General features: G+C 60.6%; 91 protein-coding genes and 4 tRNA genes (1 of these 95 running past the window's edge). 46 read left to right on the forward strand and 49 right to left on the reverse strand.

Annotated elements, in window-relative coordinates:
- The 5 genes in view from nusA to QQJ84_RS12275 are tightly spaced (at most 57 nt apart) and all read left to right on the forward strand, a layout consistent with a single transcriptional unit that may run on beyond the window.
- On the forward strand, positions 1-866 hold the 3' portion of the coding sequence (gene nusA / locus QQJ84_RS12255; RefSeq protein ID WP_284258495.1) for a transcription termination factor NusA. The gene continues 649 nt to the left of window position 1, outside the view; 866 of the gene's 1,515 nt are visible here — the last part of the coding sequence; its start codon lies beyond the left edge, outside the window; it ends in the stop codon at positions 864-866.
- A gap of 7 nt (positions 867-873) precedes the next feature.
- Complete coding sequence (locus QQJ84_RS12260) at positions 874-1,479, forward strand: RNA-binding protein (RefSeq protein WP_284258608.1); 606 nt, start codon at positions 874-876, stop codon at positions 1,477-1,479.
- 57 nt (positions 1,480-1,536) lie between these two features.
- Positions 1,537-4,245 carry a translation initiation factor IF-2 gene (infB, locus tag QQJ84_RS12265; RefSeq protein WP_284258496.1) on the forward strand — a complete coding sequence of 903 codons (2,709 nt, stop codon included), beginning with the start codon at positions 1,537-1,539 and terminating at the stop codon, positions 4,243-4,245.
- Positions 4,220-4,651: a 30S ribosome-binding factor RbfA gene (gene rbfA / locus QQJ84_RS12270; RefSeq protein WP_284258497.1), complete on the forward strand. Its 432-nt coding sequence runs from the start codon at positions 4,220-4,222 to the stop codon at positions 4,649-4,651. The genes infB and rbfA overlap by 26 nt, the downstream gene beginning before the upstream one ends.
- A 20-nt stretch (positions 4,652-4,671) precedes the next feature.
- Complete coding sequence (locus tag QQJ84_RS12275; RefSeq protein ID WP_284258498.1) at positions 4,672-5,643, forward strand: L-threonylcarbamoyladenylate synthase; 972 nt, start codon at positions 4,672-4,674, stop codon at positions 5,641-5,643.
- A 104-nt stretch (positions 5,644-5,747) separates the two neighbouring features.
- Here QQJ84_RS12275 and QQJ84_RS12280 read toward each other — a convergent pair whose 3' ends face one another.
- Positions 5,748-6,578, reverse strand: coding sequence for an NUDIX hydrolase (locus QQJ84_RS12280; protein WP_284258499.1), 831 nt, complete (start codon positions 6,576-6,578; stop codon positions 5,748-5,750).
- A gap of 10 nt (positions 6,579-6,588) precedes the next feature.
- Between QQJ84_RS12280 and QQJ84_RS12285 the strand changes: the two genes are divergently transcribed.
- The 4 genes from QQJ84_RS12285 to arfB all read left to right on the forward strand — a co-directional run bounded on the left by QQJ84_RS12285 (position 6,589) and on the right by arfB (position 9,614).
- A complete protein-coding gene (locus QQJ84_RS12285; protein WP_284258500.1) occupies positions 6,589-8,457 on the forward strand; it encodes an ABCB family ABC transporter ATP-binding protein/permease in 1,869 nt (622 codons plus the stop codon).
- Positions 8,458-8,513: 56 nt separating this feature from the next.
- A complete protein-coding gene (locus QQJ84_RS12290; protein WP_284258501.1) occupies positions 8,514-8,774 on the forward strand; it encodes a hypothetical protein in 261 nt (86 codons plus the stop codon).
- Positions 8,775-8,858: 84 nt separating this feature from the next.
- On the forward strand, positions 8,859-9,158 hold the full coding sequence (gene rpmB / locus QQJ84_RS12295; RefSeq protein ID WP_284258502.1) for a 50S ribosomal protein L28: 300 nt from the start codon (positions 8,859-8,861) through the stop codon (positions 9,156-9,158).
- Between the two features lie 33 nt (positions 9,159-9,191).
- Positions 9,192-9,614 (forward strand): alternative ribosome rescue aminoacyl-tRNA hydrolase ArfB, encoded by a 423-nt coding sequence (gene arfB, locus QQJ84_RS12300; RefSeq protein WP_284258503.1) that lies wholly within the window; start codon positions 9,192-9,194, stop codon positions 9,612-9,614.
- A gap of 112 nt (positions 9,615-9,726) precedes the next feature.
- Here the strand turns inward: arfB and QQJ84_RS12305 are convergent, their stop codons facing one another.
- Positions 9,727-11,019, reverse strand: coding sequence for a hypothetical protein (locus QQJ84_RS12305; protein ID WP_284258504.1), 1,293 nt, complete (start codon positions 11,017-11,019; stop codon positions 9,727-9,729).
- Positions 11,020-11,492: 473 nt separating this feature from the next.
- Here QQJ84_RS12305 and QQJ84_RS12310 point away from each other — a divergent pair, with 473 nt between their 5' ends.
- From QQJ84_RS12310 to QQJ84_RS12330, 5 genes are all read left to right on the forward strand, one after another.
- Positions 11,493-12,095 (forward strand): hypothetical protein, encoded by a 603-nt coding sequence (locus QQJ84_RS12310; protein ID WP_284258505.1) that lies wholly within the window; start codon positions 11,493-11,495, stop codon positions 12,093-12,095.
- A gap of 126 nt (positions 12,096-12,221) precedes the next feature.
- Positions 12,222-12,575, forward strand: a complete 354-nt coding sequence (locus QQJ84_RS12315) for a hypothetical protein (protein ID WP_284258506.1) — start codon at positions 12,222-12,224, stop codon at positions 12,573-12,575.
- A gap of 13 nt (positions 12,576-12,588) precedes the next feature.
- A complete protein-coding gene (locus QQJ84_RS12320) occupies positions 12,589-13,305 on the forward strand; it encodes a C39 family peptidase (protein WP_284258507.1) in 717 nt (238 codons plus the stop codon).
- 27 nt (positions 13,306-13,332) lie between these two features.
- The gene (locus QQJ84_RS12325; protein ID WP_284258508.1) at positions 13,333-13,977 is read left to right on the forward strand and encodes a hypothetical protein; all 645 of its coding nucleotides are present in this window, start codon (positions 13,333-13,335) and stop codon (positions 13,975-13,977) included.
- 114 nt (positions 13,978-14,091) lie between these two features.
- Positions 14,092-14,448: a hypothetical protein gene (locus QQJ84_RS12330; protein ID WP_284258509.1), complete on the forward strand. Its 357-nt coding sequence runs from the start codon at positions 14,092-14,094 to the stop codon at positions 14,446-14,448.
- Positions 14,449-14,513: 65 nt separating this feature from the next.
- Here the strand turns inward: QQJ84_RS12330 and QQJ84_RS12335 are convergent, their stop codons facing one another.
- From QQJ84_RS12335 to QQJ84_RS12345, 3 genes are all read right to left on the reverse strand, one after another.
- Complete coding sequence (locus QQJ84_RS12335) at positions 14,514-15,623, reverse strand: sigma-54 interaction domain-containing protein (protein WP_284258511.1); 1,110 nt, start codon at positions 15,621-15,623, stop codon at positions 14,514-14,516.
- Positions 15,624-16,352: 729 nt separating this feature from the next.
- Positions 16,353-17,069: a cysteine hydrolase family protein gene (locus QQJ84_RS12340; protein WP_284258512.1), complete on the reverse strand. Its 717-nt coding sequence runs from the start codon at positions 17,067-17,069 to the stop codon at positions 16,353-16,355.
- 27 nt (positions 17,070-17,096) lie between these two features.
- The gene (locus QQJ84_RS12345; RefSeq protein ID WP_284258513.1) at positions 17,097-17,774 is read right to left on the reverse strand and encodes a beta/alpha barrel domain-containing protein; all 678 of its coding nucleotides are present in this window, start codon (positions 17,772-17,774) and stop codon (positions 17,097-17,099) included.
- Between the two features lie 261 nt (positions 17,775-18,035).
- On the opposite strand from QQJ84_RS12345, the gene QQJ84_RS12350 reads away from it, so the two are divergent.
- Both QQJ84_RS12350 and glpD read left to right on the forward strand, forming a co-directional pair.
- Positions 18,036-19,559 (forward strand): FGGY-family carbohydrate kinase, encoded by a 1,524-nt coding sequence (locus QQJ84_RS12350; protein ID WP_284258514.1) that lies wholly within the window; start codon positions 18,036-18,038, stop codon positions 19,557-19,559.
- The gene (glpD, locus tag QQJ84_RS12355; protein ID WP_284258515.1) at positions 19,556-21,079 is read left to right on the forward strand and encodes a glycerol-3-phosphate dehydrogenase; all 1,524 of its coding nucleotides are present in this window, start codon (positions 19,556-19,558) and stop codon (positions 21,077-21,079) included. Before QQJ84_RS12350 ends, glpD begins: the two co-directional genes overlap by 4 nt.
- A gap of 9 nt (positions 21,080-21,088) precedes the next feature.
- On the opposite strand, the gene QQJ84_RS12360 is transcribed toward glpD, so the two are convergent.
- From QQJ84_RS12360 to QQJ84_RS12400, 9 genes are all read right to left on the reverse strand, one after another.
- Positions 21,089-21,457 carry a response regulator transcription factor gene (locus tag QQJ84_RS12360; RefSeq protein ID WP_284258516.1) on the reverse strand — a complete coding sequence of 123 codons (369 nt, stop codon included), beginning with the start codon at positions 21,455-21,457 and terminating at the stop codon, positions 21,089-21,091.
- 89 nt (positions 21,458-21,546) lie between these two features.
- A complete protein-coding gene (locus QQJ84_RS12365) occupies positions 21,547-22,560 on the reverse strand; it encodes a phosphotransferase enzyme family protein (RefSeq protein ID WP_284258517.1) in 1,014 nt (337 codons plus the stop codon).
- 12 nt (positions 22,561-22,572) lie between these two features.
- On the reverse strand, positions 22,573-23,214 hold the full coding sequence (locus QQJ84_RS12370) for a hypothetical protein (RefSeq protein ID WP_284258518.1): 642 nt from the start codon (positions 23,212-23,214) through the stop codon (positions 22,573-22,575).
- Between the two features lie 21 nt (positions 23,215-23,235).
- A complete protein-coding gene (locus tag QQJ84_RS12375; protein ID WP_284258519.1) occupies positions 23,236-23,520 on the reverse strand; it encodes a BMC domain-containing protein in 285 nt (94 codons plus the stop codon).
- A gap of 27 nt (positions 23,521-23,547) precedes the next feature.
- On the reverse strand, positions 23,548-23,805 hold the full coding sequence (locus tag QQJ84_RS12380; RefSeq protein ID WP_284258520.1) for a EutN/CcmL family microcompartment protein: 258 nt from the start codon (positions 23,803-23,805) through the stop codon (positions 23,548-23,550).
- Complete coding sequence (locus QQJ84_RS12385; protein ID WP_284258521.1) at positions 23,805-24,203, reverse strand: hypothetical protein; 399 nt, start codon at positions 24,201-24,203, stop codon at positions 23,805-23,807. The genes QQJ84_RS12380 and QQJ84_RS12385 overlap by 1 nt, the downstream gene beginning before the upstream one ends.
- Positions 24,204-24,205: 2 nt before the next feature.
- The gene (locus QQJ84_RS12390; protein WP_284258522.1) at positions 24,206-24,805 is read right to left on the reverse strand and encodes a BMC domain-containing protein; all 600 of its coding nucleotides are present in this window, start codon (positions 24,803-24,805) and stop codon (positions 24,206-24,208) included.
- 2 nt (positions 24,806-24,807) lie between these two features.
- On the reverse strand, positions 24,808-26,322 hold the full coding sequence (locus QQJ84_RS12395) for an aldehyde dehydrogenase family protein (protein WP_284258523.1): 1,515 nt from the start codon (positions 26,320-26,322) through the stop codon (positions 24,808-24,810).
- 13 nt (positions 26,323-26,335) lie between these two features.
- Positions 26,336-27,610, reverse strand: a complete 1,275-nt coding sequence (locus QQJ84_RS12400; RefSeq protein ID WP_284258524.1) for a class-III pyridoxal-phosphate-dependent aminotransferase — start codon at positions 27,608-27,610, stop codon at positions 26,336-26,338.
- A 173-nt stretch (positions 27,611-27,783) separates the two neighbouring features.
- Between QQJ84_RS12400 and QQJ84_RS12405 the strand changes: the two genes are divergently transcribed.
- The 3 genes from QQJ84_RS12405 to fabG all read left to right on the forward strand — a co-directional run bounded on the left by QQJ84_RS12405 (position 27,784) and on the right by fabG (position 31,219).
- Positions 27,784-28,599 (forward strand): DeoR/GlpR family DNA-binding transcription regulator, encoded by an 816-nt coding sequence (locus QQJ84_RS12405; protein ID WP_284258525.1) that lies wholly within the window; start codon positions 27,784-27,786, stop codon positions 28,597-28,599.
- A 208-nt stretch (positions 28,600-28,807) separates the two neighbouring features.
- Entirely contained in the window at positions 28,808-30,331 is a 1,524-nt protein-coding gene (locus QQJ84_RS12410; RefSeq protein ID WP_284258526.1) for an APC family permease, read from the forward strand.
- A gap of 123 nt (positions 30,332-30,454) precedes the next feature.
- Positions 30,455-31,219, forward strand: a complete 765-nt coding sequence (gene fabG / locus QQJ84_RS12415; RefSeq protein WP_284258528.1) for a 3-oxoacyl-ACP reductase FabG — start codon at positions 30,455-30,457, stop codon at positions 31,217-31,219.
- Between the two features lie 58 nt (positions 31,220-31,277).
- Here the strand turns inward: fabG and QQJ84_RS12420 are convergent, their stop codons facing one another.
- From QQJ84_RS12420 to QQJ84_RS12450, 7 genes are all read right to left on the reverse strand, one after another.
- A complete protein-coding gene (locus QQJ84_RS12420; protein WP_284258529.1) occupies positions 31,278-32,834 on the reverse strand; it encodes a DHA2 family efflux MFS transporter permease subunit in 1,557 nt (518 codons plus the stop codon).
- Between the two features lie 2 nt (positions 32,835-32,836).
- Complete coding sequence (locus tag QQJ84_RS12425; RefSeq protein ID WP_284258530.1) at positions 32,837-33,850, reverse strand: HlyD family secretion protein; 1,014 nt, start codon at positions 33,848-33,850, stop codon at positions 32,837-32,839.
- A 62-nt stretch (positions 33,851-33,912) separates the two neighbouring features.
- A complete protein-coding gene (gene nusG, locus QQJ84_RS12430; protein ID WP_284258531.1) occupies positions 33,913-34,443 on the reverse strand; it encodes a transcription termination/antitermination protein NusG in 531 nt (176 codons plus the stop codon).
- Between the two features lie 10 nt (positions 34,444-34,453).
- Entirely contained in the window at positions 34,454-34,648 is a 195-nt protein-coding gene (gene secE / locus QQJ84_RS12435) for a preprotein translocase subunit SecE (RefSeq protein WP_284258533.1), read from the reverse strand.
- Between the two features lie 41 nt (positions 34,649-34,689).
- Positions 34,690-34,766: transfer RNA gene (locus QQJ84_RS12440), tRNA-Trp, on the reverse strand.
- Between the two features lie 79 nt (positions 34,767-34,845).
- Positions 34,846-34,919, reverse strand: a tRNA-Gly gene (locus tag QQJ84_RS12445).
- A gap of 206 nt (positions 34,920-35,125) precedes the next feature.
- Positions 35,126-35,211: transfer RNA gene (locus QQJ84_RS12450), tRNA-Tyr, on the reverse strand.
- 365 nt (positions 35,212-35,576) lie between these two features.
- Between QQJ84_RS12450 and QQJ84_RS12455 the strand changes: the two genes are divergently transcribed.
- Entirely contained in the window at positions 35,577-36,350 is a 774-nt protein-coding gene (locus QQJ84_RS12455) for a TrmH family RNA methyltransferase (RefSeq protein WP_284258609.1), read from the forward strand.
- Positions 36,351-36,512: 162 nt separating this feature from the next.
- On the opposite strand, the gene QQJ84_RS12460 is transcribed toward QQJ84_RS12455, so the two are convergent.
- The 8 genes from QQJ84_RS12460 to ilvD all read right to left on the reverse strand — a co-directional run bounded on the left by QQJ84_RS12460 (position 36,513) and on the right by ilvD (position 46,898).
- The gene (locus QQJ84_RS12460) at positions 36,513-37,115 is read right to left on the reverse strand and encodes a histidine phosphatase family protein (RefSeq protein WP_284258534.1); all 603 of its coding nucleotides are present in this window, start codon (positions 37,113-37,115) and stop codon (positions 36,513-36,515) included.
- Positions 37,096-37,914 (reverse strand): hypothetical protein, encoded by an 819-nt coding sequence (locus QQJ84_RS12465; protein WP_284258535.1) that lies wholly within the window; start codon positions 37,912-37,914, stop codon positions 37,096-37,098. Before QQJ84_RS12465 ends, QQJ84_RS12460 begins: the two co-directional genes overlap by 20 nt.
- A complete protein-coding gene (locus QQJ84_RS12470) occupies positions 37,911-39,725 on the reverse strand; it encodes an ABC transporter ATP-binding protein (RefSeq protein WP_284258536.1) in 1,815 nt (604 codons plus the stop codon). Before QQJ84_RS12470 ends, QQJ84_RS12465 begins: the two co-directional genes overlap by 4 nt.
- Entirely contained in the window at positions 39,722-40,978 is a 1,257-nt protein-coding gene (locus QQJ84_RS12475; RefSeq protein ID WP_284258537.1) for a glycosyltransferase family 4 protein, read from the reverse strand. The genes QQJ84_RS12470 and QQJ84_RS12475 overlap by 4 nt, the downstream gene beginning before the upstream one ends.
- Positions 40,975-42,315 carry a glycosyltransferase gene (locus tag QQJ84_RS12480; RefSeq protein WP_284258538.1) on the reverse strand — a complete coding sequence of 447 codons (1,341 nt, stop codon included), beginning with the start codon at positions 42,313-42,315 and terminating at the stop codon, positions 40,975-40,977. The genes QQJ84_RS12475 and QQJ84_RS12480 overlap by 4 nt, the downstream gene beginning before the upstream one ends.
- Positions 42,312-43,601 carry a glycosyltransferase family protein gene (locus QQJ84_RS12485; protein WP_284258539.1) on the reverse strand — a complete coding sequence of 430 codons (1,290 nt, stop codon included), beginning with the start codon at positions 43,599-43,601 and terminating at the stop codon, positions 42,312-42,314. Before QQJ84_RS12485 ends, QQJ84_RS12480 begins: the two co-directional genes overlap by 4 nt.
- A gap of 233 nt (positions 43,602-43,834) precedes the next feature.
- Positions 43,835-44,966 (reverse strand): peptide chain release factor 2 gene (gene prfB / locus QQJ84_RS12490; protein ID WP_284258540.1). Its coding sequence is split into 2 segments (ribosomal slippage): positions 43,835-44,896 and positions 44,898-44,966, totalling 1,131 coding nucleotides; the frame shifts between segments, so codons are not numbered across the junction.
- Positions 44,967-45,047: 81 nt separating this feature from the next.
- The gene (ilvD, locus tag QQJ84_RS12495; protein WP_284258542.1) at positions 45,048-46,898 is read right to left on the reverse strand and encodes a dihydroxy-acid dehydratase; all 1,851 of its coding nucleotides are present in this window, start codon (positions 46,896-46,898) and stop codon (positions 45,048-45,050) included.
- A 212-nt stretch (positions 46,899-47,110) separates the two neighbouring features.
- On the opposite strand from ilvD, the gene QQJ84_RS12500 reads away from it, so the two are divergent.
- The gene (locus QQJ84_RS12500) at positions 47,111-48,505 is read left to right on the forward strand and encodes a Hint domain-containing protein (RefSeq protein ID WP_284258543.1); all 1,395 of its coding nucleotides are present in this window, start codon (positions 47,111-47,113) and stop codon (positions 48,503-48,505) included.
- Between the two features lie 131 nt (positions 48,506-48,636).
- On the opposite strand, the gene rho is transcribed toward QQJ84_RS12500, so the two are convergent.
- Positions 48,637-49,911: a transcription termination factor Rho gene (gene rho, locus QQJ84_RS12505; protein WP_284258544.1), complete on the reverse strand. Its 1,275-nt coding sequence runs from the start codon at positions 49,909-49,911 to the stop codon at positions 48,637-48,639.
- A 199-nt stretch (positions 49,912-50,110) separates the two neighbouring features.
- On the opposite strand from rho, the gene QQJ84_RS12510 reads away from it, so the two are divergent.
- Both QQJ84_RS12510 and QQJ84_RS12515 read left to right on the forward strand, forming a co-directional pair.
- Positions 50,111-50,917, forward strand: a complete 807-nt coding sequence (locus QQJ84_RS12510; RefSeq protein WP_284258545.1) for a carbon-nitrogen hydrolase family protein — start codon at positions 50,111-50,113, stop codon at positions 50,915-50,917.
- 54 nt (positions 50,918-50,971) lie between these two features.
- A complete protein-coding gene (locus tag QQJ84_RS12515) occupies positions 50,972-51,406 on the forward strand; it encodes a CBS domain-containing protein (protein WP_284258546.1) in 435 nt (144 codons plus the stop codon).
- Between the two features lie 12 nt (positions 51,407-51,418).
- On the opposite strand, the gene QQJ84_RS12520 is transcribed toward QQJ84_RS12515, so the two are convergent.
- On the reverse strand, positions 51,419-51,589 hold the full coding sequence (locus tag QQJ84_RS12520; protein WP_284258547.1) for a hypothetical protein: 171 nt from the start codon (positions 51,587-51,589) through the stop codon (positions 51,419-51,421).
- Between the two features lie 193 nt (positions 51,590-51,782).
- On the opposite strand from QQJ84_RS12520, the gene hemA reads away from it, so the two are divergent.
- From hemA to QQJ84_RS12540, 4 genes are all read left to right on the forward strand, one after another.
- A complete protein-coding gene (gene hemA / locus QQJ84_RS12525) occupies positions 51,783-53,000 on the forward strand; it encodes a 5-aminolevulinate synthase (protein ID WP_284258548.1) in 1,218 nt (405 codons plus the stop codon).
- A gap of 3 nt (positions 53,001-53,003) precedes the next feature.
- The gene (locus QQJ84_RS12530; RefSeq protein ID WP_284258549.1) at positions 53,004-53,780 is read left to right on the forward strand and encodes an SDR family NAD(P)-dependent oxidoreductase; all 777 of its coding nucleotides are present in this window, start codon (positions 53,004-53,006) and stop codon (positions 53,778-53,780) included.
- Positions 53,781-53,930: 150 nt separating this feature from the next.
- Positions 53,931-54,482, forward strand: coding sequence for an acetate uptake transporter (locus tag QQJ84_RS12535; RefSeq protein ID WP_284258551.1), 552 nt, complete (start codon positions 53,931-53,933; stop codon positions 54,480-54,482).
- Positions 54,483-54,543: 61 nt separating this feature from the next.
- On the forward strand, positions 54,544-56,421 hold the full coding sequence (locus QQJ84_RS12540; RefSeq protein ID WP_284258553.1) for an AMP-binding protein: 1,878 nt from the start codon (positions 54,544-54,546) through the stop codon (positions 56,419-56,421).
- Positions 56,422-56,483: 62 nt separating this feature from the next.
- Here QQJ84_RS12540 and ychF read toward each other — a convergent pair whose 3' ends face one another.
- From ychF to rplU, 7 genes are all read right to left on the reverse strand, one after another.
- Positions 56,484-57,575 carry a redox-regulated ATPase YchF gene (gene ychF, locus QQJ84_RS12545; protein ID WP_284258555.1) on the reverse strand — a complete coding sequence of 364 codons (1,092 nt, stop codon included), beginning with the start codon at positions 57,573-57,575 and terminating at the stop codon, positions 56,484-56,486.
- Complete coding sequence (gene pth, locus QQJ84_RS12550; protein ID WP_284258610.1) at positions 57,565-58,152, reverse strand: aminoacyl-tRNA hydrolase; 588 nt, start codon at positions 58,150-58,152, stop codon at positions 57,565-57,567. The genes ychF and pth overlap by 11 nt, the downstream gene beginning before the upstream one ends.
- 144 nt (positions 58,153-58,296) lie before the next feature.
- Complete coding sequence (locus QQJ84_RS12555; RefSeq protein ID WP_284258556.1) at positions 58,297-59,001, reverse strand: 50S ribosomal protein L25/general stress protein Ctc; 705 nt, start codon at positions 58,999-59,001, stop codon at positions 58,297-58,299.
- A gap of 280 nt (positions 59,002-59,281) precedes the next feature.
- On the reverse strand, positions 59,282-60,397 hold the full coding sequence (gene proB, locus QQJ84_RS12560) for a glutamate 5-kinase (protein ID WP_284258558.1): 1,116 nt from the start codon (positions 60,395-60,397) through the stop codon (positions 59,282-59,284).
- Complete coding sequence (gene obgE / locus QQJ84_RS12565) at positions 60,394-61,395, reverse strand: GTPase ObgE (RefSeq protein WP_284258559.1); 1,002 nt, start codon at positions 61,393-61,395, stop codon at positions 60,394-60,396. Before obgE ends, proB begins: the two co-directional genes overlap by 4 nt.
- Positions 61,396-61,463: 68 nt before the next feature.
- Positions 61,464-61,733 (reverse strand): 50S ribosomal protein L27, encoded by a 270-nt coding sequence (gene rpmA / locus QQJ84_RS12570; RefSeq protein ID WP_284258560.1) that lies wholly within the window; start codon positions 61,731-61,733, stop codon positions 61,464-61,466.
- Positions 61,734-61,744: 11 nt separating this feature from the next.
- Positions 61,745-62,059 carry a 50S ribosomal protein L21 gene (gene rplU, locus QQJ84_RS12575; RefSeq protein ID WP_284258561.1) on the reverse strand — a complete coding sequence of 105 codons (315 nt, stop codon included), beginning with the start codon at positions 62,057-62,059 and terminating at the stop codon, positions 61,745-61,747.
- Between the two features lie 213 nt (positions 62,060-62,272).
- On the opposite strand from rplU, the gene QQJ84_RS12580 reads away from it, so the two are divergent.
- From QQJ84_RS12580 to QQJ84_RS12605, 6 genes are all read left to right on the forward strand, one after another.
- Positions 62,273-62,362: transfer RNA gene (locus tag QQJ84_RS12580), tRNA-Ser, on the forward strand.
- Positions 62,363-62,486: 124 nt separating this feature from the next.
- Positions 62,487-63,779: a tyrosine-type recombinase/integrase gene (locus QQJ84_RS12585; protein ID WP_284258562.1), complete on the forward strand. Its 1,293-nt coding sequence runs from the start codon at positions 62,487-62,489 to the stop codon at positions 63,777-63,779.
- Between the two features lie 204 nt (positions 63,780-63,983).
- On the forward strand, positions 63,984-64,226 hold the full coding sequence (locus tag QQJ84_RS12590) for a type II toxin-antitoxin system VapB family antitoxin (RefSeq protein WP_284258563.1): 243 nt from the start codon (positions 63,984-63,986) through the stop codon (positions 64,224-64,226).
- Positions 64,226-64,615, forward strand: a complete 390-nt coding sequence (locus QQJ84_RS12595; protein WP_284258565.1) for a type II toxin-antitoxin system VapC family toxin — start codon at positions 64,226-64,228, stop codon at positions 64,613-64,615. Before QQJ84_RS12590 ends, QQJ84_RS12595 begins: the two co-directional genes overlap by 1 nt.
- Before the next feature lie 163 nt (positions 64,616-64,778).
- Positions 64,779-65,396 carry a hypothetical protein gene (locus tag QQJ84_RS12600; protein ID WP_284258566.1) on the forward strand — a complete coding sequence of 206 codons (618 nt, stop codon included), beginning with the start codon at positions 64,779-64,781 and terminating at the stop codon, positions 65,394-65,396.
- A gap of 67 nt (positions 65,397-65,463) precedes the next feature.
- Positions 65,464-65,694, forward strand: coding sequence for a hypothetical protein (locus tag QQJ84_RS12605; protein WP_284258567.1), 231 nt, complete (start codon positions 65,464-65,466; stop codon positions 65,692-65,694).
- A 118-nt stretch (positions 65,695-65,812) separates the two neighbouring features.
- On the opposite strand, the gene QQJ84_RS12610 is transcribed toward QQJ84_RS12605, so the two are convergent.
- From QQJ84_RS12610 to QQJ84_RS19510, 4 genes are all read right to left on the reverse strand, one after another.
- On the reverse strand, positions 65,813-66,145 hold the full coding sequence (locus tag QQJ84_RS12610; protein ID WP_284258568.1) for a hypothetical protein: 333 nt from the start codon (positions 66,143-66,145) through the stop codon (positions 65,813-65,815).
- Positions 66,146-66,512: 367 nt separating this feature from the next.
- Entirely contained in the window at positions 66,513-67,622 is a 1,110-nt protein-coding gene (locus QQJ84_RS12615) for a tyrosine-type recombinase/integrase (RefSeq protein WP_284258569.1), read from the reverse strand.
- On the reverse strand, positions 67,619-69,904 hold the full coding sequence (locus tag QQJ84_RS12620) for a site-specific integrase (RefSeq protein WP_284258570.1): 2,286 nt from the start codon (positions 69,902-69,904) through the stop codon (positions 67,619-67,621). The genes QQJ84_RS12615 and QQJ84_RS12620 overlap by 4 nt, the downstream gene beginning before the upstream one ends.
- Positions 69,897-70,115 carry a helix-turn-helix domain-containing protein gene (locus QQJ84_RS19510; RefSeq protein WP_408862096.1) on the reverse strand — a complete coding sequence of 73 codons (219 nt, stop codon included), beginning with the start codon at positions 70,113-70,115 and terminating at the stop codon, positions 69,897-69,899. The genes QQJ84_RS12620 and QQJ84_RS19510 overlap by 8 nt, the downstream gene beginning before the upstream one ends.
- Before the next feature lie 458 nt (positions 70,116-70,573).
- Between QQJ84_RS19510 and QQJ84_RS12630 the strand changes: the two genes are divergently transcribed.
- The 5 genes from QQJ84_RS12630 to QQJ84_RS12650 all read left to right on the forward strand — a co-directional run bounded on the left by QQJ84_RS12630 (position 70,574) and on the right by QQJ84_RS12650 (position 76,553).
- Positions 70,574-72,994, forward strand: coding sequence for a tetratricopeptide repeat protein (locus QQJ84_RS12630; RefSeq protein ID WP_408862105.1), 2,421 nt, complete (start codon positions 70,574-70,576; stop codon positions 72,992-72,994).
- 52 nt (positions 72,995-73,046) lie between these two features.
- On the forward strand, positions 73,047-73,409 hold the full coding sequence (locus QQJ84_RS12635) for a hypothetical protein (RefSeq protein WP_284258573.1): 363 nt from the start codon (positions 73,047-73,049) through the stop codon (positions 73,407-73,409).
- Positions 73,355-74,149: a sulfotransferase domain-containing protein gene (locus QQJ84_RS12640; RefSeq protein ID WP_284258574.1), complete on the forward strand. Its 795-nt coding sequence runs from the start codon at positions 73,355-73,357 to the stop codon at positions 74,147-74,149. The genes QQJ84_RS12635 and QQJ84_RS12640 overlap by 55 nt, the downstream gene beginning before the upstream one ends.
- A gap of 135 nt (positions 74,150-74,284) precedes the next feature.
- Positions 74,285-75,430, forward strand: a complete 1,146-nt coding sequence (locus tag QQJ84_RS12645) for a glycosyltransferase family 61 protein (protein ID WP_284258575.1) — start codon at positions 74,285-74,287, stop codon at positions 75,428-75,430.
- Positions 75,431-75,602: 172 nt separating this feature from the next.
- Positions 75,603-76,553: a hypothetical protein gene (locus QQJ84_RS12650; RefSeq protein WP_284258577.1), complete on the forward strand. Its 951-nt coding sequence runs from the start codon at positions 75,603-75,605 to the stop codon at positions 76,551-76,553.
- Between the two features lie 238 nt (positions 76,554-76,791).
- Here QQJ84_RS12650 and QQJ84_RS12655 read toward each other — a convergent pair whose 3' ends face one another.
- Both QQJ84_RS12655 and QQJ84_RS12660 read right to left on the reverse strand, forming a co-directional pair.
- Positions 76,792-77,235 (reverse strand): hypothetical protein, encoded by a 444-nt coding sequence (locus tag QQJ84_RS12655; RefSeq protein ID WP_284258578.1) that lies wholly within the window; start codon positions 77,233-77,235, stop codon positions 76,792-76,794.
- Positions 77,236-77,247: 12 nt separating this feature from the next.
- Positions 77,248-80,094, reverse strand: a complete 2,847-nt coding sequence (locus tag QQJ84_RS12660) for a glycosyltransferase (protein ID WP_284258579.1) — start codon at positions 80,092-80,094, stop codon at positions 77,248-77,250.
- Between the two features lie 881 nt (positions 80,095-80,975).
- Here QQJ84_RS12660 and QQJ84_RS12665 point away from each other — a divergent pair.
- From QQJ84_RS12665 to QQJ84_RS12675, 3 genes are all read left to right on the forward strand, one after another.
- Positions 80,976-81,719 carry a polysaccharide deacetylase family protein gene (locus tag QQJ84_RS12665; RefSeq protein WP_284258580.1) on the forward strand — a complete coding sequence of 248 codons (744 nt, stop codon included), beginning with the start codon at positions 80,976-80,978 and terminating at the stop codon, positions 81,717-81,719.
- A gap of 17 nt (positions 81,720-81,736) precedes the next feature.
- Positions 81,737-82,147: a GNAT family N-acetyltransferase gene (locus QQJ84_RS12670; protein ID WP_284258581.1), complete on the forward strand. Its 411-nt coding sequence runs from the start codon at positions 81,737-81,739 to the stop codon at positions 82,145-82,147.
- Between the two features lie 62 nt (positions 82,148-82,209).
- A complete protein-coding gene (locus tag QQJ84_RS12675) occupies positions 82,210-82,395 on the forward strand; it encodes a hypothetical protein (RefSeq protein WP_284258582.1) in 186 nt (61 codons plus the stop codon).
- Positions 82,396-82,445: 50 nt separating this feature from the next.
- On the opposite strand, the gene QQJ84_RS12680 is transcribed toward QQJ84_RS12675, so the two are convergent.
- Together QQJ84_RS12680 and rpsU are read right to left on the reverse strand one after the other, a co-directional pair.
- A complete protein-coding gene (locus tag QQJ84_RS12680) occupies positions 82,446-83,747 on the reverse strand; it encodes a phospholipase D-like domain-containing protein (RefSeq protein ID WP_284258583.1) in 1,302 nt (433 codons plus the stop codon).
- Between the two features lie 85 nt (positions 83,748-83,832).
- Positions 83,833-84,036, reverse strand: coding sequence for a 30S ribosomal protein S21 (rpsU, locus tag QQJ84_RS12685; RefSeq protein WP_007421557.1), 204 nt, complete (start codon positions 84,034-84,036; stop codon positions 83,833-83,835).
- A 137-nt stretch (positions 84,037-84,173) separates the two neighbouring features.
- On the opposite strand from rpsU, the gene QQJ84_RS12690 reads away from it, so the two are divergent.
- Genes QQJ84_RS12690 through QQJ84_RS12700 form a run of 3 tightly spaced genes read left to right on the forward strand, consistent with a single transcriptional unit; the run spans position 84,174 to position 85,905 of the window.
- On the forward strand, positions 84,174-84,713 hold the full coding sequence (locus tag QQJ84_RS12690; RefSeq protein WP_284258589.1) for a peptide deformylase: 540 nt from the start codon (positions 84,174-84,176) through the stop codon (positions 84,711-84,713).
- Positions 84,713-85,324 carry a COQ9 family protein gene (locus QQJ84_RS12695; protein ID WP_284258590.1) on the forward strand — a complete coding sequence of 204 codons (612 nt, stop codon included), beginning with the start codon at positions 84,713-84,715 and terminating at the stop codon, positions 85,322-85,324. The genes QQJ84_RS12690 and QQJ84_RS12695 overlap by 1 nt, the downstream gene beginning before the upstream one ends.
- A 56-nt stretch (positions 85,325-85,380) precedes the next feature.
- Positions 85,381-85,905 (forward strand): DUF1993 domain-containing protein, encoded by a 525-nt coding sequence (locus QQJ84_RS12700; protein WP_284258592.1) that lies wholly within the window; start codon positions 85,381-85,383, stop codon positions 85,903-85,905.
- A 19-nt stretch (positions 85,906-85,924) separates the two neighbouring features.
- Here QQJ84_RS12700 and QQJ84_RS12705 read toward each other — a convergent pair whose 3' ends face one another.
- From QQJ84_RS12705 to QQJ84_RS12715, 3 genes are all read right to left on the reverse strand, one after another.
- Positions 85,925-86,371 carry a universal stress protein gene (locus tag QQJ84_RS12705; RefSeq protein WP_284258593.1) on the reverse strand — a complete coding sequence of 149 codons (447 nt, stop codon included), beginning with the start codon at positions 86,369-86,371 and terminating at the stop codon, positions 85,925-85,927.
- The gene (locus QQJ84_RS12710; RefSeq protein ID WP_284258594.1) at positions 86,364-87,899 is read right to left on the reverse strand and encodes an APC family permease; all 1,536 of its coding nucleotides are present in this window, start codon (positions 87,897-87,899) and stop codon (positions 86,364-86,366) included. The genes QQJ84_RS12705 and QQJ84_RS12710 overlap by 8 nt, the downstream gene beginning before the upstream one ends.
- Positions 87,900-88,107: 208 nt before the next feature.
- On the reverse strand, positions 88,108-88,875 hold the full coding sequence (locus QQJ84_RS12715; protein WP_284258595.1) for an MOSC domain-containing protein: 768 nt from the start codon (positions 88,873-88,875) through the stop codon (positions 88,108-88,110).
- A gap of 117 nt (positions 88,876-88,992) precedes the next feature.
- Here QQJ84_RS12715 and clpB point away from each other — a divergent pair, with 117 nt between their 5' ends.
- Positions 88,993-91,572 (forward strand): ATP-dependent chaperone ClpB, encoded by a 2,580-nt coding sequence (gene clpB / locus QQJ84_RS12720; protein ID WP_284258596.1) that lies wholly within the window; start codon positions 88,993-88,995, stop codon positions 91,570-91,572.
- A gap of 45 nt (positions 91,573-91,617) precedes the next feature.
- The gene (locus tag QQJ84_RS12725) at positions 91,618-92,208 is read left to right on the forward strand and encodes a cysteine hydrolase family protein (RefSeq protein WP_284258598.1); all 591 of its coding nucleotides are present in this window, start codon (positions 91,618-91,620) and stop codon (positions 92,206-92,208) included.
- Positions 92,209-92,519 lie beyond the last annotated feature (311 nt).

The following is a 92,519-nucleotide window of genomic DNA, read 5'->3' on the forward strand; positions in this document are numbered from 1 at the left end:
TGCCGGAGATTTATGATGGCATCATCGAGATCAAGGCGGTGGCCCGCGATCCGGGGAGCCGTGCGAAAATGGCGGTGATTTCGCGGGATCAGTCGATTGATCCGGTGGGCGCCTGCGTGGGTATGCGCGGGTCGCGCGTGCAGGCGGTGGTGGCTGAGTTGCAGGGCGAGAAGATTGATATCATCCCCTGGTCGCCCAATGTCGCGACATTCGTGGTGAACGCGCTGGCGCCGGCGGAAGTGTCCAAGGTGGTGATGGATGAGGAAGCCGGGCGGGTTGAGGTTGTGGTGCCTGACAGCCAGCTCTCGCTCGCCATCGGGCGGCGCGGCCAGAATGTGCGCCTGGCTTCGCAGCTGACGCGCTGGGATATTGATATTCTGACCGAGGCTGAGGAATCTGAGCGCCGCCAGGAGGAGTTCCGCCGCAAAACCGGGCTGTTCGTGGAAGCGCTCGATGTGGATGACGTGATTGCCGGCCTGCTGGTGGCCGAAGGATTCGAGACGATAGAGGATTTGAGCATGACACCGTTGGATGAAATCGCCTCGATTGAGGGCTTTGACGAGACCGTGGCCGCCGAGCTGCAGCGCCGGGCGGAAGCCTCGCTGGCCAAGCAGGCGGGTGAGCAGGAAGAGAAGCGCGTGGCGCTGGGCGTGAGCGACGAGGTTGCCGCGATCGAGGCGCTGAGTGCCAAAGACCTGATCGCGCTGGGCGAGAAGGGCGTGAAGACGCTGGATGATCTGGCCGATCTGGCCGGTGATGAGCTGGTGGAAATCGTCGGCGCCGAGGCGCTGAGCGAGGAGGCCGCCAACGAGATCATCATGGCGGCGCGCGCGCACTGGTTCGAGGAAGACGGCAACGCAGCCTGAACCGGACATCGCTGAGAGCGAAGACGAGGCGCCGGAGCGTGGACCGCTGCGGCGCTGCCTGGTCAGACGCGAGAGTTTTGCGCGCGAGGCCATGTTGCGGTTTGTGGCGGGGCCTGAGCGCCAGCTGGTGTTCGATGTCAGCGCAACCCTGCCTGGGCGTGGAATGTGGTTGAGTGCGTCTGGGGATGTGATAGAGACAGCGCTGAAACGTGGTGTTTTTCCCCGTGCGGCGAAGCAGCAGCTGGTTGTGGCGCCCAACTTGGCCTCCCAGGTGGAAACAGCGTTGATACAACGGATTTTCGACCTGGTTGGGCTGGCGCGGCGGAGTGGGGCGGCGATTGCGGGCTTTGAGAAGGCCCGGGAGTGGCTGACCTCTGGCAAGGCCGGGCTGGTGTTGCAGGCGGTGGATGGCAGTGTTGAGGAGCGGGCGCGATTTGTGGGCGGCCGTGAGGTGCCGGTGGTGGCGGTTTTTTCCGCCGCCAGGCTGGGTAAAATTTTCGGGAGAGAGCAGGCGGTGCATGTGGTAATTGCCCCCGGCCGGCTGGCGAAAATGATTGAAATTGAGGCGGGCCGTCTCGCAGGTGTTGCGGGCGGCGTTTTAAGCGGGCAGTAGTGCCCAATCAGGCTGGGGTAGTACTCAGCCACGATTGTTGAATGGACCGGATTACGCATGACTGACGGCAACGACCAGACTGAAACCAAAGGCAGGCTCTCGCTGCGCCCGGCTGCGCGTGGTGATGCGGGGCATACGGTCGACGCCGGATCGGTGCGGCAGAGCTTCTCGCATGGCCGGTCCAAGGTGGTTCAGGTTGAGGTGCGCAAAAAGCGCGGCCTGGGGGCGGCGCCCGCTCCGGCTGCTCCGGTGGCGCCTACACCGGCGCCGACGCTCTCATTGAGCAAGCCCCCGGCTGAACGCCCGGCCGCGGCCAGCCCGCCGCCGGCCGCCGCCGCTCCGGCCCCCGCTCCCGCCCCGGTAAGGCCGGTTGGCCGCCCCGGCGTTGCGCCGCGCGCGCTTACCGCCGCCGAGCAGGCAACCCGCCAGCGCGTGCTGGCCGAGCAGCAGCGCCTCGCCGCGCAGCGCGAGGCCGAGCGCCGCGAGCAGGAAAAGATTTCCATTCTCTCGGCGGCCGAGGAAGCGCGCCGCCGCGAGGAAGAGGCGCTGTTGGCGCCGCCGCCCCCGCCCGAACCTGAGCCCGAACCGGCCCCGGTTGAGGCCGCGGCCAGCGAGACGGCCGAGACCAGCGAGACCAAGCCTGCTGCCCCCGTGGCGGCTGGCCCCGCCCCGGCGCGCCCCGCGGCGGCTCCGGCGAAACCCGCCGTGCCCTCGCGCGAGACCTTGCAGCTGAAACCCGGCCAGCGCCCTGGCGCGCGGGCCGAGGAAGAAGACGAAGCCCCGCGCGGCGTGAAGCGCCCGAGTGTTGGCCCCGCGCCCAAGCGCGGCGTGCCCGTGGTGGCGCCGAAGAAAATTGGCGATGACCGCCGCCGCGCCGGCAAGATCGACGTGCTGGCCGCCATCGAGGGTGAGGACGAGAAGGTGCGTTCGCTCGCCTCCGTGCGCCGCCAGCGCGAGCGTGAGCGCCGCCAGGCCGAGCTGGAGCTGCTGCGCTCCGACGGCGTGAAGGTGGTGCGCGAGGTGATTTTGCCGGAGACCATCACGGTGCAGGAGCTGGCCAACCGTATGGCCGCGCGCGGCAACGAGGTGGTGCGCGCCCTGATGAAGATGGGCGTGATGGCGAATATCACCCAGGTGATCGACGCTGACACCGCCGAGCTGGTGGTGGCCGAGTTTGGCCACAAGGCGCGCCGCGTGTCTGACGCGGATGTGGAAGTGGGCCTCGAAGGCGAGGAAGATACCGACACCGAGCTGCTGCCGCGCCCGCCCGTGGTGACCATTATGGGCCATGTCGACCATGGCAAGACCAGCCTGCTCGATGCGTTGCGCCATACCGATGTTGCGGCCAGCGAGGCCGGGGGCATTACCCAGCATATCGGCGCCTACACAGTGAAGCTGCCTTCGGGCGCGCAGATCACCTTCCTCGACACGCCGGGCCATGAGGCGTTCACCGCCATGCGCGCGCGCGGCGCCGGGGTGACTGATATCGTGGTGCTGGTGGTCGCCGCCGATGACGGTGTGATGCCGCAGACGATCGAGGCGATTAAACACGCCAAGGCGGCGCAGGTGCCGATTATCGTGGCTGTCAACAAGATCGACCGTCCGGGTGCTGACGCCAACCGCGTGCGCCAGGAGCTGCTGCAACACGAGATCGTGGTTGAGGAAATGGGCGGCGAGACCCAGGATGTTGAAGTCTCCGCGCTGAAGAAGCTCGGGCTGGACAAGCTTGAGGAAGCGATTTTGCTCCAGGCCGAAGTTTTGGAGCTGCGCGCCAATCCGGACCGTTCGGCCGAGGGTGCGGTGATCGAGAGCCGGCTTGATCGTGGCCGTGGCCCGGTGGCGACCGTGCTGGTGCAAAAGGGCACGCTGCATGCGGGGGATATCGTGGTGGCGGGCGCCCAGTGGGGCCGCGTGCGCGCCATGCAGGATGACAAGGGCAAGGCTGTGAAAGAGGCCGGACCCTCGACGCCGGTTGAAATCCTTGGCCTGTCCGCCGCCCCGGTTGCGGGTGAGCCGTTCGTGGTTGTGGAGAGCGATGTGCGGGCGCGCGAGATTGTGGAATATCGCCAGCAGAAGCTGCGCGAGCGTTCCGCCGCCAGCGCCACCGCCGCGCGCGGCACGATGGAGGAGATGCTGGCCCGGATTCAGGCCGGGGCGCAGAAGGAAGTGGCCCTTGTGGTCAAGGCCGATGTGCAGGGTTCCGCCGAGGCGATCTCGGTGGTGGTCACCAAGGTGGGCAACGAGGAAGTGCGCGTGCGCGTGATCTATTCCGGTGTCGGCCAGATCACCGAAAGCGATGTGCAGCTGGCGAAGGCGTCGGACGCGATTGTTGTCGGCTTCAACGTGCGTGCGAATACGCAGGCGCGCGAGCTGGCGCACCGCGATGGCGTGGACATCCGCTATTACTCGATCATCTATGAGGTCGCGGATGATATCGAGAAGCTGGTCAAGGGCAAGCTCGCCCCGGTGCATCGCGAGAAATTCCTCGGCTATGCGGAAATCCGCCAGGTGTTCAACATCACCAAGACCGGCAAGGTCGCGGGTTGTTATGTTACCGAGGGCGTGGTCAAGCGCGGCTGCGGCGTGCGCCTGCTGCGCGACAATGTGGTCATCCATCAGGGCGATCTCTCGCAGCTCAAGCGCTTCAAGGACGATGTGAAGGAAGTGGCGCGCGGGTATGAATGCGGCCTGTCGTTCGCCGGGTTCCAGGATCTGCGCGAAGGCGATGTGGTGGAATGCTATGAAACCGAAATCGTCGCTCCGTAAGGAGGGGCCGTCTCAGCGGCAGCTGCGGGTCGGGGAAGAAATCCGCCATGCGCTGGCGGAGATTTTCCTGCGCACCGAGTTCCATGAGAAGGCGCTGGCCAAGGCGCATCTGACGATCTCGGAGGTCCGCATGTCGCCGGATTTGAAGCACGCGACGGTGTTTACCACCGCGCTGGGGGGCAAGGATATCACGCCGCTGCTGCCCTCGCTCAAGCGCGTGTCGCCGTTTTTGCGGGCGCAGATCGCGCCGAAGCTCGGGCTGCGCGTGACGCCGGATTTGAAATTCCTGGCCGATGAGGCGCTGGAAGAGGCGACGCGGATCAACAAGCTGTTGCATCAGCCGGAAGTGGCGCGGGATTTGGAAACAGGCGCCAAGCCGCAGGCCAGCGCCCCGGACGAAGAATAACTGGATACTGCCGGGGTCAAGTGAGCGTCATCCTGCATCCAACCGCGCCGGAGATTGCCCGTGCCGCGGCGCTGCTGGCGGCGGGGGAGCTGGTCGCCTTCGGCACCGAGACAGTCTACGGGCTGGGGGCCGATGCGCGCAACGGCGAGGCAGTCGCAAAAATTTATGTGGCCAAGGGAAGGCCCAGTTTTAATCCGTTGATCTGCCATTACGCCAGCGCGCGGGCCGCGTTCGCGGATGTGGTGCCCAACGCCATGGCGGAGAAACTGGCGGCGGCATTCTGGCCGGGGCCGCTGACCATGGTGTTGCCGCGCGCGGCGGCCTGCGCGGTCTCGCGGTTGGCGGGGGCGGGGCTGGAGACGCTGGCGGTGAGGGTTCCGGCGCATCGCGTTGCGTTGCAATTGCTGGCCGCGTTCGGCGGGCCGGTGGCGGCGCCCTCGGCCAACCGCTCGGGGCAGATCAGCCCGACCACGCCTTCGCATGTGCTGGCGGGGCTGGGCGGAAAAATCGCGGCGGTGATTGATTGCGGGCCTTGCGCGGTCGGGCTGGAATCCACGGTGCTGGACCTCTCCGGCCCGGCGCCGGTGCTTTTGCGCCCCGGCGGGGTGAGTGTGGAGGCGCTGGAGGCGGTGATCGGCCCGGTGGGGACCGGCGCGCCGATTACCCAGGGGGAGGCGATGGCATCGCCGGGGATGCTGGCCTCGCATTACGCGCCGGGGCTGCCGGTGCGGCTCGATGCCGGCGCGGTGGCGGCGGATGAGGCGTTATTGGCGTTCGGCCCGCCACTGCCGGGTGCAAAGCTCGTGTTTCAGCTCTCGGAGAGGAAAAACCTCACCGAGGCGGCGGCGCGCCTGTTCGAGGCCCTGCATGAGCTGGACGCCACGGCGCCCGCCCTCGGCCTGACGCGTATCGCGGTGATGCCCATCCCCAGCACCGGGCTGGGCCGGGCGATTAACGACCGGCTGAGCCGGGCGGCGGCGCCTCGGGGCTGAGGGAGCCGTTTAGAGTGTCTTTCATCCGATGAAAAACACTCTAACTTTGTTTGAGCGAGCAATTTCAATCATCTGATATGAACCGGCCGGTTCATATCAGATGATTATTGCTCTAGCGCGGCGCGCAGCCTGTCCGCCGCCGCGCCCTTGATCATGCCAAAGCGGATCAGCAGGTCGATGAGCACCAGGTTGACGTTGAATTTGAAGTCATCGGTGGTGGAGGCTACCGCCAGCACGCGGGCCAGCGGCCAGAGGGCGAAGCTTTCCACTTCGCCGTCCGCTGGTTCGGGGATGAAGGATTCCGGCAGTTCCAGGTCGTAGGCGTAGACCACGTCGCGGCGCAGGCCCTCCGGGCGCTCCATGTTGTAGGTGAACTGTGCGACCTGGCGCGCATTGGCGGCCAGCGCGGCGGGCAGCGCGGCTTCTTCCTCGGATTCCTTGATGATGGTCTCGAAGGGCGTATGCCCGGCGGCGACCCCGCCGGCGACCAGATTGTCAAACTTGCCGGGGTCGAGTTTTTTATTGGCGGCGCGCTTGGCGATCCACAGATGCCAGCCGTCCGCGCGGCGGACCAGCCCGTTCATGTGCACACCCACGCCGATGACGCCGAAACTGGGCAGGGCGCCACGGTCAAGCACGGCGAGGACGGGGCCGCCGGGGGTCTCGCGCACGTCAAAATTTTCCGCCCGCAGCGGCAGGCCTGCGGCATGGGCCAGTTTGTTCAGCTCCGGCAGGGCCTCGGGCGCGAGGAAGACATTGTTTTCACGCAAGGTTATCGCCGGGCTGGCGGCGGCGAGGCGGGCCGCGAAATCGGGTTTCAGATAGCCGAAATGGTGCGTGCCGGACCATAACTTAAGCCGCGCGCCCGGCAGCACCGCGGAATGACAGGCAGAGATGTGCGAGAGGAGCTTTGCAATTTGCGTATCAGATGCCATGTGCGGTGACATGACCCGTAATGCCGCCCGTGCCAACCCCCATCTTGCTCCCACCCCCGGCGCCCCGAAGGCGCCGCGTGATTCCTGGGCCACCCTGCGCTCGCTGCTGCCGTATTTATGGCCGAAGCATGAGTTCGGCCTGCGCCTGAGGCTGGTGCTGGCCAGCATCGCGATGGTGCTGGCCAAGGTGGCGACCGTTTATGTGCCCATCCTCTACGGCCATGCGGTGGACCGGCTGGCGCACGGCGCCAATGCCATTGTGGTGCCCGCCGCGCTGATCGTGGGTTATGCGCTGGTGCGCGTCGCCGCGGCCGGGTTTGGCGAGTTGCGCGACGCGATTTTCGCCGCGGTGCAGATGCGCGCCTCGCGCGTGGTGGCGCGCCAGACTTTTGAGCATCTGCATGGCCTCTCCATGCGCTTCCACCTGGACCGCCAGACCGGCGGGCTCTCGGGCATTATTCTGCGCGGCACGCTGGGGATCCAGAACGTGTTGCGGCTGGCCACGTTCAACGTGTTGCCCACCATCATCGAGCTGGTGCTGACGGTTGGCATCCTTTGGCACTTGTTCAGCTTCTGGTACGCGCTCATCACCTTTGTCGCGGTCGGGTTCTACATGGCGTTCACCTTTGGCGTGACCGCGTGGCGCACCAAGTTCCGCCGTATCATGAACGAGACCGATAACGAGGCGCAGACCAAGGCGATCGACAGCCTGCTCAACTTCGAGACGGTTAAATATTTCGGCAATGAGGGGCATGAGTCCCGCCGCTATGATGAGAGTCTGGCGCGCTATGAGGCGGCTTCGGTGAAGGCGCAGGTTTCGCTCAACGGGCTGAACATCGGCCAGGCGGTGATTATCTCGGCGGCGCTGGGCGTGATGATGCTGATGGCGGCAACCGGCGTTGCGCATCACACCATGACGGTCGGCCAGTTTGTGCTGGTTAACACCTATCTCATGCAGCTTTATGTGCCGCTTAATTTTCTGGGCTTTGTGTACTGGCAGATCAACCAGGGCATGATCGATATGGAGCAGATGTTCTCCCTGATGCGGGTGAATTACGAGGTGAGGGACAAACCCGGCGCCATTGAGCTGGCGCCGCAGGGCGCGCCGGTGGAGGTGCGTTTCGAGGATGTGCATTTCGGCTACAACCCGGATCGCGATATTCTCAAGGGGGTGAGCTTCACGGTGGCGGCGGGCCAGAAAGTGGCCATCGTCGGGCCGACGGGCTCGGGCAAATCGACCATCTCGCGCCTGTTGTTCCGTTTCTACGACACGGTTTCGGGTTGCGTGCTGGTGGATGGGCATGATGTGCGCGACTACACCCAGCACAGCCTGCGCGCGGCCATCGGCGTGGTGCCGCAGGATACGGTGCTCTTTAACGACACGATTTTCTACAACATCGCCTATGGGCGGCCGGGCGCCAGCGTTGAGGAGATTGAGCAGGCGGCGCGGCTGGCGCAGATCCATGACTTTATCATCACCCTGCCGCAGGGCTATAAAACCAAGGTCGGCGAGCGCGGGTTGAAACTTTCGGGCGGCGAGAAACAGCGTGTGGCGATTGCGCGGACGATTTTGAAGAATCCGCGCGTGCTGATCCTCGATGAGGCGACCAGCGCGCTGGATACCGCGACGGAGCAGGAGATTGGCTCGGCGCTGCGCTCGGTGGCGTATGATCGTACGACGCTGGTGATCGCGCACCGGCTCTCAACCGTGACGGATGCCGATGAGATATTGGTGTTGCGCGAGGGTGTGATTGTGGAACGCGGCAGCCATGCGGCGCTGCTGGAGGCTGATGGCGTGTATGCCGGCATGTGGGCGGCGCAGCAGGCGGAGCAGGAAGAGGCCGTGCAGAGCAAAACATTCGACGAAGTTGCGCAATAAGGGTTTAGCTTGGTAACGGGGCAGGAATCACCAGATAGAAGGCCCGGATGGAAAATATGATGAATGAGACACAATCCCCGCCAGAGCGCGATCTGAGCCATGCTGGTTCTGTCGTGGACAAGGCGATTGAGTATATGATGGGCCAGCAGATCAACTCGCTGGCGGTGGCCTCGGCGCTGCTTGGCGGGGCCATGGGCCTGCTGACGCGCACCTTGCCCGATGATGTGGTGGTGCAGATTCTCCGCCAGGCGATGGAGAGCGTGGAATCAGGCGAAATGCGCTCCACCGTGGGCAAGGATCACGCTGGCGAGGCTTGACCGGGGCGAGGCTTTTAGCCATAACCCGGCCTGGATTTCGGGCTGGCATCCGCCGGCCCGCTTTGCGTATTTGAGGATTGTACTATGGCCCGCCGTTGTGAACTGACCGGAAAGACCGTGCAAGCTGGCAATAATGTCAGCCATGCTAACAACAAGACCCGCCGCCGGTTTCTGCCGAACCTGCAGGAAACCTCGCTGTTGTCTGACGTTCTGGGCAATGTCCGGCTGCGCCTTTCGACCCGGGCGATCCGCACGATTGAGCATAATGGCGGCCTGGATGCGTTTCTGCTGAGCCAGAACGACAGCAAGATGACCACCGAGGGCCTGGCGCTGAAGCGCCGCCTGGAGCGCGCGACCGCTAAAAAGGCAGCCAAGGCCGCCTAAAGCCGCGCGGCCTGGCAGTGAAGGCTGGGCCGGATGTTGATACAGGTTACCCCGAAACTCGGGATCAGCGAGGCTGATCTCGAGGAGAGCTTTATTGCCGCCTCCGGCCCTGGGGGGCAGAATGTCAATAAAGTCGCCACCGCGGTGCAGCTGAGGTTTAATTTATTAAAATGTGAAACGCTGCCGGGCGCCGTGAAGTCGCGCATGAGGGTGCTGGCTGGGCGGCGGCTGAGCAATGATGGGGTGATTGTGATCACCGCCAACCGGTTTCGCACGCAGTTACAGAACCGGGCGGATGCGCGCGAGCGCCTGTTTGAGATTATCCGCGAGGCCGCGGTGGCGCCGGTGTTCCGTAAGCCGACGCGGCCGACCAAGGCATCCAAGACGCGCCGGCTGGAGGCGAAAAGCCAGCGCTCGGATACGAAAAAGCTGCGGCGGCGTGGCGATGATTTTTAAGCGCGATCGTTTGAGGCTCGCTCAACCGAGCGAGCCGGAAGCGTGAATCGCCTTTAGAAAAATGGGTAGCGCCTGATCGCATTTAAAGCGACCAGGCGCTAGGGCGGCGGGGTTAGAACCGTATCGGCACCTCAAACAAAATTTTGGCAACCGGGGCATTGGGGCCAGCGCCTATGCCGACGCCGATGTTGAAATTGGTGCGGGCGTTGATGGCGTAGCCCAGCCCAAAGTTGAAGGTCCCAAAATCATACGCGGAACCGGGGATGGAGCGGTTGCTCACCGAGGAGCCGAACACATGCTCCTGCTGGTAACTTAAGGTCATCGAGGCCTTGTCATTCAGCGCGAAGCCCATGCCGAATGTTGCCGCGACTGCGCTGCCGGGTTGCAGATTTTCGCGCACGGATACGCCGGAGCTGCCGAGAATATTAAAAGTCCGGCTGAAATTATAGATGTATTGCAGATTCCCGAATAACACGCCGGGAGCGGTTGGGTAGAAAATGGTGACGCTGGGTTCAAGCGAATAAAAGCCGGTGCCTGTCGGGAGTTTTTTTTGGATGCCGCCGAGGAAACTTCCGCCGCTATCATACACTGTGTAAATTGGAACCGAGTAGGGGCTTACGCCGGTGGCGGTTTTGAAGGTGAGGTTGCCTACGAAAACCGGCCATCCGTCATTGCCGCTGTTGAACTGGTAGGAGCCGCCAAGCTGAATATCGCCGATATTCACATTGTTCGCGCTGGTGTTGAGCGGCTGCGCATTTGGCCCCACTGCCTGGGCCGTGAAGGTTCCGTAGCCGGCCACGAGAGGAATTTTCGCGTTGATCTCCAGCCGGTCTGTGAGGCCATACCGCGCTGTGACGGCGGCGGTGAGAAAATTTTGATCGACACGCGCAATGAAAATATTGCCGAAGGTGATGCCTGGGATAATGGTGAAACCATTCAACGCCAGTTGATTTTGTGCCCAGTAGTCATATTCGAGCGAGGGATCGATAACGAATGTGCCTTTTGGCGTTAGTACGCCACCTGTGTTGGCGAGCACGGTGGATGACTGGAGTATGACCTTTGTTTGTTCCTGCTGGTTTTGTTGTTGCTGCTGCTGCTGCTCCTCGCCCACTGTTCCGCTGGCGGGCGCTGCTTGCGTAGATGAGGCTGGAGCGGTTGTGGCGCTGTTGGCGGTTGAATCAGCCGCAGGTTGTGCCTGGCTGGTTGGGCTTGTTCCTGTTCCCCGCAGTTTGGCCATTTGGCTGTCGAGCAGGCGCTGTTGCTGATCCAGCTCAAGTGATTGCTGTTCCAGCTGGATCTCTTCCTGTTGCAGCTTGGCTTCTTGTGCCGCGATGGCGGCTTGTAGCGTGGCTAAACTCTCAGGCCCGCTCTGCGCCGCCTGGGCATTGCCACCTGCAGCAACCATAAGGATGAATGCGCCACTGGCGGAGAGTTGTAGGACAGATTTGAGATGGCTGAAAAATTTTATCGTCTTAATTGAAGCGGTTTCGTCTGGATGAAATTTTTTTACATAATCATTTGAAAAATAATAGGATTTGGCAGCCATTTTAGCGCCTCCCTGATTTTGCGTCTCATATTTATCAGATACATACGGTTTGTAAACTATTATTTGGCGTGCGTGCGGGTTTGTGTTTCATTTGAAGTGTAAACGTTACAGTGAAACTTAACAGCTTTACAAGACATGACACACAGGCGGCGATGATGAGCGCGCCAGAAATTTTCCTTAATCGTATGAATTTTAAGTAAATCCAATTATCTCACGTTACCTCGGAAACTTGGCACGGCGTTTGCGTAGTGTTGTTCATGGCGAAGTTGCGCAGTCAACCGTCATAAGAGTCCAGGCTTTAATCTTTCACAAATTAAAAACGGAGGGCTATCATGCGTAACATTCTTCTCGCGGGTTCGGCTGTATTTCTTCTGTCGGCGGGCATGGCATTTGCTGGTGGCGGCGGTGACGGTGGTGGTTATGGCGGTCATGGCGGCTTGTCCGTGAATGTGCCCATTGTTAAAAACGCCTTGGTGGGTGGAAATGGCCAGTCGGCAACCACAGGTGGCACGAATGTTAGCGCGAGCCTGACCAACTCCGCCAATCCGACCACGACCAATTCGAACAACACGGCCAACTCAAACAACAGCAGTGAATCAGTAGCATTCACCAAAAATCTCAACAATGTTGGCAATGAGACAATGGTAAGCACCAACACTGACACGCATATCACCGTTGCCTCGACCAGAAACGAAGGATCGGTCAAGGATATTACGATTGGTGGCGGTGGCGGCGGCGGCTATGGCGAAGACCGCAAAGGCGGGTCTGGCGTAACCGTGAGCAGCGGCAGCAACACCATGAACACCGTGAATGGCGGCAACGGCATCAACACCGCCATGCAGAACTCCGGTGCGGCATCGTTGCAGCAGAGTTCTGTGGCTCTTGGTTCCGTCGTCAGCGGCAGCAGCGGCGGCACGGGAATCAGCGGCTTCTAATCTGCGCTGCAGATCGGTATGTTTGGGCTCCGCATTGCGCGATTTGCCGGCGCAATGCGGAGCCAGCATATTTTTAATTGGCGCTTTAGGCGCGTGAGATGTAGGCTAGTATTATAGGAGCGTCCAATGAACGTGATGACAGCGGCGATATTTACAGTCGCAGCAAGCTGCGCATTGTTTTCAGCTTCTCAACCTGCTTTCGCATCTGGTTCCGGCGGTCAGGGAGATGCGGCCATCGGCGGTCTTGCGGGCATGGCGGTTTCGAATGCGCAACTCGAAAAACTACGTGGTGGAAGTTTTGTGGTATCTTCGACAAATGTCGGAATCGACACCGGGAACAGCGCGAACAATACCACCACGGGTAATATCGCCAATACGCAATCCATCAATAATAATACAGGTATAACAACAATATTTGAGAATACTGGAAACAATTCATTGTTTCAGAGTAGCACCACGGTGAACATCTCTCTTAAATAAAGGACTGCCAGGCATGAGCGTTTTACGCAGGGCCGGTGTATTTGCAATTTTTGCTGTTTGTTGGGGATGGCTCGGAATATCCGGCGCGCGGGCTGGACAGGTTTTTTTGAACGGGCTCGCGGTAGGTGGCGGTGATATAGATGTCAACGTGTTGAGCTTTCAGGAGCGGAAATTTAGTACAACGGTTAGACAGGAATATGATTTCTCCTGCGGCTCGGCCGCTCTGGCGACATTGCTTACTTTTACCTACCACCGGCCTTCGACTGAATCTGGTGTGTTTACGAGCATGTTTGTTAATGGGGACCAGCCGGTTATTGAGAAGCAAGGTTTTTCGCTGCTGGATATGAAAAATTATCTAAGCAGAATCGGTCTGCCGTCTGGCGGATTCAAGGCATCGTTGGCGAAGCTCGCGGAGATAAGGATGCCTGCCATTGTTCTGATTAATGAACATGGCTTCCGGCACTTCGTCGTTATCCGCGGTATCCAGGATGGACAGGTTTTATTGGCGGACCCGGCCATTGGTCTGAGGACCGAATCGGCACATGATTTTCAACAGCAATGGTCTGGAATTTTTTTAATCATTTTAGCGAATGTTCAAGCTGCGCAGGCTAGCTTCAACGGTGAGAGGGATTGGTCTGGAGAGCCTGGCGCGCCGCTTGATCTTAGCCGCTTTGCGGTCAATCTTTCAACGCTTCAGCAGGTTATGCTTCCAAATCCATATAAATTCTGATGCGTCCAATTAGAGGAGTATCGGTCAATGTCTTTCAACCGTTTTACAAAATGGAGTTCACATACAGTTTTCGTGACGGCGGTTTTGTTCAGCCCGCTTGCATATGCCGCACCGCCTGTGAGCAGTGCGCCCGATAATAATGAGATCAATTCGCTTCAGCTCGCGGCCTTGCAGCTTCCGTATCAGGCGCTTGGCCAAATTCGTGGTGGATTTGATGTGAAGCCGGGGCTCTCCATCAGTTTTGCTTTCCAGCAGGTGGATTATCAGGGGAAAACGGTTATTCAGAGCATTCTGGTGCCGTTGACCACACTGACCAGCGGCTCTGGCGGGGCAATTGCCAGCGTAACCGGTGGCGGCACGACGACCTTGACGCAGCAGGGGGCGGGTGATCCGACGGTGATAAATGTTGGCGGCAATACAATTCAGGTGCCGGCCGGCACGTCTTCCATCACCCTTTCATCGAGCATCAATCAGGGGGCCAGCGTTGTTATTTCGTCGCTGGGTGGAGGTGGTATCAGCAATATCATCTCGAACACCGCGAATAATATGATGTTGAGCCAGGTTACCACCATGAATGTTGAAATTACCGGGATGTCGCAGTGGTTGGCCCAGCAAGGCTCTGGCCTTGGTGCCGTGGGCGGCGCTTTTGGCAACCTAGGGTTTTCTCGTTGACGGGATTACCAGCAGAGGGTATAATAAGACTTATAAGAATAATAAGTTTGCTGTTCCGGGTTACGTGTTTGGCCGATTGGAATATTTTGCGGTGTTGTGCTCTGTGAGAGTGTCATGAAACAGTTTTCTGCTTTGCAATTTAGGTTGGCGATTTCGGGAAAACGGCTTTGCGGATGTGTGGCTGTTGTGACTGTTTTATCGGCGGCCGCAATTGTGGTGACGCCCGGCGTTGGCTACGCCAAAGCTGGGACATCTGATTTTATTTTGCCGGCCGCGGTAACGAATCTGACGGCTCTGCCAGACTCAACGATAGCTGTTATAACCGGAACCGGGCTGAAGGCTCCATCGATAAATGGAGCAGGCGAACCGCGCGCGACAATTACTCTATGGGATGAACTCCGCCCGGCGGTTCAGCAGAATAGCCTCAGCAATAGCAATTCCACCATAACGGTGAATGGTGTCGTGCAATAATATTTTATATGAATATTTTATATGCTGGGCGTTGGAGCATGGCCGCACTTGAAGCGATCGTGCTCTTAATGTTCGCGGATGTGTAATGTTCCGCCGAATTCCGCGTGACGCTTTGCCATGCGATAAAGTGTGACCCTTGAAACTCCCAGCTCTGCCGCAGCCTTGGTGACATTATGGTGGTTGCGGGCGAGGGCTTGCTGTAGCGCGTTGCGCTCTTGAAGGGAGCCGGCGCGCAGCCGTTGTGTCGCGAGTTTACGCGGCGGCGCTGGCTGACCAGAGGGGTGGGGTTGGAGGCCGAGGTCTTCCTCCGAGATCAGCGGTTCGCAGCCCATGACCACGCCACGCCGGATGGCGGCGATGAGTTCGCGCACATTTCCCGGCCAGGGATAGGAGCGGATAAGATTTTGGGTGGCTGCTGTGAAGCCGGAAACGTCACGGCCAAATTCCGCGGAAATCTTGCGCAGGAAAAAAGTGGCCATCAATTCAATGTCGCTTTCGCGCTCCCGCAGGGCCGGCATGTGCAGGGGAAGGACGTTGAGGCGGTAGAACAGGTCATGACGGAAGGTGCCGGCAATCATGGCTTCATCGAGTTGCACATGGCTGGCGGAAATGACCCGGGCATCCACCTGGATGGGTAGATGCCCGCCTATGCGGGTAATTGTTTGCTCCTGAAGAAATCTGAGCAAATGCCCCTGCAGATCCAAGGGTAGATCGCCAATTTCATCCAGGAATAATGTGCCGCCGTTGGCTTGCTCGATGAGGCCGATTTTTCTTCCCGCCGCGCCGGTGAACGCGCCTTTCTCGTAGCCAAACAGCTCCGATGCGATAAGGCTCGCGGGAAGGGCGGCGCAATTGATCGCGATGAAAGGCCCTTTGGCGCGTGAGGATCGTTGATGAACGGCCTGTGCCGCCAGTTCCTTTCCTGTTCCGGTTTCTCCGGAGATGAGAATTGGCGCGTCGCATTGAGCGAAACGGCGAATGCGATAGAACACTTCCTTCATGGCGGGACATTCACCAACCATGAACTCCTGGTGATCTGATTTTTCAAATTGTCCGGCGGTTAGGGAATCATTGGACACCGCGGAGGAACTATTATCAGGAATAGGCTGTAAATGCCTGTTGTCCGAGGAGGAGTTCCAAGCAGCACCGCTGCTATTCCGATGATAGGTAACCATTAGTGTTCAGTCCTAACCAAATGAACTGGCAGAAGAAACTTCCGCTTGTCCTTATGAAATAATCCATTTTTATCAGTCACGAAATAATCAGAAAATTCACTTAGGTTTGCTTGCGCATCAGGTTTGTTTACACATCCATGGCATCAATGGTTTTGGGGCCGGAAAGCTGCTCCAGGGATCACAATTTCTTGAGAAATTGTGACTGTAACTGCAATGCTCAGCCAAGTTTTAATACAAGCTTTGATACCAGGCGCGGTAAAAAAACCTTATCAAGGAAAACCGAATTTAAGATAACATCGTTAATATTTTAATTGAAGCAATTACACGTCAATGTGAAGTCAATACACGAGTTTATGAACGCCATCCAATAATCAACAATACATTTCCAGATCACACTAAACTGTAACCTAGTTGCATGGCGGATAATTAATTAAATTTTTATTGCTGTACTGCAATTTATTTTGCTCTTCAATGATAGCGTCACATACGAAAAATGTCAAGGTGAGATCAGATGGCGCAGGGGAACCTGTGCGCTGGATGAAGATTCCGGCGGGTGATTTTATATGTTTGTTTGCGCGCGCTCGGTTCGAATTGACGCACGTGCGCCAGCTGAGAACGATCAGACTCTGGTGGCTGTCTGATTTTTGAAATTGGGGTTTTTCAGCGTGTTGCGGGCGGTTGTTCTACACGGATTGGAGCTTTTCCGGGCGGCGGGGTTCCGGCGCCCTGCTATGGCTTGGGTTGCTGGCCCAGATGCATGATCTCGATTAGTTCGGCGCTGCTCATGACATGGCAATAGATCATGTTGATGATTTCCAGTTCTTTGTGGTGCAGCGTCTCTGAGCCGGCGGCGCAGCAATCTTCCAGCACGATCACATCATAGCTTTCGTCGGCCAGGCTGCGCACGGTTGAGGATACGCATTGGTCTGTGAAAATTCCGGTGCAGATTACATGCCGGATTCCGAGATTATGCAGAATCAGGCGCAGGTTTGTGCCGGTCAACGCGGAATCGGTGGTTTTGGTCAGCGTGATCTCGTCGCCTGCCGGGGCAAGCTGCGGGACAATCTGTGATGGTAATCCGGATTTGGGCAGGAGCAGGTTGTTCCACCCGGGCATTTTCTGCGAAAGTGACCTGTCGCGGCCATCCTCCGTCTGGCAGGCGATGCGCACGAAGAGGCATTCCATTCCGGCGGCCCGCGCCAGCTTCAGGAGCGCGGCGGTTCGCGGAATCACCTGATTGTGCATCCGTTCATGGAAAGGTGTCCAGGCATCGTAATGGGCCTGTTGCGCGGGGGTGAGCGTCGCGCGCGCGGGCCGTTCCAGATATACATTCTGGACATCGATCACGAGCAATGCGGTTTCCTTCAGCGGCAGGTGCGGGTCATCGGGGGCGGGCGCGTCCGCGTAATAGATTGACCGGTAAGAATTTTTCCATGATGTGGGCATATTTACGTCCCCTGGCCGCATTTGGCGCTAGATGTTGTGGGTGCAATCGGCGATCACGGCGGCCAGTTGCGAGAGGGTGGAGCCTTTGTCGGGCGCGTAGGCGCCATTGAAAACCGCCGAGCCGATGGTGAAGGCATCCGCCCCGCGCGCGGCGACCTCGGCAATGCGGGCCGCGGAGTCTATGTTGCCGGCGATGATCAGCCGCCCATCGGCAAGGCCGCGGCGGGCTGCCTCCACGAGGCGCAACGGGTCATCCTGCGTTGCCCGGTAGGCCAGCAGGTCGGCGCCCGCGCAGCCCTTTTGCATGAACTGCCGGCATTGTGCCTCCACCTGCGCGGCGCTGCCGCCCAGCCGCGTCGGGTGGCCCTCGGGCGCGCCTGGGAAAGGATAATAGCGGATTGGCGTGCCGCGGATGATCTCCAGCGTTGCGTCAATTTCCGTGCCGCCCAGCAGATGGCCGACACCCAGCGCGACCGCCATTTTCGCGGAATTGAGGCAATCCTGCGCGGTGGTGCTCACCACCTCCATGTAACTCTGGGCCCCCATGGCGTGGATTTTTGCGGTCAGGGCCTGCAATGCCGCAAAATCAACGCCGATGTCCTTGAACCCCACATGCCGCAAGCGCAGCGGACGGATCAGGTCGCATACGTCCAGGCAATCCGTCACGGTTTGATCGTTGCGAGTCAGCATGAAGATAAAATCCATCGGCGTTCCTCCTTTGTTGGTCTCATACCACTTAATTTGTGGAAATTCACACAGAGTATGTTGCAAGTATAGCATTTTTTAGCCTAAATCCGGCTGGTGCGGCGGTTGATGAATTCGTATGCGCGGGCAGCGGCTGTTTGGAAATTTCAGGACCGTTCGCCGCGCTGAAGATCGAGGTTTGCGAATGTCCTTCTGGATTGCGACATTGGTGTCAGGCATGATTCAGCACCGGTTTGCGCGGCCTCGCTCGTGGAGCGGGGTGTGAGACGGCACGGGCCTGTCGTTATTGGCGTGGACCAGGGGACGACCAATACCAAGGCTGTCGCGGTGGACGCTAACGGCCGGATCCTGGCCCAGGCGGTGCGGCCGATTGCCACCGCCTCGCCTTATCCGGGCTGGGTGGAGCAGGATCCGCTGGTGATGAGCGCCAATGTCATCGCCTGCATCCGTGACGTGCTGGTCCAGTCGGATTGTCCGGCACATGAGGTTGCCGGGCTTGGCATCGCCAACCAGACCGAGACGCTGGTGATCTGGGACCCTGCCACCGGCAAACCGGCATTGCCCGCCATGGTCTGGCAGTGCCGCCGCGGGGAGGCCGAGATCGCGCATCTGATGCGCCCGGAATTCGGCGGTTTTATACGCGCGCAGACAGGGCTTGATCTGGACCCCACCTTCACGGCGGCCAAGCTGCTATGGGTCGTGCGGCACCATCCGCATTTGGCTGCCGGGCTGCGCTCCGGCGCGCTGCTGTTTGGCACGGTGGATTGCTGGCTCATCTGGCACCTGAGCGGCGGCAGAGTTTATGCGAGCGAACCTGGCAATGCTTCGCGCACCATGCTGTTCAGCCTGGCGCGGAACGGCTGGGACCCGCAATTGTTTGAGATGTTCGGCCTGGACATTGCCCGGTTACCCGAAACCGGCCCCTCGGCGCGCCGGTTCGGCGCCACGCGCGCCGGGCTGTTTGATGCGGAAATTCCGATCACGGCGGCGATGGGCGACCAGCAGGCCTCGCTGTTCGGGCATGGCTGTTTCAGCCAGGGCGATTTGAAGGTGACCTACGGCACGGGGGCTTTCGTGTGGGCCAATGCCGGGCCGTTGCCGCCGGCGGGGCAGGCTGATGGGCTGGTCCGCACCATTGCCTGGGACCTTGGCGCGCCGGTTTATGCGGTTGAGGGGTTTGTGATGTCGGCGGGCGGGGTGTTGAACTGGCTGGCCCGGCATTTTGGCATTGCCGGGGGCGGCGCCGGGGTGGTGGAGGTGGCTCGCGCGGCGCCGGGGGCGGGTGGCGTTGTGCTGGTTCCGGCATTCCAGGGGCTGGCCTCGCCCTGGTGGCGCGCGGATGTCCGCGCTGTGCTTTCGGGCATGACCGAGGCGACCACAACGGCGGAAATCTGCCATGCCGGGCTGGAGGCGATCTGCCTGAACATCCGGGCGGTGTTGGAGGGCATGGCGGCGGCGGGAATACGCCCGGGGCTGGTGCGCGCCGATGGCGGGCCAACGCGTTCGGATTATTTGATGCAGTTGCAGGCAGACATTTTGCAGACCCCGCTGGCCCTGGCAACCACCGGCGCGCTGACCCCCTTTGGGGTTGCGCTGATGGCGGGTCTGGGGGCTGGGGTGTGGCCCGGCCTTGACGCCTTGCGCCCTCTCACGGGCCATGCCACTCAGCTCAGCCCCGACCCGGGGGCGGCCGCGCGCTGGAACAAGGCGCATCGCAACTGGCTGGCGGCTGTTGCCGCTTCACTCACCGCCGCCGATGCGGCCCGGCTGGAAGACACGCCATGACACGCGCCCCCGGCGATATTTATGACCTGTTTGTGATTGGCGGCGGCATCAACGGTGCCGCGATCGCCTGTGCCGCTGCTGACCGGGGGCTTGGGGTCGCCCTGGCCGACGCGCGGGACTTCGCGGAGGGCACCTCCTCGCGTTCCTCCAAGCTGATCCACGGCGGATTGCGTTATCTGGAAACCTATGACTTCCGCCTGGTGCGCCATGCGTTGCTGGAGCGTGAGATATTGATGGCCCGCACGCCGCATCTGGTCTGGCCGATAAGGCTGGTGCTGCCGCATGTGCCCGCCCTGCGGCCGCGCTGGCTCATCCGCCTCGGGTTGTTTTTATACGATCATCTGGCGCGCCGCAAAACGCTTCCGGCCTCGCGGATGGTGCGGCTGGCGGGGCATGAATTCGGCGCGCCGCTCAAGCCGGAATATCGATTTGCCTTCGCCTATTCCGATTGCCGGGGCGATGATGCGCGGCTGGTGATCGCCAATCTGCTCGGCGCGCAGGCGCGGGGGGCCAGTATTTTGCCGCGCCGGCGCGTGACCGGCGCCAGGCGGACGGGTGAGGTGTGGCAAATTGAGCTGGCGGATGCGCAAACCGGGGAGACCAGCACGGTGGCGGCGCGCGCGCTGGTGAACGCGGCCGGCCCATGGGTGGCGCAGGTGGCGCATACCCTGGAGGGTGCCGCCACCGGGCGGCGGCCCCGGCTGGTGCGGGGCAGCCATATTGTCGTGCCCCGGCTGTGGGAGGGGGAGCACGGGTATTTTTTGCAGACCACCGACAACCGGACGATGGAGATGTTCCCCTACGAGAACGGCTTCACCTCCATCGGCACCACTGACACGCCTTGGGAGCAACCGCCCGAGGAGATCGCGGTGTCCGAGGCGGAGGTCAGCTATATGCTCGAACAGGTGAACCGGTATTTGCGCAATCCGGTCCGGCCCGAGGATATTGTGTGGCGCTATGCGGGCGTGCGGCCGCTGTTCGAGGTGGGGGGCGGGCGCGATAGCGATTTATCGACGTTGACGCGGGATTATTCCTTCGAGATCGGCGGAGGGAGGGATGCTGCGCCCGTGCTCACCGTGTTTGGAGGCAAGCTGACCACGCACCGGCGCATGGCCGAGGATGCGCTGGCGCGGCTGGCGGTGGTGTTCCCCATGCCGGAGCCCGCGCACCCCGCGGATGCCCCGCTGCCGGGCGGGGAATTTGGCCCGGCCGGGTTGGCTGGTTTCGAAGCTGGGATGGCCCGCCGCCACGCCTGGCTGCCCGCCGGTTTACGGACGCGGCTGGCGCGGCTCTATGGCACGAGGATGGAAATTCTGCTCGAATCGGTGACCAGCCTCTCAGGGCTTGGCCGCTGCTTTGGCGCGGATCTGTATCAGCGCGAGGTGGATTTTTTGATCCGTACCGAGTGGGCGCGCACGGCGGAGGATATTCTCTGGCGGCGCACCAAGCTTGGCCTGTGGCTCAGCCCTGGGCAGGCATTGGAGCTGGCGGAATATATCGCCGGGCGCGGTGGCGCCTGATAGACCCCGTCAATCGCGCGGGAGCAGGTCCATCTCGTGGATATAGCGGCAGATCTGGGTGCGCCGGTGCAGGTTCAGCTTGTGCAGGATGAGTGAGATGTTGCCCTTCACCGTGCCCTGGCTCACACGCAGGAACACTGCAATTTCCTTGTCGGCCAGGCCCAGGGCGACCATCTGGGCCACGGTAAGCTGGCGCCCGGTCAGCGGGCTGTAATTGGGGGCATAGCCAATGGCGCGGGCGGCGCGCAGGTCGGGCTCGTGAGCCGGGGTGGCTGAGCATAGGCGCGTAGCCCCCAGGGTATCGTCCAAGAGCTTGAATTGCGGCTTCACCCGCAGGGGGCGCGCCCGTTGAGGCGATTTCAGACCGGTTTCACTCATCACAAGGCCCTCGCTTTAGAGCAATATGCGCTTCGATTGACGCGGAGTGTTCAGGCCACAGGCATGAAATTTCTCGTTCAAACGAAACGCTAGCCGTATTTTGCCAAATAGGCGTCGCACAACCCCGCCGTACCCTGCGTATAGGCAATGCCCATCGCCTGCGCCGTTTCGGTTTCGGCGTGGGAGCCGATCCATGCCAGCAGCAGTATCCGGCGCAGCATGATGAAGGTCGGGATCTCGTCCTCGTCAGCCCGCGCCAGCGGCGTCACCCTGCGGTAGCCGGTTTTCCATGCCTCCAGCAGTTCGGGCACCTGCGGATCGTGCTCGTAGAATGATACCGGCGTTGCCGCATCATACATGAACCAGCTGAAGCCGCAGTCATCAAAATCAATCACCTTAACCACCGGGCCATCGACCAGCAGGTTCGCCAGCCGCAGATCGCAATGGATGAGGCCGAAACGGTCAGGCGGCTGCCCGTAGGCGGCAAGGCGCTTGCCGATGGCCGCCACGGTGCGGCCAAAGAGCGCGGCCAGGGGGGCATCAACGCCCATGCCGTCGCGCCAGCGCCCCCAATGCGGGTTGGTTTCGCCCAGCGCGGTTTCAAAATTCCAGATTGGGCGGGTGAACCAGACGGGGCGCTGCCACTGGCGGCTGTGCAGATGCATCCGGGCGGTTACCTCGCCCAGCACCTCGAAAGGTCCGGTGAGATTTTGCGTGATGCTCGGCTCCACCCCGTTTTCCCAATGGGAGAGAACCACGTTGCGCGCCTCTCCCATGCGCGGGTGGCGCAGGGTCTGGATCAATTCACCGTCCTTGCCGGGAACCGGTGCGGGTGTGACCACTACATGCTTCTCGCGCAGGTCGTTCAACCAGGCCAGCTCCGAGGCGATGGCCTGGCGGGAATGATAGCCAGCGCGATGCAGCCGCAGCGCCCAGCGCCGCCCGTCAGGCGCGCGCACGCGGTAGGTGGCGTTTTCGGAGAGATTGAGCAGATCAACTTCCAGCCCCTCGGGAAGATCGTAATGCCGCGTTGCCTGGCGGGCGAGTTCCAGAAGAATGTTCAGTTGCTGATCGTGGGAAAGTTTGTCGAACATCTCGGTCATTTCTGGATTCTCCTACGCTGCCCGGCCTTGGATGGCACCGAGGACCCGTTCGATTTCAGCCAGCCCCTTGTGCACATCCGCGGTTTTGCCGGACATATAAAGCCGGCCGGCCGCGCCGATCATCTGCACGTCGACCAGGGTTAATCCAGGCGCTGCCCTCTCCGCCTCATTGGCCGCGATCGCCGCGTAAAGTGCTGGCACCATCTCGACAATCAGCAAGGTATCACCGGGCAGAATCATCGAGGCCTGGCGGTTGCGGTTGATGATGACGGCGTGCTGGTCGGCGATGTCCTCGATGACATCGGTGTAGACGATTTTCGGCGCCAGCTGGTCTCCGGCCGCGAGGCCAAGGCCCGAGAGCATCGCCTGACCCGCCTGCAGAAGCTTCTCCTTGCTGTTGCCGTGAATTTCAAGAATCCCGAACTGGCGTTCAACGAAGAGGATTCCCGGCTCCAGGTCAGGGTCGGCCTTCAGCGCCAGGTCGATCACCCGCTCGATCATCAGGCCGGGGGCGATTTCGATGATGAGCGAATGCTGGCCGGCAAAGGGTGGATATCCGCGCGCCCGCGTGGGCGTGCCGAGATAGGCCGCGAATTGTGGCTGCAAGGTCTCCAGCAGGAGATAAACCCGCAGGTCTCCGCGCGCGGAATTCATCGATGCCGCCATGGCGCGCGATTATTTCGCGGGGGATGTAAGGAAGTATTTGGACACATCGGCGTGGGGGCGCGCGATGACGTGTACCGAGACCAAGGAGCCGACCTGCCCGGCGACTTCGGCCCCTGCTTCCGTGGCGGCCTTCACGGCGCCGACATCCCCGGCGATGACGACGGCGACGAGCCCGTCGCCCACTTCCTCGCGGCCGATGATGTTGACATTGGCCGCTTTGACCATGGCATCCGCGGCGGCGAGTGCGGCGACATAGCCTTTGGTTTCGATCATTCCGAGTGCGTTGCCTGACATGATATGCTCCTTGATGGTTTTAAGAGGTTAGGCGTTGGGATTGAGAGTTTCGTCGATCAGCCCGACGATTAAGGCGTCGACCGGCGGCGCCTTGCCGGGGAACCAGGATGCGGCGACCGAGCCGGTCGCCACGATGACCTTCTCGCCGATGCCGCAGCTCAAAGGATCGAAAGCCAGCATGGTCGAGGATGTGCCTTCAACCTGCACTTCGAGAATGGAACCGGCGGGCATCTCGCGCAGTTTTTTGGTGGACCAGATCCGGCCGGTCACCGTTGCTTTTATCATCAGCCTCTCCTCTCGAATCTAAGACTCATGCGGCGGGCGAAATCCTTGGCCAGGGGGGTCAGCACCGCGCCGGGCGCCAGGATGACATGCGCCCCGGCGGCAAGGCCGGTTAACCTGCGCTCGGAGACCACGCCCTCCAGCGGGGCCTGCGCGGGTGGGGGTATTTCACGGCTGGCGGGGCCGCAGGCCAGGGTGAAGCGCAGGGCGCCGGCGCGGATCGCCTCGATGGTGCCGGGGCTGGCAAGCCGCGCGATGAAGCCTTGCAGGTCGGCATCGGTGGCGATCCGCACGGGTTGCGGCGCGGGCGCGCTGCTTGCGGGTTTTTTCCCCGCCACCTCGCGCAGAATATCGCGGATCATCGCGCGCAGGTCAGATTCGGATAATGCGAGCCCGTTCATCCTCACGCTCCCAATGCCTGTTGCGCCGCCAGGGCCGCGGCCTTTACGTCGGATTCCGCCCCGGACAGGTAGAGCCTGCCCGTGGCGCCGATCATCCGGTAATCAACGAGCTTGATATTGGCGGCCTTTTCGGCGGCATTGGAGGCCAGGATCACATGGGCGGCCGGTTCTGTTTCGAGCACGAACAGGCTTTCTCCCGAGAGCACCATCGACCCGCCCTTGTTACGGTTGATTAAAAACGCATGGCCGGGATCGATGCGGCTGATGATCTTGGCGGCGAGGACTTTGGGTTTCATCGCATCGGCCGGGGATTTTTCCATGGCGGCCAGTACACTCGCCGCCGCCGCCTTGACCGCGGCAATGTCGCGCGAATGAATTTCCAGATAGCCGAACTGGCGTTCCACCACCAGGATTCCGCCCTGCACGTCGGCTGCCTTCAACGCGATATCCGTCAAGGCCTCAATATCGAGGCCAGGCGCCACCTCGATGATCTGCGCCGCCATGTTGCGGCGGGGCAGGGAACCTTTGATCCAGCTGCCCAGGTAGCACATGGTCTGTGGTTGCAGCTGGTCGAGGAAAATGAAGGAGCGGAGTGTTGCCATGACTATGCCGCCAACACCGCGCTGAGTTCTTCCAGGATGATCTGCCGCAGCTTCTGGCGCAGCGCCGTGCTGTCCTGCTCCAGGATCGCCGCGGCGGGCGGGGCGGCTGTGGGTTGCGGCAGGTTCAGCGGGTCGAGCCCTGCGAAATTGCCGAAAATCTCTGAACTTTCCCTATTGTAGGCAATGCGCGCGAACTGCACGAGATGGCGCGGTGTCAGATTTTCGGAAAGCGATGAGCCGCCCGCGAAGCCGGTGCCGATGGTCATTGATGGCCCTAGATAGGTCTCAAAGCCTGATGCACCGAGCGAGCAGCCCGCATTCACCGCCACGCGCAAGGCGGGGAGGGCGGCGCTGAAGGCCATGATATGCGCCTCATTATGTGAATGTATGGCGGCGGAATGGCCGCGCCCGGCGGTGCGCATCATGGACCGCGCGGAGGAGATTGCCTGGCCGATGCCGCCCACGCGCGCGAAGGCCAGCACCGGGCAGAGTTTTTCGCGAACCAGTTTTTCCTCGGGCTGCACCAGATCCACCGGTGTTACGAGAATTTTCGCGCCGGGCGCCGTGAAGCCAGCCTCGCGCGCGATGATGCCGGCGTCCTTGCCGATTATCGCGGTATTGAAGCCGTCATCGGTGAAAAGCAGGTTGCGTAGCTTGCTGGTTTCCTCCGGGGTGCAGATATGCGCGCCTTCCGCCCGCAGGGCCGTTAGCAGCGCATCGGCGATGGCGCTGAAGGCGAGCAGGGTGGATTCATTGGTGCATAGAATCGAATTATCGAAGGATTTTGAGGCAACAATCCGCTTCGCCGCCAGTTTTAAATCCGCCGTGTCGTCGACCAGCACCGGGGCGTTGCCGGGGCCGACCCCCAAGGCCGGATTGCCCGAGCGGTAGGCTGCCTTGACCACGGCCGGGCCGCCGGTTGCCACCACCAGATCAACCCGCGCATCCGCGATGAGTTTTTCGATCAGCGGGATGTTCGGCTCATCGATCACCTGGATGGCGCCCTCGGGCGCGCCCGCGGCCTGGGCGGCTTGCGCCAGCATCCGCGCGGCATCGGCGCAGACGGATTTGCCTCCGGGGTGCGGCGAGAGGATGATGGCATTGCGGGTCATCAGCGCCATGAGCGTTTTGAAATAGATGGTGGAGACCGGATTGGTCACCGGGATCAGCGCGAAAATAACGCCGGCGGGGCGTGGCAACTCAACGATTTTGCTGGCGGCGTCGATGCGGGGGGAGACGAAATCCTCCGCCCCGTAAAGCTCCACCAGCCCTTTTGAGCAGGCCTCGTTTTTTTGGCGTTTGTGCGCGGCCACGCCCATGCCGGTTTCGCGCACCGCCCATTCGGCGTAGAATTGCGACTTGGCATAGGCGGCGGCGGCGGCGGCCTGAACCACGCGCGCGGTTGCGGTGTGATCCATCATCTGGAACCGCGACACCGCCCAGCGCGCGCGCTCTATTTTGAGCATGGCTTGTTCGTAGGCTGCGTCTGGAATTTTCAGCAGAGCTTGTTCTGGCACGAATAAACCCCCTTTATTTGGTGGCGGCGCGAATCAGCTCGCGCGCGCGCGGCATCGCCGCATCGAACCGGTCGATGATTTCCTCGCACATCGCGTGGCTGAGCAAAACGCCAGGTTTCCACTGCAACACCCGTTTGTCGAGCGAGGAGAAGATCGCCCATATGCCATGCTCATACAGCGCCCGCGAGGCATAGACGGCGCCTTCGGGGTGGTTGAATTCCAGCCCCAGAATGACCCCGCGCTGGCGCACGCCGGTGAAGATGTCGCCATGGCGGCGCATCATCTCCGCCATCATTTCGTGGAAAAACGCGCTCACGGCGTGAACATTGGCGATTGTCTCGGGGCGCAGCAGCATCTCCAGCACTTTGTGCCCGACCACGCAGCCAAGCTCCGCCCCGCCGGAGGTGGAAATATGCGCGGCGCCATCCTCGTTTAGCCAGCCGCCGGCGCGCTCGTTCACCAGGCAGGCGGAAATCGGGTATAGCCCGCCCGAGAGGCCCTTTGCCGTGACCATGATATCCGGCTGGATGCCGTAGGTCTGCCAGCCCCAGAGTTCGCCGCAGCGCATCAGCCCGGTTTGGACCTCGTCGGCGATATAGAGAGCACCGTATTTTTCGCAGAGCGCCTTGCACGCGGCGAGGTAGCCCTCATTGGGCAGGGGAAAACCGTAGGTGGCTGGAATCGTCTCCATGATCAGCGCCGCGATGTCGCCTGATTTCAGCGCCTGTTCCATGGCGCCAATGTCGTTGAAGGGCACATGGAAAAAGACATCAGGCTGGTCGGCGAGGAAGATTTTGCTGAAACGCTCGTCGCCGGTGGCGACGGAAAGCCCGCCGTGGCCGTGGTAGCCTTTGATGATCGAGACGATCTTGCGCCGTTTGGTGGCGTAGCGCGCGGATTTGATGGCGATGTCGACCGCTTCAGCGCCACCGGCGCCAAAAATGGCGTATTTCATGCCGGGCGTGGCCTTGATCAGCGCCTCGGACAAGGCCGCGCGCGCCACCGAGGGGAACCAGTGGTTGCCGATGTCAAAATAGTCGAGCGCGCCCTTCAGCGTCTCGATCAGCTCTGGATGGCGATGACCGAAATTAAAGGTGCCGCCGTTGAGATGAAGGTCGATGAGGCGGCGGCCGTCCATGTCATAGAGGCAATAGCCCTCGCGCCGGCCGATGACGAGGTCGATACCGGCTTTTTGCCAGAACAGGGTTTTGTCCGGATTCCAGTAGCGGATCGCGGTATCGAGGCATTCCTGTTTGTTCTCAAACTTGAAGTGGCCGTAGTCGAACATGGGCGCGTCCTTTGGGATTTTTTTGCGCGACTTACAATAGAAAATGTTTGAAGCATGTCATTTTATACTTGTCAACTTACAAATATTGGTTGTTCCTGGCGATGAATGTTGGCAAGCCGGGTAAAAATGCGTCAGGCTGGTGTTGGGCTTTTGGGTTGTGCCATAAAGCGGGCATGACCAGCCCATTCCCCCGCCTGAGCAAGGCCGAACGTCAGTCGCGGATCATCGCCGAATTACGCGCCACGCCCAGCCTGCGTGTGAACATGCTCTCCGAGCGCCTCAGGGTGTCGACAGAGACTGTGCGGCGCGATCTGGCGGAGCTTGATGATGCCGGGCTGATCAGCCGCACCTATGGGGGCGCCATGCGTTCGGTGCCGTTCGAGCCGGCCATTTCCGTGCGCGAGGGGCTGATGATCGCCGAACGCGAGAGCATTGCGCAAGCCGCGGTTCAGCTGGTGGAGCGCAATGATATATTGATGATCGGTGGCGGCGCCACGACCTTGCATGTGGCCCGGCGCCTGTCGGTGGCCTTTAATGACCTCACCGTCATTACCCATGCTTTCTCCATCGCCGCCGCCATCGCGGCCAACCCCACGCATAAGGTGCTGATGCTCCCCGGGCAGTTTGAGGGACGCGAGGGGTTGATCCATGGCCCGGAGACCATTGATGCGTTGCAACGGTTTCATGCCAACAAGGCGTTTTTGGGCGCCAGCGGCCTTACGGCCGAGGGGCCGAATGATGCCGGAATCGGCCCGGGGCTGACCTATGGCACCATGATGCGGCGGGCGGCGCACAGCATCATCGTGGCGGACCATTCCAAGTTCGAGAAACCCTCGCTGACGGTTTATGGCCGCTGGTCGGCCGCAACCACACTGGTGACAGACCAGCGCCCCAAGGGGAAACTCGCCGCCGCACTGTTGCATGCCAATACCAATGTCATCGAGGCGGCGCCCGAGCCGGTGCAAAAACCGGCGCAAAAACCGGATTAAACCGGGGGCCATTCGCGCCAGAACAGTAAAAATCCACCGTGCGTGGAATAAATGCGGGCTGGAGGGCTTTTTAGCCGAACGACCAGCTAGACAAACGGTTCTCGCTCAAATTAAGTATAACGAAGACATGAACCCAATTAATTTGGGGATAAACAACATCAACAACACAGCATCAATAAAAGACTTTAATAAATAAAAGGGCATTTTGATGGAAAAAAAACAAGCGGCCGGCGCAATTGATATTTCGACGGATACCAAGGTTAACAAACTACACGGCAAGGCTGTTGGGCTGATCGGTGTTCTCTTCCTCACCGTTACGGGTGCCGCGCCGGAATCGGCCATGTTGGGCAATGTGCCTTTCGCCGCCGGGTACGGCAACGGAATTTATGCTCCCTCGGCTTTTGTGCTTGCCACCATCGTGCTGGTCATTTTCTGTGTCGGCTATGCCACCATGGCCGGCAGGGTTTCCTCGGTCGGCGGATTCTATTCCTACATCTCTCAGGGGCTTGGGCGCGAAGTCGGCATGGCGGCGGGGTTCACCTCGCTGGCCTGCTACTCCATCTTCGAAGCTTCGCTGTATGGGCTTTTCGCTTATTTCGCCAATCTGTGGCTTACCACAAATCTCGGCATCAATATCGGCTGGGCCTGGCTGGCCATGGCGGCGCTGGTGGGGGCTGGTGTGCTCTCGGTGCGCGATGTCAAGCTCAGCGCAAAGGTTCTGGGCGTGTCGCTGGTGCTGGAAACATTGGTGCTGTTGATTTTCGGCTTCGGTGTGCTGTTTGCCCATAAGGGCACCAGCCTTTCGGCGGAATCCTTCAATCTGTTGCAGGTCACCAAGGCGGTGGCGGCGCAGAAGGTGGGGAGCACGGTGATCCCGGCGGGTGCCGCGGCGGTTGGGATTTTCATGGCCTTCTGGTCTTGGGTCGGCTTTGAGATGGCGCCGAACTATGCCGAGGAAAGCCATGCCCCAAAGCGGGTGGTGCCGCTCTCGCTCTATATCTCCGTTGTATTTTTGGGCGTGTTCTACACCTTTATTTGCTGGTGCGCGGTTTCAGCCTACCCTGACCAGGGCAGCATGCTGGCTCAGGCGGTCAATGACTCGGGAGATTTCTTTCTCGCACCCATGCGCCAGTTTGTCGGGCCCTGGGGATCGCAGCTGATGAGCATTCTGATTATTACCAGCTCATTTGCCTGCGGCATGGCCTTCCACAACACCGCGGCGCGCTACATGTACTCTTTGGGCCGTGAGGGCGTGTTGCCAAGCCATTTGGGCAAGACCCACGACATTGTGCACAGCCCGCATATTGCTTCGGTGACACAATCGGTTCTGGCGGCGGCGTGGATTCTGTTGTTTGGTGTGTTCAACGGTTTTGATAATCCGATGAACCAGGCTTATCTCGGTGTTTATACCTTGTTCGCGGTGCTGGGCACGGGCATGTTGCTAGTGTTGCAGGCGCTGGTTTCGGTGGCGATCTGGAATTACTTCCGCAAGAATGGTGGCGGCAGTGTGTTCAAGACGGTCATCGCGCCCTGGTTCTCGTTTTTTGCGCAGATATGGCTGGTTTATCTGCTGGTGGCGAATCTGGTTACCTTCGCCGGCACCAGCGCCTTTGCCAATGCCATCCCGATGATCGGGCTCGCGATTATTGTTATCGGACTGGTTTGGGGGTTTGTGCTCAAGCACATCAACCCGGAAGGATACAAAAACATCGGGCATATGGTGAACGAATAATCCGTGACGAAATGGTCAGGCCGCCAATTTGCGCGGCCTGACCGGGTGTCCTTGTTATTTTGAAATTCGCAAGACCCTGAATAAGGCGATTGCGAACATGCGAAGCGGGGTACGGAAGAAAACATGACAGCATCGTTGAACGGACGTAGCGTTGCCGTGACGGGCGGTTCAAAAGGCATCGGGCGCGGCATCGCCGAGGTATTTGCAAAGTCCGGTGCGAAAGTCGCCATTTTGGCCCGCGACGGCGAACAAGCCGCAGCCGCGGCCCGGGCCATCGGGCATGGCGCGTTTGGCATCTCGGGGGATATCACCTCGGCCCAGAGCCTGGCCGCGGCTTTCGCCGAAATCGCCCGGCGCAATGGCGGCATGGATGTGCTTTGCGCCAATGCGGGAATATTCCCGCCCGCCCCGTTGGAGGAAATGACCGAAGCGCAGTGGGATTTGGTGAACAATACCAACCTCAAAGGCACGTTTCTCTCGGTGCAGGCGGCGCTGCCCTACCTCAAGAAATCCAGCCAGGGGCGCATCGTGCTCACATCCTCCATCACCGGCCCGGTAACCGGCTATCCAGGCTGGGCGCATTACGGCGCCACCAAGGCGGGGCAACTCGGCTTTATGAGAACCGCGTGCCTGGAGCTGGCAAAATATGGCATCACCGTAAACGCCGTGCTGCCGGGCAATATCCTTACCGAAGGTTTGGCCGGCATGGGCGAGGATTATCAGAAATCGATGGCGGCCGCGGTGCCGCTCAAGCGCCTGGGCACGGTGGAGGATATCGGCCACGCCGCGCTTTATTTCGCCTCGAAGGAGGCTGGTTATGTCACCGGCCAAACGATCATTGTTGATGGGGGGCAGATTTTGCCGGAGAGCCAGGACGCTTTGGCGTAATGAGCGATATCAGATTTTTCCGGGGTTAGAGCCTGATCGCCTTAAGTGCGATCAGGCTCTAGTGCGCGCCGGGGGCGGCGCGGCCGGAGGGTTTGTGCAGGAACAGCGCCACGGCGCTGGCGGCGACCATGCCGGTACCCAGCATGGCGAAGGCGTCGCCATACGCCAGATAAAACGACTGCGCCTGCACGCTGCGCCCCAGGGCCAGGATGGCGGCGTGGCGGGCGCTCTGGGGGGCCACCATGCCGCGCGTGGCGAAATAGTGTTGTAGCAGGCCCAGGCGCTGGCGGGTGGCCGGGTTGAGCAGGCTGATATGGGGCATTATGATCGCGGAATGGAATTTTTCGCGGTTGGTGACAAAGGTCTGGACCACCGCGATGCCGATGGCGCCGCCGAGATTGCGCAGCATGTTGAAGAGGGAAGACGCCGAACCCGCATCCCGGAACGGAATGCCGGCGGTGACGATCTGGGTGATCGGCGGGAAAACCAGTGCCTGACCGACGGCGCGGATGATATTGGGGATGAGCAGCTGCGGGCCGCTGTCGTCGGGCCCCAGATGCATGTTCATGAAGGAGCTGATGGCGAACAGGATGAAACCGGTGAGCAGCAGGCGCCGGGAGTCGAACAGGCGCATCAGATAGGGCATGAAGGGTATGATGAGGAGCTGGGGCAGGCCGATCCAGGCCATGACCATGCCGGTCTGGCGGGCGCCGTAGCCATGCGCCTCGGCCAGATAGATGGGGATAAGATAAACCGCGGCATACAGCACGAAACCGAGCAGCGTGTTGCAGATGCTGGAAAGCGCGAAATTGCGCCGCGCGAACAGGCGCAGGTTGAGCAGCGGCGCCTTGTTGCCTGGCCGCAGCTCCTGAAACAGAAACAAGCTTAATGAAACGGCGGAGATAATGGAGAGGCGTGTGATGAAGGACGAGCCGAACCAGTCATCCTTATTGCCCTCCTCCAGCACCACCTGCAGCGTCCCCAGCCCGAGGCCCATGCTGACAATGCCCAGCCAGTCGCCCTTGGCGAATTTTTTGAGCTGCATCGGCGCCGGGGCCAGGCCCCAGATGAGCGCGCTCAGCATGACCGCGCCTGGCACCAGGTTGAGGAAGAAAATATAACGCCAACCGTAAACATCGGTGATGAGGCCGCCAATGGAGGGGCCGATGGCCGGAGCAAAGGTGGCCGAAAGCGCGCTGCCGGCGAAACCGATGGGGCGCACATGCTCGGGCAGCAATGTGATGACGCACATCAGCGCCAGCGGGATGAGCACGCCGCCGGAAAAGCCCTGGATCGCACGCAGCGTCACCATCTCGGGGAAATTGGTCGCGAGGCCGCAGGCGACAGAAAACAGCAGAAACATCACGGTACTGCCGATTAAATACCGGCGCAGCGAAAAAACCTCTGACAGCCAGCCCGATAAAGGAATCACGGTGATCTCGCCCACCAGATAGGCGGTCGAAATCCAGCCGCCATTATCCAGCCCCGTGCCGATGCCGCCCTGAATATCGGGCAGCGAGGTGTTCACCACCTGAATATTCAAAATCGCCATGAACGCGCCAATCAAGGCCCCGCCGACCGCCACCCGTGTCCGTAACGGAACAGTGCTGGGCACGATCACGGTTCCGGGCGGGTGTTGATGGTTGGCTCGACCGAGAGGCCGGGGCGCAGGGCGCCGATTGCGGCAGGGGTCAGGTTGAGGACGATTTTAACCGGGACACGCTGGATGACCTTGGTGAAGTTGCCGGTGGCGTTATCCGGCGGCAGGAGCGCGAATTCCTGGGCGGAGGCCGGGGCGATGGAGTCGACGGTTCCGGTGACTTTCAGATCGGGGAAGGCATCCACGGTAAGGCTGACGGGCTGGCCCGGCTGGATGCTGGTGATCTGGTTTTCCTTGTAGTTGGCGATGACATAGACCTGGGAAAGCGGCACGACGGCCATGATCTGGGTGCCGGGCTGCAGGTAGTCGCCCACGGCGACAGATTTGGCGCCGATCGTGCCATCGAACGGGCTGGTGATTTTGGTATGGCTGAGGTCGAGCGCGGCCTGGGTGGCGGCGGCGCTGGCCTGGGCGAGCGATGCCTTGAGAACGTCAACCTCGGTGATGGCCCCCTCGAGCGCGGCCTGGCCGGCGCTGAGGGTGGCCTGGGCGATGGTGAGGTCGCTATTGGCCTGTTCGCGCGCCTGTTCGGGGCTGGCGCCTGAGGCTGAGAGGCTGGCGTAGCGGTGCTGGTTTTTTTGGGCGAAGGCGAGGCGGGCCGCATCGCCCTGAATCTGCGCCTGCGCCGCGGCGATTTTGGCCTGTTGGAGGGTGAGTTGGGCCGCCGCGGTGATCTGGGCGGCGCGGGCGGCGGCGCGGGCGATCTGGTAGTCGCGCGGGTCGAGGCTCACGAGCAGGTCGCCCTGGTGGACGTTCTGGCCGTCGCGCACGGCGACGCCGGTGACATAACCGCTGATTTTCGGGGCGATGAGGCTGGAGTCCGCCGCGATATAGGCATCATCGGTGCTGACGAGATATTGCCCGATGAGCAGGTAGTGGACCAGCCAGGCGAGGAAGGCGATGAGGGCAATGACGCCGGCCGCGACAAAGGGCCAGCGTTTGGCGGGGGGCGATGCAGTCACGTCAGACACAGGAACCCCTTGCAATCATTATGGTTCCGCAGATGGGGCCGCCCCCGGAAATTACAAGGTGGTCAGACTTTCTCCACCTGGCCATATTCCAGGTCGACCGGGGTGGAGCGCCCGAAGATGGAGACGGAGACTTTGACGCGGCCTTTATCCTCATCGACTTCCTCGACGATGCCGTTGAAGCTGGTGAAGGGGCCGTCCGCGACGCGGACCTGCTCGCCGATTTCGAACAGCACGGCGGGGCGGCGGTGCTCGGTGCCTTCCTGCGCCTGCTTCATGATGCGCTCGGCCTCGGAGTCGGGGATCGGGCTCGGGCGGGTCTTGCTGCCCAGGAAGCCAGTGACCTTGGGAACGTCCTTCACCAGATGCCAGGCGTCGTCCGACATGTCCATGTTGATGAGGACGTAGCCGGGGAAGAACTTGCGCTCGGTGTTCACTTTTTGGGCGCGGCGGATCTCGGTCACTTCCTCGACCGGCACCACGATATCGCCGATGGCGTCGGACAGGCCCTTCAGCTCAGCCTGTTCCTTGATCTGGGTGGCGATCTTCTTCTCGAAGCCCGAATACACATGGAGGACGTACCAACGCTTGGCCATAAAAAATTCCTTAACTTCCGACGCCGAAGAGGGCGCGCATGCCGGCGCCGATGATCTGATCAACGGTCAGAAAAAATACCGCGGTCAACACGACCATGCCGAGCACAATGCCCGTGGTCTGCAGGGTTTCCTTACGCGAGGGCCAGGTGGTCTTGGCCGCTTCGGCACGGACTTCGCGCGAGAATTTAACCAGGTTGAACGCCAAAGAGACAAACTCCGAAAACAGCCGTTATGTGCTGGGGTGGATGGCAGGGGCGGAGGGTCTCGAACTCTCAACCTCCGGTTTTGGAGACCGGCGCTCTAGCCAATTGAGCTACGCCCCTATCCTAACCAGCACGAAACCGGCGTTCCACACGCTGGCGCGCTTTGTGTCAAGTCTCCGGGTGAAAATGCCCGGAAATATGGAGCGGGTGACGGGAATCGAACCCGCACAACTAGCTTGGAAGGCTAGGACTCTACCGTTGAGCTACACCCGCGCGCCGCCATGGTTAAGCCAAGAGGCAGGGCTGAGTAAACCCCATTGTACTTGAGACGTTGCGCCAACACCGTCACCAAATGCGCTAGGCTGAGCCGGGTGGCGTGCAGTTCTGAGCATCGGAGCGCAGCGTACGCATGTACGTGAGCACCGGAGCGCAGCAAAACCGCGGCAGATGGCCCACCTGAGTGCATTTTGGAGCTATGGTGGTGGAAGGGGTTGGATTCGAACCAACGTAGGCGTACGCCAGCGGATTTACAGTCCGCCCCCTTTAGCCACTCGGGCACCCTTCCGTATGGGCTGTCATTTCCCCGATCACGCTTTGGTTGTCAACGTAATGCTCTGGGGTAAAATCGGTCCGGCCAGTTTTTGGCGCGCATTTTCATTCGCCTGACTGGAAACAAGCGTTTCCAATCAGGCGAATATTGCTCTAGATGCCCGCATGACACAAAATCGCCCCCCAAGATCAAAATCCGGCCGCCCTGGTGAAAAGCCCTCAAACCGGGCCGGCGAGAAGCCATTTGAGCGCACGGGCGGCAAGCCCCGGGGCCGGACGGGCGAAAAGCCGGAAAGCGGGCCAAGAAAATTTGATGGGCCGAAGTTGAGCCTGCCCGGCGGGCGTGGCGCCAAGCCGGAGCGCCCGACCGACCGGCCGCCGATGCGGGAAAATTTTGCCCGCGGGCAGGCAAAGGCCCCCGCCGTGCCCAATGGCGCGGTGTGGCTATATGGCACCCATGCGGTCGCCGCGGCCCTGGGGAACCCGGCGCGGCGGTTGCGCCGGCTGGTGATCACCGAGGAGGCACAGGCCTCGCTGGCGGCTGAGCGGCCGCTGCCTTGGCCGATTCAGCCGGAAGTGGCGGCGCGCGAGAGGATCGACCAGCTGCTCGGCGCGCGCCAGGGCAGCGGCATTGTGCACCAGGGCGTGGCGCTGCTCACCGACCAGCTGGTGGCGCCGCCGCTGCTGGACGCGCTGAAGCGCCCGGGGCCGATTTTGGTGCTCGACCAGATTTCCGACCCGCGCAACATCGGCGCGCTGATGCGCACGGCGCAGGCGTTCGGTGCCTCCATGGTCATCGCCCAGGAGCGCAATGCGCCCGAGGAGACCGGGGCGCTGGCGAAGGTGGCCTCGGGCGCGCTGGAGATGATCCCGCTGCTGCGGATCGTGAATATCTCCCGTGCGCTTATCGTGCTCAAATCCGCCGATGTGTGGGTTGTGGGGCTGGATGGGACATCACCCAACAAGCTGAATGGGGAAGCCTTCGGCGGGCGCCGTGTGGCTCTGGTGCTGGGCAGCGAAGGCGAGGGCATGCGCCGCCTGACCCGCGAGACGTGCGACGAGGTTGCGGCATTGGGCATGCCGGGCGGGATGGAGAGCCTGAATGTCTCCGCCGCCGGGGCCGTGGCCTTGTATGAGCTGACGCGCAGCTTTTAGAGTGCGATCGTTTGAGGTTCGCTCAACCCAGCGAGCCGAAAGCGTGAATCGCCCTCAGAAAAATAGCCAGAGCCTGATCGCGCTTAAAGCGATCAGGCTCTAAACCGATGAAATTGATCGTAAAACATACGCTCTAGCGTATTCAGCCATGGGCTGAAGCCGCTATAAATTCTTCTCCGGGGGCAGCCAGAATAATGTGCTGGTCGGCACGCGGATATGCCGGAAATCCGCAGGTGCGAGCAGGCCGGTTTCAACCAGGGCAAGTTTGATCCAGATCGCGTGGGTGACCAGCAGCACGCTTTGGGCGTGCGCCGCGCGGCGCCAAGTGGAGAGCGCCGCGCGCACGCGCGGGCGCATGTCCGCCAGAGAGCCGCCGCCGGGAAACCTGGCGCTCTCGGGGGTGTGTTTCCATTCGCGCAGCAGGCCGGGCCAGGAGGATTTGATTTCCGGCTGGGTCAGGCCCTCCCAGGCGCCGTAGCTGATCTCGCTCAGGTTATCGTCGGTTTCCGGTGAGGCGAGATTGGCGGCCGATGCGAGAATGGCGGCGGTTTGGCGGGCGCGTTGCAGGGGGCTGGTGACGATCTGGCCGATGGCCTGGCCGTGCAGGGTTGCGGCCAGGGTGGCGGCCTCGGCGATGCCCTGCGGGCAAAGCGGGGGGTCGGCGCGGCCTTGGTAGCGGCCGGCGAGAGTCCACGCCGTGGCGCCATGGCGCACCAGGGCGAGCCGCGGGGCTGGGGCTGGCATTTCAGTAATGGATCGCGACACCCGCGATAATCCGCTGGCCGGCGTGCATGGATTTTCCGGCGATGTCGGCATCGTATTCGATGAAGGGGCGGAAGATGGGGGTGAGGCGGTATTGCGCGCCGATGCCCAGGCGCAACAGATTGTAGATTTCCCCCTGGTCGGCCGAGGAGAGCACATGCTGCTGCTGGATCGTGTTCACGAAGAACACGGTGCCGGTGAAGCTCAGGCGCTGGGTGGCGCGGGCTGAGAGGTCAAGTTCGGCGCGCAGCTGGGTGGCGCCGCCATCGAGGAAGACGCGCGGGCCGGCGATGAGCGTGGCGGTGAGGGGGCCTTCGTGGAGGCCAAATTGCGCGTCCGGCTCGACAGCCCAGCGGCCGGTGCCAAGTGCTGGCGCGGGTTTGGGGGCGCCGGTGGGGAAGATGACGTTGAAGGTGAGAGAGTCAGCGAAAGCCTGCGTCTGGGTCAGACCATAATTCAGGCCGAGCTCCTGGTCCTGCACGCCGGTGCTGGTGTGCGTGGTGCCCAGGTGGGACAGGCGGGCCTGGGCGAAGCGGAGGTCGTATTCGAGGGAGAGGTTGTAGCCGATGCCAGCCACGCCGGAGATGCGGAACTGGTTGAGGTTGAGTTTGGAGGACGGGGTTGTGCTGGTGCTGAAATGGCTGGGTGAGAAGTGATGGTCAGCCGAATAAAGGCGCACCTCGGGCTTGATGACGCCATCGCCGGGGGCGGGGATCCAGGGGTCGGCCAGGGCGGCGCCGCTGGTGAGGATGGCGGCCAGGGTGAGGGCGGCGGTGGCGAGGCGGCGGGAATTGCGGGTCATGGGCCAACCAGCCGCAGCGGTGCCGGGGCCGGTTCGTCGTGCAATGAATTCCATAGTCTTTCGTAGACTCCGTGTGATTTGAGAAGATTGCCGTGCTGGCCGCGCTCCACGATGCGGCCTTGGTCGAGCACCAGGATTTCATCGGCGCTCATGACCGTGGCGAGGCGGTGGGCGATGGTGAGGGCGGCGCGTTGCCGTGTTAGGGTTTGCAGCGCCTGCATGATCTGGCGCTCGGTGTTTGAATCGAGGCTGCTGCTGGGCTCGTCGAGGATGACGATGGGGGCGTCGCTGAGCATGGCGCGCGCGATGGCCACGCATTGGCGCTGGCCGCCCGAGAGGCTCTGGCCGCGCTCGCTGACCTGGGTGTCAAAACCTTCGGGCAGGCGGTTTATAAGGTCTTCCACGCCGGCCTCGCGCGCGGCGGCGATGGCTTCATCGCGCCCGGCGCCGTGTTTTCCGTAGGCGATGTTCTCCCACACGGTGGCTTGGAACAATACGGGCTCCTGCAGAACCAGCGTGACCTGCTGGCGCAGATAGGCGAGCGGGAGGGTGCGGATGTCGGTGCCGTCGAGCAGGATGGCGCCGCAGGTGGGGTCAAAGAAGCGGGGGATGAGGCTGGCGATGGTGGTTTTGCCCGAGCCGGTGGCGCCGACCAGGGCGGTGGTGCGGCCGGTCTCCAGGGTGAAGGAGATGTTGTGCAGTACCTCGCGGCCGGGTTTGTAGGCGAAGCCGGCGTTTTGGAAGGCGATGCGCCGGGCCGGGGTTGCGGGGGCGATGGCGCCGGGGGCGTCGGCGACGGTGGGGCGCTCGATCCAGCATTCGCCGATGCGCTCCAGCGCGATGATGGCGCGGCTGAAGACGCGGCCGGTTTTGGCGAGCTGGCGGGCCGGGGTGGCGAAGCCGCGCAGATAGGCGAGGAAGACCAGAAGCTCGCCCGCCGAGAGGCTGCCGCCGATGACGCGCACGGCGCCGTACCAGGCGATGATGCCGGTGGCGAGGCTGATGGCGAGGCTCATGACCGAGCCGAATTGCGACTGGATGGCGTTGGCGCGCAGCCCGGCGCGCAGGCTCTCGCCGGCATGGGCGGTGAAGCGGCTGTCCTCGTGTTTTTCGCGCGCAAAGGCCTGGACGACCTGGACGCAGGCGAGGATCTCCTGGGTCAGGCCGGATAGCACGCCATCGTTCTGGCGAAGGTGGCGCACGGCTTTGCGCAGGCGGCGGCTGTAGAACACGGTGATGAGCACGAGCGGCGGGACGGCGGCCAGGGTAAGCAGGGCGTAGCGCCAGTCCAGCCAGAACATCACCACGGCCATGCCGATGATGGTGACGATATGGGGCAACAGGTCAACGCCCAGGGAGGAGATGAAGTCCTGCAATTGTTTGGCGTCCTCGCTCAGGCGCAGGGTCAGCTCGCCGCCGCGGCGGCGGCGGTGGAAGGCGAGGGAGAGGCGCTGGAGATGGGCGAACAGGTCAAACCGGATGGCGAACATGATGCGCTGGCCGGTGTCGAGCAGGAGGCGGCTGCCGGCGTAGACGAGCAGGGCGTCAAGCGCGCCGAGGCCGAGCATGGTCAGGCCCAGGGTGTCGAGCAGGAGCATGCGGTGGGTGAGCGGGTCCGGCAGGATGGCGCCGAGGAAATGGCCGAGGGGGTGCTGGAAGATGACGTTGTCAACAATGGCCTTGAGCGGCCAGGGCAGCAGCAGCAGCACCATGGCGCGGGCGGACATGATGGCGCCGCCAGTGCTCAGCATGGGCCATTCCGGGCGCAGGTAGCGCAGCAGCCACCAGTGCAGGCTGGGGGGCTTGCTCATGCCATTGTCATGCGGGCGGGCAAATTTTCCGGGGCGAGGGTGAGAATGCGGCCAACCACGGCCGCCCAGCCGCGCCCGGCGGCATCCTGCGCGGCGGCGGCGCCCATGGTGGCGCGGGCGGCGGGGTTAGCGAGCAGCCCGGCGATGGCGGCGCGGCACTGCGCGGCGTCGCCCGGGGCATAGAGCATGCCGTTTTGGCCGTGGCGGATGACGGTGCTGATCTCGCCGATGTCCGGCGCCACGACCGGGCGGCCGGAGGCGAGGGATTCGACGATTTTCATAGGCGAGAAGTAGAAATCAGGCTGCGGAAGGTAGGGGGCTGCCGTGAGGGTCATGGCGCTGAGCCAGGCGGGGATTTCATCATGCGCGACGCGGCCGGGCATGATGACGCGCGCGCCCAGGCCGAGGGCGGCGGCGCGGGCCTGGACGGCTTCGCGCTCCGGGCCCTCGCCAACGGCGAGAAGGTGCAGCGTGGGGAATTGCGGCAGGAGGTCTGCGAAGACATCGAGCAGGAAGGAGACGCCGTGCCAGGGCTTGAAGCTGCCGATGAAGCCGAGGACGGGGGCGTCGCCGAGGTTGAGACGCTGGCGAAGCGCGTTGCCGGCGGCGGCATCGGCGGTGAAACGGGTGAGGTCAACGCCGTTGGGGACGATATGGACGTTGCGGCTGTGGCCGAGGACGGCGCCCACATGTTCGGCGACGCCGCCGGAGACGGCGATGATGGCATCCGCGCCGCGGTAGGAGGCGCGCTCGGTGCGTTGCGCCTGGGCCTCCAGGCGCAGGCCGCGGAAGGTGCGCTGTTCGTGGATCAGCGGGGCGTTGACCTCAAGCAGCCGGGGGACGCCGTAATGGGCGGCGATGGCGGCGCCCGAGCAGTGGAACAGGGCGTGACGCTCGTAGACGAGGTCTGGCACGAAGTTGATGGCCGCGAGGGCTTCGTAGATTTTCTCGGGGGCGGTGAGGTCGTAGGCGAGGCGGGTGAGTTCGCGGCTGGTGATCGGGTCTTCCAGCGCGGAGAGGGGGAGTTTGGCGGCGGCGCATTCGGAGGCCAGGCGCGCGGCGGAGGGCTTGCCGCCGACATGGAGCAGATGCGCGGGCGGGTGGGGGTTGCCTTCGCCCAGCGTGGCGCAGGCGAGCAGGACTTCGTGGCCCAGGGTGTCCGCCGCGTTGATGAAGGAGCGGACGTGGACGGAGGCGCCCTTGTCGCCCAGGACGGGGATGCCGCGATCAAGGTTCAGGTAGAGGATTTTCATGATTGGGCGCCTTCGGCCAGCGGTGCGTCGGCATGGAGGGCTTTGCGGGGGGTGGGGGCGCAGTCCAGGCAGGCGATGAGGCCGTGCAGGCGGCGGGTGGTGGTCCAGAGGTCAAAATCGCGCTCCAGCAGGGCGCGGCCCTGGGCGGCGAGGCGCAGGGCGAGGGGGCGGTCGCGCAGGAGCTGTTCCATGGCCTGGGCGAGGGCGGCGGGGTCACGCGGGGGGACGAGCAGGCCGGTCTCGAGGTTGCGGACCAGCTCGGGGATGCCCGAAACATCGGTGGAGACGACGGGCAGGCCGATGGCCATGGCTTCGGCGATGACGTTGGGGATGCCGTCGCGGTCGCCGTCGTCGGCGATGCGCGGGGGGAGGGCGAAGAGGTCAGCGGTGGCGTAGAGGGCGATCAGGCTGGCGTGGGTCATGGCGCCGGAAAGCGTGACGAGGTCTTCCAGCCCGGCGGATTTGATCTGGTCCTGCAAGGCATTGCGCAGCGGGCCTTCGCCAATGATGCGGCAGCGGAAGGCGATGCCCGATGCCTTGAGCAGGGCGCAGGCGGAGATGAGGTCGTTCAGGCCTTTTTTGGGGACGAGGCGGCCGACGGAGAGGATCAGCGGTGGTGCAGCCTGGGCGGGGGTGGCGGCGGGGCGGGCGTTGAACATGTCCAGGTCGATGCCGTGGTAGATCAGGTTGATCTTGCCGGCGGGGTGGCCCTGGATGTCTTCAAGGTAGCGCGCGTTGTAGCCGGTGCAGGTGACGACGAATTCGGCGGCGCGGGTGCGGCGCGCGATGATGGGCTTGCGGGTGAGGTAGAGGTCTTTCGCGTGGGCGGTGAAGCTGAAGGGGATGCCCGACATCAGGCTGGCGAAATGCGCGACGGCGGTGGGGGTGTTGGCGAAATGGGCGTGGATATGGGCGATGCCCTGGGCCCGGCACGCGGTGGCGACATAGCCGGCGCGCACGAAATGCTTCCAGACCGCCAGGGGGCTTGAGGAGGTGGCGGACCACTGAAGCGCGCGCGCGGTGGCGCCGAGATAGCGCAGCGGGGCGGCGGTGAACGCCTTGGCGTGGGAGGCGGCGAGGCGCTTGAGCTTGGCGCCCCAGGCGGCGGGGAGGACATACAGCGGCGCCGCGACCTGCGCGACCATGGGGTGGTGCGGCGGCGGCTCGGGCTGCAGCAGGGAGAAGATGCGCAGGTCCGCGCCGAGGCGCTCCATGGCACGGATCTCGTTGATGATGAAGGTCTCGGTCAGGCGCGGGTAGCGCTTCATGATATAGGCGACGGGGCCGGGGGCGATCGCGTAGGCGCTCGCGGCGGATTTTTGTGACAGGGAACTCATATGAGGCTGGCTTCCACATGGTGGCCGGAGGCGAGCAGGGCGGAGACGCGCTCGGCGCCGTCAAGGTCAAGCGCGGCCCAGACGGATTCGGGTATTGGCGGCCTGGACAGGCAGGAGGGCACCATGGCGGCCAGTTGGGCGGCGATATCCGTGTCGGGCTCCACCATATCGGCTAGGCCGAGGGCAGCGAGCAGGCGGGCGCGCATCAGTTGTTCGGCGCGCGGGGCGGCGCGGGGGACGAGGATGGCGGGTTTTTTCTCGGCGATGATCTCGGCGCTGGTGTTGTAGCCGGCCATGGCGATGACCAGGCTGGCGGCGCGCAGGCTGGGGACGAGGTTGGTGGTGAAATCCACCAGTTCGACGTCATCGCACATGGCGGCGGCGGCGTGGAGGGCGGCGCTCTCGTGCGCGGCCATCAGCGGGCCGAGCACGATGACGGAATAACGCGGGCCGGGGGCCATTTTCGGCAAGGCCTCGAGATAGGCGCTCATGAGGAAGAAACCGTCGCCGCCGCCGCCCGCGGTGACGAGGACGACGGGGCGGCCTCCGGCGCGGGCGGTATCCCAGCAGGGGGCGGTCTCATGGGTGGAATGGGCCTCGGGCTGGGCGACGACATGGCCGCAATAGACCACTTTTTTGGCGTTTTCCTTGGAGATGCCGTAGCCCTCGACCACGTTGAACAGGGCGCGGCTACCGTAAACCAGGATATTGTCATAGGCGTGGTCGAGCAGGGCGTGGATGTTTTGCTCCCGCCAGACGGCGCGGACGTTTTCGGGACTGTCCAAAATGTCGCGCAGGCCGAGCATGACGCGGGTGTGGGGGTGTTCCTGGCGGATCAGGGCCAGGGTGGAGAGAAGTTCGCCGTTCATGCCGGCGGGGGCGTGGTCAACGAGAAATACATCCGGCTGGTCGCGCAGCACGAGCTTGAGGATCAGCGCCTCGCGGTAGCCCTTGACCATGCCGAAAAGCTGACCTTTGGCCCGGGCCTCGTAGCTCTCGGCGCCGGTTTTAACGACCGGAGGGAGAGGCTGGACCTGTAGGCCGGGGGGTAGGTCCCATTGGTCAATAACCGGGGAGCCGGTGAGCAGGAGGACGGAGAATTTACCGTTACAGGCGAGCAGCCGGTGGGCGATGGCGAGGTTACGCCGCAGGTGACCGAGGCCGAAGGTATCGTGCGAGTAGAGGAAGACCTTGATGGGGCCGTTGGGCCGGGCCGGGGCGCGGCCGAATGCCGTGGCAGGTATGGCGATGGGTTGGGCCGGTTCCGCGGAGGAAAGGTTTTGCACGTTGATGTCCCGCCTATGAGCAGTTTCGGGATTTATTTTTGTGGAACTTTGTACCACAGTCAAGTTACAAAACTGATATTTTCGGGGGAAATTGTGTGTGACGGTTTCGTGACGAATTTTTCTGGGTGTCGCGTTATTTATTGGCGCAGGGGGTAGGTTCGGGAGATGCCAGCTTGCGCTGGCATGACGATGGAGGGCGGGGTGGTGGCGATGGTGGGGAGGGCTGGCGGGGGTTATTGCGCCATTGCGGAGGCGTCGGAGCGGGTGGCGCCGACGCGGGCGGCCAGGGAGGCGGCCATGAAGGGGTCGAGGTTGCCGTCGAGCACCGCGGCGGGGTTGCCGGTCTCGTAGTTGGTGCGCAGGTCCTTCACCAGCTGGTAGGGGGCGAGGACGTAGGAGCGGATCTGGTGGCCCCAGCCGATGTCGGTTTTCGCGGCTTCGATGCTCGCGGAGGCGGCTTCGCGCTTTTGCAGCTCCATCTCGTACATGCGGGCCTTGAGCATGTTCATGGCGGTGGCGCGGTTGCGGTGCTGGGAGCGGTCGGTCTGGCAGGCGACGATGATGCCGGTGGGGACGTGGGTGATGCGGATGGCGGATTCGGTTTTGTTCACGTGCTGGCCGCCCGCACCCGAGGCGCGGAAGGTGTCAACCTTCAGGTCGGCGGGGTTGATCTCGATCTCGATGGTGTCGTCGACCACCGGGTAGACCCAGACGGAAGAGAAGCTGGTGTGGCGGCGCGCCGCGGAATCATAGGGCGAGATGCGGACCAGGCGGTGGACGCCGGATTCGGTCTTCAGCCAGCCATAGGCGTTGGGGCCGGAGATCTGCATGGTGACGGATTTGATGCCGGCCTGCTCGCCTTCGGACATGTCAAGGATTTCGACTTTAAAGCCGCGGCGCTCGGCCCAGCGCATATACATGCGCTGGAGCATCTGCGCCCAGTCCTGCGCCTCGGTGCCGCCGGAGCCGGCGTTGATTTCCATGAAGGCGTCGCGGCCATCGGCCTCGCCGGAGAGCAGGCTCTCGATTTCGCGGGTTTTGGCTTGTTCGGCCAGGGTGGCGAGGTTGGCCAGAGCGTCCTTCACCAGGGCGGCGTCGCCTTCGGCTTCGGCCATTTCGACCAGCTCGATTGTGTCGGCGGTTTCACGTTCCAGCGCGAGGACGCCATCGATGAGCCCGGCGAGGCGGCCGCGCTCGCGCATCACCACCTGGGCGGCTTCGGCGTTGTTCCAGAGGGAGGGGTCTTGTGCGCGCGCGTCTAGTTCGGCGCGTTTGATGAGGGCGGCATCCCAGTCAAAGATGCCTCCTCAGCAAGGCGACCGAACGGCCGATCTGCTCGTTTAACTGATCTGATTCTGCTGACATGGGAGGGGTATATAGAGGAAGTTGCGGGGAATGACAGGGGGGCGAGAGGATGGGTGGCGCTTCGCTTACCCATCCTACGGGTTACCGGCGGGTTAGTTGGGTGACATCACGCACGGCGCCGCGGGCGGCGCTGGTGGTGAGGGCGGCGTAGGCTTGCAATGCCTGGGAGACCACGCGGGTGCGGTTGGGCTTCCAGGCATCCGGGCCGCGGGCCTCCATGGCGAGGCGGCGGGCGGCCAGGGTTTCAACTGACAAGGCGGCGCGCAGGATGCGGTTGGGGATGTCGATTTCGATGGTGTCGCCTTCTTCCAACAGGCCGATGTCGCCGCCTTCGGCGGCTTCGGGGGAGACGTGGCCGATGGAGAGGCCCGCTGTGCCGCCGGAGAAGCGGCCGTCAGTCACCAAAGCGCAGACTTTGCCCAGGCCTTTGGATTTGAGGTAGCTGGTGGGGTAGAGCATCTCCTGCATGCCGGGGCCGCCTTTGGGGCCTTCGTAGCGGATGATCACCACATCGCCCGCGACGATGCGGTTGCCGAGGATGGCGGAGACCGCGTCGTCCTGGCTCTCAAAAATGCGCGCGGGGCCGGTGAAGACCAGGGCGGAGGGGTCAACCCCCGCGGTTTTGACGATGGCGCCGTCGAGCGCGATGTTGCCGGAGAGGACGGCGAGGCCGCCATCGGGGCTGAAGGCGTGGGCGATGTCGCGGATGACGCCTTTTGAACGGTCGAGGTCCAGCTCGTCATAACGGCGGCTCTGGCTGAAGGCCTGGGTGGTGCGGATGCCGCCGGGGGCGGCGAGGTAGAGGCTGCGGGCGGCGTCAGAGGCGGGGCCTGCGATGTCCCACTGGGCGATGGCCTCGCCGACGCTGGGGGTGTGGACGGTGGGCAGGCTTGTGTGGATCAGCCCGGCGCGGCTGAGTTCGCCCAAAATGGCGAAGATGCCGCCGGCGCGGTGGACGTCCTCCATGTGGACATCGGATTTTGAGGGCGCGACCTTGCAGAGATTGGGGACGCGGCGGGAGAGATGGTCGATGTCTTCCATGGTGAAGGGGATTTCGCCCTCATGCGCGGCGGCGAGCAGGTGGAGCACCGTGTTGGTGGAGCCGCCCATGGCGATGTCAAGCGACATGGCGTTCTGGAAGGCCTCGAAACTGGCGATGGAGCGGGGGAGGACGCTGGCGTCGTCCTGCTCGTACCAGCGTTTGGCAAGTTTCACGATGGTGCGGCCGGCTTCGAGGAAGAGCTCACGGCGGTCAGCGTGGGTGGCGAGCAGGCTGCCGTTGCCGGGCAGGGAGAGGCCGAGCGCCTCGGTGAGGCAGTTCATGGAATTGGCGGTGAACATGCCCGAGCAAGAGCCGCAGGTGGGGCAGGCGGAGCGCTCGACGGCATCGGTTTCGGCGTCAGTCACCGAAGGGTCAGCCGCGGCGACCATGGCGGTGATGAGGTCGGCGCGCTCAGTTTTGCCGCCGTGGATGTATTTGCCGGCTTCCATCGGGCCGCCGGAGACGAAGACGGTGGGGATGTTGAGGCGCATCGCGGCCATGAGCATGCCGGGGGTGATTTTGTCGCAGTTGGAGATGCAGACCAGGGCGTCGGCGCAATGGGCGTTGACCATGTATTCGACGGAATCAGCGATCAGCTCGCGCGAGGGCAGGCTGTAGAGCATCCCGGAATGGCCCATGGCGATGCCGTCATCGACCGCGATGGTGTTGAATTCCTTGGCGACGCCGCCAACGGACTCGATCTCGCGGGCGACCATCTGGCCGAGGTCTTTCAGGTGGACGTGGCCGGGGACGAACTGGGTGAAGGAATTGGCGATGGCGATGATGGGTTTGCCGAAATCGCCGTCCTGCATGCCGGTGGCGCGCCAGAGGCTGCGCGCGCCTGCCATGTTGCGGCCGTGGGTGGTGGTGCGGGAGCGGTATGCCGGCATGGGGTGTGTCCTAATTGGTGTCGTCCAGGGGGCATAAATTCACCTGTTTGCGGGCAAAGGCAAGCTTGCGCGCGGCGGGGGCGGGCCGGGGAAAATTTTCCAGATCATTTTATTGTGAATTGTAAATGATCGGAGGGATCGAATACAATTAAAGGTGAATAGATTCATTAAGTCGCTCCTCTCAAGGTTGTGACAGTAAATTGGGAGCGCTCATGTCTGTTTTAACTGAGACTTATACTGGCGTGGCTGAGTTGGTCACCCTTTCCAGCGCTGGGAGCTATGTGCTGACTGCCGACGGTGGGACTGGGGGGGGTAGCACCTCTGGTGGTGTTGGCGGGGATGGGGCCATGGTTTCTGGCACATTTGCGCTGACGGCCGGGACGGTGCTGGAGATTGTAGTTGGTGGTGCAGGGGCGGTTGGAACCGCCGGCGGCGGCGGTGGTGGCGGCGGGAGTTTTATTTTTGATGAGACGACCGGGAAGCTGCTGGAAGCGGCCGGCGGTGGCGGCGGCAGCAGCTTTTTGGCGGGCTATTTGGGCGGTGGCGGGGTGATTACCAACGCTGGCGCATCAGGGGTCATAAGCACGATGAACGCTTATCCATTATTGGCTACTGATACCAATGAAGGCGTGGGGATGGGTGGTGTTGGCGGGTCTGGCGGGTCTGGCGGTGTGGACCTGATCTATGCGGCCAATGGCGGCGGTGGCGGCGGGGTTAGCGGCAATGGCACGAATGGGGTCGCCGTTGCCGGGACGCGCGGTGTGGGCGACGGTGGTACCGGCGGGAATGGCGGGTTTTTACTGCCGGGTGCCGGGGGCGTGGGGTATGGGCTGAGTGGCAATGGCGGATTTGGCGGCGGCGGTGGCGGCGGTTGGACGGGCGGTGGCGGCGGTGGCGGGTATAGCGGTGGTGGTGGCGGCAGCTATTACGGCGGCGGTGGTGGTGGGTCTTTCGTGGCCACCAATGCCAGCGCGCCGGTGTTGACGGCGGCGGTGAACGCGGCGGGTAACGGCGGGGTGGTGATTTCTCCGGCATGTTTCACCGCGGGCACGGGTATTCGCACGCCGGGCGGCGATGTGGCGGTGGAGACGCTGCAGGCGGGCGATGAGGTTTGTTTGAGCGATGGCGGGGTGGCGCGGGTTACCTGGCTGGGAGTGCAGAGTGTGTCCACCCGCTTTGGCGATCCGATGCGGGTGTTGCCAGTGCGCGTTAAGGCCGGGGCGCTGGGCGAGGGTGTGCCGGGGCGTGATCTGCTGGTTTCAGGTGAGCATGCGTTGTTCGTGGATGGCATATTGGCCCAGGCCGGAGCGCTGGTGAACGGGGTTTCAGTGGTGCGTGAGCATGATGTGCCCGAGGTGTTCCGGTATTATCATGTGGAGCTGGCGGCGCATGCGTTGTTGGTGGCGGAGAACACGCCGGCGGAGAGTTTCGTCGATAATGTGGACCGGGGCGTTTTTGAGAACTGGATGGGACGCGAGGCGCCGGTTCGGATTGTGGAAATGGAATATCCGCGTGCGAAGGCGGCGCGGCAGGTGCCGCGGGCGATGCGGGAGCGGTTGCTGGCGCGCGGCCTGGCGCTTTTTGGCGCGCGGGAAAGGGCGGCTTGAGGCTGGAGGGGGGCTGATGGGGGGAGATGCCAGCTTGCGCTGGCATGACGAAAGGGTGTGCGGGGAGATGCCAGCTTGCGCTGGCATGACGAAGAGGCGGGGGTGATGAAGGGAACCGGGGGAAGCCCCGGTTAAGTGTTCATGGCCTCGAAGAAATCGGCGTTGGTTTTGGAGTATTTCAGCTTGTCGAGCAGGAATTCCATCGCGTCGGTGGTGCCCATCTGGCTGAGGATGCGGCGCAGTACCCACATTTTCGACAAAGTGGCCTTCTCGACCAGCAGTTCTTCCTTGCGGGTGCCGGACTTGGTGATGTCGATGGCGGGGAAGGTGCGTTTGTCGGAGAGCTTGCGGTCCAGGATGATTTCGGAGTTGCCGGTGCCTTTGAACTCTTCGAAGATCACCTCGTCCATGCGCGAGCCGGTGTCGATGAGCGCTGTGGCGATGATGGTGAGGGAGCCGCCTTCCTCGATGTTGCGCGCGGCGCCGAAGAAGCGTTTGGGGCGCTGTAATGCATTCGCGTCCACGCCGCCGGTGAGCACCTTGCCCGACGAGGGGACGACGGTGTTGTAGGCGCGGGCGAGGCGGGTGATGGAGTCGAGCAAAATCACCACGTCGCGCTTGTGTTCGACCAGGCGCTTGGCCTTTTCCAGCACCATTTCGGTGACCTGGACGTGGCGGGTGGCGGGTTCGTCAAAGGTGGAGGCGACAACCTCGCCCTTCACGGAGCGCGACATGTCGGTGACTTCCTCGGGCCGTTCATCGATGAGCAGGACGATGAGGAAGACTTCCGGGTGGTTGGCCGAGATCGCCGCCGCGATGTTTTGCAGCATGACCGTTTTGCCGGTGCGGGGCGGAGCGACCACGAGGGCGCGCTGGCCTTTGCCGATGGGGGCGATGAGGTCGATGACGCGGGAGGTGTTGTCCTTCACCGAGCCTTTGGCAGTGGGCTCGGCGAGCTCGACCTCCATTTTCAGGCGCGAGGTGGGGTAGAGGGGGGTGAGGTTATCGAAATTGATGCGGTGTTTGACCGCTTCGGGGGATTCGAAATTGATCTTGTCGACCTTGGCCAGGGCGAAGTAGCGCTCGCCTTCCTTCGGGGCCTTGATTTCGCCGTCCACCGTGTCGCCGGTACGCAGGCTGAAGCGGCGGACCTGGGCGGGGGAGACGTAGATGTCTTCCGGGCCGGGGAGGTAGTTGGCCTCCGGGTTGCGCAGGAAGCCGAAACCATCGGGGAGGATTTCGAGCGTGCCGTCGCCGCGGATGATCTGGTCGTTTTCGGCGAAGGCCTTGAGGATGGCGAACATCATGTCCTGCTTGCGCAGGGAGGAGGCGTTCTCGACTTCCAGCTCTTCCGCGAGGTTGAGGAGGTCTGTCGGCGATTTGGCCTTGAGTTCGGCTAGATGCATGGGTGGTCCGATCGGGAGTGCGCGCCGGGCGGATGCTGGCGCAAAATGGGCGGTAGGGATGTTTGCAGGCTGAATACAGCCGCGCCGGCACGAATGGCCTGAGCGCTACATGAGGGTTTTGCCCTGCAACGTCAAGCTGGGGGTGCGGGGTATGAAATCAATGGTTTCAGGATTGGCGGAAACGGCTTAGACTGGCGGCATGAAAACTGCTCTTAAAATTGCCCTGTATCAAGGCCCTGGCGCCGTTAATAATCCCGAAGCCGCGTTCGCGCTCATGGAGCGCAAGGCGGCGCAAGCCAAGGCGCTGGGCGCCGATGTGTTGTTGCTGCCGGAGATGTATCTCTCGGGCTATAATATCGGACCGGAGAATGCGCGCAAATATGCGGTGACGGTGGCGGAGCTGGCGCCGGCGCGGCGGTTTGCCAGGGAGCAGGGGATTGCGCTGGCGTTTGGCTACCCCGAGCTGGTGGGCGAGAAGGTGGCGAACGCGGTTGTGCTGATCGGCCCGGATGGGGAGATTTTGCTGAATTACCGCAAGACGCATCTGTTTGGGGCGCTGGACCGGGCGATGTTCAAGGAGGTGGGCACGCAGTTTCCGGTGGCGAAGCTGGGCGGCTACACCATCGGCCTGCTGATATGTTATGATATTGAGTTTCCCGAGCCGGCGCGGCGGCTGGCGCTGGCGGGGGCGGATATTATATTGATACCGACGGCGCAGATGGTCCCCTATGACCAGGTGGCGCGGCATGTGATCCCGGCGCGGGCGTATGAGAACCAGGTATACGTGGCGTATGCCAACCATAGCGGCGAGGACGATGGGCTGAGTTATATCGGGCTTTCCAGCATTTGCGGGCCGGATGGCAAGGTGCTGGCGCTGGCGGGCACGGGTGAGGAGATGTTGCTGGCCGAGGTGGAGCGGGAGCATCATGCCGCCGTGCGGCGGGCGGACCCGTTGCTGGCGGACCGCAGGCCGGAACTTTATGGGCCGCTGGCGGGTATAAATTAGAGTTTGATCGGGGGGTGGAATGCTCCCATACTCCGGTGCAAAGGAGATGACGCCATGATTTTACAGGCAATTTTAGCCAATAAACCGGCCGGGTTCATAGCCGTTGCGCCGGATATGCGCATTAGTGCGGTGATTGATATTCTGGCGGAGAAGCATATCGGCGCGGTGCTGGTCGTGAGGCCGCAGAACGATCTGGTTGGTATATTGAGCGAGCGGGATGTGGTGCGCACCCTGGCTGCCAGCGCCGCCGCGACGCTGGATATGACCGTTGCGCAGTTGATGACGTCCAACCCCGCGACCGCCACTTTGGCGACCACGGTGGAGGAGGCGATGGAGCTGATGACCAACGGGCGGTTCCGGCATTTGCCGGTGCTGGAGGATGGCCGGTTGATCGGGCTGGTGAGCATCGGCGACGTGGTGAAGGCGCGGATCGACCAGCAGAAATACGAGGTGGACACACTGCGGACCTATGTGGTGGGCGGCGCCTGAGCGGGAAACAAGCTAACGCGGGCCGCGCATGATGACGGGGCGCGAGAGTATGGGCCGGCAGCGTGGTTGCTGGCGGGATTGTTCGCGCCAGATTGTCTGGACCTCGCGGTAGCGGGCGAGTGCCCAGGCGAGGCAGTAGGTGAGCAGGAAAGCCATGAAGGGAAGAAGAACCAGACGGGCCATGAGAACCTTCTTTGAGTGTGGATGGTAGGTTCTTCGTATCGTGAGAGGGTTAATGGGCCGTTTGCGAATTGGGGGTTTTGGGTGGTGAATCCTAATGGCGGCGTAATCTGTTTGCGGCGGGGTTTGATGCATGTCATTGACTTGGCCGTTGCTCTGGGTCTTTTCTCCGTGGCAATTCCAACCATGGCCGGTCATGCATAAGTTTCTTGTTAAATGTGATGAAGCTCTCAAGGAGATTTCGGCGCAGGGGCGCTACCGGCGCTTTGTCGCGCTGGAGAAGCTGGCGGATCGCTTTCCTTATTATTCAGTGACCATGGAGGGGCGGACGCGCGATATTCTCGTGTGGTCGTCCAATGATTATCTGGCGATGGGAACGGACCCGGTGGTGATTGAGGCGTCCATCGAAGCCGCGCGGCGGATGGGCGCCGGTGCGGGGGGGACGCGCAATATCGCGGGGTCATCGCCGCTGCATGTGGCGCTGGAGGAAGAGCTGGCGGATTTGCATGGCAAGGATGCGGCGCTGTTGTTCACCTCGGGCTATGTCTCGAACCAGGCGACGCTGAGCGCCATTTTAAACTCGCTGCCGGACTGGCATGTGTTCTCCGATGCGCAGAACCATAATTCGATGATTGTGGGGATAAAGGACGGGCGCAAGGCGAGCGTGCATGTGTTCAAGCATAACGACATGGCGGATCTGGAGCGGTTGCTGGCGGCGGCGCCGGCGGATGCGCCCAAGCTGATTGCGTTCGAGAGCGTATATTCGATGGATGGCGATATCGCGCCGCTGAAGGAGATATGCGATCTGGCGGATAGATATAACGCGCTGACGTATCTCGACGAGGTGCATGCGGTGGGCATGTATGGCGCGCATGGCGGCGGGGTTTCGGAGCGCGACGGGGTGGCGCACCGGATTACGATTATCGAGGGCACGCTGGCCAAGGGGTTTGGCTGCCACGGCGGGTATGTGACCGGGGATTTCAAGGTGCTGGATTATATCCGCTCGGTGGCGGCGGGGTTCATCTTCACCACCGCGCTGCCGCCGCCCACGGTTGCGGCGGCGCTGGCCTCGGTGCGGATGCTGAAGGCCGATTCCGCGCGCCGGGCCTTGTTGTTTGACCGGGCGGAGACGCTGAAGGCGAAGTTCCGCGCGGCGGGGCTGCCGGTGATGGCGAGTTCCAGCCATATCGTGCCGTTGATGATCGGCGATGCGGCGAAGGCGACGCAGGTTTCGATGCGCTTGATCCGTGAGTTTGGCATGTATGCGACACCGATCAACTATCCGACGGTGCCCCAGGGGACCGAGCGGCTGCGTTTTACGCCGGGGCCGAAACATAGCGATGCGATGATGGATGAGCTGGTGGGGGCGTTGCAGAAAATTCTGCTGAGCGAGCCTGCCGTTACGGGCGCCTGAGCCGTGGAGCTGGGGCTTGAGGGCAGGATTGTCCTTATAACGGGCGGGTCCAAGGGTATTGGATTGGCTTGCGCGCTTGGGTTCGCGGCAGAGGGGGCGCGGGTGGTGATCTGTTCGCGCGGGCAGGCGAATATTGACGCGGCGCTGCGGGAATTGCCCGGCGCGGTTGGGTTTGCCGCTGATTTGACCGATGCGGCCGCTGCCGCCGCGCTGGTGGCGCGGGTTGAAGAGGCGGTGGGGCCGGTTGATGTGTTGGTGAACAGCGCCGGGGCGGCGAGGCGCGCGCCGGTGGATGAGCTGACGCCGGCCGCGTGGCGGGCAGCGATGGATGCCAAGTATTTCAGCTATATTCATGTCATCGACCCGGTGATCAAGCGCATGGCGGCGCGCGGGGCGGGGGTGATTGTGAATGTGATCGGCAATGGCGGAAAGGTGCCGAACCCGATCCATATCGCGGGCGGGGCGGCCAACGCGGCGCTGATGCTGGCGACGGCGGGGCTGGCTGGTGCGTATGCGGGGCGCGGTGTGCGGGTGGTGGGCGTAAACCCGGCGGGGACCGAGACGGCGCGGATTGCCGAGGGGTTGCAGGCGGCCGCGCGGGCCGGCGGTGTGAGCCTGGAAGCGGCGCGGGGGCAGATGCTGGCGGGGATTCCCATTGGCCGGCTGGCGCGGCCGGGCGAGATTGCCGATTTGGTGGTGTTTCTGGCCTCGGCGCGGGCGGGTTATATCAGCGGTGTGAATGTGACGGTGGATGGTGCGACGGCGCCGATGGTTTTGTAAAAGATTTTTGTTGCAAAACGGGACAGGGGGTACATGATTTTGCGGAATCCCGAAAATCTGTAATAAATTTAACCAGCGGTGTGGCGCGGCCCAACGAGGTGGCGCCGCCGCGAAGTGCCTGACCGATAAAAACCACCGGAGAGAAACACAATGAAACTTGCCAACCCCGCACCGCTCGGATTGTTTGGATTTGCGCTCACCACCTGGCTGCTCAGCCTGGTCAACGCCGGGTTTCTGCCCGGGACGTCTGTTCCCCTCGTGCTGGCCATGGCGTTCGCCTTTGGTGGCACCGCGCAGTTTTTCGCCGGGCTGATGGAAATGGCCAAGGGCAATACGTTCGGCTTTGTTGCGTTCTGCTCTTATGGCGCGTTCTGGTGGAGCTTCGCGCTGTTCGCGAAATTTTTTGGCGACGGCGTGCCGGGTGCGGCTGTTGGCTGGTATCTGATTGTTTGGGGCGCGTTCACCTTTGCAATGTGGATCGGCACGTTCGCGCTCAACCGCGCGCTGTTCCTGATCTTCCTGGCGCTGTGGCCGACGTTTTTCCTGCTCGGGCTGGGGCCGATCACCGGCAATGCGGAGCTGACCACGCTGGGCGGTTATGGCGGGCTGATCACCGCGCTGCTGGCATTCTACCTGGGCGCTGCCGATATCATCAACGAGGCGCATGGCCGGACCGTACTTCCGGTTGGGGCGCGTTCCTGAGATTTCTGTTCCTGGGGGTGGTTCGCCACCCCCAGACCTGATTTTCAAGAAAGAAGAAAAAATGAGCGATTATCCCAGCCTTTATGCACAATGGCAGCAGGCGCCGGAAGCCTATTGGGCGCAGGCGGCCGGGCTGATTGACTGGGACAAGGCGCCGGAGCGGATATTTGATGGCGGGATAGGGCCTTATGGCACGTGGTTCCCCGATGCCTGGCTGAATACATCGTATAATTGTCTGGACCGCCATGTGGCGGCTGGGCGCGGCGCGAATATCGCGTTGATATGGGATTCGCCCATGGAGGGGCGGGTTGAACATATTACCTACGCCCAGGCGCTGGGGCGGGTTGAGAAAATCGCCGGGGCGCTGGCGGCGCTCGGCGTGACCAAGGGCGACCGCGTTGTTGTTTATATGCCGATGGTGCCCGAGGCGGTGTTTGCCATGCTCGCCTGCGCGCGGCTGGGGGCGATCCACTCCATGGTGTTTGGCGGGTTTGCGGCGCCGGAGCTGGCGGCGCGCATCACCGATGCACAGCCGAAAGTGGTGATCGCGGCCTCCTGCGGGTTGGAGCCGGGGCGGGTTGTGACCTACAAGCCGATGCTCGATGCGGCGCTGGCGCTCTCGGAGCACAAGCCCGAGGCGTGTTTGATTTTTCAGCGCGCGGCGTGCCGCGCCGAGCTGGTGGCGGGGCGGGATTTTGATTTCGTGGAGGCCGAGAGGGCCGCGGCGCCGCATGGGCCGGTGAGCGTGGAGGGGGCGCATCCGCTGTATATCCTCTACACCTCGGGCACGACCGGGCGGCCGAAGGGCGTGGTGCGCGACAACGGCGGGCATGCGGTGGCGCTGGCGCAGAGCATGAAAATCATTTTTGACGTTGGGCCGGGCGAGGTGATCTGGGCGGCGGCCGATGTGGGCTGGGCCGTGGGGCATTCGTATCTGGTGTATGCGCCGCTGCTCGCGGGGGCGGCCACGATCATGTATGAGGGCAAGCCGACCGGGACGCCGGATGCCGGTGCATTCTGGCGGGTTGCTGCGCAGCATAAGGCGAAGGTGTTGTTCACCGCGCCGACGGCGCTGCGGGCGATCAAGCAGCAGGACCCGGAAGGGGCGTTTATTCCCAAATATGATCTTTCGGGTATGCGGGCGCTGTTTTTGGCGGGGGAGCGGTGCGACCCGCCGACGGCAATGTGGATTGAGGCGCTGCTGGGCAAGCCGGTGATTGATAATTATTGGCAGACGGAGACGGGCTGGCCGATTACGGCGCGGTTTTTGGGCCTGGGGCTGACGCCGTTCAAGCCGGGTTCGGGCGGGCGGCCGTCGCCGGGGTATGATATCGCGCCGCTGGATGAGACCGGCGAGCCGGTGGCGGCGGGGAGCACGGGGAATTTATGTATCCGCCTGCCAATGCCGCCGGGCTGCGGGCCGACGCTGTGGCAAAATGACGATGGGTATCGGGCGGCGTATCTCACCGCGTTTCCGGGCTGGTATAAGACCGGGGATGCCGGGATGGTGGATGCGGATGGCGATGTGTGGGTGATGGGGCGGACGGATGATATCATCAACGTCGCCGGGCACCGGCTCTCCACCGGGGCGATGGAGGAGGTGCTGGCGATGCACAGGGATGTCGCCGAATGCGCGGTGATCGCCAAGGCGGATGCGCTGAAAGGGGAGATCCCCTACGGGCTGGTGGTGCTGAAGGCGGGCTGTGAGCGGGAAGCCGCGGTGATTGAGAAAGAGCTGATCGCGCTGGTGCGCGAGAAGATCGGCCCGGTGGCGGCGTTTCGCGATGTGATGGTGGTGCAGCGGCTGCCGAAAACGCGGTCGGGCAAGATTTTGCGGGCGACGATACGCAAGATCGCCAATGGCGAGACGGTGAGCGTGCCGGGGACGATCGAGGATGCGAGCGTGCTGGAGCAGATCGCGGTGGCGTTCGGGCGGTAGGGGGATGCCAGCTTTCGCTGGCATGACGAAGAGGGGGCTGGCGCGACGAAGAGGGCGCGGTTTTAGACGTTGAAGCGGAAGAGCAGCACGTCGCCGTCTTTTACCACGTAGTCGCGGCCTTCGATGCGCAATTTGCCGGCCTCGCGGGCGCCGGCTTCGCCTTTGTAGGCGATGTAGTCTTCATAAGCGGTGGTCTCGCAGGCGATGAAGCCGCGTTCGAAATCGCCATGGATGACGCCGGCGGCGCCGGGGGCCTTGGTGCCTTTGGTGATGGTCCAGGCGCGGGTTTCCTTCGGCCCGACGGTGAAATAGGTGATGAGGCCGAGCAGGGCGTAGCCGGCGCGGATGATGCGATCCAGCCCGCTGTCTTCCAGGCCGAGATCGGCGAGGAAGGAGGCGCGGTCTTCTTCCGGCAACTGGGCGACTTCGGATTCGATGGCGGCGGAGACGACCACGCTGAGCGCGCCGACGGATTTTGCCATCTCGGCGACGCGGGCGGACTGGGCGTTGCCGGTGGCGGCCGAGGCTTCCTCGACATTGCAGACATAGAGCACCGGCTTGGCGGTGAGCAGGTTGAGGCGCTTGGCGTCCTCGGCGGTTTCGGGCGTGATGGCGGTGCGGGCGGGTTTGCCTTGTTCGAGGGCGGCGAGGATCGGCTCCATGAGGGCGGCATCAATGGCGGCCTGGCGGTCGTTCTTGGCGCGTTTCTGGAGGGCGGGCAGACGCTTGGAGAGGGATTCGAGGTCGGCCAGCATCAGCTCGGTCTCGACCGTCTCGGCGTCGCGGATAGGGTCGACGCTGCCTTCAACATGGGTCACGTCGTCGTCCTCGAAGCAGCGCAGCACATGCACGATGGCGTCCACCTCGCGGATGTTGGCGAGGAACTGGTTGCCGAGGCCCTCGCCCTTGGAGGCGCCGCGGACGAGGCCCGCGATGTCGACGAATTCCAGGCTGGTGGGGACCACCTTGATGGATTTGCCGATGATGGCCAGGGCATCCATGCGTTTATCGGGCACGGCGACGCGGCCGGTGTTGGGCTCGATGGTGCAGAAGGGGTAGTTGGCGGCTTGCGCGGCGACCGTGGCGGTGAGCGCGTTGAAGAGGGTCGATTTGCCGACATTCGGCAGGCCGACGATACCGCAGTTAAAGCCCATTTTTCTGGTCCTTGGTGAGTAGTGCGAGGCGGGTCATGTAGTCTTCCGGCTTTTGCGCGGCCAGCAGGGCGGCTTCATCGGCCACCGCGTCGAGCATTGGCAGCAGCCAGTCAAGGTCCGGCTTGGTGAAATCGCCCAGGACATGGCCGGTAACGCGGTGCTTCTCACCCGGATGGCCGATGCCCAGGCGCACGCGCCAGTAGTCCGGGGTGTTCAGATGCTGGTCCATGCTGCGCAACCCGTTGTGGCCGGCGGCGCCGCCGCCTTTTTTGACGCGGATCTTGCCGGGGGCGAGGTCGAGGTCGTCATGAAACACGGTGATGTCCGCGGGCGGGATTTTGAAGAAAGTGGCCGCCGCCTGGACGGATTCGCCGGAGAGATTCATGTAGGTCATGGGTTTGAGCGCCAGGATTTTATGGCCGGCGATTACGCCCTCGGATACATGGCCCTTAAAGCGTTGCCGCCATGGTGAGAAACCATGGCGGCGCGCGATGACATCAATAGCCATGAAGCCGATGTTGTGCCGCTGCCGCGCCATGGCTGGCTCTGGGTTGCCGAGACCGACCCAAAGAAACATGGCACTAATGTCCCGCTCCAGAAGTGATTGGCTCATCCAAGAGGTTCATAACCGGGACATTAGCCTTTTGCTTATGCGGCCTGCTTATCCAAATCATGCGCTGCAAAGTACAGCACATGATTTGGGCAGGACGCGGAAAGAAGATTATTTCTTCTTGGGTGCGGGCTTGGCGGCCGGAGCGGCTGCTGCTGCCTTGGGAGCGGCCTTGCCACCCTTGCCCTTGGCGGGAGCGGCTGCGGCGGCTGCTGCTTTCGCGGCATCCTCGGCAAGTTGCTCGGCGGAGACGGTCGGCGCCGCGATGGTGGCGATGACGAAGTCACGGTCAGTGATGACCGGGCGAGCGTCGCCCACGCCGATGAGGTTGTGCCAGCGGATGGTGTCGTTGATTTCCAGCGGGCCCAGATCAACCTCGAACTTCTCGGGGATGTTGTCAGGGTCGCAGGCAACTTCCACCGTGTGGCGCACGACGTTGAGCACGCCGCCGCGCTTGATGCCGGGGCTGATGCCTTCGTTCAGGAACACCACATGCACGCCAACGCGCACACGCTCACCCGAGGCCAGACGCTGAAAATCCACATGCTCGGGAGCATCGGTGACCGGGTGGAACTGCACATCGCGCATCAGGGCGCGAATGTTCTGGCCATCCAGGGTGATTTCATACAGGCGCGAACGCCAGCCGCCACGCTTGAGCTCGCGCATAACAATGCGCGGGTCGAGCGCGATCAGGGAGGGTTCCTGCTTCGCGCCATAAATTACCGCAGGTACTTTACCTGCACGCCTCGTCGCCCGCGCCACCCCCTTGCCGGCACGCGAACGCGACTCAGCTTCGATGAGTTCGAAATTGGCCATGTTTTACGCTCCTATAAACAACAAAAGCCGGCCTCCAGGGGTGCCGGCGGGCGGGGTGTAGCGCGAATTGGGGGATTGTTCAACTAAGGCCAAGGGGCGCCGCCCCTTGGTACCCCGCCAAAGGCTGAGTCTTTGGAATCCATTACCAAGGTTTCTGAAAAGGGCCCGCCGCACGGGTGTTGGAGAGGCTTGAGCAAGCCCTTTTCAGAAACCTTATTAACGCGTTCGAAGGGCGCGGCCCTTCGCGGGGGTCCAGGGGGCAGCGCCCCATGGCCTTAACTTAGAACAACACCAAATCGTCGCGATGCACGGCTTCGTCGCGGCCGCGGAAGCCGAGGAGGGATTCGAAGTCTTCGGAGCGGTGGCCGGCGAGGGTTTGGGAGTCGGCGCTGGAGTAGGCGGCGAGGCCGCGGGCGATGCGGGTGCCGGTGAGGGTCAGGATTTCCACCGGGTCGCCGCGCTCGAAGGAGCCGGTGACGGTTTTGATGCCGGCGGGCAGCAGGGAGGAGCCTTTGCGCAGGGCGCGGGCGGCGCCGTCGTCAATGACCAGGGTGCCTTGGGGGGCGAGGTGGCCGGCGATCCAGTTTTTGCGCGCGCCCCGGCCTTCAGGCGCGGGGAGGAACCAGGTGCATTTGGCGCCCGCGGCGATGGCGGCGAGCGGGTGTTGGAGGTTGCCCTGGGCGATGGCCATGGCGACGCCCGATTGCGTGGCGATGTGGGCGGCGATGAGTTTGGTGCGCATGCCGCCGGAGGAATAGCCGGCGGGGGGTTCGCCGCCCATCGCGTCGATTTCGGGGGTTAGGGATTCCACCACGGGGATGTGGGTGGCGGCGGGGTTTTTACGGGGGTCGGCGGTGTAGAGGCCGTCAATGTCGGAGAGGAGGATGAGGGCGTCGGCCTGGACCATTTCGGCGACACGGGCGGCCAGGCGGTCGTTATCGCCGAAGCGGATTTCGGTGGTGGCGACGGTGTCGTTCTCGTTGATGACGGGGATGCAGCGCAGCGCGAGGAGGGTGGTGAGGGTGGCGCGCGCGTTGAGGTAGCGGCGGCGGTCCTCGGTGTCGGCCAGGGTGAGCAGGAGCTGAGCGGCGGTGAGGTTTTGGGCCGAGAGGGAGTCCGACCAGGCTTGGGCGAGGCGGATCTGGCCGACGGCGGCGGCGGCTTGTTTTTCCTCAAGGCGGAGTTTGGGCGCGGTGAGGTTGAGTTTTTGCCGGGCCAGCGAGATGGCGCCTGATGAGACGACGATAACTTCAGCGCCACGGGCGGCGAGGGCCGCGATGTCGGCCGTGACGCTGTTGAGCCAGTTGGTGCGCGGGGCGGCGGTTGAGGGGTCGACGATGAGGGCGCTGCCGATTTTCACCACGATGCGGCGGGCGGCGGTCAGCGATGGGATCATTTTTTTCGGGATTCCGTGATGATGTTTTGCAGGGCGCGCAGCACCTCGGGGATGCCCTGGCCGGAGACGCCGGAGGCGACCATGACTGTGGCGCCGGAGGCTTTGGCAAGGGCGGCGCGGCGCGAGGAGATTTCGCGCGGGGTCATGGCGTCGGCCTTGTTCAGCACGATGATTTCGGGCTTGTCGATAAGGCCGCCGCCGTATTCGGCGAGCTCGTGGCGCACGGTGCGCCAGGCGTCGACACAGTTGCCGGCGGCGCCGTCAATGAGGTGGACCAGCACGGCGCAGCGCTCGACATGGCCGAGGAAGCGGGTGCCAAGGCCGGTGCCTTCATGCGCGCCCTCGATGAGGCCGGGGATGTCAGCGATGACGAATTCCTCGGACATGGAGAGGCGGACCACGCCAAGCTGCGGGTGCAGGGTGGTGAAGGGGTAGTCGGCGATTTTGGGGTGCGCGCCGGAGACCACGGAGAGGAAAGTGGATTTGCCAGCATTGGGCTGGCCGACGAGGCCGACGTCGGCGATGAGTTTGAGGCGCAGCCAGACCCAGCGTTCCTCGCCGGGCCAGCCTTTGTCGGCGCGGCGCGGTGCGCGGTTGGTGGAGGTTTTGAAGCGCGCGTTGCCGAAGCCGCCGTCGCCGCCGCGCAGCAAAGTGATGGTTTTGCCGGGCGTATCCATGTCGGCGAGGAGGGTTTCCTTGTCGTCATCGAAAATCTGGGTGCCGATGGGGACTTTGATGCGCAGGGTGGGGGCGCCAGCGCCGGTACGGTCGGCGCCGGAGCCGTTGCCGCCTTTTTTGGCGCGGAAATGCTGGGAATAGCGGAAGTCGATCAGGGTGTTGAGGTTTTCCACCGCTTCGAACACGACATCGCCGCCACGGCCGCCGTCACCGCCGTCGGGGCCGCCGAGCTGGATGAATTTTTCGCGCCGGAAGGCGGTGACGCCGTCACCGCCGTCGCCGGATTTGAGGTAGATTTTCGCCTGGTCGAGGAATTTCATTTTTTCGATCTGCTAAAACAAAAAAGGCCGGCTGGTGCCGGCCTTCTTCGAAGGATTGCGCGGCCGGATTATTCGGCGGCGAGTTTAACCGGAGTCACGGAAACATGCACGCGGTCGTCAGATTTGCGCTCGAACAGCACCGTGCCTTCAGCCAGGGCGAAGATGGTGTGGTCGCGGCCGACGCCGACGTTGAGGCCGGGTTTCACCTTGGTGCCGCGCTGGCGGATGATGATGTTGCCGGGGATGACAGCCTGGCCGCCGGATTTTTTGACGCCAAGACGGCGGCCCGCGGTGTCGCGGCCGTTACGCGATGAGCCGCCTGCTTTTTTATGTGCCATTTGAGTGCTCCTTAAGCCGCGTTAATGGAGGAGACGCGCAGAACGGTGACGCACTGGCGGTGGCCGTTCTTGCGGCGGCTGTTCTGCCGGCGGCGCTTTTTGAAGATGATGACTTTTGCCAGACGGTCCTGCGCGATGACGGTGGCGGTGACGGTGGCGCCAGCCAGGTTGGGGGCGCCAAGCTTCAACGCACCCTCGCCGCCTACGGCCAGAACATCCGTGAAGGTGACGGTGCTGCCGGCTTCCGCCTCGAGCTTTTCAACTTTTAATACGGCGTCCGGGGTGACGCGGTATTGCTTGCCGCCGGTGCGGATGACTGCGAACATGGGTCTAGGTCCAATCTGGTGTCGTCAAAAATAGAGTGCGCGGCGGGGCCGGGCCCTGTCGCGAGAGTGGCGCGTTATAGCCGGGCGGGGGGATGTGTCAATGCTGAAAGCGCGGGGCTGGTGGGCGGAACGTTTGCGGGGGCGGCGGGGGGATGGTTGCAGGGGAGCGGGCTGGCCCGTATAAGCCGCCGGCGAGATATATATCCGTACCCAGGAGAGGTGCCAGAGTGGCCGATTGGGACAGTCTCGAAAACTGTTGTGGGTGCAAGCCTACCGTGGGTTCGAATCCCACCCTCTCCGCCAACCCCCTTCCAGGCCCATCCACCGCTGTTGCAAAACATAAACATTTCAAGCGGATATTCAATTTTCTTTCCATGGCGGTTGACGCAAATTCAGGGGTATCTCACGCTAATTTGTGGGTAGGTTTGTGGGTGGATTTTTGGTAGATTTATTGATAAGCTTGTTAGTCATGGCACATGTAATCAATAAGTTGTCGGCAGCCAAGGTGAAAAATGCGGGCCCCGGACTGCATGGCGATGGGGCAAATTTGTACCTCCAGGTGTCGCCGACGGGGGGAAAGTCCTGGTCATTCAGATTTATGTTGAACAGGCGTGTCCGGGAAATGGGGCTGGGGCCGCTGCACATCGTCAGCCTGGCGGAAGCCCGCACCAAGGCGGCCGCCATGCGGCAAATGCTGCTGGACGGCGTTGATCCGATCGAGATGAGACAGCAGACGCGCAAGAAAGTGACGCTGGAAGCGGCCAGCGCCACGACTTTTGAGACGGTCGCGCAAGCCTATATCAAGGCACACGAGGCAGGGTGGTCAAATGAGAAACACGCCAAGCAATGGAAGGCGACACTGGAGACCTACGTTTACCCGGTTTTCGGGGCGCTGGCGGTCTCCTCAATTGACCTGTCGCTGGTGACAAAGGTGCTGGAGCCGATCTGGAAGCAGAAACCCGAGACGGCCAGCCGGGTTCGCGGGCGTATCGAGGCCGTTCTGGATTACGCCACCACCAAAGGCTGGCGCACGGGGGACAATCCGGCCCGTTGGCGAGGGTATCTGGAAAACCTGTTTCCGGCAACGGGAAAGATTTCCCGGGTGCAACACCACGGGGCGCTGGCTTGTGCCGAGATGCCCGCATTCATCAAGGAATTGAAGGCGCAGCAAGGGCTGGCGGCGAACGCGCTGCTTTTGACGGTGCTGACGGCAACGCGCACCGGCGATGTCATCGGCGCCCGCTGGGAAGAGGTGGATATGGCCCAGCGCGTGTGGACGGTTCCGGCGGCGAGGATCAAAGGCCGGCGGCGCGATCACCGCATCCCGCTCTCCGGCACCGCCGTAGCTCTTCTGAAACGGGCCATGCCGCAGCGGGACGCGGGCGAGGTGCTGGCAGGATTTGTCTATCCGGGGGGCAAGGCTGGCCGAGGCCTGTCCAATATGGCGCTGCTGGCAGTCTTAAAGCGGATGCAGTGCCGGGGGGTGACCACGCACGGCTTCCGCTCGACGTTTCGCGACTGGGCCGCCGAGCAAACCGATTACCGGCCAGAGATTGTCGAGAGCGCCTTGGCGCATGTTGTGTCCAACAAGGTGGAGGCAGCTTACAAGCGAACTGATTTCTTTGATCTCAGGCGGCAATTGATGGCCGACTGGGCCGATTTCTGCGAGGGCAGGCCGCCGGGGGGGAAACTTGGACAAAGCGATCCGGCAGATGACTAAGCGGCCGGCCAAGTTCTCGCTGATACGCTTAGATTGTCAGAGACGCGCTGCCGGAATTTCTTCCTCAACGGAATAGAACGCGTCATATCGAACGACACGTTCTACCTGCTTACATGGTTTGCGCTGAAAGTGCTGGTTTTGCCATGACGCATGTGTCATTATGTATTTCAAACTTCGTCAATACAGGTTTATCGGATCAGCGCCATGAATCTACAAATACGTGACCCCCGGGCTCGCGAACTTGCCCGGCGTATTGCGCACCGCCGCCATATTTCCATGACGGAGGCGGTTATTGAAGCCTTGGAGGCGGAGTTCCGCCGCATATCTGCGCAGCAGCCTCTAGCGGAGCGGCTGGATGCCATTGCAGATGAGCTGGCAACCTTAGCCAAGCCTGGCGGCCGGGATATGACGAAGGATGAGGTCGATGCGATGTGGGGTCATCGCTGATGTTTATCGACACGTCGGTTATTGTCGCGATTCTCTCGAAAGAACCCGATGCAACCGAATTTGCGAACCGGATTGAAGCGGCGGAGTGCATCACCTCGGCTCTTGTTATCCTGGAATCGGCCATGCGGCTCTCGACTAAGCTTGTGATTGATCCTGTCGTGGTGGAACGCCGGATTCAGGCTTTTTTGGACGAGGCTCAGATCACCCTGGCGCCGATGGATGCAATAACAGCCAGTTTGGCGGTCAAGGCTTTTGCTGATTACGGAAAGGGCAGGGGCAACCCCGCCCAACTCAACCTGGCGGATTGCCTTTCCTACGCCTGTGCAAAGGCGCAGGGCGTGCCGCTTATGTATAAAGGCAAGGATTTTTCTTACACAGATTTGGGGTGATTTTGGCGCTTCGTGACGCTTAGGTTTCAGGCATGGCGGTCACGGTCCCTGCCGTGTGGGGTCAACCTTCTGGCTTGGAGATCATCGTCCGGAAATAGCAGAACCCGCCTTGAGGGCGGGCCGCCGGGGAAGAAACTGGGTAACACTGTTGAAGGGGCAGGCGATGGGCAAAGCGATCAGGCAGAAGACTAAGCGGCCGGCCAAAACAAAAACGGCCGTGCAAATCCTCGATGATATGCGCGATCGCCGCCACGATCCCGATAAAGCATTGGCCCTGATCAAGGCGGCGCATGCCGCGGGCGGGCGGCCGGTTGACCATGATCACGCAGGGGCGGTGCGAAACGGCTTCGTCGAAGTGCTTCATCCCAATGAAGTCCTAATGCAAAGAAACGGGAAAACAGGTTACCGGACAAAAGGCGTGGTCAAGGGGCCGTTACGCGCTTTGTCGTTTCTGGAGCGGCGGTTAATTGAGAAAGAACAAGATTTTCTCAAACAAATTTCAAAGTTCACGAAGCTCGACAACGCATTGACGCATTTTGCCGCCACGCAGGGGCAAGCAAGTGCGCGTGCCGCCAGGCTGAGACGCCAACGAGCCGATGAATTAAGCGCGGTCATTATCGGCCTATACGAAAACTGCCGCCTACCACCGCATTTGAGGGCGGGGTTTGTTACGCGCAAGCTGGCCGCCGCGGGGCGGGACATTAGTGAGCGCCGGGTACGCCAGATTATTTCCGCAAAAATCACCGCGCAATTTCAGAAAAGTGGAAATGACGGGGAGTGAAAATGTTTTCTCATCCGCAGGTGTCCCGCATGATCTGTCCATGTTCAACTCTGAGGAGAAGGCAAGCATGGCGACCAATCACGATCACCCGCACTACGTCACCATCCCCGAGTGGGTGAAGCGCACTGGCATTTCGCGGGCCAAAACCTATGAATTGTTGGCCGAAAATGTGCTCCAGTCACGCAAGATCGGCGCGCGGACGCTGGTCGATTTCATCGCCGGTCTGGCCTGGATTGACGCACAGCCGGCCGCTAAAATTCGTCAGCGCTTCAAGGTGATGCCGGGTTCCAAAAAGTAAACTTAGCCGCGTTATCAACGCCGGCATAAAAAATCCCCGACCGCCAACGCGATCGGGGATTTTTTATTGAAACTGGGCGGGTTCATTTTTAGCACCGCCCAGCTCCGAGCAAGTTCTGCTAGTGACTGTAGCCTGTCGTCGGGAATGTGCCGAGCAACTTCTCGGTGTAGATGACGAGGGCTTCAGCATGGCCGTTGAGGGTTTTCGCCACATCTAAGACCCTCATCATCGATTCGGCGATGATGAAGGTTTGATCTGCGGATCCTCCCGCGGCCAATTGCTTCGCAACTTCGGCCGCGGTGGCACCGACGGTTTCGTTGTGAGCCGCAAGGCTTTGGACAAATTCGCCGATCAGCAGTTGCAGCCGAACCCGCTCCTCCGCCCATTGCGGGGCGGCGGATGCGGCATCCGTGTCGATGCCGGGGTTTCCGGCGTTTTGATCTTTAGTCATATGTATTGTCCTTAAAAAAGACACGCCAACAGCCATGCTCATGTCTGCGAAATGCAGGCCATGGTCATGAATTTTACCTCCAGGTTACTGGAGAGCTGTTGGATGGTGTCGGGGTGATTGCGTGCCGGACGCTCGAGGCGGCTAACTTTAAGATTTTGCGGCTTGCAGACAGGGCCACGATGTTTCCGCATTAGAGTGGAAGCAAGAGGCCCAGATCGTCCGGCTACGCAGGATGCGTCTGCACACAATAGATAGTATAACGTAACGATAAAGTCAATTGTAATTTGTTGATTTCTTGTACTTTTTAGCATGATTTAATTTTTTATTGAAAGATATTGTAGTCCCGAATGTCTCTTTGTGTTTGCCGTTAATTTAGACCCAATTTCCGTCGACGGTCTTTAATAATATTCTGATATTTTCTACTGAATTGAATGTTGGCCGATTTTGTATAGACTTTGTCAACCATCATAGTGGTTGTGTGGCCGAGAGCTGCAGCGGCGAGCACATTGTCAGAGCTCTTTTTTAAAACAATAACTGTGCCCATGGCATGACGGAACACATGGCTAATGAGGGGGCGGTGAAGGCGATTTTGGCCGAATTTTTTGATAATATGCTTTATCGTCGTTGTTGAAAACTTTGCTCCCCCTCTACAAATCCACAGACCCCCATGATCATGTTTTCCGCCTAAAAGAGTGATACGATGTTTTTCAAGATAAATTTTTAGCCGAGGTTCAAGCCAGGATGGGATATCGAACAATACTGGTATGCCGCCCTTCAGAGGGTTAAGAAACATGAGTCGAAATCTTGAAAATTCTTCGCGAAAATGTACACCTCTCCGAATTTCAGCCATATTTTCACTGCGAATGGCAAACAGTACAAAAAATATGACGATCAAGGCGTCGCGCACATCAAGAGATGCCGCAACGCATGGCGCTTTCGCAGTTGCTTCATCGAATTGATCAAGCGCCTCTTTAAGTACACCAACCTGATCCGGGGGATCTATCGGTTTTGCTGAAGATGAGATTTGAGCTGATGTTGGAAAATTAGACAATCTTCGAATCCAGCTCCAGTCACGCTCCGGGGAAAAAATGCGCAGAACACTGATGAGGGACTCGACAGTTTCTTCGATAGCGCTAGCGCGAAGACGCTGCCACAAAGTGTCAATATAGGATTTGATATTCTCCGGGTTTGGCCGAGCACCAGGAACCTGGTCATGGTTCAATGCGCCTAATGATGTGAGATGAGCCAAATACACGCCGTAGGAATACCGGCGGGCATCGATTGTAGATGCCGATAAACCTGCCAGAGGTGCGTGCTTTTCAAAGAGCCCGGTAGCGTGCAGCGCACGCGACCAAGCAGCTTGATCAAGGGCGGGCCATTCTGCAAATGGGATTCCTCGGCCACGCCGTTTTTTTTGAATTTTAGAATCGATCGCGTTGGCAGAGATACCCTTATCTGAAATTGGCTTCGATTTCATCGGGAGAGTCTCCGAACTTTCCGCCCAAGAACTTCAGTGATTTTACCGTTCACCGCCCGCCCACGTTGAACAGCATAATTCCGAATTCCCGTAGATTGAGATTTGTGGTCCAACATTCGTTGCACGAGCACAAGATCACGCGGGTCATCATCAAGAATTAGAGTGGCGATATAGGCGCGGATGAGGTGTGGATTAACAGTAATACCAAGTTCATTCCAGATAACCGCCGTTAGTTCATGCCCAAACCCTTTCGGGTGAACATAATTGTTCTTCTGACCTGGGAAGAGCGCTGTGCTCGGTCTGGTCAATAGTCGAGGTCGATATTGTTCATTAAAAGTTGTGATCATGCTTTGAGTGTAAGTGCTGAGAGCGGCTTCGATTAGCGGCGCATTTTTTGTTGTGCGATCAGCTTTGATCCGGATTCCAATGATCTTACCTTGCGCGTCACGTGCAAAGTCCAAGTCTAAGTCGAGGCATGCGAGGTTTGCACGGCGGAGTGGCTTGTCAAGTACAATAGCAATTGCAACCGCATATTTGGCAAGTTGCGCCGCTCGGAGATGTTTTCCATTTTTATCTAATTTTTTCGCTTTTTTCCAGAGTGTTTTTGCAAGATTAAGGAAACCGCGTTCGATTTTCTTATCATCGAATTGGCCGAGCCGCTCGAGTACTTTAGGAGAGAAGCCGTTCTGAGCCACCTTAACGCTATTACAAATGCGCTCAACTTCCTGAATATCTTCAGGCGATAATTTTCCCCATTGCTTAGCGGCGATCTTAAGTATTGACGCCGTGCCAACGGCGCCGTGTGTCCACTTTCCGTCCGTACAATTCCGCTCGTGGTATGCGGTGAGGATATCAATTACAGCAGCGGGCGTTAAAATTTTACCCAGAGCGGTCAGGCTCGAACTTGGATATCCCTTTCTTACGAGGACCGCCGCGGAAAGCATGAGAGTATCGCGGCGCGTTGCAATGGTAGACTCTGCTGTTTTAGCGGGTAATTCGGTCGTGAACAGGCCGGGATTTCTCAACTTGGCGCAATATTCATCAAGATCGGAAAAAAAATTGTTAGGAATGTTATCATCAGGGTGACGAATCCAGCGGGCATTTTGCTTTTTGGGAAGTGGGAGTCCACCCCAAGTGGGATGGTCCTTCTGAAGGCGGTTCCATGCATACCGTAGCGATTTAACAGTATCAGTAGAGTTCAGTCGCGGGTCTGCAGTTTCCAGGTAAGTGCGGTATTCCGCAAAGTGCACTTCTCGGACCTCATCGGGCTTAATCCCCTTAAGCTCGCAAAATGATGCAAAGCGGCGGAACATTGCCTTGACGCAGTCGTGTAAAACAAAATCTACGCCGCGAATCCATGCAGATGAAGCTGGTGGCGGCAAATTTGATTTCGGTGGCAGCCAACCAGTCTTACGCTGAATCGAGGCGAGTTGACTGCGCAGAGATGACCAACGCTTTTGACCAATCTTGAGACGGCCGGGGCTAAAATTGTGAAGGATTGGTTTCAAAATTTTTGGGTCGCACGGCAACGGATCTGCTGGACTGCCATCGTGCTTGCGGGGCAACCGCTTTTGAAACCAGTTCACGCACTCACGAAGGTGGACGATTTTCTTGGCGGGAACGGTCTCGCTAACGGCGATCACGTCGATGGCCTCTGCAAATGTGGCCGGTGGGGTCGTGCAAACGACGATGTCATCCAACACACGTGGCAAGTTGTTGCCCAGTTCAATGGGAGTAGGCATATTTTGTGGACTGACGGGACCGGACAAGTCGCCGCCACGGGGCGAGATCAATGAATGGTCAGCGGAAGCGGCCTCGTGCTGATTGATATCACTCTGGTCAGGCAATTCAGCCTGGGCGAGCAACTTGATGGCTGCGTCAGGCAACTCACAGAGGCGCGGGAGGAGCGCAGCGTCTTGGGGGCGATCATCGACCTCGCCGCCGCCTTCCAGGCCGGTGTTATTCGGTGTTTCGGCGCTCGCGGCGAAAGTGAACAGATCGGGCGTCCAAAACTTTGGTTGGGAATTGTTGTCCGCCGGATGGGGCAGTTTCGACGGACGATTACATTGATGCGCCGGCCCGTTGGCCATTTTCGGCGCGATGCTCTCGTGCGCGCCAAACAGGTCTGTACCGGTCATGGCTGGCCCCACTTTGTCAGGTTTGGCCTTGCGCCGTCCGGACCGGGAAACCAGGAACACGTCACGTTCCAAAATCGGCTGAGGGGGAAGGCGATGTATTCCGGGTTCTTCGCCAGCCTGGGGCGCGGCCTTGTTTTTAATCATGTCCAGCCTCCCCGCGGCAGCTGGCGACATAGGCCGCGAGATCGGCCTCGCTGACGCGATGCACGCGCCCGAACTTGTGGGATGCGAGACACTTGTCGCGAATGGCCCGCCGGACGGTTGATTCGGATAAGCAAAGGCGATCGCAGACTTCCGCGATTGAGAGCATTACCGGAAGTTTGGCTGGATGGATGATTTGACCGATGGATGGCATAGCGACCTCCGAGGTTGAGGCCGTTTATTCAAGGCACGCGTCCTAATTGCGCAATCGTCGGATTTTAGTTGGCGTCCGGTGGTTTCCGGATTTTTTTGATTTCAGAGGGTGGCTGGCTTAGCAAGTGGTCAATCGAAGCTGCGATCAACGTCAGCTACAGGATCAAAATCAGCGAAATAACATGGGTGCTGGCCAAAATCGCGATTTCAGGCCGCGGGAAACCAAAATCATCCTCAAACCCACTCCAACGGGCTGTACTGGGCTTTAGCATTTGTCTTGAAGAACGTAATGAGGCGCGATAGGTTCTAACTCCTTGTCCAAGAAACGACTTTGCGGGCGGACTTTTAAATAGGTGTAATTCGCTGATTGATGCTAGCCCTCAAGATTTGAAGCGCGGACCACCGCAAACCCCCGAGACTGCTCCGATTGAGGCGCAGGGGCGGCAGCACTGGGCCGAAGTGGCAGCTGCGTCTTTCTCCCGTAGCCATTATGAGGAGGCTGATGCAGCCTACCGCAAGCTGCTTATCTTGGAGCGAAACGATGTTGAGGCTTGGCTCGGCCTTGGACGATGTGCCCGGGCAAGGGGTGATCGTGACTTGGCTCTCAGCTATTTTCAAGCTGGCGCGCTGGCCGGCCCATCCAATCCGTGGCCCAGGTTAGAGGCCGCGGGTATATTGCTGGAAATGGGGCAACTCGAGGCAGCCGAAAGTGTATGCCGCGAAGCGCTCGTAATTGCGCCGGATAATGCTCACGTCCATCTTTTCTGTGGCCAGCGTGTCAGGGCACGGGGAGACCGGCACGGCGCACTGGCTCATTTTAAAGCCGCGATCGATGCCGAACCTACGAATCACTGGGCTCATTTGGAGGCAGCGGGAGAGTTGCGGGAATTAGGCCGCCTGGATGAGGCGGTTACCGCCTATACTGCGGGGCTGACGCTGGTTCCCGGCTTTGTGGCCGGTTATCTTGGCCTTGGTTACTGCGCCAGGGCGCGTGGAGACCACGTTGCGGCACTCCGTCATTTTCAGGAGGCGGCGCTTGTTGTTCCCTCTGACCCGCAGCCTTTGCTGGAAATCGCCCTCGAACAATATGATATTGGCGACTTCGACGCTGCGCTCGAAACCATCGCGAAAGTGTTGGAGATCCATCCCGATCACCTCGAAGCCCTGCTGCGCACAGGGCTAACGCAACGCCAGGCTGGCCGGCATGAAGCCGCTCTGGCCTCCTTTCAAACCGCGCATGCCGCTCATCCGAACCGGGCGGAGCCTCTGGTCGAAATGGCCGTTGAAGAACGCACCCTCGGCCGCCAGCTCGATTGTGACGCGCATCTTGCACAAGCCGTGGAGCTTGACCCTAAAAACATCGCTGCTTTCTCCCGTCTCGCCGAGCAAGCCATGATGGCGGCAAAGCCTGGCTTGGCGCTTGACATATATCAGCGCGCGCTGGCCGCGAACCCGGCGGAAGTGACCTTCCAGCTTGGCTGCCTGGATGCATTCGCGGCCATGGGCAGAATTGACGATGCCGAGGCCACGGCGGCGGCCATGGAGGCCAGCCACGGCCCTTTGCCCATTATCCTGGCCAAACGCATTTTTCTCACCCGCCTGGCTGGCGACCATCATGGCGCCCTTGCCCTCGCCCGCATGGCCTGTGCCGCCGCGCCGGATTATTTCTGGGTTTGGTCTGAGCGGCTACAGATCGAGCTGCTCATCGGCACCACGGCCGCGGTTGAAGCCGCCCTGGCCGCACTTCCGGTGCACACGCTCCATGAACAGGCGATTTTCGAGAGTTATCGCGGGAGTTTTGCCGAGAGAGGCTGGCGGCTGCGCGAAGCGGCGACTCATTATGAGAACGCCGCCACTCTGAACCCCGAAAATGCCGCCACGCAGCTGAGCCTGACCCGTATCAGAACGCTTTTGTTCGATCTGGACCAAGCCCACGGCCATTTGCGCATGTTTTGCACCTTGAATGCTCCCGCCACGAGGCTCCAAAACAGATCGGCCAATCTCTCCCAGACCCATTATGGCCAGATTCTTGACGACTACATGCTGGACCGCGAGCTTGCTTGTGTTTTGCATGATCTGCAGACATTGCCCGCGCCGGAGCGCGCGGCCGCCCTGCGCGGCGTGGTGCGTGCCAACCCTGATCATATCGGCGCTGCCACCTGCCTTATGGTGGCGCTGCAGCAGGCGGGCATTTTCGCCAACCGGCGCGCCGGGGCCGGGCCTGAGATTCCCCGGCAGATTTTGCAGTTTTGGGACATGGAGGCCGTGCCCGCCGATATCGCGCAGCTGATGCAAAGCTGGCGGCAAAACAACCCTGACCACCCGGTATATGTTTTTAATGATATGGAGGCAAAAGCCTATCTGGCGGCGGGTTTCGCGCCGGAGGTGCTGGCTGCCTACCGCCGGGCCGCCGCCCCCGCCCAAAAGGCTGATCTCTTTCGCCTCGCCTGGCTGGCGCGCGAGGGCGGGGTTTACGCCGATGCCGATAACCGTTGCCTCAAGCCGGTTTCCACCCTTGTGCCGGCCGATGCGCAACTGGTTTTGTACCAGGAGGATTTGGGCACGCTGGGTAATGATTTTATCGCCGCCGTTCCCGCTCATCCTGTTATCGTTAATGCGTTAGGCATCGCGGTTGGGGCGATGAACCGTGGCGATAGCGATAATATCTGGCTTTCCACCGGCCCCGGCCTTATCACCCGGGCACTTGCCCAGGCGGTGGAGGAGGGGCCGCGTGGCGAGGCGGTTTTGCCGCCTGGCGTGCTGGTTTTGCACCGGCATCGGCTGTTTCAGGCGGTGGCGCGCAACTGCATCGCGGCCTATAAAACAACCCCGCGTAACTGGCTGAATTCAGCCTTTACGCAGAAGGAGAAGAAACTGTAGCCCTCTCAGCGCAGGCTTCCCTCGGTAGAATTATTCGTTTATGCAAAATTTTATGAGGATTATAGGAAAAGCTGAGAATATCATTCTCCAGCACAAAGGCATTCGCTCCACCCATGGTTGGCTGGAGAGCGTGGATCAGTGCCGTTATATCTGCTTTTTTGGTGATTCGGATAGCTATCTCTTTAAAATCCTATATGATTTTCAACGTCCTGATGTTGCGAATTTGCAATATCTAGGGCGTGGATTTCTGGCTGAAATTGTCTACGGCGCCGAAAAAATAAAAAGCCGGTTATCGCCACCAAAAGAGCAAGATATCGGCCTCGTTCTCAATGCGGATTTCGCCACCATTGGGTTGATTGAGTGCGGCGCATCGGTAATGTCATCAATTCAGAAAATTTCGGCGGGAAAAAAATGACCCCTTTTGTCATAATCTCACAGGCCCGCTCGGGAAGTACTATGGTTGGCAGTGCGCTTAGCCGGCATCCGGGCGTGGTGATGCATGGTGAGGTTTTTGGCGCGCATCATTATCCGTTGAATTTTTATGGGGTCGACGAAAACCTTCCCTGGCCGACACCGCTGGAAATTGTACTGAAAAAAATCAGAGACCATGATGTCGTGAATTTTCTTGATCAGTTCGTCTTTGCCGATACGGCCCGGGCGCGCGTTGGGTTTAAATTCAAGTTTGAGGAATTCGCGCTTTGGCCCGCCGTGCTTGACTACATCGCTGAGCGCAAGGTGCCCATCATTTACCTGCGCCGCTTGAACCTGTTTGACCGCTATGTCTCTGACGTGAAAGCGGCGCATTCAGGCGTGTTCAACACAACCGATAAGGCGAATTCCGGCAATGTCGGCGTCAGCGAAATTCTCTCGCTGCTTAGTGTAGAGAAAATTAGCCAGTCCATAGATGCGGGAAAAACCTACCATAAAACGCTCAGAGAACGGTTTTATGCGAACCCGATCCTGTCCCTCACATATGAAAATCTGCTGGATAATTGGGCCAAGTGCTTTCGGGATATATGTAGCTTTTTAGAAATTACGGAGCTCAATCTTCTTCCGATTTCGGAGCGGATGCCACCAAACGATAACTTTGATAGTATTTTCAATCGTTCTGCAGTACGGGATGCCTTAAAAAAAATGGGCTATGACGATTTTTGAACGATTAAAATATTCGAAACTTTTGGCTAATTCTTATAGATCAGATTTAGTTTACGGTCTTGGTATAGTTTCTCGTTCCATCTATCGTATTGACTATTAGACTAAACGATGCACACAGTAACATGGATTTGAACGATGAAAGATGAAAATACGTCCAATACATCGATTGATAAGCTTGCTATCGATGTATCAACCTTGGTGATGCCATCTATATCTCTTGATGTATCTGATTCAATAATGAACACATATGTGACACTTCGTGCTGCAGAGACTGTGCAGAATCAATATGATGCAATTTTAGTTAATGCGAAGGATAAAGAAGGCTGGTTTCATTATGTGCATAGCCGAGTGGAACCTGCGGATGAGCTTAGATTAAACTTTTTGAATGATATTGTAGTTTCTGGACATTGCTATGTGTCAAAAGAGAGTCAACTAATCACTAGCCGGTCGCCGACGGGGCAGACAACCGTTAGGTTTGTAGAGCAAGAAAAACAGTCACTGAGCGAATTTTTGGGGACCAAGCGATTAATCCAATGTGATAAACCTGCATTACCTATCGCCGGGCCTGGTCATCTAATATGGGGCCATTGGTTGATTGATTTTCTGCCCCGCCTCGGAGTTGCGCAAAGTATACTCGGCCGTTCACTTAAGAAATTTATCATTCCAATTCCGTCTGATACTCCAAATTGGGTCTTTGAACTCGTCAATTTTTTCTGTGGAATTGGAAAAGATCGATTCTTGCTCTTCGATCGGGGCACTGAGGCCGTATTCTGCCGTGAGGGCGCCATTCCATCATTTGTGCACAGCGAAGGACTTCACTCATTCATTTTAGAGTTTTATCGTCCCTATGTGCGGGATAGTCCCATTGGTTACCCGAAGAAAATTTGTGTATCGAGGAAAGCTATGGGGCCGACACAGAGTGTAAGGCGCATATTTGCGCAACAAGATTATTTTGAGAATGTCGCTCGTGTTCATGGTTTTTCCATTGTTTACCCTGAATCACTTTCGTTCCGTCAGCAGGTTGATCTCTTTTCAGGCGCGGATATCGTTGCAGGTGAATATGGTTCTGGATTGCATAGCACCATTTTTTCAAATCCGGGAGCTATTATCGGACAATTTTGTATGCCAAATTCCTATCAAAGCAGAATTGCAGCTTGTTGCGGGCATAGGTCGGTGTTTCTATTTCCTGATCAAGAAGCAACTGATGAAGTTGGCATTAGACACTATGAAGTCGCTGAAAATCAAATTGATAATTTTTTTGATGCGATGGATCGCATATGATAGAATCTCACGAATCCAACGATCGATAGATATGCCTCAAGGTTATGTTTGCGCTGAAAAAATGCTCGATAAATGAGGTCTTGGAGTTGTTTTACTCACACACTATTGTATAATTTATTCTATCAAAATTTAGATGTTTTTTTCTAGAGAAATTATGTGTGGAGCTACAGGTATGGGCGATACGATAGTCCTTTTTCGGACTCATTATTATGATGATTATCTTGGAAGTCTGGCGGATAAAATAATTCTTCAAACAAAATGCGACGTCTGTTTCGTGGTTGATGAACGGGAAAAAACTGTCGAGATACCGCAGCGGTTTCATAAAGTAAGTCATACCATTGAAGCTATTACAGATTTGGGGATATTTACTGACTGCTCAAATGTGTTTTGGCGCTGTGGTGATTATATTTTTTATAATGCTTTGAAATATTTCCATGAAGCAACATTATTTTGGATAATAGAACCAGACATACTGATAAACTTTGAAAACCTTTCTGATTTTTTTGAGCCATTGGCAGCAAAGCCAGAAATCGATTTTCTTGCACTTTTATATGGTCCAAGAGATTCATCCTGGGGACATAATTTCAATGCGATGAAGAAATTTCACGATAACGTTTACGGGTGCTCTTATTCGTTTATGAGACTTTCCCGTGAGGCAGTTCGATATCTTCTTTGCGAGCGACAAAATTTAACAAAAAAATACTTTATGACATCAGAAAATGAGGAAAAATTATCTGAATATTTCTGGCCCAACGATGAAGGGTTTACGGCAACCAAACTGTTCGAGGCTGGGTTTAAAATAGCGGATATGAATTCCTTAGGTAGAATCGTATATACTGCCAAAAGCCTTTATGAAGGTCCGTTTTCGCCCAAAAAATTAGCTCAGTTAGGACATGATAATTTGATTTATCATCATGTCTTCACAGGAAAAGAATACACACGAAGAGCATTAAAAAGCCTTGAGTGGGAAAACATTGCGATGTCGTCGACAGAGAACTTTTATAATAGATTCCATAGACCTGACATTTATTCCAGCTTGGCTGAAGAAGATTCGTTCGAAGGAATTCATGAGTATATTATTCGATTTTCTGAGATTCTTTTAGAGCGAGCGTGGGCCAAATAGTTTAAGAAAAAATTTTTACTTGTAACGGTCAAAAATAAATCTAATTTTGGAGATCGCAATCATTTTGGGGGCTTCACGAAAAATAAGCCGCCGCCCCGTTGTGAATCTAAAATTTTTTATGGGATCACAATAGAAAAATTTAATACGGAATCAAAATATTTATTTGTATAGTTGATAATGAAATTGAAACGTTGTTTGGGCGAGATTTACCAAACAATTTTCAATAGAGGTTTCGCTCCTAAATCTGCTCAGCCACGATCGCAACCAAAGCAACCCCCAGAACACGAGCGTCATTTGTCCGTTCGGCCTGCTTGGGTGAAACCGCCTGTGGAATATAGAACTGAATTTCCATATCCTCCGCCCCGGATGAAACATCCTCGATGCCGATAATGGTTTTCTCATGCACCACGCGGAATGTCTTGAGCTTGCCGTTCACAAAAATCAGCACTTCTTGCGCGGGGCTGCCCGCGGGAACATATCCCCACAGGCTGATCGCCAGGGAACACCGGCCCGGCACCCCCGGCAATGTTACCACCCCGGCCTTGCCCTCGCTCCACACAAAACCTTTTTCCGGCTCGCCCCAGCCGCGTGTTAAATATTCATTACCATTCAGCCCGTTGCCAAACCGGTAAACACCGCCGGGCGCCGCAACGTCCCGCTCTTTTATCTGGTTAACTTCCATCAGGCTCACTCCTTAAGCATGTTCAAAACCGGCAACATTGGATGTTTCGGCCTTTGGATCGGCAATAATCCGGCGGATTAATGCCCCAAACCCTTCCAGGTTGCAATCACGCTCTATCAGCCTGGTCTGCAACCCTTGGTTCGCCCGCCAGGCTTTTGCGCTGGCCGCCAGGTTGCGAATAGCCGCCGCCATCGGCTCCGGCTCCGCCGGCGTTGCCGCGATTTCCTCCTGTAACCAGCCAAGCTGGCGGGCCAGCAGATCAGTCATCACCACAGGCACGCCATGGCTGGCGGCCTCATGCACCTTCATAGGCACCCCGGCGGCAAAGCGCGTCGGCGCCACCATGATGAGCGCATTATTGTATACGGTGGTCATGTCCGGCGGGTCGCTGATAACCTTATAGTGATGCAACAAACCGGCGGATTTCACGAACGCCGCCGCCTTGCTCCCCGCAATCACAAAATTCACGCCCGGCAGGTCTGAGAGAAGAGGGCGGACCGCACGGTCAAACCAGAGCAGGCCATCAGCGTTCGGGCCGTCCTTTTGGGCATAGGACCCAACCAGAACAATATCAGTCCGGCTTTTGAAGGGGGCGGGCTTTGGCTGAACGGGGAGCGCATGGCCAAGAATGGACACCGGAATCCGCAGCCCGCGCTCCTTAAAGCTATGGCGCAGCGTGTCCCGGTCCAGCTCATTAACCACGCAAATATGGTCAACCCCGTCCAGATGCTCCATCTCCTCAAGCAGCAAATCAGACAAATCCGCCGGTTGCCCAACAAGTTGCGCGTAGGCAAAGCGGCGGCTTGCCGCGATCGCCTCGGTGTCCAGAATGATCTGCGTTTTCGCGAAAAACTCGGGGCAAGCCTGCCGCCAGTTTTTCAGATATGATAAATTATGCGTGCGGGAGAGCCAGATCGTGTCATACACGCCGACCCGTTCCGCCAAAAACGCTTCGATGTTTGTGACATTTACATTTGTCAAAATTTCCTGGCGCCGCGCGTGTTCGCCGCCGGGAAAATACGACGGCCACTTATTATTATGCAGCCCCAAAATGGACACCAGGCCGCACTCGTCCTGAAGGATTTCAGCAACCTTGGCGGATCGCACAAAGCCCATGCCTTTGGTCGGGTCCGGGATCATATCCTCGATAAACAAGGTGCGCCGGCCAGAGACGTGCCGGACCTTGGCCCGCTCGATATTCGCAACCGATGCTGGCAAGCAATCGTCCAAAAACGCGCGGTGCTTTTTAGCGAAATAGCGCTGGTTCCGGCGCATGAGCGCCAGTGGTTCCTCCCGAAGCGCCGATGAGCCGAACTCATAGTGCCACACGACGATGCGCGGGTCATAAACCACGCGCTTCCCGCGCTCCCAGACACGTAGGCAAAAGTCTGTTTCCTCATAATAGGCCGGCGCATACGCTTCGTCGAACCTGCCCATCTCTTCCCAGTCTGAACGAGGAATGGCAAGAAAGCACCCGGAACAAAAATCCACATCATAAGCAAAATTGACCTGGCCATCGAGCGGGTCTCTATCGCGGCCATAGCCAAGGCAGGTTCCGTCTCGCCATACGATTGAGCCTCCCTCCTGCAGGCGGCCGTGCATGCGGATAATTTTTGCCCCGACGGCCCCGATGCTGGAATCGGCATCCAGCGTTTCAACGGCCAGGTCTATTGCGCGAGGCGTGAGCTCCAGGTCATTGTTCAACAATAAAATGATCCGCCCCGTGGCAATTTCCGCGGCACGATTAACGGCAATTGTGAAGCCGAGATTCTCATCCGCCCGCAAATATTTGATTTGCGGATTGATGGTTGGAAGATTTCTCGTTTCATCGACGGATGCGTTATCAAATACAATAATTTCCAGGCTGGCCTGCGAGCTGTATACGGCGGAAATTATGCAATTTGCAGTCTGTTCATAGTTTTCGCGGGCAATAATGATAATAGAAACATCAGGTTTCTGGCCTTCAGGCGTAAATTTCAGGACACCCAATTGATTGGCATTAAGCGTACAACGCCTCTCATAAATTCCCTTCCCCATATTCTCCTGAATATCCAAGGCCGCAAGCGGGGGAGCTATCGATAACCGGCGATTTTGACGATGGCTCAGAAAATGGAAAAATGGCGATTGAGGTGTGGCTACTTCAGTCGCGGCTTTCATATTGGTATAAAAATAATAATGTGGATCAAATCCCTCGAAGGGACGACGCCACTCGTTCATACCATGTAGGATGAAGTGCTCATAACCCCCAGAAAAAATCCCTGCAGCTACTGCAGCCTGAACTTCTGGTTCGTTTTGCAGATAATATTTTTCATCAAAATAAGCTGATGGCGAGAGCTGTTGAGCTTTAACATTGAGTAAATAATATTTGATAAAATTGCTCGGCGTTACTGTCCGGCCCCAATCATATTTTTCCTTCATCCACCCATAGTCAAGTAGTGGCTTGAAAAAAGCTCCAACGCGGTCGTCATCTAAAAGAAAGACTTTCAGATCGTCTTGGCTTAATGGAAAATCAGGTTTGCTATGTAGCCTGCTTGCAAAACGAACAGTCCAGTGTGGCGCCCGGCGCTCTCCAATGCCCACTAATAGGTAATGAGAATAGCGGTCGTTAAAGCCGCCAAAGCGCAAATTTTCCTCGTTTAGATCGGGGCAGTTGTTCTTATAAAACTCACCATCGAAAAACCAAGTAGGGCTTAGATCTGTAAGCGCACCAATAATTGCGTAATGCTCAAACCCACTAGACCAATGGCCCAATTGTATTTGCCGAGCGACATCAGGGTACTTTGAAATGTAATAATTTTCATCAAACAATGAGTTTGGCGAAAGGCATGCTCGTGAGCCTACGGTCAGGTAATGCTCCAAGTAAGCTTCCTTTGAGCTTACTGTCGGCATCAGACCTTCTCTAAGGCATTGATTTATATAGTAATCTATGTCGAAGTAAAACCAGGGCTTGTCATGTCTAATGTCGGTGGATAATTCCTGTAAAATTGTCACGCTGCTAAACATCTCCAAATAAACATCGACAGCCCTCATATAAGGAACTGTGCAAGATTACCGTAACCGCAGGAGTTGTCCAATAGTTGGTATGCCGGATTTATGAAGAAGTTGGCGGGAATGAGCGATTGGTCTTTGGCTACGCCCATCCCCATTCTTAGGCTGGGTTGACCGGATGCATTGGGCTCCCAAGGGGGCGGAACCATCTCACAAATCGGTGAACGCTTCCGGGAGGGTGTAGCATCCGTTCTGGACAGTCTATTCAGCGTTTATTTCGGCACTTGCGGGGCTGCGGCGTCGGCCGGTGTTCCACTGTTGAAGAGGTCATTAATCGGACAATTTTCACCCCGGCGGGATTTTAAATAAATGGTCACAGTGCCATGACACAATAACGTAATGTGATTTGGCTGTGGGTCAATTGTTGGGTCAAAATGGGCTAAAAAATTTATAACTAATTGAAAAATATTAAAACATCTTCATTGGTTAGACGGATGAAATGGTTGGCTTTTTCTTGACGCTTATCTTCGAATTGGTAAAGATTAGCTTAAATACTGGGTATATTATAGTTCTTTATCGTAATGTTAGCATGTTGTGGGTCATTTTGTGGGTAGAAAAAATTTGATTAACTGTATATTATTGAAAAATAACAGATTTTTATTGAGTTGGGCGGACACCCTCTCCGCCACTTTATATTCCAGGCCACAACTCACCGGCCGATGGCTGGCTATGAGCAACACGGGTATTTTTTGATGTGTGAATTTTGCGGTGTGGTTTCGCGGCGGGTTTTTTGTGCCGGGGGGCTGGCGTTGACGATGGCGCGCGGGGCGGCGGCGGGCGGGCGGCCGCCGGGGGTGGTGGAGCCTGGTTTGCGGGTGAAGGGCACGGGCGGCGGGCGTACTGTGGCGGTGACGCTGGATGCGTGCCCGGGGCGGTTTGATCCGCGGATTGCCGATGTGCTGGTGGCGAAGGGGATTCCCGTCACGATTTTTGTGACGGCGATCTGGATGCGCTGGAACCCCGATGGGTTGGCGTATTTTTTGGCGCGGCCGGATATTTTTACGCTGGAGAACCATGGGGCGCGGCATCTGCCGCCGGTGTTGGGGGATGCGCTGGTGTATGGTCTGGCGCCTGCCGGAACGGTGGAGGCGATCCGTGCAGAGGTTCTGGACGGGGCGGCGGCGGTGGCGAAGGCGACCGGCCGGCAGCCGCGGTGGTATCGGGGGGCGGCGGGGCTTTATAGTCCGGCGGCGATTCCGGTGATTGAGGCGTTGGGGTTTAAGGTGGCGGGCTATTCGTTGAATGCCGACCAGGGAGCTTCCTTGCCGCCGGAGATGGTGGCGCGGCGGCTTGAGGCGGCCGAGGATGGGGATGTGACGGAGGGGCATATCAACCAGCCGCGCCGGGTCAGCGGGGCGGGGATTGCCGCCGGGTTGGTGGCGTTGCGGGCGGCGGGTGTGCGGTTTGTGGGGCTGGATGAGGCGATGGCGGGGTGATTGTGGACGGGTTGCGGATGAGTGTGACGGCGGCGCCGGACCCGCAGGCCCGGGCCGCGTTGGTGGCGGGGTTGGTGGAGTTTCATGAGCATCTGCTGGGGCCTGCGGAGTCCTGTCCGCTGGCTGTGCTGCTGCATGACGCGCGCGATGCGTTGCGGGGCGGGCTTTGGGGGCGCAGCGGGCATGGCTGGTTGTTTATAGAGTTGTTGTTTGTGCCGGAGGCGTTGCGGGGGCGGGGGCTGGGGGGCGAGTTGCTGGCCGCGGCCGAGGTTGAGGCTGTGGCGCGCGGGTGTGGCGGGGTTTGGCTGGATACGATGAATCCGGCGGCGCTGCCGTTTTATTTGCGCCATGGGTATGAGAGTTTTGGTGAGTTGGCGGATTATCCGGCGGGCAACCGGCGGGTGTTTTTGCGCAGGCGGCTGGGGTGAAATGCCAGGTGGTGGCGCCGGGGGGCGGCGCGTGGCATGGTGGTGGGATGACAAACTCTGAAATGACAACAGACCAGGCCGTGGAACTCAAACGCTTGCAGGCAGCACTTGTGCTGGCGCAGAAGCGGGCGGCGGAAGCGCTGCGGACTTACGGCACGCCGCTGGCGGGCAAATTGCTGCAGCGGGCCGAGGCCGAGGCGGCGAAGGTCGTGAAGATCAAGCAGCAGATTGAGGCGCTTACGCTTTAGCGGGTGTGATTGTTTCGTGTTGACACGCGTCAGCCTCAAACGATCAGACTTTAGAGCATAAATTCGATCAGGCGGGCGCGGAATTCGTTCAGCCGTTCGTTGAGGCTGCGGCGGCGCCAGTTGGTTAGGGTGATTTCGGTTGAGGCGGCGGTGTCCTTGCGGAACTGGGTTTCCATTTCGGCGCCAAAGGTTTGGCCGAGGACGACTGCGTCGATCTCGTTGTTGAAAACGACGCTGCGCCAGTCGAGGTTGGCGGAGCCGACGAGGGACCAGGCGCCGTCAATCACCGCGGTTTTGGCGTGTAGCACGGCGCCGTGGCGTTCGTAGATGTGCACGCCGGCCTCCAGTAAATCGCCATAATTCGCGCGGCCGGCGGCGATGGATGAATCGCTTGTGCTGGTGCTGGGGACGATGATGCGCACGTCGACGCCGCGGCGGGCGGCGCATTGCAGGGCGTTCAGCAGGTCTGGCGGCGGGGCGAAGAAGCCGGTGGTGAGGTGGATGGATTTGCGCGCCGCGGCGATGGCCGTGAGCAGGGTTTTGTAGATGGCGGGGTGGGAGTCTTTTGGGGAGCCGTCGAGCGCCTGCACGGTGGAATCGCCCTGCGGGGCGGTGCTGGTGGGCGGTGGGGCGGGGATGGGCGGGCCTTTTTGTTCGGTCCAGGTTTGCATGAAGAGCTGTTCGAAAACGCTGACCACGGGGCCGGTGACCTCTACATCGGTATCGCGCCAGGGCATTTTGGCGGGGTCTGAGGAGGCGGGGGCGGCGTAGCGGTGGTTTTTGTAGGCGTGGTTTTCGTAGACCTGGGCGATGTTGATGCCGCCGGTGAAGGCGATGGCGCCGTCGATGATCAGGAGTTTGCGGTGGTCGCGGCGGTTGATGTCCATGGTGAGCATCGAGGCCGGGGTGAGGGGGCTGTAGGTCAGGACGTTCACGCCGTTGCGGCGCAGATCGTCAAAGAGGCCGGGTGGGGCGTTGGTGCCGTAGGCGTCGTAGATGAGGTCGACTTGTATGCCCAGGGCGTGTTCGGCGATAAGTAGTTGGGCGAATTCAACGGCGATGGGGCCGTCGAACTCATAGCTTTCCAGGTCGATGCGCTGTTTGGCGCCGCTGATGGCGGATTGCATGGCGGCGTAGGTGGTGGGGCCGTTTTCGAGCAGGTGGACGCTGTTGCCGGGCACGAAGGGGGTGTTAGTGAGCTTTATGCTCTCCGCGCGCATGATGGTGAGGGCTTGAGCCTCGTTGGCGGTCGGGATGTCGCAGGCGAGGTCGGGGTCAATCTGGGGCATGGTGACGCAACCCGTGAGGGTGGTCAGCGCGAGGATGGCGGCGCGGCGGAGCCTGGAGCTCAAAGCCGGGAAATCAAAACGCCGGAAACCGGCGCTTGAGGCGCTGATATCCGGCGTTTTTTAGGGCGATGGTCCCTGGAGGGAGAGATTAGAAGCCTTCGCGCTCGATACGCTTGCGCTCCATCTTGCGGGCGCGGCGGACGGCCTCGGCGGCTTCGCGGGCGCGGCGCTCGGAGGGCTTTTCATAATGGCGGCGGAGTTTCATCTCGCGGAACACGCCTTCACGCTGAAGCTTCTTTTTGAGCGCCTTCAGCGCCTGGTCGACGTTATTGTCACGAACGAGAACTTGCACTTGGCCGAAAACTCCTAAAAAACGCCCAAAATAAACGGCGAAACGCGGCCGGGATGGCCGTGTCCGCGAAGATTGGGGCGGCTATAGCATAGATTTGCCGGTAGCCAAATCATTTCTGCTAGACCATTTATGCAGCCATGGCGATTTTGAAAATAGCCCGGATGGGGCATCCTGTGTTGTTGGACCGCGCGGCGGAGATTGAGGACGTGGGCGCGCCGGAGGTGCGGCGGCTGCTCGCGGATATGGTGGCGACACTGAAGGATGCCGGGGGCGTGGGGCTGGCAGCGCCGCAGGTGTTCGCGGGCGTGCGGCTGTTTATTTTTTATGTGCCGGAGGCGCGCGCGGAGGGCGGGGGCGCGATGCCGCTGACGGCGGTGTTCAACCCGGTGGTGACCCCGCTGGACGAGGCGATCGAGCTGGGGTGGGAGGGGTGTCTCTCCATTCCCGGGCTGCGGGCGGCGGTGCCGCGCTACAGGCAGGTGAGGCTGCGCGGGCTGGGGGTTGAGGGTGAGGCGATGGATGTGGTGCTGGAGGGATTTGCGGCGCGGGTGGTGCAGCATGAGGCGGATCATCTGGACGGGGTGATGTACCCGATGCGGATGCGCGACTTCCGGTATTTTGGCTTTAATGAGGAAATGGACCGGAATCCGGTGCCGCTTCCCGAGGAGGTTTTGTGATGCAGATTGATGAGGAGATGGCGGCGGTGCTGGACGCGCTGCCGGGACATGCGGCGTTTGACGGCTGGAACGTGACCGCGCTGGCCCGCGCCCTGGAGGATGCGGGGCGGGCGCCGGAGGATGCGGCGGTGTTGTTTCCAGGCGGGGCAGGGGAGATGATCGAGGCGTTTTTTGCCCGGAGCTTTGCGCGCCTGGAGACGGAGGCGGCGCTGGCCGACCTGGCGGCGTATCGCACGCCGGGGCGGGTGCGGGCGATTGTCACCATATGGTTTGAGCAGAATGCGGGGAACAAGGAGGCGGTGCGGCGCGCGCTCTCCTGGTTGAGTCTGCCGGGGAATTTGTTCCGGGGGCTGCGGATCAATGCCGGTATGGCAGATGCGGTGTGGCATGCGGCGGGAGATAAATCGGCGGATTTCAACTGGTACACCAAGCGGGGGCTGCTCGCGGCGGTGTTGGCCGCGACGATGCTGTATTGGGTGAATGACCGCTCGGGCGATGAGGAGGCCGTGCTATGGTTTCTGGACCGGCGGCTGGCGGATGTGGCGTGGATCGGCGGGCTTGGCAAGCGCGTTACGGGTAGGTTGCAGGGCCGGCGGTTCGGCGTAGGTTGAGCCGCCGGGCTGATGCGTGCGGCTGTATATAAGACAGAGAAGTGGGAGCCTGAGGAATGACGATTTCGATGTATGGCATGTCTGTGGGCAGTTTTGTGCCGGTGCTGGAGAGCTTGTCGGGGATTCTCGGCAAGGGCGCGGCGCATGGGCGGGAGAACAGCCTGGATTTGGCGAATGCACGGCTGGCGCCCGATATGTTCACCCTGAAGCAGCAGGTGCAGATTGCCTGCGAGCATGCCAGGAGCTGCGTGTTGCGGCTGACCGGGCAGGCGGTGCCGGCCTTTGGCTTCACCGAGGCGGGCATGGAGGATTTGCAGGCGGGTATTGCCGCGGCCATCGCGTTTTTAAAGGGTGTGGATGCGGCGGCGTTCGAGGGGGCGGAGACGCGGGCGATTACCATCGAGCTGCCCGGCGATCTGGTGATCGCGATGGACGGGGTGCAGCTGTTGCAGGCCTGGGCGCTGCCGAATTTCTATTTTCATGTGGTGACGGCCTATGACATTTTGCGGCACAACGGGGTGAGCATCGGCAAGAAGGATTACTTGAGCCAGATTGCACCGCTGATCCGGCCGCGGGGGTAGCGGGCGGCGCCGGTGGCGCCTATCCGTTTGGCGGTTGCGGGCCGATGACCAGTTCGACCGGGAGTTTGGCGCGTTTTTTGACGCGGTAGGGTTCTTGCGACCAGTAGAGATCTGTGAGGAGCCAGTGACGGCGCGGGTCTGAGCCCATGACGATGACGTTGCAGTTGAGGCGGGCGGCTTCGGCGTTGATGCGCTTGGATGGGTTGCGGGTGGCGGCGACGACGCCGGTGGCGTCATGGCCGAGGCGGTTCAGCGCGGCGATGGTGTCCGCGATATGGGTGCGTTGCTGGGCCCATTCCTGTTTCGAGGGTAGCAGCCAGGGGTTGGGGAAGCCCAGCGAGACGCCCCAGATGCGGGCGATTGAGATGATGTGGATTTTTCCGGTGGGGCCCGCCATTGCGCTGGCATGCGCAATGGCGGCTTTGCTGAAGGGTCTGCCTTCGGAGGCCAGGAGGATGTTAGTCACCGGCGGCTATGTAGATGCCTTGCGAGGCTTTGACGCGGGGGTTTTCGATGTAGGTGCGGTACCAGTAGAAGGGCAGGTAGGCGAAGAGGGTGGCCCAGCCCAGCCAGTAGTAGAGGCGCGCACCGCCCATGGCCGAGTAGATGTAGCCGCCGTATGACCAGATGACGAAATAGAAGGCGGCCATGGCGAGGGCGACCCATTTCATGAATTCGGGCAGTTTGAAGGGGCGTTTGGCGTCTTTTTTGTCTTGCCGGAGGATGAAATAGCCGATGAGGACGGGGATGAAGGAGGCGGTGTAGCCGACGTTGGAGAAGGTGTAAATTTGCACCGCGCCGCCCATGAAGACCACGATGAGCGAGCAGAAGACGTTGAAGCCCATCGCGTTGGCGGGGACGCCGTGTTTGTTGAGTTTCTGGAAGAAGCGGGGGAATTCGCCGTCCAGCGCCATTTGATAGAGGGCGCGCCCGGAGCCCATGATGGCATTGAGGGCCGAGAGCGCCAGGGCGACAATGAGCATGCCGGCGATCAGCCAGTCCAGCGCGCCGCCGATACCGGGGAAGAGCTTGCTCGCGAAGGTCACGAAGATGGCCTTGGGGTCGGCCAGGGCGGAGTTGGAAAGGGCCTTGGCGCCGAGCACGACGACGAAGGCGATGGGCACCAGGGTGTAGATGAAGACGCCGTAGCCGCCCTCAAGGTTCAGGGCGATCTTGGCGTCGCGGGCGGGGTCGGCGCATTCGCCGATGTAGCAGGCGGCGGCTTCCATCGCGATCACGTTCCAGGTGAGGAGGAACGAGTAGCCGATGTAGACGGTGAGCCAGTTGTAGCCGCTCATGGGGGTGAAGAAGCCGGTGCCGTCGAGGTGTTTGAAGCCGGAGAGTTCGCTGAGGTGGACCACGGAGGGGGAGAAAATCCAGGCGACCGCGATGAAGGTGAGCGGCACCATGGAGAGGAAGGCGAGGATTTTGGCGAAGCCGGCGCCAAAGCGAATCCCCAGATAGGCGGGGATGAAGAACAGCAGCATGCCCACGACCGAGATGCCCAGAGTCCAATAGGCAATGGGGGTGCCGAGGGGGTTGATGCCGGCGGTGGTGTTGAGGCCGAAGAGGGCGGCTATGTAGAAGGAGGCGAGGATCATGTTGAGCGGGCCGACGGGGAACCAGCCGAGCCAGTACATCCAGGCGGTGACGCCGTTGATGTGTTTGGCGAAGCGGGGCCAGCGGTCCTTGAAGGCGGGGTAGGCGTAGGAGGGGGCGCCGCCGGTGCGCTCGGGCATCATGGCCGCGAGTTCGGCAAGGAATAGGCAGAGCAGCCAGCCGGTGAGGGTAATGACCACGGTGACGGGGATGCAGGCGGCGCCAAGAGTGGTGACCATGACCGGCGCGATGCCGGTGACCAGAATGGTGCCGGCCAGGCCGATGACGAAGGCGCCCATCCAACCGGTTTCGCGCTTTAGCTCGTGCGCGGTGTAGGACATTTCATCACTGCTTGAATCGGCTAGGTTCTCTATACCCGGATTTTCCTGGGTCATTTTTTGTTTCCCCTAAAAAAGCCCAGAATCTGGGCATTTTCATGCTCTTTTTTGTTTAATTCCGCGATCGCGCTATAAGCGCAGCCGTAGGCACGCCGTTGTTCCCAGCTTGAAAGAAACATTCTCCCAAGGCAAGAAAAATATTTAAATGGCCATAATATTTAATACGCCGCGTGGCGGTGACGGATTGGCCGGGCCGTTGGCCGGGTCAGAGCAGGGTGATGGTGTCGCCGGGGCGAATGGTGCCCTGGGTGATGACCTCGGCGAATATGCCGAGATCGATATGGCCGAAGTTTTCGCGCAGTTCGCGCACGGGGTTGGCGTCGCGGATGGCGGTGCAGGGGTTGACGGTGGTGGCGGCGCAGCGGTCGATGCGTTCATGCACACGCAGGGTGGCCTCGCCGATCTGCAGGGTTTTGCCGAGCCAGGAGAATTCGGCCCAGGGGGCGATTTCCTCGATATAGATGTTGGCGCGGAAGCGGCGTTTATCGCGGGGGGCGCCTGCGGCGGTTTCGAGGGCGTGGAGCGAGCCGAGGCCGATGAGGCTGAGGACCTGGGTTTGATGGTCGCAGAAGCTGTGGGATTCGAAATAATGGAAGGCGGGGCGCTGGCCGAGGGGGCCGGTGCGGGACTCTGTGCCGAGCCAGGCGGTGAGGAAATCGGTTAGGGCGGCGCGGCCCTCTGGCGTGAGCGGGTTGGCGGCGATGGTCTGTTTGTTTGGCGCGGTGATGGTCAGCTCGCGGGCGGATTCGTTGAAGCTTGTTTGCAGCAGGGCGATGCTGGCGTTGCGCAGCAGGCACATAAAATTGGTTTTGGAGACCCAGGTGGGGGTTGCGGGGTTTAGCGCCGCGTCACCCTGGGCGAGGGCGAAGGCGCGGTCCCACGGGATGCAGCGGCCGGGGGAGAGAGCGGCGCTGGCCAGGGGCTCGGGCGTGAGGCCTTTGACCGGGTAGCGGTAGAGTGATTCGATGTGCAACGGCGGGCTCCCCTCTTGAGCTGGATCATGGCGGTGCCAATATGGATTTGGCAAGTTGCTGTTGCCTATTGAGGGACAGTGATTCGGTTGCCTTTTGAGGGACAGGAGCAAAAGATTATGGATTTTGAGAAATTCACCGAGCGGGCGCGTGGGTTCGTGCAGGCGGCGCAGACGATCGCGATGCGCGAATATAACCAGCAGATTACGCCTGAGCATTTGTTGAAGGCGTTTTTGGATGATGAGGAAGGGGCGGCGAGCGGGTTGATCCGCATGGCCGGGGGGGATGCCCAGGCGGCGAAGCAGGCGGTGGATCTGGCGGTTACGAAGATTCCCAAGGTGCAGGGAGCGGGCGCCGGCCAGCCGGGGATTACGCCGGATATGGTGCGTGTGCTCGACGCGGCGCAGCAGGCGGCAACCAAGGCTGGCGATGAATTCGTGGCGCAGGACAGGCTGTTGATTGCGCTGGCGGCGAGCGATACGCCGGCGGGGCGCGCGCTGAAGGCCGCGGGGGCGAGCGCGCAGGCGCTGGAGCGCGTGGTGGCCGAGGTGCGCAAGGGGCGCAAGGTGGATAGCGCCACGGCGGAGCAGCAGTTTGACGCGCTGAAGAAATATGCCCGCGATGTGACGCAACTGGCGCGGGACCAGAAATTGGACCCGGTGATCGGCCGCGATGAGGAGATCCGCCGCACGATACAGGTTTTGGCGCGGCGGACGAAGAACAACCCGGTGCTGATCGGCGAGCCGGGCGTGGGCAAGACCGCGATTGTGGAAGGGCTGGCGCTGCGCATTGTGAACGGGGATGTGCCCGAGAGCCTGCGCAACAAGCGCGTGCTGGCGCTGGATTTGGGCGCGCTGGTGGCCGGGGCGAAATATCGCGGCGAGTTCGAGGAGCGGCTGAAGGCGGTGCTCAAGGAGATTGAGAGCGCGCAGGGCGAGGTGATTTTGTTCATCGACGAGATGCACACGCTGATAGGTGCTGGCAAGGGCGATGGGGCGATGGATGCTTCCAATCTGCTGAAGCCGGAGCTGGCGCGCGGCGCGTTGCACTGCGTGGGGGCGACCACGCTCGATGAATATCGCAAGCATGTGGAGAAGGATGCCGCACTGGCGCGGCGGTTTCAGCCGGTGTTTGTGGCGGAGCCGAGCGTGGAGGATACGATCTCGATTCTACGCGGGATTAAGGAGAAATATGAGCTGCACCATGGGGTGCGGATTTCCGACGCGGCGCTGGTGGCGGCGGCCACGCTTTCCAACCGCTATATCACTGACCGGTTTTTGCCTGACAAGGCGATTGATCTGATGGATGAGGCGGGCTCGCGGCTGCGCATGCAGGTGGATAGCAAGCCCGAGGAGTTGGATGAGCTGGACCGGCGGCTGGTGCAGTTGAAGATCGAGCGGGTGGCGCTGAAGAAGGAAAGCGACCCGGCCTCGCGCGAGCGGCTGGAAAAGCTGGAGCATGAGCTGGCGCATCTGGAGGAGCAGTCAGCCGCGCTGACGACCGCATGGAAGGCCGAGAAGGACCAGCTGACCGAGACGCAAAAGCTGAAGGAGCAGCTCGACCAGGCGCGCAACGAGGTGGAGCTGGCGCAGCGCAAGGGGAATTTGGCCCGCGCCTCGGAGCTTTTGTATGGGGAGATCCCGGCGCTGGAGAAACAATTGGCGGCCAAGAGCGAAGAGCGGTTGGTGGATGACGCGGTGACCGAGGAGGCAATTGCCGCGGTGGTTTCGCGCTGGACCGGGGTGCCGGTGGAGAAGATGCTGGAAGGCGAGCGGGCCAAGCTGTTGAAGATGGAGGACAGCCTGCGCCAGCGCGTGGTGGGGCAGGAGACGGCGCTGGTCGCGGTCTCCAACGCCGTGCGCCGGGCGAGGGCGGGGTTGCAGGACCCAGGCCGGCCGATTGGGAGCTTTTTGTTCCTAGGGCCGACGGGTGTGGGCAAGACCGAGCTGACCAAGGCGCTGGCGGAGTTTCTGTTCGACGATGAGCGGGCGATGGTGCGCTTCGATATGAGCGAGTTCATGGAGAAGCATGCGGTCTCACGCCTGATCGGCGCGCCACCTGGCTATGTGGGGTATGATGAGGGGGGTGTGCTGACCGAGGCGGTGCGGCGCCGGCCTTATCAGGTGATTCTCTTCGATGAGGTGGAGAAGGCGCATGAGGATGTGTTCAACATTCTGCTCCAGGTGCTCGACGATGGGCGGCTGACCGATGGGCAAGGGCGGACGGTGGATTTTCGCAATACCATCATTGTGCTGACCTCTAACCTCGGCTCGGATATTTTGGCGGCGCAGCATGAGGGTGAGGATGTGCGCATGGCCGAAGCGGCCGTGATGGGGCGCGTGCGTGAGCATTTCCGGCCGGAGTTTTTGAACCGGCTGGATGAGATTGTGCTGTTCAGGCGCTTGCAGCGGGCGGATATGGGGACGATCGTGACCATCCAGCTGCGGCACCTGGAGGCGCTGCTGGCGGATCGCAATATCAGGATTACGCTGGACCAGGGCGCGCGCGATTGGCTGGCGGAGGCGGGGTATGACCCGGTTTATGGGGCCAGGCCGCTGAAGCGGGTGATCCAGCGCAACCTGCAAAATCCGCTCGCCGGGCTGATTTTGGAAGGGGCGGTGAAGGATGGCGAGAGCGTGCAGGTGAGCGCCAGCGATGCCGGGCTGGTGATCGCGGGGCATCTGGCCGAGGCGGCGTAAGCGTGGTTTCCTCCAAGGGGTGCTTATGCCCTTTGGAGGAAACTTATGACCCAGACCGCGCTGCTCGTCATTGATGCCCAGAATATTTATGCCGCCGCCGATTCGCCGTTATGCGTGCCAGGAATCGGCGCGTCGCTGGCGAATATCAACGCGCTGATCCGGGCGTTCGGCGCGGCGGGGCGGCCGGTGGTTTATATACGGCATGTGCATCGGGCCGACGGGCGGGATGCGGGGCGGATGTTTGATTTTGGCGGTGTGGCGGAGCCTGTGAGTTTTGTCGAAGGCAGCGTGGAGGCCGAATATATTCCGGGGCTTTTGCAGGTGCCGGGGGGGCTGCATGTGATCAAGCGGCGGTATTCCAGCTTTGAGGGCACTGAGTTGGAAGCGATTCTGCGTAGTCTGGGCGCGGATGGTGTTGTGATCTGCGGGTATATGACGAATTTCTGTTGTGATTCGACGGCGCGGGCGGCGCATGACCGCGATTACTTCGTGGACTTTATCGCCGACGCGACAGGCGCGCCGGATTTGAGTGAAAATTTTCTGCAAAAAAATATCATCGAGGCTGTTTCAACCACGCTGAACGCAGGGTTTGCGCGGGTTAAAAGCACATCGGACTATCTCGCGGAGATGGGATAGGGGCGGCATGCGTTGCCGGCATAGCGGAAATGTTGCGCTGCAAAAAACGAGGATTTCCCAGGGGTTCAGGGTCTGGGAGGCGAAAAAGCGGCGGTTTGCGGTGGTTGGAAAGTTTGCGAGCGTGCGTTGACAGCCTGGGCTGGTCAGGCGTAGAACCCGCTCCACGCTGAGACGACGCGGACGGCACCAAGGCATCGGAGACGATGCCTTTTATGTCGGCTTCTAGTCAAGGCAAAAGTTGCTACTGTTATTTGACAATTGAATAGGCTGGGAAGGGATACGTTGGTGGCGTTTCTGGGCTGTGCTGCAAG

The sequence above is a fragment of the Acidocella aquatica genome, from assembly GCF_030160635.1.
Taxonomy (GTDB): Bacteria; Pseudomonadota; Alphaproteobacteria; order Acetobacterales; family Acetobacteraceae; genus Acidocella; species Acidocella aquatica.

Bases quoted from the DNA above. Each gene is read 5' to 3' on its own strand.
- infB (WP_284258496.1), top strand. From the start codon at position 1,537: ATGACTGACGGCAACGACCAGACTGAAACCAAAGGCAGGCTCTCGCTG.
- rbfA (WP_284258497.1), top strand. From the start codon at position 4,220: ATGAAACCGAAATCGTCGCTCCGTAAGGAGGGGCCGTCTCAGCGGCAG.
- QQJ84_RS12280 (WP_284258499.1), bottom strand. From the start codon at position 6,578: ATGGCATCTGATACGCAAATTGCAAAGCTCCTCTCGCACATCTCTGCC.
- QQJ84_RS12285 (WP_284258500.1), top strand. From the start codon at position 6,589: ATGACCCGTAATGCCGCCCGTGCCAACCCCCATCTTGCTCCCACCCCC.
- QQJ84_RS12290 (WP_284258501.1), top strand. From the start codon at position 8,514: ATGATGAATGAGACACAATCCCCGCCAGAGCGCGATCTGAGCCATGCT.
- rpmB (WP_284258502.1), top strand. From the start codon at position 8,859: ATGGCCCGCCGTTGTGAACTGACCGGAAAGACCGTGCAAGCTGGCAAT.
- arfB (WP_284258503.1), top strand. From the start codon at position 9,192: ATGTTGATACAGGTTACCCCGAAACTCGGGATCAGCGAGGCTGATCTC.
- QQJ84_RS12305 (WP_284258504.1), bottom strand. From the start codon at position 11,019: ATGGTTGCTGCAGGTGGCAATGCCCAGGCGGCGCAGAGCGGGCCTGAG.
- QQJ84_RS12310 (WP_284258505.1), top strand. From the start codon at position 11,493: ATGCGTAACATTCTTCTCGCGGGTTCGGCTGTATTTCTTCTGTCGGCG.
- QQJ84_RS12315 (WP_284258506.1), top strand. From the start codon at position 12,222: ATGAACGTGATGACAGCGGCGATATTTACAGTCGCAGCAAGCTGCGCA.
- QQJ84_RS12320 (WP_284258507.1), top strand. From the start codon at position 12,589: ATGAGCGTTTTACGCAGGGCCGGTGTATTTGCAATTTTTGCTGTTTGT.
- QQJ84_RS12325 (WP_284258508.1), top strand. From the start codon at position 13,333: ATGTCTTTCAACCGTTTTACAAAATGGAGTTCACATACAGTTTTCGTG.
- QQJ84_RS12330 (WP_284258509.1), top strand. From the start codon at position 14,092: ATGAAACAGTTTTCTGCTTTGCAATTTAGGTTGGCGATTTCGGGAAAA.
- QQJ84_RS12335 (WP_284258511.1), bottom strand. From the start codon at position 15,623: ATGGTTACCTATCATCGGAATAGCAGCGGTGCTGCTTGGAACTCCTCC.
- QQJ84_RS12340 (WP_284258512.1), bottom strand. From the start codon at position 17,069: ATGCCCACATCATGGAAAAATTCTTACCGGTCAATCTATTACGCGGAC.
- QQJ84_RS12345 (WP_284258513.1), bottom strand. From the start codon at position 17,774: ATGGATTTTATCTTCATGCTGACTCGCAACGATCAAACCGTGACGGAT.
- glpD (WP_284258515.1), top strand. From the start codon at position 19,556: ATGACACGCGCCCCCGGCGATATTTATGACCTGTTTGTGATTGGCGGC.
- QQJ84_RS12360 (WP_284258516.1), bottom strand. From the start codon at position 21,457: ATGAGTGAAACCGGTCTGAAATCGCCTCAACGGGCGCGCCCCCTGCGG.
- QQJ84_RS12365 (WP_284258517.1), bottom strand. From the start codon at position 22,560: ATGACCGAGATGTTCGACAAACTTTCCCACGATCAGCAACTGAACATT.
- QQJ84_RS12370 (WP_284258518.1), bottom strand. From the start codon at position 23,214: ATGAATTCCGCGCGCGGAGACCTGCGGGTTTATCTCCTGCTGGAGACC.
- QQJ84_RS12375 (WP_284258519.1), bottom strand. From the start codon at position 23,520: ATGTCAGGCAACGCACTCGGAATGATCGAAACCAAAGGCTATGTCGCC.
- QQJ84_RS12380 (WP_284258520.1), bottom strand. From the start codon at position 23,805: ATGATAAAAGCAACGGTGACCGGCCGGATCTGGTCCACCAAAAAACTG.
- QQJ84_RS12385 (WP_284258521.1), bottom strand. From the start codon at position 24,203: ATGAACGGGCTCGCATTATCCGAATCTGACCTGCGCGCGATGATCCGC.
- QQJ84_RS12390 (WP_284258522.1), bottom strand. From the start codon at position 24,805: ATGGCAACACTCCGCTCCTTCATTTTCCTCGACCAGCTGCAACCACAG.
- QQJ84_RS12400 (WP_284258524.1), bottom strand. From the start codon at position 27,610: ATGTTCGACTACGGCCACTTCAAGTTTGAGAACAAACAGGAATGCCTC.
- QQJ84_RS12405 (WP_284258525.1), top strand. From the start codon at position 27,784: ATGACCAGCCCATTCCCCCGCCTGAGCAAGGCCGAACGTCAGTCGCGG.
- QQJ84_RS12410 (WP_284258526.1), top strand. From the start codon at position 28,808: ATGGAAAAAAAACAAGCGGCCGGCGCAATTGATATTTCGACGGATACC.
- fabG (WP_284258528.1), top strand. From the start codon at position 30,455: ATGACAGCATCGTTGAACGGACGTAGCGTTGCCGTGACGGGCGGTTCA.
- nusG (WP_284258531.1), bottom strand. From the start codon at position 34,443: ATGGCCAAGCGTTGGTACGTCCTCCATGTGTATTCGGGCTTCGAGAAG.
- QQJ84_RS12455 (WP_284258609.1), top strand. From the start codon at position 35,577: ATGCGGGAAAATTTTGCCCGCGGGCAGGCAAAGGCCCCCGCCGTGCCC.
- QQJ84_RS12465 (WP_284258535.1), bottom strand. From the start codon at position 37,914: ATGACCCGCAATTCCCGCCGCCTCGCCACCGCCGCCCTCACCCTGGCC.
- QQJ84_RS12470 (WP_284258536.1), bottom strand. From the start codon at position 39,725: ATGAGCAAGCCCCCCAGCCTGCACTGGTGGCTGCTGCGCTACCTGCGC.
- QQJ84_RS12475 (WP_284258537.1), bottom strand. From the start codon at position 40,978: ATGAAAATCCTCTACCTGAACCTTGATCGCGGCATCCCCGTCCTGGGC.
- QQJ84_RS12480 (WP_284258538.1), bottom strand. From the start codon at position 42,315: ATGAGTTCCCTGTCACAAAAATCCGCCGCGAGCGCCTACGCGATCGCC.
- ilvD (WP_284258542.1), bottom strand. From the start codon at position 46,898: ATGCCGGCATACCGCTCCCGCACCACCACCCACGGCCGCAACATGGCA.
- QQJ84_RS12500 (WP_284258543.1), top strand. From the start codon at position 47,111: ATGTCTGTTTTAACTGAGACTTATACTGGCGTGGCTGAGTTGGTCACC.
- rho (WP_284258544.1), bottom strand. From the start codon at position 49,911: ATGCATCTAGCCGAACTCAAGGCCAAATCGCCGACAGACCTCCTCAAC.
- QQJ84_RS12510 (WP_284258545.1), top strand. From the start codon at position 50,111: ATGAAAACTGCTCTTAAAATTGCCCTGTATCAAGGCCCTGGCGCCGTT.
- QQJ84_RS12515 (WP_284258546.1), top strand. From the start codon at position 50,972: ATGATTTTACAGGCAATTTTAGCCAATAAACCGGCCGGGTTCATAGCC.
- QQJ84_RS12520 (WP_284258547.1), bottom strand. From the start codon at position 51,589: ATGGCCCGTCTGGTTCTTCTTCCCTTCATGGCTTTCCTGCTCACCTAC.
- hemA (WP_284258548.1), top strand. From the start codon at position 51,783: ATGCATAAGTTTCTTGTTAAATGTGATGAAGCTCTCAAGGAGATTTCG.
- QQJ84_RS12535 (WP_284258551.1), top strand. From the start codon at position 53,931: ATGAAACTTGCCAACCCCGCACCGCTCGGATTGTTTGGATTTGCGCTC.
- QQJ84_RS12540 (WP_284258553.1), top strand. From the start codon at position 54,544: ATGAGCGATTATCCCAGCCTTTATGCACAATGGCAGCAGGCGCCGGAA.
- ychF (WP_284258555.1), bottom strand. From the start codon at position 57,575: ATGGGCTTTAACTGCGGTATCGTCGGCCTGCCGAATGTCGGCAAATCG.
- pth (WP_284258610.1), bottom strand. From the start codon at position 58,152: ATGTTTCTTTGGGTCGGTCTCGGCAACCCAGAGCCAGCCATGGCGCGG.
- QQJ84_RS12555 (WP_284258556.1), bottom strand. From the start codon at position 59,001: ATGGCCAATTTCGAACTCATCGAAGCTGAGTCGCGTTCGCGTGCCGGC.
- proB (WP_284258558.1), bottom strand. From the start codon at position 60,397: ATGATCCCATCGCTGACCGCCGCCCGCCGCATCGTGGTGAAAATCGGC.
- obgE (WP_284258559.1), bottom strand. From the start codon at position 61,395: ATGAAATTCCTCGACCAGGCGAAAATCTACCTCAAATCCGGCGACGGC.
- rpmA (WP_284258560.1), bottom strand. From the start codon at position 61,733: ATGGCACATAAAAAAGCAGGCGGCTCATCGCGTAACGGCCGCGACACC.
- rplU (WP_284258561.1), bottom strand. From the start codon at position 62,059: ATGTTCGCAGTCATCCGCACCGGCGGCAAGCAATACCGCGTCACCCCG.
- QQJ84_RS12590 (WP_284258563.1), top strand. From the start codon at position 63,984: ATGAATCTACAAATACGTGACCCCCGGGCTCGCGAACTTGCCCGGCGT.
- QQJ84_RS12595 (WP_284258565.1), top strand. From the start codon at position 64,226: ATGTTTATCGACACGTCGGTTATTGTCGCGATTCTCTCGAAAGAACCC.
- QQJ84_RS12600 (WP_284258566.1), top strand. From the start codon at position 64,779: ATGGGCAAAGCGATCAGGCAGAAGACTAAGCGGCCGGCCAAAACAAAA.
- QQJ84_RS12605 (WP_284258567.1), top strand. From the start codon at position 65,464: ATGGCGACCAATCACGATCACCCGCACTACGTCACCATCCCCGAGTGG.
- QQJ84_RS12610 (WP_284258568.1), bottom strand. From the start codon at position 66,145: ATGACTAAAGATCAAAACGCCGGAAACCCCGGCATCGACACGGATGCC.
- QQJ84_RS12615 (WP_284258569.1), bottom strand. From the start codon at position 67,622: ATGAAATCGAAGCCAATTTCAGATAAGGGTATCTCTGCCAACGCGATC.
- QQJ84_RS12620 (WP_284258570.1), bottom strand. From the start codon at position 69,904: ATGATTAAAAACAAGGCCGCGCCCCAGGCTGGCGAAGAACCCGGAATA.
- QQJ84_RS19510 (WP_408862096.1), bottom strand. From the start codon at position 70,115: ATGCCATCCATCGGTCAAATCATCCATCCAGCCAAACTTCCGGTAATG.
- QQJ84_RS12635 (WP_284258573.1), top strand. From the start codon at position 73,047: ATGAGGATTATAGGAAAAGCTGAGAATATCATTCTCCAGCACAAAGGC.
- QQJ84_RS12645 (WP_284258575.1), top strand. From the start codon at position 74,285: ATGAAAGATGAAAATACGTCCAATACATCGATTGATAAGCTTGCTATC.
- QQJ84_RS12650 (WP_284258577.1), top strand. From the start codon at position 75,603: ATGGGCGATACGATAGTCCTTTTTCGGACTCATTATTATGATGATTAT.
- QQJ84_RS12655 (WP_284258578.1), bottom strand. From the start codon at position 77,235: ATGGAAGTTAACCAGATAAAAGAGCGGGACGTTGCGGCGCCCGGCGGT.
- QQJ84_RS12665 (WP_284258580.1), top strand. From the start codon at position 80,976: ATGTGTGAATTTTGCGGTGTGGTTTCGCGGCGGGTTTTTTGTGCCGGG.
- QQJ84_RS12670 (WP_284258581.1), top strand. From the start codon at position 81,737: ATGAGTGTGACGGCGGCGCCGGACCCGCAGGCCCGGGCCGCGTTGGTG.
- QQJ84_RS12675 (WP_284258582.1), top strand. From the start codon at position 82,210: ATGACAACAGACCAGGCCGTGGAACTCAAACGCTTGCAGGCAGCACTT.
- QQJ84_RS12690 (WP_284258589.1), top strand. From the start codon at position 84,174: ATGGCGATTTTGAAAATAGCCCGGATGGGGCATCCTGTGTTGTTGGAC.
- QQJ84_RS12695 (WP_284258590.1), top strand. From the start codon at position 84,713: ATGCAGATTGATGAGGAGATGGCGGCGGTGCTGGACGCGCTGCCGGGA.
- QQJ84_RS12700 (WP_284258592.1), top strand. From the start codon at position 85,381: ATGACGATTTCGATGTATGGCATGTCTGTGGGCAGTTTTGTGCCGGTG.
- QQJ84_RS12710 (WP_284258594.1), bottom strand. From the start codon at position 87,899: ATGACCCAGGAAAATCCGGGTATAGAGAACCTAGCCGATTCAAGCAGT.
- clpB (WP_284258596.1), top strand. From the start codon at position 88,993: ATGGATTTTGAGAAATTCACCGAGCGGGCGCGTGGGTTCGTGCAGGCG.
- QQJ84_RS12725 (WP_284258598.1), top strand. From the start codon at position 91,618: ATGACCCAGACCGCGCTGCTCGTCATTGATGCCCAGAATATTTATGCC.